The sequence below is a fragment of the Paraburkholderia sp. GAS42 genome, from assembly GCF_050436565.1.
Lineage (GTDB): Bacteria > Pseudomonadota > Gammaproteobacteria > Burkholderiales > Burkholderiaceae > Paraburkholderia.
The window spans coordinates 1-109,515 of sequence record NZ_JBNDML010000025.1 but is presented as its reverse complement, the minus strand read 5'-3'; the positions used below and the strand labels follow the sequence as shown (position 1 = coordinate 109,515).

At 62.9% G+C, this 109,515-nt stretch carries 103 protein-coding genes, 1 tRNA gene and 3 pseudogenes; 60 read left to right on the top strand and 47 right to left on the bottom strand.

Annotated features, from left to right (window positions below; translation table 11 throughout):
• Positions 1 to 146: 146 nt before the first annotated feature.
• Both P3T16_RS29450 and P3T16_RS29445 read right to left on the bottom strand, forming a co-directional pair.
• Positions 147 to 284: a hypothetical protein gene (locus P3T16_RS29450; protein ID WP_429254913.1), complete on the bottom strand. Its 138-nt coding sequence runs from the start codon at positions 282 to 284 to the stop codon at positions 147 to 149.
• Between the two features lie 154 nt (positions 285 to 438).
• Complete coding sequence (locus tag P3T16_RS29445; protein ID WP_429344933.1) at positions 439 to 609, bottom strand: hypothetical protein; 171 nt, start codon at positions 607 to 609, stop codon at positions 439 to 441.
• A 358-nt stretch (positions 610 to 967) separates the two neighbouring features.
• On the opposite strand from P3T16_RS29445, the gene P3T16_RS29440 reads away from it, so the two are divergent.
• Genes P3T16_RS29440 through P3T16_RS29430 form a run of 3 tightly spaced genes read left to right on the top strand, consistent with a single transcriptional unit; the run spans position 968 to position 5,626 of the window.
• The gene (locus P3T16_RS29440) at positions 968 to 2,254 is read left to right on the top strand and encodes a dicarboxylate/amino acid:cation symporter (protein WP_429254911.1); all 1,287 of its coding nucleotides are present in this window, start codon (positions 968 to 970) and stop codon (positions 2,252 to 2,254) included.
• Between the two features lie 4 nt (positions 2,255 to 2,258).
• The gene (locus P3T16_RS29435; protein WP_429344932.1) at positions 2,259 to 4,259 is read left to right on the top strand and encodes a sensor histidine kinase; all 2,001 of its coding nucleotides are present in this window, start codon (positions 2,259 to 2,261) and stop codon (positions 4,257 to 4,259) included.
• A gap of 17 nt (positions 4,260 to 4,276) precedes the next feature.
• Positions 4,277 to 5,626, top strand: coding sequence for a sigma-54-dependent transcriptional regulator (locus P3T16_RS29430; RefSeq protein WP_429344931.1), 1,350 nt, complete (start codon positions 4,277 to 4,279; stop codon positions 5,624 to 5,626).
• A gap of 143 nt (positions 5,627 to 5,769) precedes the next feature.
• Here the strand turns inward: P3T16_RS29430 and P3T16_RS29425 are convergent, their stop codons facing one another.
• Positions 5,770 to 6,306 carry a TlpA disulfide reductase family protein gene (locus P3T16_RS29425; protein ID WP_429254908.1) on the bottom strand — a complete coding sequence of 179 codons (537 nt, stop codon included), beginning with the start codon at positions 6,304 to 6,306 and terminating at the stop codon, positions 5,770 to 5,772.
• A gap of 177 nt (positions 6,307 to 6,483) precedes the next feature.
• Here P3T16_RS29425 and P3T16_RS29420 point away from each other — a divergent pair, with 177 nt between their 5' ends.
• Positions 6,484 to 7,101 (top strand): hypothetical protein, encoded by a 618-nt coding sequence (locus tag P3T16_RS29420; protein WP_429344930.1) that lies wholly within the window; start codon positions 6,484 to 6,486, stop codon positions 7,099 to 7,101.
• Between the two features lie 332 nt (positions 7,102 to 7,433).
• Here P3T16_RS29420 and P3T16_RS29415 read toward each other — a convergent pair whose 3' ends face one another.
• Positions 7,434 to 8,969: a YifB family Mg chelatase-like AAA ATPase gene (locus P3T16_RS29415; RefSeq protein ID WP_429344929.1), complete on the bottom strand. Its 1,536-nt coding sequence runs from the start codon at positions 8,967 to 8,969 to the stop codon at positions 7,434 to 7,436.
• A 128-nt stretch (positions 8,970 to 9,097) separates the two neighbouring features.
• Complete coding sequence (locus tag P3T16_RS29410; RefSeq protein WP_064267170.1) at positions 9,098 to 9,352, bottom strand: accessory factor UbiK family protein; 255 nt, start codon at positions 9,350 to 9,352, stop codon at positions 9,098 to 9,100.
• Positions 9,353 to 9,758: 406 nt separating this feature from the next.
• Between P3T16_RS29410 and P3T16_RS29405 the strand changes: the two genes are divergently transcribed.
• The 7 genes from P3T16_RS29405 (at position 9,759) to ptsP (P3T16_RS29375) (ending at position 17,215) form a co-directional block, all read left to right on the top strand.
• The gene (locus P3T16_RS29405; protein WP_006048089.1) at positions 9,759 to 10,097 is read left to right on the top strand and encodes a P-II family nitrogen regulator; all 339 of its coding nucleotides are present in this window, start codon (positions 9,759 to 9,761) and stop codon (positions 10,095 to 10,097) included.
• A 29-nt stretch (positions 10,098 to 10,126) separates the two neighbouring features.
• Entirely contained in the window at positions 10,127 to 11,644 is a 1,518-nt protein-coding gene (locus tag P3T16_RS29400; RefSeq protein ID WP_429254905.1) for an ammonium transporter, read from the top strand.
• Positions 11,645 to 11,888: 244 nt separating this feature from the next.
• Positions 11,889 to 13,178, top strand: a complete 1,290-nt coding sequence (gene gshA, locus P3T16_RS29395) for a glutamate--cysteine ligase (RefSeq protein WP_429254904.1) — start codon at positions 11,889 to 11,891, stop codon at positions 13,176 to 13,178.
• A gap of 109 nt (positions 13,179 to 13,287) precedes the next feature.
• Complete coding sequence (gene gshB, locus P3T16_RS29390) at positions 13,288 to 14,244, top strand: glutathione synthase (RefSeq protein WP_429344928.1); 957 nt, start codon at positions 13,288 to 13,290, stop codon at positions 14,242 to 14,244.
• A 150-nt stretch (positions 14,245 to 14,394) separates the two neighbouring features.
• The gene (locus P3T16_RS29385) at positions 14,395 to 14,859 is read left to right on the top strand and encodes a PTS sugar transporter subunit IIA (RefSeq protein WP_429344927.1); all 465 of its coding nucleotides are present in this window, start codon (positions 14,395 to 14,397) and stop codon (positions 14,857 to 14,859) included.
• 41 nt (positions 14,860 to 14,900) lie between these two features.
• On the top strand, positions 14,901 to 15,170 hold the full coding sequence (locus P3T16_RS29380) for an HPr family phosphocarrier protein (RefSeq protein ID WP_228977339.1): 270 nt from the start codon (positions 14,901 to 14,903) through the stop codon (positions 15,168 to 15,170).
• Positions 15,171 to 15,463: 293 nt separating this feature from the next.
• Positions 15,464 to 17,215 (top strand): phosphoenolpyruvate--protein phosphotransferase, encoded by a 1,752-nt coding sequence (gene ptsP / locus P3T16_RS29375; protein WP_429254901.1) that lies wholly within the window; start codon positions 15,464 to 15,466, stop codon positions 17,213 to 17,215.
• Between the two features lie 19 nt (positions 17,216 to 17,234).
• Here the strand turns inward: ptsP (P3T16_RS29375) and P3T16_RS29370 are convergent, their stop codons facing one another.
• The 3 genes from P3T16_RS29370 to gpmA form a co-directional block, all read right to left on the bottom strand.
• The gene (locus tag P3T16_RS29370) at positions 17,235 to 17,993 is read right to left on the bottom strand and encodes a HesA/MoeB/ThiF family protein (protein WP_429344926.1); all 759 of its coding nucleotides are present in this window, start codon (positions 17,991 to 17,993) and stop codon (positions 17,235 to 17,237) included.
• Between the two features lie 103 nt (positions 17,994 to 18,096).
• Positions 18,097 to 19,674 carry a S41 family peptidase gene (locus P3T16_RS29365; RefSeq protein WP_429254899.1) on the bottom strand — a complete coding sequence of 526 codons (1,578 nt, stop codon included), beginning with the start codon at positions 19,672 to 19,674 and terminating at the stop codon, positions 18,097 to 18,099.
• A gap of 283 nt (positions 19,675 to 19,957) precedes the next feature.
• The gene (gpmA, locus tag P3T16_RS29360) at positions 19,958 to 20,704 is read right to left on the bottom strand and encodes a 2,3-diphosphoglycerate-dependent phosphoglycerate mutase (protein WP_429254898.1); all 747 of its coding nucleotides are present in this window, start codon (positions 20,702 to 20,704) and stop codon (positions 19,958 to 19,960) included.
• A gap of 146 nt (positions 20,705 to 20,850) precedes the next feature.
• On the opposite strand from gpmA, the gene P3T16_RS29355 reads away from it, so the two are divergent.
• The 5 genes from P3T16_RS29355 to P3T16_RS29335 all read left to right on the top strand — a co-directional run bounded on the left by P3T16_RS29355 (position 20,851) and on the right by P3T16_RS29335 (position 23,819).
• Entirely contained in the window at positions 20,851 to 21,276 is a 426-nt protein-coding gene (locus tag P3T16_RS29355) for a rhodanese-like domain-containing protein (protein ID WP_429344925.1), read from the top strand.
• Positions 21,273 to 21,536: a glutaredoxin 3 gene (grxC, locus tag P3T16_RS29350; RefSeq protein WP_429254896.1), complete on the top strand. Its 264-nt coding sequence runs from the start codon at positions 21,273 to 21,275 to the stop codon at positions 21,534 to 21,536. Before P3T16_RS29355 ends, grxC begins: the two co-directional genes overlap by 4 nt.
• A gap of 123 nt (positions 21,537 to 21,659) precedes the next feature.
• Positions 21,660 to 22,130: a protein-export chaperone SecB gene (gene secB / locus P3T16_RS29345; protein WP_429344924.1), complete on the top strand. Its 471-nt coding sequence runs from the start codon at positions 21,660 to 21,662 to the stop codon at positions 22,128 to 22,130.
• A gap of 21 nt (positions 22,131 to 22,151) precedes the next feature.
• The gene (locus P3T16_RS29340) at positions 22,152 to 23,150 is read left to right on the top strand and encodes an NAD(P)H-dependent glycerol-3-phosphate dehydrogenase (RefSeq protein WP_429344923.1); all 999 of its coding nucleotides are present in this window, start codon (positions 22,152 to 22,154) and stop codon (positions 23,148 to 23,150) included.
• 120 nt (positions 23,151 to 23,270) lie between these two features.
• The gene (locus P3T16_RS29335) at positions 23,271 to 23,819 is read left to right on the top strand and encodes an O-acetyl-ADP-ribose deacetylase (protein WP_429344922.1); all 549 of its coding nucleotides are present in this window, start codon (positions 23,271 to 23,273) and stop codon (positions 23,817 to 23,819) included.
• Here P3T16_RS29335 and trmL read toward each other — a convergent pair.
• Positions 23,792 to 24,262, bottom strand: a complete 471-nt coding sequence (trmL, locus tag P3T16_RS29330) for a tRNA (uridine(34)/cytosine(34)/5-carboxymethylaminomethyluridine(34)-2'-O)-methyltransferase TrmL (RefSeq protein ID WP_429344921.1) — start codon at positions 24,260 to 24,262, stop codon at positions 23,792 to 23,794. The two genes, P3T16_RS29335 and trmL, sit on opposite strands and share 28 nt — an antisense overlap.
• A gap of 19 nt (positions 24,263 to 24,281) precedes the next feature.
• A complete protein-coding gene (locus P3T16_RS29325; RefSeq protein ID WP_429344920.1) occupies positions 24,282 to 25,091 on the bottom strand; it encodes a ComF family protein in 810 nt (269 codons plus the stop codon).
• 85 nt (positions 25,092 to 25,176) lie between these two features.
• Here P3T16_RS29325 and P3T16_RS29320 point away from each other — a divergent pair, with 85 nt between their 5' ends.
• From P3T16_RS29320 to P3T16_RS29285, 8 genes are all read left to right on the top strand, one after another.
• Complete coding sequence (locus P3T16_RS29320; protein ID WP_429254890.1) at positions 25,177 to 26,142, top strand: methyltransferase domain-containing protein; 966 nt, start codon at positions 25,177 to 25,179, stop codon at positions 26,140 to 26,142.
• A 272-nt stretch (positions 26,143 to 26,414) separates the two neighbouring features.
• Complete coding sequence (locus P3T16_RS29315) at positions 26,415 to 26,891, top strand: DUF2244 domain-containing protein (protein ID WP_429344919.1); 477 nt, start codon at positions 26,415 to 26,417, stop codon at positions 26,889 to 26,891.
• Between the two features lie 75 nt (positions 26,892 to 26,966).
• Positions 26,967 to 28,613 carry a cytochrome c oxidase subunit II gene (coxB, locus tag P3T16_RS29310; RefSeq protein ID WP_429344918.1) on the top strand — a complete coding sequence of 549 codons (1,647 nt, stop codon included), beginning with the start codon at positions 26,967 to 26,969 and terminating at the stop codon, positions 28,611 to 28,613.
• A 43-nt stretch (positions 28,614 to 28,656) separates the two neighbouring features.
• Positions 28,657 to 30,270, top strand: a complete 1,614-nt coding sequence (gene ctaD, locus P3T16_RS29305) for a cytochrome c oxidase subunit I (RefSeq protein ID WP_429344917.1) — start codon at positions 28,657 to 28,659, stop codon at positions 30,268 to 30,270.
• Positions 30,271 to 30,379: 109 nt separating this feature from the next.
• A complete protein-coding gene (locus P3T16_RS29300; RefSeq protein ID WP_429254886.1) occupies positions 30,380 to 30,514 on the top strand; it encodes a cytochrome oxidase small assembly protein in 135 nt (44 codons plus the stop codon).
• Between the two features lie 45 nt (positions 30,515 to 30,559).
• On the top strand, positions 30,560 to 31,198 hold the full coding sequence (locus tag P3T16_RS29295; RefSeq protein ID WP_429254885.1) for a cytochrome c oxidase assembly protein: 639 nt from the start codon (positions 30,560 to 30,562) through the stop codon (positions 31,196 to 31,198).
• A 34-nt stretch (positions 31,199 to 31,232) separates the two neighbouring features.
• Positions 31,233 to 31,436, top strand: coding sequence for a DUF2970 domain-containing protein (locus P3T16_RS29290; protein WP_429254884.1), 204 nt, complete (start codon positions 31,233 to 31,235; stop codon positions 31,434 to 31,436).
• A gap of 144 nt (positions 31,437 to 31,580) precedes the next feature.
• Positions 31,581 to 32,438, top strand: a complete 858-nt coding sequence (locus P3T16_RS29285) for a cytochrome c oxidase subunit 3 (RefSeq protein WP_429254883.1) — start codon at positions 31,581 to 31,583, stop codon at positions 32,436 to 32,438.
• 282 nt (positions 32,439 to 32,720) lie between these two features.
• On the opposite strand, the gene P3T16_RS29280 is transcribed toward P3T16_RS29285, so the two are convergent.
• Positions 32,721 to 32,930 carry a twin transmembrane helix small protein gene (locus P3T16_RS29280; RefSeq protein ID WP_429254882.1) on the bottom strand — a complete coding sequence of 70 codons (210 nt, stop codon included), beginning with the start codon at positions 32,928 to 32,930 and terminating at the stop codon, positions 32,721 to 32,723.
• An 87-nt stretch (positions 32,931 to 33,017) separates the two neighbouring features.
• Here P3T16_RS29280 and P3T16_RS29275 point away from each other — a divergent pair, with 87 nt between their 5' ends.
• The 7 genes from P3T16_RS29275 to P3T16_RS29245 all read left to right on the top strand — a co-directional run bounded on the left by P3T16_RS29275 (position 33,018) and on the right by P3T16_RS29245 (position 40,489).
• The gene (locus P3T16_RS29275; protein ID WP_429344916.1) at positions 33,018 to 33,734 is read left to right on the top strand and encodes an SURF1 family protein; all 717 of its coding nucleotides are present in this window, start codon (positions 33,018 to 33,020) and stop codon (positions 33,732 to 33,734) included.
• A 66-nt stretch (positions 33,735 to 33,800) separates the two neighbouring features.
• Positions 33,801 to 34,508, top strand: coding sequence for an SCO family protein (locus tag P3T16_RS29270; protein ID WP_429344915.1), 708 nt, complete (start codon positions 33,801 to 33,803; stop codon positions 34,506 to 34,508).
• 54 nt (positions 34,509 to 34,562) lie between these two features.
• Entirely contained in the window at positions 34,563 to 35,672 is a 1,110-nt protein-coding gene (locus P3T16_RS29265) for a COX15/CtaA family protein (protein WP_429344914.1), read from the top strand.
• A 5-nt stretch (positions 35,673 to 35,677) separates the two neighbouring features.
• Positions 35,678 to 36,583 (top strand): heme o synthase, encoded by a 906-nt coding sequence (gene cyoE / locus P3T16_RS29260; protein ID WP_429344913.1) that lies wholly within the window; start codon positions 35,678 to 35,680, stop codon positions 36,581 to 36,583.
• Positions 36,584 to 36,587: 4 nt separating this feature from the next.
• Complete coding sequence (locus tag P3T16_RS29255; protein WP_429254877.1) at positions 36,588 to 37,202, top strand: SCO family protein; 615 nt, start codon at positions 36,588 to 36,590, stop codon at positions 37,200 to 37,202.
• Positions 37,203 to 37,549: 347 nt separating this feature from the next.
• Positions 37,550 to 39,352: a methyl-accepting chemotaxis protein gene (locus P3T16_RS29250; RefSeq protein WP_429344912.1), complete on the top strand. Its 1,803-nt coding sequence runs from the start codon at positions 37,550 to 37,552 to the stop codon at positions 39,350 to 39,352.
• Positions 39,353 to 39,676: 324 nt separating this feature from the next.
• The gene (locus tag P3T16_RS29245) at positions 39,677 to 40,489 is read left to right on the top strand and encodes a MetQ/NlpA family ABC transporter substrate-binding protein (protein WP_429344911.1); all 813 of its coding nucleotides are present in this window, start codon (positions 39,677 to 39,679) and stop codon (positions 40,487 to 40,489) included.
• 150 nt (positions 40,490 to 40,639) lie between these two features.
• Here the strand turns inward: P3T16_RS29245 and P3T16_RS29240 are convergent.
• Positions 40,640 to 41,071, bottom strand: a pseudogene (locus tag P3T16_RS29240) (MarR family winged helix-turn-helix transcriptional regulator); the annotation flags it as partial.
• A gap of 370 nt (positions 41,072 to 41,441) precedes the next feature.
• Here P3T16_RS29240 and P3T16_RS29235 point away from each other — a divergent pair.
• From P3T16_RS29235 to nagE, 5 genes are all read left to right on the top strand, one after another.
• A complete protein-coding gene (locus tag P3T16_RS29235; RefSeq protein ID WP_429254874.1) occupies positions 41,442 to 42,176 on the top strand; it encodes a GntR family transcriptional regulator in 735 nt (244 codons plus the stop codon).
• A 63-nt stretch (positions 42,177 to 42,239) separates the two neighbouring features.
• Positions 42,240 to 43,343 (top strand): N-acetylglucosamine-6-phosphate deacetylase, encoded by a 1,104-nt coding sequence (nagA, locus tag P3T16_RS29230; RefSeq protein ID WP_429254873.1) that lies wholly within the window; start codon positions 42,240 to 42,242, stop codon positions 43,341 to 43,343.
• A complete protein-coding gene (locus P3T16_RS29225; protein WP_429344934.1) occupies positions 43,336 to 44,343 on the top strand; it encodes an SIS domain-containing protein in 1,008 nt (335 codons plus the stop codon). The genes nagA and P3T16_RS29225 overlap by 8 nt, the downstream gene beginning before the upstream one ends.
• A 39-nt stretch (positions 44,344 to 44,382) precedes the next feature.
• On the top strand, positions 44,383 to 46,941 hold the full coding sequence (gene ptsP / locus P3T16_RS29220) for a phosphoenolpyruvate--protein phosphotransferase (protein ID WP_429344910.1): 2,559 nt from the start codon (positions 44,383 to 44,385) through the stop codon (positions 46,939 to 46,941).
• Positions 46,942 to 47,051: 110 nt separating this feature from the next.
• Positions 47,052 to 48,818, top strand: coding sequence for an N-acetylglucosamine-specific PTS transporter subunit IIBC (gene nagE / locus P3T16_RS29215; protein ID WP_429344909.1), 1,767 nt, complete (start codon positions 47,052 to 47,054; stop codon positions 48,816 to 48,818).
• Between the two features lie 226 nt (positions 48,819 to 49,044).
• Here nagE and cydX read toward each other — a convergent pair.
• From cydX to rpoH, 5 genes and pseudogenes are all read right to left on the bottom strand, one after another.
• A pseudogene (gene cydX, locus P3T16_RS29210) lies at positions 49,045 to 49,128 on the bottom strand (cytochrome bd-I oxidase subunit CydX); the annotation flags it as partial.
• Positions 49,129 to 49,190: 62 nt separating this feature from the next.
• Entirely contained in the window at positions 49,191 to 50,327 is a 1,137-nt protein-coding gene (gene cydB / locus P3T16_RS29205) for a cytochrome d ubiquinol oxidase subunit II (protein ID WP_429344908.1), read from the bottom strand.
• 34 nt (positions 50,328 to 50,361) lie between these two features.
• Complete coding sequence (locus tag P3T16_RS29200) at positions 50,362 to 51,954, bottom strand: cytochrome ubiquinol oxidase subunit I (RefSeq protein ID WP_429254869.1); 1,593 nt, start codon at positions 51,952 to 51,954, stop codon at positions 50,362 to 50,364.
• Positions 51,944 to 52,207 (bottom strand): cytochrome oxidase putative small subunit CydP, encoded by a 264-nt coding sequence (cydP, locus tag P3T16_RS29195; RefSeq protein ID WP_429254868.1) that lies wholly within the window; start codon positions 52,205 to 52,207, stop codon positions 51,944 to 51,946. The genes P3T16_RS29200 and cydP overlap by 11 nt, the downstream gene beginning before the upstream one ends.
• A gap of 299 nt (positions 52,208 to 52,506) precedes the next feature.
• Complete coding sequence (gene rpoH / locus P3T16_RS29190) at positions 52,507 to 53,442, bottom strand: RNA polymerase sigma factor RpoH (RefSeq protein WP_429254867.1); 936 nt, start codon at positions 53,440 to 53,442, stop codon at positions 52,507 to 52,509.
• Positions 53,443 to 53,799: 357 nt separating this feature from the next.
• Here rpoH and P3T16_RS29185 point away from each other — a divergent pair, with 357 nt between their 5' ends.
• Complete coding sequence (locus P3T16_RS29185) at positions 53,800 to 54,360, top strand: acyloxyacyl hydrolase (RefSeq protein ID WP_429254866.1); 561 nt, start codon at positions 53,800 to 53,802, stop codon at positions 54,358 to 54,360.
• A 49-nt stretch (positions 54,361 to 54,409) separates the two neighbouring features.
• Positions 54,410 to 54,793, top strand: a complete 384-nt coding sequence (locus P3T16_RS29180; RefSeq protein WP_429254865.1) for a nuclear transport factor 2 family protein — start codon at positions 54,410 to 54,412, stop codon at positions 54,791 to 54,793.
• A gap of 134 nt (positions 54,794 to 54,927) precedes the next feature.
• Here P3T16_RS29180 and leuA read toward each other — a convergent pair whose 3' ends face one another.
• The gene (gene leuA, locus P3T16_RS29175; protein ID WP_429344907.1) at positions 54,928 to 56,589 is read right to left on the bottom strand and encodes a 2-isopropylmalate synthase; all 1,662 of its coding nucleotides are present in this window, start codon (positions 56,587 to 56,589) and stop codon (positions 54,928 to 54,930) included.
• Positions 56,590 to 57,121: 532 nt separating this feature from the next.
• Positions 57,122 to 58,096 (bottom strand): DNA-binding protein YbiB, encoded by a 975-nt coding sequence (gene ybiB / locus P3T16_RS29170; RefSeq protein WP_429344906.1) that lies wholly within the window; start codon positions 58,094 to 58,096, stop codon positions 57,122 to 57,124.
• Between the two features lie 195 nt (positions 58,097 to 58,291).
• Between ybiB and P3T16_RS29165 the strand changes: the two genes are divergently transcribed.
• Together P3T16_RS29165 and maiA are read left to right on the top strand one after the other, a co-directional pair.
• The gene (locus P3T16_RS29165; protein ID WP_429344905.1) at positions 58,292 to 58,990 is read left to right on the top strand and encodes a fumarylacetoacetate hydrolase family protein; all 699 of its coding nucleotides are present in this window, start codon (positions 58,292 to 58,294) and stop codon (positions 58,988 to 58,990) included.
• 32 nt (positions 58,991 to 59,022) lie between these two features.
• On the top strand, positions 59,023 to 59,667 hold the full coding sequence (maiA, locus tag P3T16_RS29160) for a maleylacetoacetate isomerase (RefSeq protein ID WP_429344904.1): 645 nt from the start codon (positions 59,023 to 59,025) through the stop codon (positions 59,665 to 59,667).
• Positions 59,668 to 59,780: 113 nt separating this feature from the next.
• Here maiA and ftsY read toward each other — a convergent pair whose 3' ends face one another.
• Complete coding sequence (gene ftsY / locus P3T16_RS29155; RefSeq protein WP_429344903.1) at positions 59,781 to 61,130, bottom strand: signal recognition particle-docking protein FtsY; 1,350 nt, start codon at positions 61,128 to 61,130, stop codon at positions 59,781 to 59,783.
• 250 nt (positions 61,131 to 61,380) lie between these two features.
• Here ftsY and rsmD point away from each other — a divergent pair, with 250 nt between their 5' ends.
• From rsmD to P3T16_RS29140, 3 genes are all read left to right on the top strand, one after another.
• Positions 61,381 to 61,998 carry a 16S rRNA (guanine(966)-N(2))-methyltransferase RsmD gene (gene rsmD / locus P3T16_RS29150; RefSeq protein ID WP_429254859.1) on the top strand — a complete coding sequence of 206 codons (618 nt, stop codon included), beginning with the start codon at positions 61,381 to 61,383 and terminating at the stop codon, positions 61,996 to 61,998.
• A 111-nt stretch (positions 61,999 to 62,109) separates the two neighbouring features.
• Complete coding sequence (gene coaD, locus P3T16_RS29145) at positions 62,110 to 62,622, top strand: pantetheine-phosphate adenylyltransferase (protein WP_429254858.1); 513 nt, start codon at positions 62,110 to 62,112, stop codon at positions 62,620 to 62,622.
• Between the two features lie 65 nt (positions 62,623 to 62,687).
• A complete protein-coding gene (locus P3T16_RS29140) occupies positions 62,688 to 62,945 on the top strand; it encodes a YfhL family 4Fe-4S dicluster ferredoxin (RefSeq protein ID WP_429254835.1) in 258 nt (85 codons plus the stop codon).
• A gap of 96 nt (positions 62,946 to 63,041) precedes the next feature.
• On the opposite strand, the gene hisC is transcribed toward P3T16_RS29140, so the two are convergent.
• The 8 genes from hisC to P3T16_RS29100 form a co-directional block, all read right to left on the bottom strand.
• Positions 63,042 to 64,121 (bottom strand): histidinol-phosphate transaminase, encoded by a 1,080-nt coding sequence (gene hisC, locus P3T16_RS29135; protein ID WP_429254834.1) that lies wholly within the window; start codon positions 64,119 to 64,121, stop codon positions 63,042 to 63,044.
• A 53-nt stretch (positions 64,122 to 64,174) separates the two neighbouring features.
• A complete protein-coding gene (gene pth / locus P3T16_RS29130) occupies positions 64,175 to 64,783 on the bottom strand; it encodes an aminoacyl-tRNA hydrolase (protein ID WP_429344902.1) in 609 nt (202 codons plus the stop codon).
• 130 nt (positions 64,784 to 64,913) lie between these two features.
• Complete coding sequence (locus P3T16_RS29125; RefSeq protein ID WP_429344901.1) at positions 64,914 to 65,540, bottom strand: 50S ribosomal protein L25/general stress protein Ctc; 627 nt, start codon at positions 65,538 to 65,540, stop codon at positions 64,914 to 64,916.
• Positions 65,541 to 65,688: 148 nt separating this feature from the next.
• Positions 65,689 to 66,645, bottom strand: a complete 957-nt coding sequence (locus P3T16_RS29120) for a ribose-phosphate pyrophosphokinase (protein WP_429254831.1) — start codon at positions 66,643 to 66,645, stop codon at positions 65,689 to 65,691.
• Between the two features lie 45 nt (positions 66,646 to 66,690).
• Positions 66,691 to 66,767, bottom strand: a tRNA-Gln gene (locus P3T16_RS29115).
• Between the two features lie 53 nt (positions 66,768 to 66,820).
• Positions 66,821 to 67,702: a 4-(cytidine 5'-diphospho)-2-C-methyl-D-erythritol kinase gene (gene ispE / locus P3T16_RS29110; RefSeq protein WP_429344900.1), complete on the bottom strand. Its 882-nt coding sequence runs from the start codon at positions 67,700 to 67,702 to the stop codon at positions 66,821 to 66,823.
• Positions 67,703 to 67,720: 18 nt separating this feature from the next.
• Positions 67,721 to 68,353 (bottom strand): lipoprotein insertase outer membrane protein LolB, encoded by a 633-nt coding sequence (lolB, locus tag P3T16_RS29105; RefSeq protein WP_429344899.1) that lies wholly within the window; start codon positions 68,351 to 68,353, stop codon positions 67,721 to 67,723.
• Entirely contained in the window at positions 68,353 to 70,194 is a 1,842-nt protein-coding gene (locus P3T16_RS29100) for a tetratricopeptide repeat protein (protein WP_429344898.1), read from the bottom strand. The genes lolB and P3T16_RS29100 overlap by 1 nt, the downstream gene beginning before the upstream one ends.
• A gap of 87 nt (positions 70,195 to 70,281) precedes the next feature.
• On the opposite strand from P3T16_RS29100, the gene mutM reads away from it, so the two are divergent.
• Complete coding sequence (mutM, locus tag P3T16_RS29095) at positions 70,282 to 71,112, top strand: bifunctional DNA-formamidopyrimidine glycosylase/DNA-(apurinic or apyrimidinic site) lyase (RefSeq protein WP_429344897.1); 831 nt, start codon at positions 70,282 to 70,284, stop codon at positions 71,110 to 71,112.
• Positions 71,112 to 72,206 (top strand): A/G-specific adenine glycosylase, encoded by a 1,095-nt coding sequence (mutY, locus tag P3T16_RS29090; RefSeq protein WP_429344896.1) that lies wholly within the window; start codon positions 71,112 to 71,114, stop codon positions 72,204 to 72,206. Before mutM ends, mutY begins: the two co-directional genes overlap by 1 nt.
• A gap of 10 nt (positions 72,207 to 72,216) precedes the next feature.
• Here mutY and P3T16_RS29085 read toward each other — a convergent pair whose 3' ends face one another.
• The 11 genes from P3T16_RS29085 to kdsD all read right to left on the bottom strand — a co-directional run bounded on the left by P3T16_RS29085 (position 72,217) and on the right by kdsD (position 81,727).
• Positions 72,217 to 72,852 (bottom strand): LON peptidase substrate-binding domain-containing protein, encoded by a 636-nt coding sequence (locus P3T16_RS29085; RefSeq protein WP_429344895.1) that lies wholly within the window; start codon positions 72,850 to 72,852, stop codon positions 72,217 to 72,219.
• 40 nt (positions 72,853 to 72,892) lie between these two features.
• Entirely contained in the window at positions 72,893 to 73,786 is an 894-nt protein-coding gene (gene rapZ / locus P3T16_RS29080; protein WP_429344894.1) for an RNase adapter RapZ, read from the bottom strand.
• A gap of 106 nt (positions 73,787 to 73,892) precedes the next feature.
• Entirely contained in the window at positions 73,893 to 74,861 is a 969-nt protein-coding gene (hprK, locus tag P3T16_RS29075) for an HPr(Ser) kinase/phosphatase (protein ID WP_429254823.1), read from the bottom strand.
• A gap of 154 nt (positions 74,862 to 75,015) precedes the next feature.
• On the bottom strand, positions 75,016 to 75,531 hold the full coding sequence (locus tag P3T16_RS29070; protein WP_429254822.1) for a PTS sugar transporter subunit IIA: 516 nt from the start codon (positions 75,529 to 75,531) through the stop codon (positions 75,016 to 75,018).
• A 289-nt stretch (positions 75,532 to 75,820) separates the two neighbouring features.
• Complete coding sequence (gene hpf / locus P3T16_RS29065) at positions 75,821 to 76,180, bottom strand: ribosome hibernation-promoting factor, HPF/YfiA family (RefSeq protein ID WP_429254821.1); 360 nt, start codon at positions 76,178 to 76,180, stop codon at positions 75,821 to 75,823.
• Between the two features lie 173 nt (positions 76,181 to 76,353).
• Complete coding sequence (locus tag P3T16_RS29060) at positions 76,354 to 77,868, bottom strand: RNA polymerase factor sigma-54 (RefSeq protein WP_429254820.1); 1,515 nt, start codon at positions 77,866 to 77,868, stop codon at positions 76,354 to 76,356.
• 224 nt (positions 77,869 to 78,092) lie between these two features.
• Positions 78,093 to 78,875 (bottom strand): LPS export ABC transporter ATP-binding protein, encoded by a 783-nt coding sequence (lptB, locus tag P3T16_RS29055; protein WP_429344893.1) that lies wholly within the window; start codon positions 78,873 to 78,875, stop codon positions 78,093 to 78,095.
• Positions 78,872 to 79,555: a lipopolysaccharide transport periplasmic protein LptA gene (gene lptA / locus P3T16_RS29050; protein ID WP_429254818.1), complete on the bottom strand. Its 684-nt coding sequence runs from the start codon at positions 79,553 to 79,555 to the stop codon at positions 78,872 to 78,874. Before lptA ends, lptB begins: the two co-directional genes overlap by 4 nt.
• A gap of 20 nt (positions 79,556 to 79,575) precedes the next feature.
• Positions 79,576 to 80,184, bottom strand: a complete 609-nt coding sequence (gene lptC, locus P3T16_RS29045; RefSeq protein ID WP_429254817.1) for an LPS export ABC transporter periplasmic protein LptC — start codon at positions 80,182 to 80,184, stop codon at positions 79,576 to 79,578.
• Entirely contained in the window at positions 80,181 to 80,744 is a 564-nt protein-coding gene (locus P3T16_RS29040; RefSeq protein ID WP_429344892.1) for a KdsC family phosphatase, read from the bottom strand. Before P3T16_RS29040 ends, lptC begins: the two co-directional genes overlap by 4 nt.
• Positions 80,744 to 81,727 carry an arabinose 5-phosphate isomerase KdsD gene (gene kdsD / locus P3T16_RS29035; protein ID WP_429254815.1) on the bottom strand — a complete coding sequence of 328 codons (984 nt, stop codon included), beginning with the start codon at positions 81,725 to 81,727 and terminating at the stop codon, positions 80,744 to 80,746. Before kdsD ends, P3T16_RS29040 begins: the two co-directional genes overlap by 1 nt.
• Before the next feature lie 149 nt (positions 81,728 to 81,876).
• Here kdsD and P3T16_RS29030 point away from each other — a divergent pair, with 149 nt between their 5' ends.
• From P3T16_RS29030 to purU, 5 genes are all read left to right on the top strand, one after another.
• The gene (locus P3T16_RS29030) at positions 81,877 to 83,880 is read left to right on the top strand and encodes a cation:proton antiporter (protein ID WP_429254814.1); all 2,004 of its coding nucleotides are present in this window, start codon (positions 81,877 to 81,879) and stop codon (positions 83,878 to 83,880) included.
• Positions 83,881 to 84,013: 133 nt separating this feature from the next.
• Positions 84,014 to 84,592, top strand: coding sequence for an adenine phosphoribosyltransferase (locus P3T16_RS29025; protein ID WP_429344891.1), 579 nt, complete (start codon positions 84,014 to 84,016; stop codon positions 84,590 to 84,592).
• Positions 84,593 to 84,634: 42 nt separating this feature from the next.
• The gene (locus tag P3T16_RS29020) at positions 84,635 to 85,249 is read left to right on the top strand and encodes a LysE family translocator (protein ID WP_429344890.1); all 615 of its coding nucleotides are present in this window, start codon (positions 84,635 to 84,637) and stop codon (positions 85,247 to 85,249) included.
• An 18-nt stretch (positions 85,250 to 85,267) separates the two neighbouring features.
• On the top strand, positions 85,268 to 86,113 hold the full coding sequence (locus P3T16_RS29015) for a DUF4743 domain-containing protein (RefSeq protein ID WP_429344889.1): 846 nt from the start codon (positions 85,268 to 85,270) through the stop codon (positions 86,111 to 86,113).
• 61 nt (positions 86,114 to 86,174) lie between these two features.
• Positions 86,175 to 87,044, top strand: a complete 870-nt coding sequence (gene purU / locus P3T16_RS29010) for a formyltetrahydrofolate deformylase (RefSeq protein WP_429254810.1) — start codon at positions 86,175 to 86,177, stop codon at positions 87,042 to 87,044.
• 129 nt (positions 87,045 to 87,173) lie between these two features.
• Here the strand turns inward: purU and P3T16_RS29005 are convergent, their stop codons facing one another.
• Positions 87,174 to 87,701: a single-stranded DNA-binding protein gene (locus tag P3T16_RS29005; RefSeq protein ID WP_429254809.1), complete on the bottom strand. Its 528-nt coding sequence runs from the start codon at positions 87,699 to 87,701 to the stop codon at positions 87,174 to 87,176.
• Between the two features lie 111 nt (positions 87,702 to 87,812).
• Positions 87,813 to 89,000: an MFS transporter gene (locus P3T16_RS29000; protein ID WP_429344888.1), complete on the bottom strand. Its 1,188-nt coding sequence runs from the start codon at positions 88,998 to 89,000 to the stop codon at positions 87,813 to 87,815.
• 317 nt (positions 89,001 to 89,317) lie between these two features.
• On the opposite strand from P3T16_RS29000, the gene uvrA reads away from it, so the two are divergent.
• Both uvrA and P3T16_RS28990 read left to right on the top strand, forming a co-directional pair.
• Positions 89,318 to 92,194, top strand: a complete 2,877-nt coding sequence (gene uvrA, locus P3T16_RS28995) for an excinuclease ABC subunit UvrA (protein ID WP_429344887.1) — start codon at positions 89,318 to 89,320, stop codon at positions 92,192 to 92,194.
• Between the two features lie 32 nt (positions 92,195 to 92,226).
• On the top strand, positions 92,227 to 93,312 hold the full coding sequence (locus P3T16_RS28990; protein ID WP_429254806.1) for an AI-2E family transporter: 1,086 nt from the start codon (positions 92,227 to 92,229) through the stop codon (positions 93,310 to 93,312).
• Between the two features lie 97 nt (positions 93,313 to 93,409).
• Here P3T16_RS28990 and P3T16_RS28985 read toward each other — a convergent pair whose 3' ends face one another.
• Together P3T16_RS28985 and P3T16_RS28980 are read right to left on the bottom strand one after the other, a co-directional pair.
• On the bottom strand, positions 93,410 to 93,709 hold the full coding sequence (locus P3T16_RS28985; RefSeq protein WP_429255164.1) for a hypothetical protein: 300 nt from the start codon (positions 93,707 to 93,709) through the stop codon (positions 93,410 to 93,412).
• A gap of 560 nt (positions 93,710 to 94,269) precedes the next feature.
• On the bottom strand, positions 94,270 to 95,067 hold the full coding sequence (locus P3T16_RS28980; RefSeq protein WP_429344886.1) for a hypothetical protein: 798 nt from the start codon (positions 95,065 to 95,067) through the stop codon (positions 94,270 to 94,272).
• A gap of 388 nt (positions 95,068 to 95,455) precedes the next feature.
• Between P3T16_RS28980 and P3T16_RS28975 the strand changes: the two genes are divergently transcribed.
• Positions 95,456 to 97,099: a methyl-accepting chemotaxis protein gene (locus P3T16_RS28975; protein ID WP_429344885.1), complete on the top strand. Its 1,644-nt coding sequence runs from the start codon at positions 95,456 to 95,458 to the stop codon at positions 97,097 to 97,099.
• 88 nt (positions 97,100 to 97,187) lie between these two features.
• Here the strand turns inward: P3T16_RS28975 and P3T16_RS28970 are convergent, their stop codons facing one another.
• Complete coding sequence (locus P3T16_RS28970; RefSeq protein ID WP_429344884.1) at positions 97,188 to 98,075, bottom strand: LysR family transcriptional regulator; 888 nt, start codon at positions 98,073 to 98,075, stop codon at positions 97,188 to 97,190.
• 95 nt (positions 98,076 to 98,170) lie between these two features.
• On the opposite strand from P3T16_RS28970, the gene P3T16_RS28965 reads away from it, so the two are divergent.
• The 6 genes from P3T16_RS28965 to P3T16_RS28940 all read left to right on the top strand — a co-directional run bounded on the left by P3T16_RS28965 (position 98,171) and on the right by P3T16_RS28940 (position 106,547).
• A complete protein-coding gene (locus P3T16_RS28965; protein WP_429344883.1) occupies positions 98,171 to 99,472 on the top strand; it encodes an MFS transporter in 1,302 nt (433 codons plus the stop codon).
• 197 nt (positions 99,473 to 99,669) lie between these two features.
• Positions 99,670 to 100,320, top strand: coding sequence for a response regulator (locus P3T16_RS28960; RefSeq protein WP_429344882.1), 651 nt, complete (start codon positions 99,670 to 99,672; stop codon positions 100,318 to 100,320).
• 166 nt (positions 100,321 to 100,486) lie between these two features.
• Complete coding sequence (locus tag P3T16_RS28955) at positions 100,487 to 101,191, top strand: response regulator (protein WP_429344881.1); 705 nt, start codon at positions 100,487 to 100,489, stop codon at positions 101,189 to 101,191.
• Complete coding sequence (locus P3T16_RS28950) at positions 101,188 to 101,832, top strand: response regulator (protein WP_429344880.1); 645 nt, start codon at positions 101,188 to 101,190, stop codon at positions 101,830 to 101,832. Before P3T16_RS28955 ends, P3T16_RS28950 begins: the two co-directional genes overlap by 4 nt.
• Positions 101,833 to 102,024: 192 nt before the next feature.
• Positions 102,025 to 102,768 carry an aquaporin Z gene (aqpZ, locus tag P3T16_RS28945; protein ID WP_429254798.1) on the top strand — a complete coding sequence of 248 codons (744 nt, stop codon included), beginning with the start codon at positions 102,025 to 102,027 and terminating at the stop codon, positions 102,766 to 102,768.
• A 29-nt stretch (positions 102,769 to 102,797) separates the two neighbouring features.
• Positions 102,798 to 106,547 carry an ATP-binding protein gene (locus P3T16_RS28940; protein WP_429344879.1) on the top strand — a complete coding sequence of 1,250 codons (3,750 nt, stop codon included), beginning with the start codon at positions 102,798 to 102,800 and terminating at the stop codon, positions 106,545 to 106,547.
• Positions 106,548 to 106,701: 154 nt separating this feature from the next.
• Here P3T16_RS28940 and P3T16_RS28935 read toward each other — a convergent pair whose 3' ends face one another.
• Both P3T16_RS28935 and P3T16_RS28930 read right to left on the bottom strand, forming a co-directional pair.
• Positions 106,702 to 107,637, bottom strand: a complete 936-nt coding sequence (locus P3T16_RS28935; protein WP_429344878.1) for a LysR family transcriptional regulator — start codon at positions 107,635 to 107,637, stop codon at positions 106,702 to 106,704.
• Between the two features lie 215 nt (positions 107,638 to 107,852).
• Complete coding sequence (locus tag P3T16_RS28930; RefSeq protein WP_429344877.1) at positions 107,853 to 108,026, bottom strand: hypothetical protein; 174 nt, start codon at positions 108,024 to 108,026, stop codon at positions 107,853 to 107,855.
• Between the two features lie 42 nt (positions 108,027 to 108,068).
• Here P3T16_RS28930 and P3T16_RS28925 point away from each other — a divergent pair.
• Positions 108,069 to 109,217 (top strand): annotated as a pseudogene (locus tag P3T16_RS28925) (porin); the annotation flags it as partial.
• On the opposite strand, the gene P3T16_RS28920 reads toward P3T16_RS28925, so the two are convergent.
• Positions 109,099 to 109,515, bottom strand: a 417-nt coding sequence (locus P3T16_RS28920) for a transposase (RefSeq protein ID WP_429344876.1), incomplete at its 5' end; no start/stop codon positions are given. The pseudogene P3T16_RS28925 and the gene P3T16_RS28920 overlap by 119 nt on opposite strands.

Genomic DNA, 109,515 nt, shown 5'->3' with positions numbered 1-109,515 from the left:
CGCCGAAAAGTTAACACCCCGGCGCGCCGTTTACAACCTCTTCCTGCTCTGCAAATGAAAATGCCGTTCAGTGCTAACTGAACGGCATTACCGCAGATGCGGGGCTTTTTTATGGTGCGGGTTGAGGCGACAGAACCTCGGTGACGTTACTGGAAGTACTTCATTCCGATGATCGTCACAGCGATAGCCACGATGCCGCCCACGACGACGAAGCGCTCGACTCCGGTGACGAATTTCCGCCGTAGCGCGACGTTTTCGATGTATGCGTCGATTAGATTTGGCATGTCGAACCTCCCTGAAAAGCCAAAGATGCAGGACCTGATGTGTGTTACTCAGGTCAACCAGTAATGTACCAGGCTAAAGCTCACGGACGTGATGATCGTGGTCAAGACTGATGCGCGGACAAGGCCGCGATTGGGCGATTCATCGTCCGGGTCGTCAGTTGACCGGTGCAACGAATTGATCGTCCCGTTCAGCACGAGCACTGCTGAGATCACCCCCGTAGATCCTGTTGAATCTGAGCAGCGGAAGCAGCGTAACCGGTGCAAGCACGGGCACACCCACGTTCACAAACAGCCAGCCGAGGAAACTGAAAAAATCTGTCATCACTCTGGAGGTTTCCGGAGAGCCTTTGCCGCGTCGGTCGCGGCGAAGCAAAATAAATCAATCCCTCATGATCGCGCCTCGCGCCTGAGAGCAGCAACAGGCCGGACGGCCAGGCGTCTGCGAACCCCTGGGCGCTTTCACCCTCTGACTCGTCACTTTTATCTGGCTTTCGCCAGTCTTCCGTCCGGATTCTCCGACGCGCCGATTCCGGATTTCCGGAAACCCGGACTCGCATCAGCGTGCTGCTTAAAAAATCCCATATAAATCAAGGGTAAATAAGCAGTCTCAGACTGGCACTGACCTTGCAAAATAGAAGCTGCGGCCGCAACGGCCCGGCAAACTAGAGCAAGGAGACACTGTCGTGAAGAAACCCATCTACAAAGTGCTGTACGTCCAGGTGATCGTCGCGATTCTCATCGGTATCGTGCTCGGCCACTACTGGCCGACGCTCGCCGTCGATATGAAACCGCTCGGCGATGGCTTCATCAAACTGATCAAGATGGTGATTGGCCCCATCATCTTCTGTACCGTCGTGACCGGCATCGCGGGCATGGAGGACATGAAGAAGGTCGGCCGCGTCGGCGGCAAGGCGCTGCTCTACTTCGAGGTCGTGTCTTCATTCGCGCTCGTGCTGGGCCTCGTCGCGACGCACGTGTTGAAGCCGGGCGCCGGCTTCAACATCGATCCGAAGACGCTCGACGGCTCGTCGGTCGCATCGTATGCCGCCAAGGCACACGGCCAGACGACGGTCGATTTCCTGATGCACATCATCCCGGACACGATCTCGTCGGCGTTCGCGCAGGGTGAAATCCTGCAGATCCTGCTGGTCGCGCTGCTGTTCGGCGCCGTGCTGGCAACGGCGGGCGAAAAGGGCAAGGTCGTCACCAACCTGATCGACGGCTTCTCGCATGTGCTGTTTGGCATCGTACGCATCATCACGAAGCTGGCGCCGATCGGCGCATTCGGCGCGATGGCGTTCACGATCGGCAAATACGGCATCGGTTCGCTGATTCCGATGCTGAAGCTGATCGGCACGTTCTATCTGACGTCGGTCGTGTTCGTGATCGTCGTGCTCGGCCTCATCGCGCGCCTGGTGGGCTTCAACATCTTCCGCTTCGTCGCGTACATCAAGGAAGAACTGCTGATCGTGCTGGGCACGAGCTCGTCGGAAGCGGCGCTCCCGCAACTGATGCTGAAGCTTGAAAAGCTCGGCTGCTCGCGTTCGGTGGTCGGCCTCGTCGTGCCGACCGGCTATTCGTTCAATCTGGATGGCACCAACATCTATATGACGATGGCCGTGCTGTTCATCGCGCAGGCGACGAACACCGACCTGAGCTGGGGGCAGCAACTCACGCTGCTCGCCGTCACGATGCTGACGTCGAAGGGCGCGAGCGGTGTGACGGGCGCGGGCTTCATCACGCTGGCCGCAACGCTGGCTGTGGTGCCTACGATTCCGCTGTCGGGCATGGTGCTGATCCTCGGCATCGACCGCTTCATGAGCGAGTGCCGCGCGCTGACGAACATTGTCGGCAATGGTGTGGCGACGGTCGTCGTGGCTGCCTGGGAAAGGGAGCTGGACCGCGCGAGGCTGAATTCGGTGATCCGCGGCGAGACGCCCGTCACCGAGCGCGAAGCGGCCGGAGCCTGATGTCATGAAGACGGCGGCGCGCGCTGCGCTGCCGTCCGCCCGGCAGGCGAGCGAAGCGTCACGGTATGCCACAATAGTCGATCCCAATTCTCCGCACACCGGACTGGACATCGCTACCGTGACGCGCCGCCTGCTGATCCTCGTTGCGCTCGCCGCCGGGCTGATCGCGGCGTGCGGACTGACGTGGACGATCACCTGGCAGCACGGCATCGACACCCTGCGGCGCAGCGCTGCGGTACGCGTCGATCGCACGACGGGCACGCTGAAAAGTACGCTCGATCGTTACGAATCGCTGCCGTATCTGCTGGCGGGCCATCCGTTCGTGCAGGAAGTGCTCGACACGCCGGCCCCAGTCCCGGCCCTCGTCGAGCGCGCGAACCGTTATCTCGAAGACCTCAATCAACGTGCGCGGGCAACCGCGACGTACATCGTCCGCGCGGACGGTATCTGCATCGCGGCGAGCAACTGGCGCGGCGGCGCGGACAGCTTTGTCGGCGCCGAATATCTGTTCCGGCCGTATTTCGTCGATGCAATGAAGGGCGGCGTCGGGCGCTTTTTCGGTATCGGCACGACGTCGCACGATCCGGGCTACTACATCTCCCAACCGGTGCTGCGCGACGGACGCATCGTCGGCGTGGCGGTCGTCAAGCTGAGTCTCGAATGGCTGCAGGGCGCGGACGCCTCCGAGCCGCTAGTTGTCACCGACGATCATGGCGTGATCTTTCTGTCGTCTGTTCCTGCCTGGAAATACCACACGGTGCGACCGCTGTCGGGCGCGGTCGCGGATACGATCTGGCAGACGCGCCAGTATGCACAGCAGCCGATCGCACCGCTGCCCGTCACGATCGAGCGCACGCTGGAAGGCGGCGCGCAGATTGTGCGTGTCGGCGGCGGGCGCGGTGCGCAGCGCTTTCTTGCAACGCGCCGTGCAATCGGTGAGCCGGACTGGCATCTGATCACGATGGCGCCCATCGATCCTGTCAACGCCGACGCGCGCAACGCCTCGATCGTGACCGGCCTCTGTTACGTGTCGCTGTGCCTGTTCGGCTTCTACTGGCGCATGCGCCGCGCCCGCGTGCGCGAAGTGATGCGCAGCCGCGCGCTGCTGCAAAAGGCGTACGCGGAGCTGAACCAGCGTGTTGCGGAGCGCACGGCGGACCTGTCGCAGGCCAACGAGCAGCTTCAGAAAGAAGTCGCTGAACGGACGCGCGCCGAGCAGGAACTGCGCGCGGCGCACGAAGAACTGATCCAGACGAGCAAGCTTGCCGCGCTTGGCCAGATGGCTGCGGGCATCACGCACGAACTCAACCAGCCGCTCGCTGCGCTGCGCAGCTTTTCGGACAACACACGCGTGCTGCTCGAGCGCGGCGATCAGGTGTCGGCGCGCGAAAATCTCGAAGCGATCGCGTCCCTGACCGAGCGCATGGGCAAGATCACCAACCAGCTGAAGCTGTTCGTTGGCCGGGCGCGACCGCGCAGCGCGCGCGCGCCGATCGCGCGCGCATTACGTAACGTGCTCACGTTGCTGCAGAAACGCCTGCAGGACGTGACTGTGCAACTGTCGCTGACCGACACTGATTCGGGCCGGACTGGACGCTTCGATGTCGCGGGCGAGTATCCGGCGCTGGTTGCGAACTGCGATGATCTGCGGCTCGAACAGGTGCTGATCAATCTGCTGGCGAACGCGCTCGATGTCGTCGCCGGCTTGCCGTCGCCGCAAATCGCGATCGACATTGAGGTTTCCGAAGCGGTGCTTCTGATCACCGTGCATGACAATGGCCCTGGCATCCCCGACGATGTGTTGCCGCATCTCTTCGAACCGTTTTTCACGACGAAGGAAATGGGCCAGGGGCTCGGTCTGGGTCTGGCGATTTCATCGTCGATCGCGCGCGACTGCGGGGGCTCGCTCGTCGCGCGTAACGCGCCGGAAGGCGGCGCGATGTTCGTGCTGACGCTGCGTCGCGCGCAGGTGCACGCGAAGTCGGCCGTCGCGTCAGGTTCCTGAATTCAGGTGGCAATGCTATGAGCAACAGTGGTTTGCAGGTGGTCTACATCGAAGACGACGAGCTCGTGCGACGGGCGAGCGTGCAGAGTCTGCAACTGGCCGGCTTTGACGTCGCCGGGCACGCTTCGGTCGAATCCGCGGCGCGCGCGATCCGTGCGGATTTCCCGGGCGTGATCGTCAGCGACATTCGCCTGCCGGGCGCAAGTGGACTCGATCTGCTGGCGCAATGCCAGGAGCGCGCACCCGACGTGCCGGTGATTCTTGTCACCGGCCACGGCGACATCTCAATGGCGGTGCAGGCGATGCGCGACGGCGCGTATGACTTCATCGAAAAGCCGTTCGCCTCGGAGCGTCTGATCGAAACCGTGCGGCGGGCGCTCGAGCGGCGCAAGCTGGTTCTGGAGAATCTGGCGCTGCGGCGCGAACTCGCCGGCCAGGACACCGTGGCGCCGGGCATTATCGGACGCAGTCCCGCGATCGAGCAGATCCGGCGCCTGATCGCGAACGTCGCGCCGACGGATGCATCGGTGTTGATCAACGGCGACACGGGGGCCGGCAAGGAACTCATCGCGCGCAGTCTGCACGATCTGTCGCCGCGGCGTGACAAGCCGTTTATCGCAGTCAATTGCGGCGCGTTGCCTGAGCCGATGTTCGAATCGGAGATGTTCGGCTACGAGCCCGGCGCATTCACCGGCGCGGCAAAACGCAGGATCGGCAAGCTTGAACATGCGTCGGGCGGCACGCTCTTTCTCGACGAAGTCGAAAGCATGCCGCTCGCACTACAGGTGAAGCTCCTGCGCGTGCTGCAGGACGGCGTGCTGGAACGGCTCGGCTCGAACCAGCCGGTGCGCGTGGATTGTCGCGTGGTGGCGGCGGCGAAGGGCGAGATGACCGAGCACGTAGCGGCGGGTACCTTCCGGCGCGACCTGCTGTACCGGCTGAACGTGGTGACGATCGCGCTGCCGCCGCTGTCCGAGCGTCGTGAAGATATCCTGCCGCTCTTCGAACATTTCCTGCTCGGCGCTGCGGTGCGCTATCAGCGGCCCGCACCCATTCTCACCGACCGTCAGCGCACGAGCCTGATGCAGCGCGAGTGGCCGGGTAATGTGCGCGAACTGCGCAATGCCGCCGACCGCTTCGTGCTCGGCGTCGCCGACGATACAGTTGCGTCGTCATCGGGCGATGCCGCGACGCAGTCGCTCAAGGAGCGCGTCGAGCAGTTCGAGCGGGCCGTGATCGCGGAGGCGCTGGAGCAGGCGGGCGGCGCGGTGTCGGTGGCTGCCGACCGGCTGCAATTGGGAAAGGCGACGCTCTACGAGAAGATCAAACGATACGGCCTGACCGCGCGTGGCGAAAACGAACGGTGAAGGGCGCGGTGAGACGCGCTGTCAAACCAGCGGCGGAGTAGGGGTGAAGCGAAGGGATTGAAGCGATTGAAGCGCGGCGACGTGGGGCTTCTTTGTCGCCGCGTGTGCAGAGGGACTCAAACACAAGGCGGCCGATCGCCAGATCAGGTCGCCAGCGCCTTGTCGAGCAACTGGTCGAGCTCACCGAACTCCGGCTCGCCGACATAGCGCTTCAGGATCTTGCCGTTACGATCGACGAGGAACGTGGTGGGCGTCAGCTGGACATTGCCGAACTGCTTCGCGGCCGAGCCGTCGTCCATCGCCACCTTGAACGGCAACTGGCGCGTTTGCGTGTAGTTGGTCACGTACATTGGCGCGTCGTAATTCATTGCCACCGCGACGAACTCGAGGCCTTTGCCCTTGTAGCGGTTATACGTGTTGATCATCTGCGGCATTTCTTTCATGCAGGTGTCGCAGCTCGTCGCCCAGAAGTTGACCAGATAGACTTTGCCTTTCAGATCGGCGGTCGACACTTTCTGGCCGGACAGCAGCGTGAACGTGGCATCCGGCACATGTTGCTGGCTGCCGAACGCAAAGTAGCCGGCGATCGCAATCGCACCAGCAACAACCGCGATCGCGATATAGCGGATCGGGCTCGCGCGACGGGAAACGGGGGCGGGGCTCACGGGGGTGGGGCTCATAAATGGACCTCGGGGAGCGCTCAAAGGGCGCAAGGGGCGCAAAAAACGCAAACAGGCGCGAACTTCAGGTGATCAACAGCCTCTGTATTGTAGCGTCAATCCTGACCGGCGGCAGGACGCTGCCCGACAGCGGATAATGACGCTTTCCTTTCAGCCGCTCGACCATCTTCCGTACTCATGCACCGACCAGTATTCAGCCTGCCGCAGCTTTCCTGCCGTTCCGCCTCCTCTCTCCTTGCGCGCGCCGCGTCGTTCCTGCCGGACACGCTGCGCGTCTGCGCCCGCGCGCTCGTTGCAGGCGCAGTCCTGGCGGCGTGCTCGCCGACGTACGATTGGCGCACGATCATGAACAACGACAACGGCTACACCGTCGACCTGCCGGCGAAGCCCACCGCTGACGAGCGCCCGATCGATATTGGCGGCACGCCGATGAAAATGAGCATGCAGACGGCTGAGGCCGACGACGCGGTGTTTGCGGTCGGCACGGTCATGCTGCCGAGCGACGACCCGCAGGTACAGCGCGCGGCGCTCGAATTCCTGCGCACCGGACTCGCCCGTAATCTCGGCGCAACGCCGGATTCTCACGCGACGCAGATTCCGCTCGCGGCCGGCGGCCAGGTGCTCGGCATCGAAATGGCCTTTAGCGGCAAAGCCGGTCCGAAACAGGAAATGCGGACGATGCACGCTCGCCTCGTTGCGCGGGGGCGGCATGTGTATCAGGCCGCTGTCATCGCCGATCGCGAATTGCCGGCAGAGCAGCTCGACCAGTTTTTTCAATCCTTCAAACTTTATTGAACCGGAAGGAATTGCCTCTCACGGACCTCGTTGAGCGCAGATTGCAGTGAAAGTTCCTTCGCAGAAGATGACGCTAATCGCTGGATTTCATGGAGCTTTTTTTGTTACCCACAGGACCTGTGGATAACATTGTTGAAAACTCTGTGCGGTGTCGCGCACAGGCCCGCCCTGTGGGCCTGCTGTTAGTTTGCCCGCGATCTTGGCAAATGAAAAAATCCAGTTAAATCAAGGCGTTTCCAGTTGTCGCTCTCATGCACCTTTCAGATGTATCAAAAGGTGTCTGAGATGGGAGTGTGTGCATAAGTCAAGTCTTGACAGCCGTTTTTTTTACTTCATACGAGTGAGAAGACGCGCCGGTACTGGATGGCTTCAGCGATCTGGCCCGCATCCGGAGTCTCCGTGCCCGCAAGGTCGGCGATCGTACGGGCGACCTTCAGAACGCGGTAATAAGCGCGCGCCGACCAGCCAAACCGCTCGCCGGCCTCGCGCAGCAGGGCTTCGCCCGCAGCGCCGGGGCGACAGACCTGATCGGCTTCACGACCGCTCAGTTCGCGATTGGTCTTGCCCTGCCGACGCAGTTGCCGGTCGCGCGCCGCGCTCACCCGTTCAGCGATCGCCGCGCTCGGCTCGCCGGGCTCCGCGGCACGGCCGGACAACTCGGCGGGTGTCAGCGCGGGTATCTCGATCTGAATATCGATCCGGTCGAGCAGCGGCCCTGACAGTTTGCGCAAATAGCGCGCGGCGATCTCAGGCGTGCAGCGGCAACGGCCGTTTGGATCGCCCCGCCAGCCGCACGGACAGGGGTTCATCGCGGCGACCAGCTGGCAGGCTGCCGGGAAATCCGCCTGCAGTGCGGCGCGTGAAATGGTGATGCGCCCGGCCTCGAGCGGTTCGCGCAGCGTTTCCAGAACGTGTCGATCGAACTCGGGGATTTCATCGAGGAACAGCACGCCGAGATGCGACAGCGTGATTTCGCCGGGCTGCGGCGGATTACGTCCGCCGACAAGTGCGGCCGCGCTCGACGAATGATGCGGCGCGCGATATGGACGCTGGCGCCAGTGCGATGGCGAAAATCCGGAAGCGCTTGCCGACAGCAACGCGGCGGAGGTCAGCGCTTCGTCATCGGTCATGGGGGGCAACAGACCGGGCAGACGCGCGGCCAGCATCGATTTACCCGCACCCGGCGGTCCGACCATCAACACATGATGCCCGCCCGCGGCCGCGACTTCGAGTGCCCTGCGGGCGCCGCGCTGGCCGATCACCTCGGCCATATCCGGCCGCGCGACGGCCTCGTCGAGCTTCACCTCGGGTGGACCTACCGGCGACAACCGGTGATCCGGCTCGCAGGCAAGATGTGCGCAGAGCGACGGCAGATCGTCCGCGCCGAAGACATCGACGCCCGGCACGAGCGCCGCTTCCTTCGCGCTGCCCGCCGGCAGATAGAGCTCGGGCGTGCGTCCGGAGTGCACGCCGGCGCGCGCCGTGCCGCACGCCATGGCGAACGCGCCGCGCATCGGCCGTAACGCGCCGGTCAGCGAAAGTTCGCCCGCAAATTCTCGCTGGTTAAGGGATTCGGCAGGAATCTGTCCGCTCGCCGCGAGAATGCCGAGCGCAATCGGAAGGTCGAAGCGGCCGGACTCCTTGGGGAGGTCGGCTGGAGCGAGATTGACGGTGATACGCCTGACCGGAAAGTCGAAGCTGCAGTTCTGCAGCGCGGCGCGCACGCGTTCGCGACTTTCGCGGACTTCGAGATCCGGCAGGCCGACGATCGAGAAAGAGGGCAATCCGTTGGCGAGGTGAACCTCGACCGTTACTTCGGGCGCGCGGCCAGAGGCCGGCGCGCGACTGCGCACCACGGCAAGCGACATGTTTTCTCCCCGTCAGGCGGCGCGCCTTGCGCGCACACGCCTTCTGAAACGCTAAAACGTTAATGCTGGTGAGACGACGCGGCTCGCCTGCCGGTGATGCTCAATCCAGTTCAGTTCAATTCATATGTTCAAGGTGTTTGGGTGACCGGCAGTTTCTGTTCGAGCTCGGCGACGCGGCGCTCCAGTTCTTCCAGACGTGCGCGTGTGCGCACCAGCACCTGGGTTTGCGTATCGAATTCCTCGCGCGTGACGAGATCCAGCTTCGAAAAGCCTTGCGACAGCATCGCCTTCACGTTGCGCTCGACATCTTTTGCCGGCGAGTTCTTCAGCAGGTCGCTCATTCGCGCCTGAAAATCATTGAAGACGTCGTTCGGTTGTTTCATATGTGTTCCCCTTGGATGCACAAAAAATGTGCATGAGTCGTTACGTCTGTGCTCCGCGATGACTGATGATCGAATGTGGTGCACGCGCAGTCCCGCCTCCTGACCCGATGAGCACCTTTGGTGCGATCCGGTCCGTAGAGCCTGCGGACACTCTAGCAACGATCCACGCGACGCGCCACCGTGGTCCCCCAACGTTAGCTGTCTGGCCAGGGCCCGGGCGCGCAAACGTTCTGCGTGCTGCCGCGCTACCCCTCGTATCGCGACATGGCATGCGAGTTGCTCTTACTGCCCCGCGCGCTCTGCCGGGCAGATTTTGCCGGTGGCGCATCGACGCGGTTTCGGGAGTACCCGCTAGTCGACGCAGAGGCACACGCACACAAGGTTTAGCAACCACAGCGAGGATTTCATGAAACTCATTACCGCAATCATCAAGCCGTTCAAGCTCGATGAGGCGCGCGAAGCCTTGTCGGCCATCGGCGTCTCAGGCATCACGGTGACAGAAGTGAAAGGCTTTGGGCGTCAGAAAGGTCATACCGAGCTGTACCGCGGCGCTGAGTATGTCGTCGATTTCCTGCCGAAGGTGAAGATCGAGGCAGCCGTCTCGGACGACATCGTGGACCAGGCGATCGAGGCCCTCGAACGTGCCGCGCGCACCGGCAAGATTGGTGACGGCAAGATTTTTGTCACGCCGATCGAACAAGTGATCCGGATTCGCACCGGGGAGACCGGCGCGGACGCCCTGTAACAGAAAAACAGCGACAAGAGGAAATAGAGATGCGCAATTTATTGATGTCCTTGTTGATGGCCGGCTCGCTGATGGCGGGTGGCATCGGCGCCGCCCTTGCGGACGACGCGTCCGCGCCTGCGGCAGCTTCGGCCGCCGCTGCAAGCGCTCCGGCACCGGAAGCTTCGGCTGCACCGGCTGCAGACGCCTCGGCCGCACCGGCTGCAGCAGCAGCCTCCGCACCGGCTGCAGCAACAGCCTCCGCACCGGCCGCCGACGCATCGGCACCGGCAGCCGCTTCTGAGGCTGCACCGGCAGCCCCGACCGCGCCGTTCTCGGTCGACTCGTCGAAGATCAACTCGGGCGACACCGCCTGGATGCTGACTTCCACCGCGCTCGTGCTGTTCATGACGATCCCGGGTCTGGCGCTGTTCTACGGCGGCATGGTCCGCAAGAAGAACGTGCTCGCGACGCTGATGCAAAGCTTCGCGATCACCTGCGTCGTGACGATCATCTGGACGGTCGTCGGCTACAGCCTCGCGTTCACACCGGGCGGCTCGTTCCTCGGTGGCTTCTCGCGGGTGTTCCTCGCGGGCATGAACTACATCAAGGGTGACAAGGCCACGACACTGACCGTCAGCCACCTCGCACCGACGATCCCGGAAACGGTTTACTTCGTCTACCAGATGACGTTCGCGATCATTACGCCGGCCCTGATCACGGGTGCATTCGCCGACCGTATGAAGTTCTCGTCGATGCTCGTGTTCATGACGCTGTGGTCGATCATCGTCTACTCGCCGATCGCTCACATGGTCTGGGAACCGAGCGGCTGGCTGGCTAGCGCGGGCATCCTCGACTTCGCAGGCGGCACGGTGGTTCACATCAACGCCGGTGTCGCGGGTCTGGTGTGCTGTCTCGTGCTCGGCAAGCGTGTCGGCTACGGCAAGGAAGCGATGGCGCCGCACAACCTGACGCTCACGTTGATGGGTGCTGCAATGCTGTGGGTGGGCTGGTTCGGTTTCAACGCGGGTTCCGCTGTGGCCGCTGACGGCCGTGCCGGTTTCGCCATGCTGACGACCCAGATTGCGACCGCGATGGCGGCGCTCGGCTGGATGTTCGCCGAATGGATTGCGAAGGGTAAGCCGTCGGCGCTGGGCATCGCGTCGGGTGCAGTGGCCGGTCTGGTGGCGATTACGCCGGCATCGGGCTTCGTCGGTGTGGGCGGTGCGCTCGTGATCGGCCTGGTTGCCGGTGTGATCTGCTTCTGGTCGGCGACGTGGCTCAAGGGCAAGATGGGCTACGACGATTCGCTCGACTGCTTCGGCGTGCACTGCGTCGGCGGTATCGTAGGCGCGCTGCTGACCGGTGTGTTCGCAGTCAAGGACATCGGCGGCGCGGATGGCAGCATCATCCTGCAGGCCAAGGGCGTTCTGACGACCCTGGTCTACAGCGGCGTGGTGAGCTACATCCTGCTGAAGATCATCGATATGGTGATGGGTCTGCGCGTGACGGAAGAAGAAGAACGCGAAGGCCTCGACGTGGTGCTGCACGGCGAGCACGTGGAATAACGCGAGCGGTATTCCGCAACACCTGGTTTTGTAAGGTAAGAGCGACAGCGACTTTGGCCCGCCTCACGGCGGGCCTTTTTCTTTGTGCGGCCTTCCCTGCTCTATCCTGAAAACAGCACGGATTGCCGGCTATCGGGCCGATAGCAGGAATGCATCTGCAGTGAAACTTGCGATTGGAGAAACCACCCCCAAATGGGCTGGGCATTTGCTCTACAATCTTTTTTCTCCAGTCTGCGAGTGATCAATGGTTCCGCACCTAGTTACGGCGTTAAACGGCCCGCTGCTCGACCTCGAGCGGAAGATCCTCGACGCGACGCCCTCCATCGAACGCTGGTTCCGGCTTGAATGGCAGGAACACACGCCGCCGTTCTATTGCTCGGTCGATCTGCGTAACGCAGGTTTCAAGCTCGCGCCGGTCGATACCAATCTGTTTCCCGGCGCGTTCAACAACCTGCCGCAGGAAACGCTGCCGCTCGCCGTGCAGGCCGCGATGGCATCGATCGAAAAGATCTGCCCGGACGCGAAAAACCTGCTCGTGATTCCCGAGCGTCATACGCGTAATGCGTTTTATCTGGAGAATGTGGCGCGTCTGGCGACGATCATGCGTCAGGCCGGGCTGAACGTCCGCTTCGGTACGCTCGACGAGAACGTCGCCGGGCCCGTGACAATCGCCTTGTCCGACGGGCAGAAGCTCGTTCTCGAGCCGCTCGAGCGCTCGCAACGTCGCCTTGGCCTGAAGAATTTCGATCCGTGTTCGATTCTGCTGAACAACGATCTGTCGGGTGGCATTCCGCCTGTGCTGGAAAACCTCCACGAGCAATACCTGCTGCCGCCGCTGCACGCCGCGTGGGCCGTACGTCGCAAATCGACGCATTTCTCGTGTTATGACGACGTTGCGAAGAAATTCGCGAAGCTGGTCGAGATCGATCCGTGGATGATCAACCCATACTTTGCGCACGTCGAAGGGGTCGATTTCCAGGAGCGCACGGGCGAGGAAGCACTGGCCGACGCGATCGACGGCGTGCTCAAGAAGATCGCAAAGAAGTACCGCGAATACGGAATCACCGAGCGGCCGTATGTCGTCATTAAGTCGGATGCCGGCACGTACGGCATGGGTGTGATGACGGTGCACGACGCTTCGGAAGTCGCCGCACTCACCAGGCGCGAACGCACGAAGATGGCCGTCACGAAGGATGGCCTCGAAGTGCATGACGTCATCGTTCAGGAAGGCGTGTATACGTTCGAGCGCATCGGTGACGAAGTCGCGGAACCTGTCGTGTACATGATCGACCGGTACGTGGTCGGCGGTTTCTACCGCGTCCACGGCAGCCGTGAACGTGACCAGAACCTGAACGCACCGGGTATGCACTTCGTGCCGCTCGGTTTCGAACACACGGCGCTGCCCGATGCGCACGCGAAACCGGGCGCGGCGCCGCCGAACCGCTTTTATATGTACGGCGTGGTCGCGCGGCTCGGGCTGCTGGCGGCATCGGTCGAACTGGAAAAGACGGATCCGGAAGCAATCCAGGTCTAGGCTTCATACACAGGCGCGCGGGCAGGCGAAAGCCGTCCGCGCGCCGTTTCAACGATCAACTTGATCGACCTGATCAACGCAAGGCCCGCACGGGCGCACCAGGACCTTCATGGACATTCTCTTTATCGCCGATCCGCTCGACCGCTTCAAGATCTACAAGGATTCGACCTACGCGATGATGGCCGAAGCCGCGCGGCGCGGGCACACGCTGTACGCGTGCGAGCCACAGCATCTGGCGTGGACGGGTGGCGATGTCGAGGCGAATGCGCGGCGCTTTGCGATTACCGGCGAAGGGACGGACCTGAAGCGTAAAACGTGGTACGCCGCCGACCCGGCCGCTACCCGTTCGCTGAAGCGCTTCGGCGCGGTGATCATGCGCAAGGATCCGCCGTTCGACATGGAATACGTGACGTCGACGTGGCTCCTGGAACTGGCCGAACGCGGCGGCGCGCGCATCTTCAACAAGCCGCAGGCGATTCGTGACCATTCGGAAAAGCTCGCGATCGGCGAGTTCCCGCAATTCGTCGCGCCGACGCTCGTCACGCGTGATCCGGCGCGTCTGCGCGCGTTTCACGAAGCGCACGGCGACGTCATCCTGAAGCCGCTCGACGGCATGGGCGGCATGGGCGTGTTCCGCGTGAAGGCGGATGGCATGAACCTCGGCTCGATCGTCGAAATGCTGAGCCACGACGGCGCGCGCTCGGTGATGGCGCAGAAGTTCATCCCTGAAATCAAGACCGGCGACAAGCGCATTCTGCTGATCGGCGGTCAGCCGGTGCCGTATTCGCTCGCGCGGATTCCACAGGGCAATGAAGTGCGCGGCAATCTGGCGGCGGGCGGACTGGGCGTCGCGCAGCCGCTGACGGCGCGCGACCGCGAAATCGCCGACACGCTTGGGCCGGTGCTCGCTGCGCGCGGGTTGCTGCTGGTCGGGCTCGATGCGATCGGCGACTGGCTCACTGAAGTGAACGTCACGAGCCCGACGTGCTTCCGGGAGATCATGGAACAGACAGGCTTCGATGTCGCAGGCATGTTCATCGATGCGCTGGAGCGCGCCGCCGGCTGAACGGCGCGCGGGACGGGTCAGCGAAGTCCGCGCGTGAGGCCAGCACCAGGGCCTGTGCGACGTCTGCACGGACACGCCGAAAGCGGGAAAATGGTGCTGTTACAATGCCCGGTCCACCGCTTTCCAGCCGTTTTTTGCTGTAACACTGACATGGCAGGCATTCTGATTATTGCGCACGCCCCGCTCGCCACCGCGCTGCGGGAGTGTATCGCTCACATTTACGGCGGCTTCCCCGCCCGCATTGGCGTCATCGACGTCATGCCGGACTGTGATCCTCCCGAAGTCATCGCATTTGCGTACTCCGAAATCGAGCGGCTGAGGGAAGAGAACGGCGCGCTCGTGCTGACCGATGTCTTCGGCGCAACGCCGGCGAACATCGCCGCGCGCCTCGCGACGCTGCCGGACGTGCGCGTGCTGTCGGGCGTCAACCTGCCGATGCTGGTGCGCGCCGTCTGCTATCGCGCGACGCCGCTCGACACGCTCGTCGACAAGGCGCTCGCCGGCGCGACGAAAGGCATCCATACAATCGTCCCGGGTGCGCCCGTGCCGGCTGGGGCGGCCGTCGATCCTACGGCGTGTCTGCCCGCGCAGCCGCCCGGGGCGAGCGCCGTTTAACTGTTTCACTTCACCATTCAACCCGCGCTTCGGAAGACCAGATGCTGCAAAAAGAAACGACAATCGTGAACAAGCTTGGGCTGCACGCGCGCGCGTCGGCCAAACTGACGCAACTCGCGGGTAATTTTCAGGCGGAAATCTGGATGAGCCGTAACGGCCGCCGGATCAACGCGAAGAGCATCATGGGCGTGATGATGCTGGCAGCAGGCATCGGCAGTACGGTGACGATCGAAACCGAGGGTTCGGACGAAACCGAAGCGATGGATGCGCTGCTGAAACTGATCGCGGATAAATTCGGCGAAGGTCAGTGAGCGCTGCGTGGTTCACGCACGGCCAGAGACAGCCAGAAAATGCCGCGTTCGACGCGGCATTTTTTTATTGCGCCACAATGGATGATTGCTTCGTGACATTACGGATTCGGGGAGACGTGGCACGATCGGCCTGCCTCGGGGGCTTTGAGAATCACGCACATCGGATCGTTTACGAAGATTCAGTATGTTGCACTGCACGCAGTCACACGAGGGCGCGGAATTTATAATGGTTGTCGTGGTCTGAGAGCATTGCAGCGGTTTGCCGCGGCATCACATAACTAGAGGAGGTGCGCGTGTCGTTCACGCTGCATGGAATTCCCGTGTCACGCGGTATTGCCATCGGGCGGGCCTATCTGATCGCCCCGGCTGCACTCGACGTCGACCACTATCTGATCGAACACGCCCAGATCGAGGGCGAGATCGAGCGCTTTCGCACGGCCCAGCAACGCGTGCACATCGAGCTCGACGTATTGCGCGCCGACCTTGCCGCCGATGCGCCCAGCGAAATGGGCGCCTTTATCAACGTCCACTCGATGATCCTGAACGACGCGATGCTCGTGCAGGAAACGATCGACCTGATCCGCACGCGCCGCTACAACGTGGAGTGGGCGCTTACCGAGCAACTCGAGCGCCTCTCGCGCCATTTCGACGATATCGAAGACGAATACCTGCGCGAGCGTAAGGCCGACATCGAGCAGGTGGTCGAGCGCGTGCTGAAGGCGCTCGCGGGCGCGTCGACCGTGGGTCTCGTCGAAGCGGTGCACGGCGCGTGCAGCGAAATGATCGTCGTCGCGCACGACATCGCGCCCGCCGACATGCTGCAGTTCAAGACGCAGACCTTCCAGGGTTTTGTCACGGACCTCGGCGGCCGCACGTCGCATACGGCGATCGTTGCGCGCAGTCTTGGCATTCCGGCGACCGTCGGCGTGCAGCAGGCGAGTGCACTGATCCGTCAGGACGATCTGATCATCGTCGATGGCGATCATGGCATCGTGATCGTCGATCCGGCGCCGATCGTGCTCGAAGAATATTCATATCGTCAGAGCGAAAAGGCGCTTGAACAGCGCAAGCTGCAACGCCTGAAGTTCTCGCCGACGCAAACGCTGTGCGGCACGAAAATCGAACTCTGCGCGAACATCGAACTGCCCGACGACGCACGCGCCGCGCTCGAAGCGGGCGCGACGGGTGTGGGTCTGTTCCGCACCGAGTTCCTGTTCATGAACCACAAGGACGAACTGCCGCAGGAAGAAGAGCAGTTCGATGCTTACCGTCGCGCGGTAGAGGGGATGAACGGCCTGCCGGTGACGATCCGCACAATCGACGTCGGCGCCGACAAGCCGCTCGATTCAATGGGCGGTGGCGACAGCTACGAAACTGCCGCGAACCCCGCCCTGGGGCTGCGTGCGATCCGCTGGAGCCTGTCCGAGCCGCAGATGTTCCTCACACAGTTGCGCGCGATCCTCCGCGCGTCGGCATTCGGTCAGGTGAAGATCCTGATTCCGATGCTCGCGCACGCGCAGGAAATCGACCAGACGCTGGATCTGATCAGCGAGGCCAAACGTCAGCTCGACGATGCCGGTCTCATCTACGATCCGAACGTGCGCGTCGGCGCGATGATCGAGATCCCGGCCGCCGCGATCGCGTTGCCGCTGTTTCTGAAGCGCCTCGATTTTCTGTCGATCGGGACGAACGATCTGATCCAGTACACGCTCGCCATCGATCGCGCGGATAACTCAGTGGCGCATCTGTACGACCCGCTGCATCCGGCCGTGCTGTATCTGATCGCGCTCACGCTGCGCGAGGCGAAGCGCGCCGGTGTGCCGGTTTCGGTGTGCGGTGAAATGGCGGGCGACCCGACCTTGACGCGTCTCTTGCTCGGCATGGGGCTCACCGAATTCTCGATGCATCCGAGTCAGTTGCTCGTCGTGAAGCAGGAGATCCTGCGTTCGAGTCTGAAGACGCTTGAAAAACCGGTGGCTGACGTGCTGGCTTCGTTTGAGCCGGAGGAAGTGCAGGCTGCGCTCAAGCGCGTCGCCGCGGCCTGATCGGGCCGCGTGCGCGATTCTATTGACGATGCGTGTCGCCGCAGACCGGACAATCCGGCTGACGCGCGATGCGCATCGTGTTCCATTCCATCCGCAGTGAATCCAGCATCATCAGACGCCCGACGAGCGGCGTTCCAATGCCCGCGATCACACGTAGCGCTTCGGCTGCCTGCATCGCGCCGATGATGCCGACCGTCGGCGAAAAAACGCCCATCGCCGAACACGCGACTTCCTCGAACGGCTGGTCTTCCGGGAACACGCACGCGTAGCAGGGCGACGCTTCGTCGCCGAAATCGAACGTGCTGATCTGGCCGTCGAAGCGCAACGCCGCGCCCGACACCAGCGGCACGCGATGTTTGACGCACGCGCGGTTGATCGCGTGACGCGTCGCGAAGTTATCGGTGCAGTCGAGCACGACCGCCGCGTGCGGCACATTTGCGTCGAGCCATGCGTCGTCGACGCGTTCAGCGATGGCGTTCACCTTCACGTCGGGGTTCAGTTGCGCGATGGCGTCGCGTCCCGACTCGACCTTCTTGCGTCCCACCGATGCCGTGACGTGCAGGATCTGCCGTTGCAGGTTCGTGAGATCGACCGTATCGGCGTCGACGAGCGTCAGCGTGCCGACGCCGGCTGCCGCCAGATACATCGCAGCTGGCGAGCCGAGGCCGCCCGCGCCGACGACGATCGCATGCGCATCGAGAAAGCACTGCTGCGCTTCGATGCCGAGTTCGTCGACAAGAATGTGGCGGGAATAGCGGAGGAGCTGGTCGTCGTTCATGGCGGTGCGCGTCGTAGTTATCGTTATTTTAATCGCGCGGGCGCTTTGAAGAGGCTGGACGCCTTCGCAGCCGAAGCTGCGAAGGCGGGTGAAGCGTGAAACGTTAGTTGCTTTGCGAAGCGGGCGCCGGGGCGGAAGCCGGTGCCGGGCCGGACGCGCCCGGCGTGACAGCTTGAGCCGGTTTCACGACGACGGGCGCCGAAGCCGATTGCGGCGGCTTGTTCTGCGCGAGGCGACGCTCGGTGATCGACTTCGACTCCTGGACCGGCTTGCTTTCGAGCTTGTTCAGGCCCTGTTGAAGCATGAAGTCGTCGGCGGAACCGAACTCGACCGGCTTGCGATCACGATCCTTCTGACGCTGTTCCGGCGTCTTCTTGTCGTTCTGCTCTTCGAGCAGACGCAGCTGGTCCATGCGCTCGTTTTCGCGCTGTTCCTGTTCCTTTTTCTCGTTCGGATCCTGCGTGTTCGCGAGGTGATTCGAGTAATCGACTTCACGCGTCACGAGCGCGTCGTCCGGATCGCCTTCCGCGTATTGATCCACCGCGACGTCCGGGCGAATGCCCTTGTTCTGGATCGAACGGCCGCTCGGGGTGTAGTAGTACGCCGTCGTCAGACGCAGCGCGGTATCGGAGGTCATCGGACGGACCGTCTGCACCGAGCCCTTGCCGAACGTCGTCTTGCCGACGATCAGCGCGCGACGCTGGTCCTGCAGCGCACCCGCGACAATTTCCGACGCCGACGCCGAATAGGCGTTCGTCAGCACGATCATCGGCACGGTCTTGAAGATCGGCGGCAGGCCCTTCAGCGGATCGCCATCGAACGAAGGCAGGCGGTAGTTATCGTAGGTATCGCGATAGACCTGTTTCGAATCCGGAATCTGACCGTTGGTGGATACCACCACCGAATCCGGCGGCAGGAACGCGCCCGCCACACCGACCGCGCTCTGCAGCAGACCACCGCCGTTGTTACGCAGATCGACGACGAGGCCCTTCAGGTTCGGCTGCTGACGCGCGATATCCTGCAGCTTGGCTGCGAGGTCGGGCGTAGTGCGTTCCTGGAAGCTCGTGATGCGGATGTACGCGTAGCCCGGCGCGAGGATCTTCATCTTCACGCTCTGGACGCGGATCACAGCGCGCGTCACCGTGAGCGGGAAGGTGCGGTCGTCGGTCTTGCGGAAGATCGTGAGCGTGACCTTCGTGCCCGGCTCGCCGCGCATCTGCTTGACGGCGTTATCGAGCGTCATGCCGCGCACCGGCTTGTCGTTGATGCGCGTGATCAGGTCGCCCGGACGAATGCCGGCGCGGAACGCGGGCGTGTCTTCGATCGGCGAGATCACCTTGATCAGACCATCTTCCGACGAAATTTCGATACCCAGACCTGCGAAACGACCCTTGGTCTGTTCCTGGAGTTCTTCGTAGTCGGTCTTGTCGAGATACGACGAGTGCGGGTCGAGGCTCGACACCATGCCCTTGATGGCGGCGGTGAGCAGTTTCTTGTCGTCGACCGGTTCGACGTACTCATGCTTGATCTGCCCGAAGACCTCGGCGAAGAGCCGAAGCTGGTCAAGTGGTAGTGGCGTGGTCGCGGTTTGCTGGGCCGAAGCGGAAAGCTGCAGGGTGGCAAAAACGCCAGTAGCAAGGCCCGCGGCGATCAGGCCGATATTTTTCAGGTTCTTTCGCATAGAGTCTGGTGCGGTCGGATGCGCGTGGCAGCGTCAAAGAGATTGGACGGACAAGTATAACTGCACACCCGTGCAGCAAGTGCTGCGAGTGTATTGGGCGGGTAATCGGGTTTCGACAGCCGCTGGCGCGGCAGGTTCGGGCTGGCGGCGCCCCGACGCACAAGTAATGTGCGGTAACAGTCGGATGGCGAGCCTGGATGGCGGGACGGCGCGCGCACCGGTAGTTCTTTCCGGTGCGCGCGCCGTCTTTGTCCTGCCTTCGCTGTCAGTCGGCAGGCCGTTTTCAGCCCGCCTTGCCCTGCTTTGCAACGGCGGCCTGGGCTGCTGCAATCGCATCGGCATCACCGAGGTAGTAGTGCCTGAGCGGCTTCAGGTTCTCGTCGAGTTCATACACGAGCGGCACGCCGTTCGGAATGTTCAGGCCGACAATGTCCGAATCCGAGATGCCGTCCAGGTACTTCACAAGTGCGCGGATCGAGTTGCCGTGAGCGGCGATCAGCACCTTGCGGCCCGACTTGATCGCGGGCGCGATCGATTCGTTCCATATCGGCAGCACGCGCGCGACCGTGTCTTTCAGGCACTCGGTCAGCGGCAGCTGTTCGCGCGGCACCTTCGCGTAACGCGGGTCGTTATAGGCGGTGCGGTCGTCGGACGGATCGAGTGCGGGCGGCGGCGTGTCGTAACTGCGGCGCCAGACCAGCACCTGCTCGTCGCCGTACTTCGCAGCGGTTTCGGCCTTGTTGAGGCCCGACAGCGCACCGTAATGGCGCTCGTTCAGGCGCCACGAATGGACGACCGGCAGATACATCAGGTCCATCTGGTCCTGCACGTGCCACAGCGTGCGGATCGCGCGCTTTAACACCGACGTGTAGGCGATGTCGAACGTGTAGCCGGATTCCTTCAGGAGTAGGCCCGCCTGCTGCGCTTCGCGGTTACCCTGTTCGGTGAGGTCGACATCAACCCAGCCGGTGAATCGGTTTTCCTTGTTCCACGTCGATTCGCCGTGGCGGATGAGAACGAGTTTGTACATGGTGCCGGTCGGTAGTAAGGAAGCGGTAAAGCACGCTGGCGGGTGTTCCGCATGGGGCCTGATGGGCCGCCGCCATCGCGTCAGACGGTTATTTTATAATGGGAAGATTGCCCTTTCCGATTTCTCTCTTTTTCGGCGGATTTTCCGTGAAGTTTTTCACTGATTACACAAACCTTGTACTCATCGCGATTGCCCTCATCTCCGGGGCGTTGCTCCTGTGGCCGGCGATCATCCGGCGTGGCCGCGGCGGCCTTTCCGCTGCCGAAGCCACCCAGCTGATCAACCGGCGCAATGCCGTGGTCATCGACCTTCGTCCCGCCGAGGATTTCGCCAAAGGTCATCTTCCGTCGGCACGCCACATCGAGTTCGCAGAGTTGCAGGCGAAAGTCGGTCAGCTTGTGAAGAACAAGAGCAATCCGGTGCTGCTGGTGTGCCAGACCGGCCAGCAGTCGCACAAGGCCGCGCGCGTCGTACAGGATGCGGGCTATGCCGAGGTCCACGTGCTGCAAGGCGGTCTCAACGCCTGGCAGCAGGCCGGTATGCCGGTCGTGAAACAAGGAGCTGCGAAGTGAACAAAGTGATCATGTACAGCACGCAGGTGTGTCCGTATTGCCAGATGGCCGAACGTCTTTTAAAGTCGCGCGGCGTCGAGCACGTTGAAAAAGTGCTCATCGACAAGGACCCGGCCCGTCGCGAAGAAATGATGACGCGTACAGGCCGCCGGACAGTGCCGCAGGTGTACATCGGCGAGAGGCACGTTGGCGGTTATGACGATCTCTCCGCGCTCGATCGCGCGGGCGGTCTGATGTCGCTGCTCGAAGCGGCCGCGTAACTGACCGGTTCGCATCGCTTCGCCAGACGAGTCGCGCCAGTACCGGCGCGACGAGTCACAAAGATCCGGCGGACCATCGGCGATGGCCCGCCGTTATGAATTTATCCAGGGACCCATTCAATCATGTCTGACGAGAATAACCAGCCGTTCTTCAACATCCAGCGCATTTACCTGAAGGACATGTCGCTCGAGCAGCCGAACTCGCCGGCCATCTTCCTGGAACAGGACATGCCGTCGGTCGAAGTCGAAGTCGACGTGAAGGCTGAGCGCCTCGCCGACACCGTGTTCGAAATCCTCGTGACCGGCACGGTCACCGCCAAGGTCAAGGATAAGGTCGCGTTCCTGATCGAAGCCAAGCAGGCTGGCATTTTCGACATCCGCAACATCCCGGCTGAACAGATCGATCCGCTCGTCGGCATTGCATGCCCGACGATCCTGTTCCCGTATCTGCGCTCGAACATCGCCGACGCGATCACGCGCGCAGGCTTCCCGCCGATCCACCTCGCCGAAATCAACTTCCAGGCGCTGTACGAGCAACGCCTCGCGCAGCTCGGTGGCGCGGACGGCGTGCCGAACGGCAACGCGACCCACTAAGGGTTGCGTCCGGTGCCGCGTATGAAGGTCGCCGTTCTCGGCGCTGGTGCATGGGGCACCGCTCTCGCGGGCCATCTGGCTGCGCGGCACGATGCGGTGCTCTGGGCGCGCGACAGCGCGCTCGTTTCCGACCTCTCCACGACGCACGAAAACGCCCGCTATCTGGCGGGCGTTTCGCTGCCGCCTGCGCTTCGTTACGAAGCGGATCTGGCGGCGGCGCTCGCGCATTGCGCCGCCGCTGACGCATTGTGCGTCGTCGCGACACCTGTCGCTGGCCTGCGTGGTCTGTTTCGCGCCATGCGCGATGCGGGCAGTGTGCCGACGCATGTCGTGTGGCTGTGCAAGGGCTTCGAATCGGATACGCAGTTGTTGCCGCATCAGGTTGTCGCCGCGGAACTGGCGGGACACGCGAGCAACGGCGTGCTATCTGGGCCGAGTTTCGCCCGCGAGGTCGGGCAAGGTCTGCCGGTGGCGCTGACGGTCGCGAGCGGCGCGGCGGCGTGCCGCGAGCGCACCGTCGCGGCATTCCATCACGGCGCGATGCGCATCTACACCGGCGACGACCTCGTCGGCGTCGAAGTGGGCGGCGCGGTCAAGAACGTGCTGGCGATTGCGACGGGCATTTCGGATGGCCTTGGTCTTGGCCTGAATGCACGTGCTGCGCTGATCACGCGTGGGCTCGCGGAAATGTCACGGCTTGGCGTGACGCTTGGCGGTCGGGCTGAAACGTTCACGGGTTTGACCGGCCTCGGCGACCTGATTCTCACCGCGACGGGCGATCTGTCGCGTAATCGAACGGTTGGTGTGCAACTCGCGTCAGGCCGCACGCTCGACGATATTCTCGGTGGCCTTGGCCATGTGGCCGAAGGCGTGCGTTGCGCGCAGGCGGTGCTGGCCATCGCGCGTGCGCATGCAATCGAGGTGCCGATCACGCAGGCAGTGTGTGCTGTACTGTTCGACGGTGTCGCGCCGCGCGATGCGGTCAGCGCACTTCTGCGTCGCGATTCAAAGGCGGAATAACGTCGGCGTCCGTTCGGCGTCGGACCGCTGTTTACTTTCTCTCTTGCGTCGCGGTTGATTCTGAACCGCGGCGTTACTCCGCTGTCCACCTGATAAAGGCGTCCGGACGCGGAGGTTCCCATGCTCACTATCGGTCAATGCAGGCTCGAAGCGCGTGTCGTCGACATCACGACGCTCGCCGTCGATGCAATCGTCAACGCGGCGAATACGTCGTTGCTGGGCGGAGGCGGCGTCGATGGCGCGATCCACCGGGCGGCGGGACGCGATCTGCTGCACGAATGCGAGACGCTCGGCGGGTGCGCCACCGGCGACGCGAAAATCACCGCAGGCTACAAACTTCCTGCGAAGCACGTGATCCACGCCGTGGGCCCGGTATGGGGCGGCGGCCAGCGCGGCGAGTCGGAACTGCTTGCGTCCTGCTATCGACGTTCGCTCGAGCTCGCGCAAGACGCGCATTGCTCGAGCATCGCGTTTCCGGCGATTAGCTGCGGTGTTTACCGCTTTCCCGCGCAGCAGGCGGTGCAAATTGCCGTTGGCACGGTCATCGAGACCTTGCCGCAAGCCGCTTCAATAAATCACATGATCTTTGCGTGCTTCGACGATGCAATGTTCCGGCTGTATGAAAGCGAACTGGCCGATCGTCAGGCGCCGCCGTCGAAACCCGCCTGACGCCACGCTTCAAACACCACCACCGCAACCGTATTCGACAGATTCAGGCTGCGGTTACCCGGTCGCATCGGTAGCCGGACGCGCTGTTCGTGGGTAAAGGTCGACAGTACGGTATCGGGCAGCCCGCGCGTTTCGGCACCGAATACGAACCAGTCGCCGGGCTGAAACGTGTGATCGTGAAAACGTCCCGAGCCGCGCGTGGTGAACGCAAACATGCGCGCTGCGTCCGGCGATTCGGCGGTGACAAACGCGTCCCAACTGGCATGCACATGCATCTGCGCGTACTCGTGATAGTCGAGACCGGCGCGACGCATCCTGGCGTCGTCGAGGGGAAAACCGAGCGGTTCGATCAGATGCAGCCGCGCGCCGGTATTGGCGCACAGGCGGATCACGTTGCCGGTATTCGGCGGAATTTCGGGCTCGACGAGAACGACGTTGAACATGATTTGAACGGGTTGAAGACTAGTTTTTCGGTGTGCGCAGCGCTGTGAGGCAGGTCACGCGTCGCGCGCCGGCCAGCTTGAGCGTACGCGCGACGGCTTCGAGTGTGGCGCCCGAGGTCATCACATCGTCGACGATCGCGACGTGCAGACCCTTCACCGGCTTTGCCACAGCAAACGCGCGGCCGACGTTCTCGCGCCGCGCGTCGAGATCGAGCCGCGACTGCGGTGCGGTATCGATGATGCGCCGGATCAGCGTCGCGTCACGTCGTATGTGCAGCGCGTCGGCGAGCGGCTTCGCGATTTCCCATGCCTGGTTGTAGCCGCGCTCGATCAGCCGGCGGCGCGCCAGTGGCACCGGCGCAATCACGTCCGGGCGTGCGGCGGTTTCCAGCGCGTCATCCGCGAGGCGGGCGAGACGTTCGCCGAATTCGCGCGCCAGCATGAGCCGCGCGCGAAACTTCAGCCCCAGCGCCAGTGCATCGAGCGGCGCGCGGTAATCGGCGAGCGTGAAGGTTGCGTCGAACGACGGCGGAGCCGAGACGCAATCTCCACATTGGTATCGACCGCGACCGCGATCCCGACCGGACTGCCGCAAAGATGCCGCCAATGGAATCGCGCAAACCGCGCAGCGCAGACGCGTTTCATTCCAGCAGGCCGCATCGCAGCCCTCGCACAGTGTTTGCTGCGACAAATTGCCGCACAGTCCACAGAGATTGGGTAGCGCGAACGCAGCAACCTGCTGCCATATCAGACAAACGCGCGAGCAAACGAGACGCGAGACGATCGCAAACCGGTTGCGAGAGGATGGAGAAACGGACGTGACCGGCATGGCTGAATGTGCCCGCGAAGGCCTCCTGCACTGAAGCAAAGGGAGCGAGCGAGTATACTTCGCACTCTTCGTCCGTACGACCGCCATGCCCCCAACTCCCGCAAAAACCAGCCGTCCGGCCTATGATTCGCGGCGTTTGCGACGGATTTTCGACCGCCGCGCCGCGACTTTCGATGACGTCGCCTTTCTGCCGCGCGAAATCGCGCAACGCATGCGCGAGCGTCTCGACTTCATCAAGATGAGTCCGGCCAGCGTGCTCGATGCAGGCTGCGGCGCGGGCGACGATCTTCCCGTCCTGCGCGAGCGCTTCCCCGAAGCGCCGGTTTTTGGCACCGACCTGTCGCATGCAATGCTTCGCCGCGCGCTGCATCACGACGCTGGCGACACGAGCTGGCGACGCTTTCTGCCGGCTTCGATCGGCAAGGCGCTCGGCGCACGCGGTCCGCGTTTCGCGCAGGCCGATTTCTCCGCACTGCCGTTCGCCCATGGCGCGTTCGAATTCGTCTGGTCCAACCTGGCGCTGCACTGGCACTCGCGGCCCGATCTCGTCTTTCCCGAATGGCAGCGTGTGCTGAAGGTGAACGGCCTGCTGATGTTCAGCACGCTCGGCCCCGACACGCTCAAGGAGCTGCGCGGCGCGTGGGCCGAGGTCGAGGCGACCCACGGCGTAAGCTCGCGCGCTCACGTGATTGACTTTGTCGACATGCATGATCTCGGCGATATGCTCGTCGAAAGCGGATTCGAGATTCCAGTCATGGACCAGGAAACGCTCACCATCACCTACAGGTCGCCCGAGTCGCTGCTTGCGGATGTGCGTCGCTGGGGCGCTTACCCGTTCGAGCGCGAAGCGGCCTCGCCGGGCACGGCAAGGCGTCTGCACAAGGCGCTGCTGACGGCCCTCGAGGCGCGCCGGCGCGCGGACGGCACGATTCCGCTCACGTTCGAAGTCATCTACGGGCACGCCTGGAAAGCCGTGCCGCGGACCACGGCCGAAGGTCACGGCATCGTGCGTATTGAAGACATCGGCAGAGGTTCGTCGAAGAATCGTTGATGCGGTAAAGAGGACATCTGTTATGTCTGAAATTACCGCTTCGAAAGGCGTCAACGAGGTGCGTCAAAACGGCGCAGAGGCTTGTCGCGACTGGCTTGCAAGCCGATAGAGCGTTGCTTGTGGATGCCATTGAACGCGCCTATAATGCGTCAGTTTGTCGCTCGGGGTTCCCACATTTGGGGCGACAGGCCGAGGCGGGCCAAGACGGAAAGCTGGCCGAAAGCGCCGAAGGTGACGGTGTCAGGCGCGGTGCCGGATGCAGGGAGGCAGCGATGGAAGCGACTGATCTGCTGGCGGATTCAGAACCGGTCCTGAAAGACTGGACCATGAAACGCAACTGTTCGGCTTCGCCACGACAGTTCGTTGGCTTCTATGTGTCGCTTGCGCTGGTCTCGTTGGCGATCGCCTTCACGCTTTTGCTGTACGGCGCGTGGCTGGTGTTGCCGTTCACGGGTATCGAGCTGCTGGCGGTAGGTGTCGCGTTTGTCATCTATGCGCGCCACGCTGTGGATTACGAACGCATCCGGCTCTATCCGAACCGGCTGGTGATCGAGCAGGTGAGCGCAGAGCAGATCACACAGATTGAATTCAATCCGCGCTGGGTGCGGGTAGAAACCGGAGCAACGCCGTGCGACCGGATCGCGCTCGTGTCGCGTGGCCAGGCGGTGATGATCGGGCAGCATCTCGCGCAGTACCAGCGTGCGCAGTTTGCGGGCGAATTGCGAGCATGGCTCAGGCGTTGCGATTAGAAGCGCTGAGCCGAACGCCGTTCCGGAAAGCGTGAAAAAAGCGCGGAAAGCCTTCCAGCGGGGTCGAGGGTTTGAATGGAAATTTTGGGTAAGGAAGCTATGAAAACAATCAAGCGAGCCCTCATGGGCGTGCTGGCGTTTAGCGGGCTGTTCTTCGCCGGTGCGGCCATGGCAGTCGGCGATAGTCCGGGCGGCCCAGCCGTCAACGAGATCAATCTCCAGCCGCCTGCGACAAAAATCGCTGAGGAGCTCTACAGCCTCCACACGTTCATGCTGATTCTCTGCACGGTGATTTTCATCGGTGTGTTCGGCGTGATGTTCTATTCGATCTTTGCTCACCGCAAGTCGAAGGGCCACAAGGCCGCCAATTTCCACGAAAGCACCACCGTCGAAATCATCTGGACGATCGTCCCGTTCATCATCGTCGTGCTGATGGCGCTGCCCGCCACCAAGACCGTCGTTGCGATGAAGGACACGACCAACGCCGACGTCACCGTCAAGGTCACGGGCTACCAGTGGAAGTGGGGCTACGACTACGTGAAGGGCCCGGGCGAGGGCATCAGCTTCCTTTCCACGCTGGCTACGCCGCGTGCCGAAACGGACGGCCGTCAGCCGATCTCCGATACCTATCTGCAGGAAGTCGACAACCCGCTCGTCGTTCCCGTCGACAAGAAGATCCGCATCATCACCACCGCGAACGACGTCGTTCACTCCTGGTACGTGCCGGCTTTCGGCGTGAAGCAGGATGCGATTCCGGGCTTCGTGCGCGACACGTGGTTCAAGGCCGACAAGGCGGGCACGTTCCGCGGCTTCTGTACCGAACTCTGCGGCAAGGAACACGCGTTCATGCCGGTCGTCGTGCGGGTGCTGTCTGCTGAAGACTACGCAGCCTGGGTCGACGGCGAGAAGAAGAAAATGGCCGCCGGCGCCGACGATCCCAACAAGACATACACGCTGGCCGAGCTGACGGAACGTGGCGGCAAGGTCTACGCAGCGAACTGCGCGGTGTGCCACCAGCCGACCGGCAAGGGCGCAGGCGCATTCCCGGCGCTCGACGGCAGCAAGATCGCCAACGGCCCGATCGCCGAACACGTGAGCCTCGTGCTGAAAGGCAAGAACGCGATGCCTCCGTGGGCGCCGACGCTGAACGACGTCGAAATCGCTTCGGTCGTCACGTACGAACGTAATGCGTGGGGCAACCACACGGGCGACATCCTCCAGCCGAAGCAGGTCGCCGATGCACGTAACGGCAAGCTGCCGGAAGGCGGCAACCATCTGGCCGACGCAGGCGCAGCAGCGGGCGCAAGCGATGCGGCAGCGGCAAGCGGCGCCGAAGCCACTTCGGGCGCGGCGCCGGCATCGGCTGGTGCAGCGGGCTCGGACAGCGCAACTTCGGCACCGCAGGCAGGCCTGCCGGCAAGCGTCTACTTCGAGACCGGCAAGAGCGCACTCCCGGCCGACGCGAAAGCAGCGGTCGACGCAGCCGCCGCCTACGCAAAGTCGCATCCTGATGCGAAGTTCACGCTGTCAGGTTTCACCGACAAGACGGGTTCTGCCGACGCCAACGCAAAACTCGCGAAGCGTCGCGCTGAAGCAGTGCGCGACGCGCTGAAGGCAGCGGGCATCGCCGAAGACCACATCATTTTGAAGAAGCCGGAAACGATCACGGGCGGGGCTGACGCGAAAGAAGCCCGGCGTGTCGAGATCAGCGCAGCGGCCTGACGTGTCACGGTCAGCAGAGCAGAATTCGTTTTAGGAGATTTTCATGTCTAGCATCGGACACGATGTAGCCGCTGGTCACGAGCACGTGCACGGCGACCATGCCCACGAGACGCCGCATGGCTGGCGCCGCTGGCTGTACGCGACCAACCACAAGGATATCGGTACGCTGTACCTGATCTTCTCGTTCGTCATGTTCCTGTCCGGGGGCGTGATGGCGCTGGCGATCCGCGCCGAGCTGTTCGAGCCGGGTCTGCAGATCATGCGTCCCGAGTTCTTCAACCAGTTGACCACCATGCACGGCCTGATCATGGTGTTCGGCGCGATCATGCCGGCGTTCGTCGGTTTCGCGAACTGGATGGTGCCGCTGCAGGTCGGCGCATCGGATATGGCCTTCGCGCGGATGAACAACTTCAGCTTCTGGCTGCTGCCGGTGGCTGCCGTGCTGCTGATCAGCTCGTTCTTCGCACCGGGCGGCGCGACCGCCGCGGGCTGGACGCTGTATGCACCGCTGTCGACGCAGATGGGCCCGGGCATGGACTTCGCGATTTTCGCGGTCCACTTGATGGGTGCTTCGTCGATCATGGGCGGTATCAACATCGTCGTGACGATCCTGAACATGCGCGCGCCGGGCATGACGCTGATGAAGATGCCGATGTTCGCATGGACGTGGCTCATCACCGCCTACCTGCTGATCGCCGTGATGCCGGTTCTGGCTGGCGCGATCACGATGGTGCTTTTCGACCGCCACTTCGGCACGTCGTTCTTCAGCGCGGCTGGCGGCGGCGACCCGGTGATGTATCAGCACATCTTCTGGTTCTTCGGTCACCCCGAGGTCTACATCATGATCTTGCCGGCGTTCGGGATCGTGTCGCAGGTGATCCCGGCGTTCTCGCGCAAACCGCTGTTCGGCTATAGCTCGATGGTGTACGCAACGGCATCGATCGCGATCCTGTCGTTCATGGTCTGGGCGCACCACATGTTTGCAACCGGCATGCCGGTGACGGGCCAGCTGTTCTTCATGTATGCGACGATGCTGATCGCCGTGCCGACGGGCGTGAAGGTGTTCAACTGGGTCGCGACGATGTGGCGCGGTTCGCTCTCCTTCGAAACGCCGATGCTGTTCGCCGTCGGCTTCCTGTTCGTGTTCACGTTCGGTGGTCTGACGGGCCTGATGCTCGCGATGGCGCCGCTCGACATCCAGTATCACGGTACCTATTTCGTGGTCGCCCACTTCCACTACGTGCTGGTGGCAGGGTCGCTCTTCGGGCTCTTCTCCGGCTGGTATTACTGGTCGCCGAAGTGGACCGGCTGGATGTACAACGAGACACGCGGCAAGATCCACTTCTGGGCGTCGATGATTTTCTTCAACCTCGCGTTCCTGCCGATGCACTTCGTGGGCCTCGCAGGCATGCCGCGTCGTTACGCCGACTACCCGGCGCAGTTCACCGACTGGAACCAGGTCGTGACGATCGGCGCATTCGGCTTCGGTCTCGCGCAGGTGTACTTCCTGTTCGCAGTCGCACTGCCGGCGTATCGTGGTGGCGGCGAGCTGGAAAAGGCGTCGGACAAGCCGTGGGACGGCGCAACGGGCCTCGAATGGACCGTGCCGAGCCCGGCTCCGTTCCACACGTTCGAAAACCCGCCGACCGTCGAATAAGACGTTTCGGTCAACGCGACCCGGTTCAGGCGGCAGAAGGTTGAACCGGGAAGCCAGACGGGCGGCGGCAGTCCAGCCGCCCGGTCAGAAGAGTATCCAGACATTGAGCATGACCCGGAATTCACAGCAAAGACGTACTCCCGAGCAGGTTCGCGCGGGCAACAAGCGGCTGGGTTTGATCCTGCTCGTCGTGGTGATCGTTTTCTTTACGGGTGCCGTGATCAAGCAGGTCTGGTTTAGCTGACAGTGCTGGTTGAACCTGCCCTGGCAGCCTGATTGAGGAAGTACGATGTCGAAGCACCCGCCGGCCGAGGCCGACCGCTCTTTTAACCGTTCGATGCTGATCAAGCTGTTCGTCGTCGCGTTGATGATGTTCGGCTTCGGGTTCGCGCTGGTGCCGATGTATCGCGCAATCTGTCAGATTACGGGCATCAACAATCTCGTTCAGCGCGATGCAACGGTGCGCGAGGCGAAGAATACGCAGGTCGACATGAGCCGCACGATTTCGATCGAATTCGATGCGAACGCGCGCGGCCCGCTCGGTTTCAAGCCGGAGCAGCACAGCATGGACGTGCATCCGGGCGAAGTAACAACGGTGATGTACCAGGTCAGCAACGAACAGGCGCGCACGATTCAGGCGCAGGCGATTCCGAGCTACGCGCCGCGCGAGGCGACCGAGTACTTCAAGAAGATCGAGTGTTTCTGTTTTACGCAGCAGACGTTGGCGGCAAGCGAGACGAAACGGCTGCCGGTGGTATTTGTCGTCGATCCGAAATTGCCGAAAGATGTGAAGACGATCACGCTGTCGTACACGTTCTTCGAACTGAACACGCCGGCGCCGACGACGAAGGGCACCGCGAATCAGGCGGCCGACACCACCGGTAAACCGGCGGTGAGCGCATCTGGCAAAGCGGCGAACCCTGCCTGACGGCGCGTGCCGCAGGCAAAGGAAGACGACGCGAATGAGCGACAACGGCGGGCGCAAAAGCAGTTTCGGGCAGTCGATGAAGGCTGTGTTGTGGTCATTTCTGGGAGTGCGCAAGCGGCGCGATCTCGAGGCGGACGCGACCCAGCTCAATCCGCTGCATGTGGTCGCCGCAGCCCTCATCTGCGCGGCGATCCTGATTGGCGTGCTGATCTTCGTGGTGCGCCTCGTGGTCGGATAAAAGCTGCACCGGATGGAATGGGCAGCGCGGGTCGATGAAGGCCCAGGAATAGAGTGAAGCGGTGCGGTATCGACGCGCCGTTGAAGATAAAGCCGGAACCAACCGGACCAAGCGGAACAACTGGACTGAAGTGGAGAATCAAGAATGAGCGGTCAAAACGAGAGCCCGTACTATTTCGTACCGCATCCGTCGCGGCATCCGATCAGCGCGGCCGTCGGGCTGCTGGTCATGCTCGGATCGCTTGCGCAGTGGATCAACGGCGAAAGCTGGGCGCCCCTCGGCGTGCTGGCCGGCCTGTTGTGGCTGCTCTTCACGTTGTGGCACTGGTTCGGCGACGCGATCTCCGAATCGGAAGGCGGCATGTACGGCAAGCGCGTCGACGCGTCGTATCGCTGGAGCATGAGCTGGTTCATCTTCTCCGAAGTGATGTTCTTCGGCGCGTTCTTCGGGGCACTGTTCTATGCACGTCAGATCGCAATGCATCAGCTCGGCAGCCTCGATTACAAGCTGATCTGGCCGGACTTCTCGGCCGTGTGGCCGAACAACGGTCCCGCCGCGCTGGTCTCGCACTTCAAGTCGATGCAGCCGTGGCCGGTGCCGACGATCAACACGGCGCTGCTGCTGTCGTCGGGCGCGACGTTGACCGTGTCGCACCATGCGCTGCGTGAGAACCATCGTCGCAAGGCGATCGCCTGGCTGGCCGCGACGCTCGTGCTCGGCGTCTGCTTCCTGTTCCTGCAGGGCTTCGAATATTTCCACGCGTACAACGAACTGAACCTGACGCTGGCGTCGGGTGTGTACGGTTCGACGTTCTTCCTGCTGACCGGCTTCCACGGTTTCCACGTGTTCCTTGGCGGCACGATGCTGGCAGTGGTGCTGGCGCGGATGATCCGCGGCCACTTCACGGCCGATCACCACTTCGCGTTCGAAGGCGCCGCCTGGTACTGGCACTTTGTGGACGTCGTGTGGCTCGGGCTGTACGTCGTCGTGTACTGGCTGTAAGGCGGTCTGGCCCGCATCGGCGGTTATCCGGCGTATGCGGGCTGTTGCGCTTCAGGTGGTTCGAAAGCAGCCGAACGAAGCGCGGAAGAAGGGATGCACAAGCAGTATGCAGAAACCACGCAGCGCCGCCCTCGACCCTGTCAGGGCGGCGTTTTGCTTGATGGATCGGGCGAAGTTCTGAATGGCTTGTCGTGACCTGCGCATGGGCCTGTCCATTGGCCAGCTTCAGGCCCGACGCACGTCAACTGACGTTATCGCCAGTCAGCAGCCGCTGGCGAAACATCAGCGGCCGACCGGAATTCCGGTGGACTGGATCCAGCCCATCCAGTGTGCGAACAGGATGAACAGAAAAAGCGAGATCGAGAGGCCGACGCGTGTCGCGAGCGACCAGACCATCCGCTTCGACTGGCCCCGGTCGTGCATCATGAAGTACAGCGCCGAAGCCATGCTGGCGATGATGAGGACGAAGGCGATGGGAACGAGGATATGCATGGAACCGGTTGACCGTCAGGAACGCGAACGTAAGACGTTCATTATCTCACCGTGTATTGCAAGGCGTGTGCCTGCGGGCGGTGTGAAATGAAGTTTCGACTTGTCCCCGTGGTGCTGATCCTGATCGTCGTCGCCGTGACGGTGAGGCTTGGCTTCTGGCAGCGCGATCGCGCGCATCAGAAGGAGGCGCTGCAGGCGCACATCACGCAGTTCGAAAATGCACCGGCGCAAAACGTCACGGCCACGCCCGTCGCGCTGAAGGACATCGAGTTTCATCGCGTGCGCGCGACCGGCAGTTTTGTGCCGGAGAAGGTCGTCTACCTGGACAATCGGCCGTATAACGACCAGCCAGGCTTTTATGTCGTGATGCCCTTTAAACTGCACGACGGCGGTTATGTGCTCGTCAATCGTGGCTGGTTGCCGCGCAACATGAACGATCGCACGGCGATGAGGCCGTATGAGACGCCGAAGGGCGAGATCGAAATCGAAGGCATCGCGCGCGCTGATGCGAGCAAGGCGTACGAACTGGGGCAAGGCGGGTCGGCGGCACACCAGCGGATCCGCCAGAATCTCGACGTCAATGCCTACGCAACCGAAACGGGATTGCCGCTGCAACCGTTCGTGATCCAGCAGTTGAGCGACGACGGCGACACGCTGGTGCGCGACTGGCCCGTGCCGGCGACCGGCGTCGAAACGAATTATGGCTACATGTTCCAGTGGTGGGGCATGGCGGCCGCGGCCATCGGGTTCGGGCTGTACGCGGCCCGTCGCGCCGCGAAGAAAGAGCACGCTCCCAGCGTGTAAATGCATCGCGCGCGATGACCGGTCGATGTCGACCGTCATCGCGCAATCATCGAAAGAGGTCCTGTAGTGTCGACGCAATCTCCCCGTTCTCCGCAATCCGGCAAGACCGCGCGCCCGACGGCGCAACGTGGCCAGCCGGCCTCGAAAGGCGCGTCGAGCGACCTGCCGTCTGGCGCGCCGTCCGGCAGGCAAGGCTCGTGGCAGCGCGGCCGCTGGATGATGTTGCTGATCGCGATCATCTGTGCGGCGCCGGTGGTTGCTTCGTACGTCACGTACTACATCGTCAAGCCGAAGGGCGGCTCGACGAGTTACGGCACGCTCGTTGAACCGCAGCGTCCGATTCCCGACTCGCTCGTCGTCACCGGCGAGGATGGCAAGCCGATGAAGCTCGCGTCGCTGCGCGGCCGCTGGCTGATGATTTCCGTCGACGGCAGCGCGTGCGACAAGGCCTGCGTCACAAAGCTGTATTTCATGCGCCAGGTCCGCGCGACGCAGGGTGGCGAGCGCGAGCGCGTCGTCAACGTGTGGCTGCGCACCGATCCATCGGATGTACCCGACGTCGTCAAACACGCCTACGACGACACCGACATGCTGATCGCCGATCCGTCCGCGGTGGCCGCATGGCTGCCGGTGGACAACGGCACGAAGGTGACCGATCACATCTACATGGTCGATCCGAACGGCAATCTGATGATGCGATTCCCGAAGGATCCGAACCCGAGCAAGATCAAGAGCGACGTGACGAAGCTGCTCAAGTGGTCGAGCATCGGCTGATGATGCGGCGCCCTGCTGAGGGCGGATACCGGTTTTCGCGAGAAGGGTGGAGAGATGTTCGTTTTGCAACTCGGCCTGATTGGTCTGTGCATCGCGCTGTTGCCGCTGTCGTACGTGTGGGTCAAGGCCGACGACAACAAGTTTCGCAAGCTCGTCTGGGTTACGACGTTCCTGACGCTTGACCTCGTGATGTTCGGCGGCTTTACGCGTCTGACCGATTCGGGTCTCGGTTGCCCGGACTGGCCGGGCTGCTACGGCACTTCGTCGCCGTTTATCGCGCATGCCGCGATCAGCGCCGCTTATCAGGCGATGCCGACCGGACCGGTGAGCATGTCGAAGGCGTGGATCGAGATGATTCACCGCTACTTCGCGATGGCGATCGGCGTGCTGATCGTCGCCCAGACGGTGATCGCGTGGATGGCGCGGCTGCGTCGCCGGCCGTTGCATGTGTCGCCGTGGTGGCCGACCTCGCTGCTGCTGCTGATTCTGGTGCAGGGCGCGTTCGGCGCGTGGACCGTGACGATGAAGCTGCAACCCGTGATCGTGACGATTCACCTGTTGCTCGGCCTCGCATTGCTCGGCACCCTGGGCTGGCTGGCCGCGCGCCAGACGCCGCTGCCCGCGTACGAACCCGAAGCCGCCCGCTGGCGCACAGCCGCAGTGGCCGGCCTGATTCTGCTGATTGTGCAGATCGCGCTGGGCGGCTGGGTCAGCACGAATTACGCGGTGCTCGCCTGCACTGATTTCCCGACCTGCAACGGCCAGTGGATACCGGCGATGAACTTCGAGCACGGCTTTCACCTGTGGCGCGCGCTCGGCATGACCGGCGACGGCGATGTCATCACGCAGGACGCGCTCGTCGCAATTCACTGGACGCATCGGACCTTCGCGCTCGTCGTTGTCGCGTATCTTGTGTGGTTCGCGCTGAAAATGCGTCGCTTCGAGTCGTTGCGGCGGCCGGCGAACGGCGTGCTGCTCGTCGTCGTGATCCAGTTCGTGACTGGTCTGTCGAACATTGTCCTGCAATGGCCGTTGCCCATTGCAGTCGCCCATAACGGAGGCGCCGCGATCCTGCTGCTCCTGCTCGTTATGCTAAACTTTCGAATCGCTTATAGCCGTCCCGGCCGCGCCGTGTTGCCCGCGCGTGATGCCGCGCCAGCGTGACCCACATGGACAGCACAACTCTCTCCCAGCATCCCGGTAGCCGGATCGCCCAGTACATTTCGCTGACGAAGCCGCGTGTGACGCAGCTCGCGGTGTTCTGCGCGGTGATCGGCATGTTCCTGTCGACGCCCGGCATGGTGCCGTGGAAACCGCTGGTCGGCGGCACAGTCGGCATCTGGTTGCTGGCGGCAGGCGCATTCGCGATCAACTGCCTCGTCGAACAGAAGATCGACGCCAGGATGCGTCGCACGGCATGGCGTCCGTCCGCGCGCGGCGAAATCACCACGACGCAGATCCTGCTGTTCTCCGCTGTGCTCGGCGGCCTCGGCATGTGGACGCTCTACATCTTCGCCAATGCGCTGACGATGTGGCTCACCGTCGCTACGTTCGTCGGCTATGCGGTTATCTACACGCTGCTGCTGAAACCTGCGACGCCGCAGAACATCGTGATCGGCGGCGCTTCGGGCGCGATGCCGCCGGCGCTCGGCTGGGCCGCTGTCACCGGTCATGTGCCGGGCGATGCGTGGATTCTCGTGCTGATCATCTTCGTGTGGACGCCGCCGCATTTCTGGGCGCTCGCGCTCTACCGCCGCAAGGACTACGAAAACGCCGGTCTGCCGATGTTGCCCAACACCCACGGCGAGCAGTACACGCGGCTGCATATCCTGCTGTACACGGTGATCCTGTTCGCCGTGGCGTTGATGCCGTTCGTTTCCGGCATGAGCGGTGTCGTGTATCTCGCTTCGGCGGTGCTGCTCGGCGCGGTTTTCCTCGCGTATGCGTGGAAAATATACCGGGAATATTCCGACGCGCTCGCGCGTAAAACCTTTCGTTACTCGATCGTTTATCTGTCGCTGCTGTTCGCGGCGTTGCTGGTCGACCATTACGCACGCGTCCTGATCGGCGCGTAACACCATGCTCACACTCAGGCTTGCGCGCGCGGCGCGCGTCGCAGCGGTCGCCTGCGCGCTTGGCGGCGCGCTCTTCATGACCGGCTGCAACAAGGCGCCTGCATTCCAGAACCTCGATATCACCGGCAACACGCAGTTCGGCTCCGATTTCTCGCTGCCGGATGCGAGCGGTAAAACGCGCACGCTCGCTGACTTCAAGGGCAAGGTGGTCGTGTTGTTCTTCGGCTATACGCACTGCCCGGACGTCTGCCCGACGACGATGGCCGAACTTTCGCAGGCGCTGGAGCAACTCGGGCCGAAGGATGCAAAGCGCGTGCAGGTGCTGTTCGTGACCGTCGATCCGGAGCGCGATACGCCCGCATTGATGGCGCAGTATGTGCCGGCGTTCAACCCGACGTTTATTGGATTGCGGCCGGCGGACGAGGCACAACTCGTCAAGGTGACGAAGGACTTCCGCGTGTACTACGCGAAGGTGCCCGGCAAGACGCCCGACAGCTACACGATGGACCACACCGCTGCGAGCTACGTGTTCGATCCGGACGGCAAGCTGAGACTCTTCGCCCGCGACGGGCAGGGCGCGGCGCCCTGGGTCCACGACATCAAACTCATGCTCGACTGAGCGAAGAAGAAAACGAAACGCGAAGCGGCCACCGGCCGCTTTTTTATCGCCCCAGCGTCAGGACAACACCGGTAGATTGAGCCCCGGCGCCGGTCGCGTGACCTTGAATTCCTTGACCGGGTAAGTCGCCAGTTGCTGCGTTCAGCGCCAGAACCGGCGTGATCCAGCGTCGTCGCCGGGCGAGCCACTAGCCAGCCGGTCGCCGCTCTTTGGGGCGGCCTGCCCAGCTATGTCCCTTTTTGTCTCAAGTTGGGCAACCTTTTAGCCGTTATACAGCGAGCAATCGTTTGCGCCGATCAGGCGCACGCGCGCGAACTGGAAGAACCCACACGAAAGAGACCGACACGATGAGCAGGATGAGTCTGAATCGCAAGCTGTGGCTGTCGCTTGCGCTCGTATGGCTGGGGTTGCTGGGCGTTGGGCTGTGGAGCGCGGTCGAAACCCGCGGCACCATGCTCGCCGAGCGCAAGGCCGGCATGGTGAATCTCGTCGAGGCGGCGCAGGGCGTCGTCAACGGCTATTACACGCTGGCGCAGAGCGGCAAGCTCAGCGAAGCCGACGCGCAGCGCGAAGCGCTCGCCCGTCTCGCGACGATGCGCTACGGCGAATCCGGTTACCTCTTCGTGATGGATTCGAAGCCGGTCGTGCTGATGCACCCGACGCTGCCGCAAATGAACGGCAAACCCGTCGGCGATTTCAAGGATCCGGACGGCAAACTGCTGTACGTAGCGCTCGTCGATGCAGCGAAGGCGAGCGGCCGCGGTTTCGCGGAATATCGCGGACGGCTGCCGCACAGCGAAACCGCGGTGCCGAAGATCAGCTACGTCGTGCGTTTTGCACCGTGGGACTGGAACATCACGAGCGGTGTTTTTATCCGCGACATCGATACGACTTACTACGAAACGCTGCTCGGCCACCTGATCGTGGTGCTCGTGGTCGGCGCGGTGATTTCGCTGGCGATGGTGCTGATCATCCGCAACGTGCGCGGCAGTCTTGGCGGCGAGCCTGAACAGGCGGCGCGTCTCGCGGCGAGTATCGCGCAGGGCGATCTGACGCAGACGGTCGTGCTGCGTTCGAACGACTCGACCAGCATGATGGCCGCGATGAACCATATGCAGGCGCGTCTGCAACGCACGATCGGCGAGATTCGCCATTCGGCTGAATCGATTGCATCGGCGACGCAGCAGATCGCCGCCGGCAACAGCGACCTGTCGCAACGCACCGAGCAGCAGGCGGCGTCGCTGCAGGAAACGGCCGCGAGCATGGAAGAGCTGACGGCAACGGTGAAGCAGAACGCCGACAACGCGCGTCAGGCCAGTGGGCTCGCGCACAACGCGTCGGATATCGCGACGCGCGGCAACGACGTCGTCAGCCGTGTGATCGGCACGATGACCGAGATCAACGAAAGCTCGCACAAGATATCCGACATCATCGGCGTGATCGAAGGCATCGCATTCCAGACCAATATTCTCGCGCTGAACGCCGCGGTAGAAGCGGCGCGTGCGGGCGAGCAGGGTCGCGGCTTCGCAGTCGTGGCGGGTGAAGTGCGAAGCCTCGCGCAACGTTCGGCGACCGCGGCGAAGGAGATCAAGCAGCTGATTGGCGATTCTGTGGAACGCGTGGACAACGGCTCGGCGCTCGTCGGTCAGGCCGGTACGACGATGGGCGAAATCCTGCAGGCCGTGCGTCGCGTGACGGACATCATGGGTGAAATCGCCGCGGCGTCCGAAGAACAGAGCAGCGGCATTTCGCAGGTCGGTCGCGCCGTTACGCAGATGGACGAAGTTACGCAGCAAAACGCCGCGCTCGTGGAACAGGCGGCCGCTGGTGCGGCTTCGCTGCAGGATCAGGCGGCGCGTCTGCGCGAGACGGTGGCCGCGTTCCGTGTCGACGAACAGGCGAGCCGTGTCGAGCCATCCGCGCGGATCGCCGCAAGGACGCTGCTTTCGACGACGACCCGTGCGGCGGGACGTGCGAAGGAAACGCCGAAGCCTGCGGTTCGCGCGGTTGTCAGCGAGGCATCGACGCAAGGCGGCGCTGACACTGACACGTCCCCATCGGCCCGCGCGAAGGCGAAAGCTGAGACACCTTCGGCGAACGCGATTGTCACCAAAGCTGCAGCGTCCAGCGACGAGTGGACCACGTTCTGATTCACGCATAGTTGAAGCAGGCCGCCGGCATTCGGGCTGGCGGCCCGCAACGCGACTGGAAATCGCGCATCTCGCCGCAGGCTTTTGCCGCGCGATCTCTCCTCGCTGGTCGTTGCACAATTCCCCGCGCTTCCCCGCACTTCCCCGCAGTTCCCCTTCACCCAGTGCAAACCGCTCGCATATTCATATGCGATCGCGATATTTCCCTTTGCGCGAGGCGTATGAGACCATTCGCGGTCCAGCGGACTGCGAAGACAGAAGACAGTCCCGGCGCGCCTCTCGCGAACTATTGAACCTGAATCAACGCAACACAATCGGAAATCCATGCAGCGTAGAACTATCCTCAAAGCCCTCTCCGGGGTTCTCGCCACCGCCGCTTTCGCGACGAGCTTCGCCGCGCACGCCGACGACAAGGTCATCAAGGTCGGCACCATCAGCGGCCCCGACGCGCAGATCTGGGCAGTCGTCCAGAAAGTCGCGAAGCGCGAAGGGCTGAACGTGAAGGTCATCGAATTCAACGACTACGTGCAGCCGAACGCCGCGCTCGACGCAGGCGATCTCGATGCCAACAGCTTTCAGCACCAGCCGTATCTCGACAGCCAGGTCAAACAGCGTGGCTACAAGATCGTGACTGCTGGCCTCACGTACATCTCGCCGCTCGGCATCTATTCGAAGAAGCTGAAATCGGCGAAGGATCTGCCGCAAGGCGCGAAGGTCGCGGTGCCGAACGATCCGTCGAATGAGAACCGCGCGCTGCTGTTGCTGCAATCGCAGGGCGTGATCAAGCTGAAGGCCGGCGCAGGTACGAACGGCAACAACGCAACGCCACTCGACGTCGCTGACAATCCGAAGAAGGTGAAGCTGGTCGAGCTGGATGCGGCGCAACTGCCGCGCTCGCTCGCGGATGTCGACGCCGCGGCGATCAACACGAACTTCGCGCTGGCCGCCGGCCTGCAACCGACGAAGGATGCGATCGCGCTAGAAGACGTCCATAGCCCGTACGCGAACCTGATCGCAGTTCGCACGCAGGACAAGGACAAGCCGTGGGTGAAGAAGCTCGTGGCGGCGTATCAGTCGGACGATGTGCGACAGTTCATCAAGTCGGAGTTCAAGGGCTCGGTGGTGCCGTCGTTCTGATTCTTCCGTTCGCGGAAAGCCTCAGCGTCGAAGCACAGGCGCCATGGGAAACCATGGCGCTTTTTTATTGCTTGCACGTATGGGCGGAAAGGCGAAAGTCCGCGGCTTGCACGTGCTCGTCGATCAAATTTCGCCGCGATGGATGTCGCGGCCAAGCAGCTGTTCGATCAACTGCATTGCCGCGACGAGTTGCTCCTGCGCCGCCGGCTCGAGTCGCATCAACTGTGCGGACACTTCTTCGATCGCGGCGACATCGAGCGGTTCGTACGCGGCGCGACCTGCGTCGGTGAGCGCGAGAAGCGACTGGCGGGCGTCGGCGTCGGATGGGCGTCGGGAAATCAGGTTACGGCGCTCGAAGCTGGTGAGCAGGCGGCTCAGGTAGCCGCTATCGAGGCCGAGATTGCGGGCGAGCGCGGCGGCCGTATCGGCTTGACCGCGTGACAGCTCGTGCAGCACGCGCACTTCGGTCAGCGAAAACGGGCTCTTTTGCAGACGCTCGTGCAACGCGCCGATGTGTTGCGTATAGAAGCGATTGAAACGGCGCACGGCCTGAGCGCGCTGCAGCACCGCAGGATCGGTCAACGTAGGCTCCCCTGAAGATCTTTTTGTTGGTCAGGCATCACTATATGTGATCCCGTCCCTTATAAAAACCCGCGTCACAACTACAATGCTCGCGCTGGTACTAAAAAGGTATCTGCCTGGCTGCGAGTGGGCTCTTTCGATGCAGACCAGTTGGCGATTTTGTACCTCAAAAATACGTCCATACGGGTAAATCCCGATCTCGCGCATCTGTCGGAACAGGTCACAAAATCAGCATTAAACCCTTTGATATCAACGGTTTGTCGGAATAAGGCTGCCGCAATTCAGCATGGTTTGACTGGTATTATGTTGGTTATATAATGGGCTCCACTTTCAAGAAGCCGCGCTCTCGTTTACCGACCGCCGGAGCCCCATGGAAACTCGCTGGTCCGCCCTGATGCCTGACGTTCGCAACGTCACGCCGCTCTACCTGCAGCTCGCACGCAATCTCGCGACAGCGATCCATTGCGGCGTCTGGTCGGCCGGCGAGGCTTTGCCGTCGGAGCGCACGTTGTCCGATGCAATCGGCGTATCGCGCATCACCGCGCGCAAGGCGATCGAACTGCTCGTCGAGCAGGGTTTGATCCGTCGGGCGCGCGGCGCGGGCAGTTTCATCACGCCGCGCGTCGAAGATCCGCTCTCCCGTCTGACGGGCTTCACGAAGAAGATGGAGCAGCGCGGCTTCCGGCCCGATTCAGTGTGGCTGGAGCGCGAAATCCGCGCAGCAAACCGCGAGGAAGTCGTGCATCTTGGCCTCTCGCCCGGTGCGCCTGTCGCGAGCCTGCGGCGACTGCGCCGTGCCGACGGCATCGTGATGGCGGTCGAGCACTCAGCGCTTCCGGCTTCGATCGTGCCGGATCCGCAGGCCATCGGCCTTTCGCTCTACAGCTATCTGGAGCAGCGCGGCATGGCCGTGGTCCGCGCGTTGCAACACTTCCGCGCAGTCAACGCGACAAGCGAGATCGCCGGCCTGATGGACATCGAGCCGCGCACCGCGCTGCTCGTGATCACGCGCATCGGCTACAGCGCCGACCAGCGCGCGATCGAACTCACCGACACCTATTGCCGCGACGACTACTACGACTTCGTCGCTGAATTGCGGCAGTAGCGCGGGACCTGGAATCAAGCAGACTCAGTCATGGAAATGCACGACGCATCATCAGAGAGACACATGCTGACCGGAAACATACTCACCACTGACGGCTGGATCAACGGCACGGTCGAATTCGAAAACGGCCGCATCACGTCGCTGAAAGGCGACCGCACCGATCCTGCCACGAACGACGATCCGTACATCCTGCCGGGCTTCATCGATCTGCACGTGCACGGCGGCGGCGGCTCCGACGTCATGGAAGCCGGCAACGCGATCGAAACGATCACCCGCACGCACGCGCGCTTCGGCACGACGAGCCTGCTCGCCACCACGATGACCGCGCCGCGCGCCGAACTGATGAACGTCGTCGCGAACCTCGGCGATGTGACGCGTATGCGCACGCCAGGCGGCGCGCGCGTGCTCGGCGTGCATCTGGAAGGGCCGTACATCAACCCCGGCAAACTCGGCGCACAGCCTGACGCTGCAGTCTCCGCCGTGCTCGACGAAGTGCTGAAGTATCTGTCGATCGCGCCGATCCGTGTCGTCACGCTGGCGCCGGAAATCTCCGGTCATATGGACATCATCAGCGAGATGGCGGCGCGCGGCGTACGCGTGCAGCTCGGCCATTCGCTCGGCACGTACGACGACGCCGTCGCCGCGCTGAAACACGGCGCGTGCGGCTTCACGCACCTGTTCAACGCGATGTCGCCGCTGCATCACCGCAATCCTGGCATTGTCGGCGCCGCGCTCGCGCATGCCGAATTCGCCGAAATCATTCCTGACCTGCTGCATGTGCATCCGGGCGCGATCCGCGCCGCGATGCGCGCGATTCCGCGTCTGTATGTGGTCACCGACAGCACGTCGGCGACCGGCATGCCGGACGGCGAATATCGCCTTGGCAGCCAGCACGTCACGAAGTGCCTCGGCGGCGTGCGTCTCGCCGACGGCACGCTCGCCGGCAGCACCCTGACGATGGATCAGGCGCTGCGCAACCTCGTTTCGCTCGGCCTGCCGATGGCCGATGTTTCAAACCGTCTGTCGCGCTACGCCGCCGACTACCTTGGCATCGAAGACCGCGGCCGTATCGCGCGCGGCGCCTGGGCCGATGTCGTCGTGTTCGATCGTGAACTGGCGTTGACCGCGACTTACGTCGAAGGAGAATCGATTGTCGAATATGCTTGATGAAGCGTTGGCATCCGCCGACGTGGTCGCCGCGCAGCTCGCGGATACGTCGCGTGTCGAAGCCCTCGCGCGCAAACTCGCTGAATTGCCGCGTCACGTCGCGCTGACGGTCGCGCGTGGCAGTTCAGATCACGCAGCGAGTTACTTCGCAAGTCTGACGATGAGCCGCCTCGGCGTGCCGGTCGCATCGCTGCCGATGTCGGTTGCGACGCTGCAGCAGGCACCGCTTCAGGTGCGCGACCAGCTCGCGCTCGCGTTCTCGCAGTCGGGCAAGAGCCCGGATCTGGTCGGCACGATGATCGCATTGCGCGACGCTGGCGCGCTGACGATTGCCGCGGTGAATGCGCCGTCGTCGCCGCTGGCTGATGCGTGCGAATTTCATCTGCCGCTGCTGGCCGGTCCCGAACTGAGCGTCGCCGCAACGAAAAGCTATATCGCGATGCTGTCAATGTCCGCGCTGCTGGTCGCACACTGGCAACGCGACGAAGCCTTGCTGAAAGCGCTGAACACGTTGCCCGATGTGTTGCGCAAAGCCGGCGCGCTCGACTGGACGAAGGCCGTCGAAGAACTGCGCGGCATCGAACGCATGATCGTGATCGGCCGTGGTCTCGGTCTCGCGATTGCACAGGAAGCGGCGCTGAAGCTGAAGGAAACGTCGGGCATTCAGGCGGAAGCGTTTTCGAGCGCGGAAGTGCGTCATGGTCCGATGGAACTGATCGACCAGGACTATCCGCTGCTGGTGTTCGCACCGCGCGGACCCGAACAGGCGGGCCTGATCCAGCTCGCGCGCGACATGCAGGCACGCGGCGCACGCGTGCTGCTCGCCGCGCCGGCCGACGTGCCGGAAGCGACGTTGCCGCTCGTCTCCACCGATCATCCGGCGCTCGATCCGATCGCTGCGATTCTTTCCTTTTATGTGATGGCTGACGGCCTTGCCGCCGCACGTGGACGCAATCCCGATGCGCCGCGCCATCTGAATAAAGTCACCGAAACTCACTGATCGAGATAGCAGATGCGACGTGTCGAGGAGTCCCGTTTGATGAGCCATTCCAAAGGCCCTATTGTTTTGCTCGCGCCGCTGACCGGCCCGGTCGTACCGCTCGCAGATGTACCCGACCCGGTGTTTTCGGGCGGCATGTTCGGCGACGGCATTGGTGTCGATCCGCTCGTCGGCCGGCTGGTTGCGCCGTGCGACGGCGTGGTCACGCATCTCGCGCGCACCGGCCACGCACTTACGCTGGCAACGGCTGAAGGCGCTGAAATCCTGCTGCATATCGGCATCGACACGGTCGAGCTGGCCGGAAAGGGCTTCACGTCGAAGGTGCCGCAAGGCGCGACGGTGCGTACCGGAGATGTACTGATCGAATTCGACCTGGACTATGTTGCATCGACGGCGCCGAGTCTCGTTTCGGTGATCGCGATCGCGAATTCGGATGCGTTCGAAATTGTCGAGCGTCCGGTTGCGGGCATGCTGAAGGCCGGTGAAAGCCCGCTGTTCACGCTGCGCGCGCGTGGCGGAGCAGCTGCCGAAGCATCGCGTCAGGCGACGAACGTGACCGAGGAGTCGCGTCAGCAGATCACGCTCGCGCACGCTGGCGGCCTGCATGCGCGGCCTGCGGCGCGCGCTCGCGAAGCAGCGCGTGGTCTCGATGCGCGTGTCGAGATCCGCTTCGAAGGACGCAAGTCGGCGATTGAGAGTGTCGTGGGTTTGCTCGGCCTCGGCGCCGGTGAAGGCGCGACGATCGAGATCCTCGGCGTAGGCCCGCAAGCTGCGGCCGCAGTCGAAGCGGTCGCGCATGAGTTGTTGCGCGAAGCGCATGGCGAAGTCGAAGAAAAACCGGCACGTCAAAGCTCGCCTGCGCCGGTTCAGGTCGCGCGTGCGGCGGGCGAAACGCTCGCGCCGAACACGCTCGCCGGCGTGTGCGCAGCGCCCGGTATTGCGGTTGGCAAGATCGTGCGTTGGGACGACGCCGATCTCGATCCGCCTGAAGTCGCAAGCGGTACGTCGGCGGCGGAAAGCCGTCTGCTCGACAAGGCGCTCGCCGCAATCGATGCAGAACTGAACACGACCGTGCGCGAAGCATCGCAACGCGGCGCTGTCGGCGAGGCGGGCATTTTCGCGGTGCATCGCGTGCTGCTCGAAGACCCGACGCTGCTCGACGCCGCGCGCGATCTGATCAGCCTCGGCAAGAGCGCCGGCTTCGCGTGGCGCTCGGCGATCCGTGCGCAGATCGCCGTGCTCTCGAATATCGACGACGCACTCCTCGCCGAACGTGCCGCCGATCTGCGCGACATCGAAAAGCGCGTGTTGCGCGCGCTCGGGTATTCGAATAGCGCCGCGCGTGTGCTGCCCGACGAAGCCGTGCTCGCTGCGGAAGAGTTCACGCCGTCAGATCTGTCATCGCTGGATCGGACCCGCGTCACGGCGCTCGTGATGGCACGCGGCGGCGCGACGTCGCACGCGGCGATCATCGCGCGCCAGATTGGCATTCCGGCGCTCGTCGCTGTCGGCGACGCGCTCTTTGCCGTACCCGAAGGCACGCAGGTCGTGGTCGATGCGAGCGCTGGCCGTCTCGAACATGCACCGACGGCGCTCGACGTCGAACGTGCGCGCACCGAGCGACAGCGTCTGGCTGGCGTGCGTGAAGCGAACCGTCGCACGTCCCAACAGGCGGCGGTCACCAGCGACGGCCGCGCGATCGAAGTCGCTGCAAACATCGCGACGCTCGACGACGCGAAGACCGCCGTCGACAACGGCGCCGACGCCGTCGGCCTGCTGCGCACCGAACTGCTCTTCATCCATCGCCAGGCTGCGCCGAATGTCGACGAACATCGACAGAGCTATCAGACGATCGTCGACGCACTGAACGGCCGCACGGCGATCATCCGCACGCTCGACGTCGGCGCGGACAAGGAAGTCGACTACCTGACCCTGCCGCCGGAAACGAACCCGGCGCTGGGCCTGCGCGGTATCCGTCTCGCCCAGGTGCGCCCGGATCTGCTCGACGACCAGTTGCGTGGCCTGCTCGCCGTGCAGCCGCTCGGCGCCGTGCGCATCCTGCTGCCGATGGTCACCGATTCGGGTGAACTCGTTCGCCTGCGCAAGCGCATCGACGAACTGGCGCGCGAAGCCGGTCGCACGGATGCGATCGAAGTCGGCGTGATGATCGAAGTGCCGTCGGCGGCGCTGCTCGCGGACCAGCTTTCGCAGCACGCGGACTTCCTGTCGATCGGCACCAACGACCTCACGCAATACACGCTCGCCATGGACCGCTGCCAGCCGGACCTCGCCGCGCAGGCGGACGGTCTGCATCCGGCGGTGCTGCGTCTGATCGACGCCACCGTGAAGGGCGCGGAAAAGCACGGCAAGTGGGTCGGCGTGTGCGGTGCCCTGGCGGGCGATCCGCTGGCAGTGCCGCTCCTCGTCGGCCTTGGCGTGACTGAGCTTTCCGTGGATCCGGTGTCGGTGCCGGGCATCAAGGCGCGGGTGCGCAACCTCGATTATCAGCTGTGCCGTCAGCGCGCCCAGGATGCCCTGGCGCTCGATTCGGCGCAGGCGGTAAGGGCAGTGAGCCGCGAAGTCTGGCCACAGGACTGAACCCCATACAGTCCGCGACAGCCTTCGCAACACGAAGACGCAAAAGACGTAATGCAATGACGTAGGCAATAACTACGACCTCGACTCAACGAAGGGAATTGGAGATATCAATGGATGGGAATCCGTTTCTGAAGATTCAGCGCCTCGGTCGCGCGCTGATGCTGCCGATTGCAGTGCTGCCGGTTGCCGGCCTGCTGCTGCGCCTCGGCCAGCCCGATGTGTTCAACATCAAGATGATCGCCGACGCTGGCGGCGCGATTTTCGACAACCTGCCGCTGCTGTTTGCAATCGGCGTGGCAGTCGGTTTCGCGAAGGACAACAACGGCGTCGCGGCGCTGGCAGGTGCAATCGGCTATCTCATCGAGATCGCCGTGATGAAGGACATCAACGACAAGCTCAACATGGGCGTGCTGTCGGGGATCGTGGCGGGTATCGTCGCGGGGCTGCTGTACAACCGGTACAAGGACATCAAGCTGCCCGACTACCTCGCGTTCTTCGGAGGGAAACGCTTCGTGCCGATTGTCACCGGGGTTGTCTGTCTGGCGATAGGCATCGTGTTCGGCTATGTGTGGGCGCCGGTTCAGGCCGTCATCGACCTGGCCGGCCACTGGCTGACAACCGCGGGCGCAATCGGCGCGTTCGTATTCGGCGTGCTGAACCGTCTGCTGCTGGTCACCGGTCTGCACCACATCCTGAATTCGCTGACGTGGTTCGTATTCGGCTCGTTCACGCCGCCGGGCGGCGCTGCGGTGACGGGCGACCTGCATCGCTTCTTCGCAGGCGATCCGACGGCCGGAACGTTCATGACGGGCTTCTTCCCGGTCATGATGTTCGGTCTGCCGGCTGCGTGTCTCGCGATGTTCCATGAAGCACCGAAGGAACGCCGCGCGCTGGTGGGCGGCCTGCTGTTCTCGATGGCGCTCACCTCGTTCCTGACGGGCGTGACGGAGCCGATCGAATTCAGCTTCATGTTCCTCGCACCGGTGCTGTATGTGATCCACGCGCTGCTGACGGGCCTCGCGCTCGCGATCTGCTCGGCGCTCGGCATTCACCTCGGCTTCACGTTCTCGGCGGGCGCGATCGACTACGTGCTGAACTACGGTCTGTCGACGAAGGGCTGGATGGCGATTCCGATCGGCATCGTGTACTCGGTGGTGTACTACGGCCTGTTCCGCTTCTTCATCCGCAAGTTCAACATGGCGACGCCGGGTCGCGAGCCCGCTACGGCCGATGCAGACGGTGAAGTGGAAACGTCGTCGGGCGGTCTTGCGGCTCCCGCAGCGGGTGTCGCCGCGACGCGCGCGCAACGTTACATCGCCGCTCTGGGTGGCGCGTCGAACCTGACGCTCGTCGATGCATGCACGACGCGTCTGCGTCTGTCGGTGGTGGATTCGAACCAGGTATCGGAAGCGGATTTGAAGACTGTCGGCGCGCGCGGCGTGCTGAAGCGCGGCGCGACCAACGTGCAGGTCATCATCGGACCGGAAGCGGACATGATCGCCGACGAAATCCGCACGACGATCGATCAGGGTGGTGCGCTGGAAGTGAAGCCGGCTGCCGTGGCTACACCGGTTGTAGCCGCTTCGGGCGGCGTTGCGGCGGAAGGCGGTCCGCTGGATCCGGATCCGGCGCGCTGGCTGGCTGTGTTTGGTGGCGCGGGCAATGTCGTCTCGATCGACGCCGTCGCAGCGACGCGTCTGCGTGTCGTGGTACGCGATGCGTCGGCGGTGGATCGTCAGCGTCTGAACGCGCTGGACGTTGCATGGGTGACGGACGATACGTTCCACATCGTCGTCGGCCAGGCTGCAGCGCGCTACGCGCAGCAACTGGCGACGCGCCTGCCGGCAACGGGCGGAGCAGCGGTAGAGCCTGCCTAAGGTTTAAGCGTTAAGCTTTAAGCTGATGAAATGAAAAGAGCGGCGCCTTTTTTGTGGGCTCCGCTCTTTCGTTTACGGTTCGGTTTTTCCGCGTTGTCGAGTTCCGGTTTCCGCATCCGGGCCGGCGATGCGGACGCGGACAACAACGTCGCGTTCAATCCGCTCGCGAAGACGTATGCGAGTCCTGACCGTGCTTCGTTGCAGCCGCCGCTGCTGCCGCCACAGGACGCCGCGCTTCAAACCACATCACGTTAATGATGCCGAACGCGAGTGCCACACCGATGCCGAGAATCCAGCTGAAATACCACATCACAAGCTCCTTCGAATCCGTTCCGGACGACGCCCGTTTCTACGCGAGCGCCGCGTTGATGTTCAATACAACGAATGGGTGTTTTCTTCGATCGCTTTCGCTGTCACCTTGCCGCGCATCACGCGATACACCCAGCTCGTGTAGATCAGGATCAGCGGCAGGAAAATAATGACGGCAATCAGCATGATCTGAAGCGTCATCTGGCTCGACGTCGAATCCCAGACGGTGAGGCTGCTGCGATTGTCGAGCGACGAAGGCATGATGAACGGAAACATCGAGAAACCCGCCGTCAGGATCACACCAATGATCATCAACCCGGTCGAGACAAACGCGGTCTTCTCGAAGCGCGAACTGGCCAGCGCCAGCGCGAGCACGCCGCCGACAATGCCGACGACCGGCGCCGCGATCATCCATGGATACGTCGAGTAGTTGGTCAGCCACAGTCCAGGTGCGCCGATCACGCTCTTCAGGAGCGGATTGGCGACGGTATCGAGCGGTGCGGCATCGACGATCTGATAGCCGCCGATCAAGGTCGCGATCAGCAGACCGGCGATCAGGAACAGCGCAACGGCGGCCAGCGACGTAATGCGCAGCGCCACCGACGCGCGTCGCGCCACGATGCCATCCGTTTTCATCTTGACGAACGCCGCGCCGTGCGCCGCGAGCATCGACGCACTGACAAGCCCGCACACCAGCGCGAACGGATTGAGCAGCGCGAAGAAGCCGCCGTGATACGTCACGCGCAGATCGGTATCGAACTCGAAGGGCACGCCTTGCAGCAGGTTGCCGAACGCGACGCCGAACACGAGTGCCGGCACGAAGCCACCGATGAACAGACCCCAGTCCCACGCCGTGCGCCAGCGCGGATCCTCGCGCTTGTTGCGATAGTCGAAGCCGACCGGCCGGAAGAACAGCGCGAACAGAACAAGCAGCATCGCGAAATAGAAACCGGAGAACGATGCCGCGTACACCAGCGGCCAGGCCGCGAACATCGCGCCGCCTGCCGTGATGAGCCAGACCTGATTGCCTTCCCACGTGGCGCCGACCGTGTTCACAACGATGCGTCGCTCGCCGTCGGTCTTGCCGATGAAGGGCAGCAGGATCGCCGCGCCCATGTCGAAGCCGTCAGTGAGCGCGAAGCCGATCAGTAGCACGCCGATCAGCACCCACCAGACCAGTTTGAGGGTTGCGTAATCCATGATGAATTTTCCCGTTGAACAGATTGGTGGTGAATTACGCAGTGGGCTTGCCAGCCAGTGCCGGCGCCAGCGTGTCCTGCTCGTGGTGATAGCGGCCCGTGTGCAGCGACGACGGACCCAGACGCGCGTACTTGAACATCAGCATGATCTCGATGATGAAGAGCGCCGTGTAGAACACCACGAAACCGGCGAGGCTCAGATACAGATCGCTGGGCTGCAGGCTCGAAGCGGACAGCGACGTCGGTAGAATGCCCGCGATGGTCCACGGTTGACGGCCCACTTCAGCGACGATCCAGCCGAACTCGGCCGCAAGCCACGGCAATGGGATCGCCCACACGGCCCAGCGCAGGAACCAGCGGCGTTTGTCGAGCAGCAGCGAGCGTTGCGCGCAGAACCAGAATGCGAGCACGAACGTCGCGAGGAACAGGATGCCGAGGCCGACCATCAGGCGGAACGAGAAGAACACCGGCGCGACGGGCGGGATCGTCTTCTTAGCGGCCTGCCTGATCTGATCAGGCGTGGCGTCAGTGACGTTGGTCGTGAACTGCTTGAGCATCAGGCCGTAGCCGAGGTCGGCCTTGTGCGCGTCGAACGTCGCGCGGGCTTCGTCGGTGTCGTCGCCGCTTTTTAGCTGCTGCAACGCGCCGTACGCGAGCATGCCATTCCTGATGCGCGTTTCGCTATGCGCCATCAGGTCTTTCAGGCCGAGCACCGGTTCATCGAGCGAACGGGTCGCGATGATGCCGAGTGCGTACGGTACCCGGATCGCATAGTCGGTTCGCTCTTCCTGCTGGTTCGGAATACCGAAGATCGTGAACGGTGCAGGCGCGGGCGCCGTTTCCCATTCTGATTCAATGGCAGCAAGTTTGACCTGCTGAACTTCACCCGTGCGATAGCCGGATTCGTCGCCGAGCACGATCACGCATATCGTCGACGCGAGACCAAAGCCTGCCGCGATCGCAAACGAACGCAATGCAAATTCTGTATCGCGACGCTTCAGCAGATACCACGACGACACACCGAGCACGAACATCGACGCTGTCACGTAACCCGCCGACACCGTGTGGACGAACTTCACCTGCGCGACCGGATTGAACAGCACGTCGAAGATGCTCGACAGTTCCATCCGCATCGTTTCGTAGTTGAAGTGGGCGCCGACCGGATTGTTCATCCAGCCGTTCGCGACCAGAATCCACAGCGCCGACAGATTCGACCCGAGCGCGACCAGGAACGTGACGGTCAGATGCTGCACTCTGGACAACCGGTTCCAGCCGAAGAAGAACAGGCCGACAAAGGTCGACTCCAGAAAGAACGCCATCAGCCCTTCGACGGCCAGCGGCACGCCGAAAATATCGCCGACGTAATGCGAGTAGTACGACCAGTTCGTGCCGAACTGGAACTCGAGCGTGAGCCCGGTCGTGACACCCATCGCGAAGTTGATCCCAAAGAGCTTGCCCCAGAACTGGGTCATGTCCTTGTAGATCTGCTTGCCGGTCATCACGTAGACCGACTCCATGATGACGAGCAGCCACGAAAGGCCGAGCGTCAGCGGTACGAACAGGAAATGGTAGAGCGCCGTAACGGCGAACTGTAAGCGCGAAAGATCGACGACTTCGCTAGCGGGCATGAGTATCACCTTGAGACGGATGCGATGCGGGAATGGCGAGTAGCGCCTGCGCGACGACCGCGGGCGGCAGCGACATGTGCTCCGCCTGCGGATGATTGAAGAATGCGTATTTGAGGATCATCAGCAGCGCGAACTTGATCGCGAGCACGATGACGATGTCGCGTGCGAAGGTCGGGCCGCGCGCCCATGCGGTGCAACGCGCGCGCAGGCTTCGGTGAGCAGCGGGGGTCCTGTGATTCAGCGTTATGGTCATGATCGGTCGATGACGGCTCCATGAGAGGAATGCCGGTCGGGCCGCATGGCGCGGCCAGGCAATGCATAACGGAATTTTAGGAGCGGGCCAGTCGACGCGGGCGTTCCACGCTGCGGCATACGGTCGCGAAGGCGAACCCGCGAAACCAGTATCACCGCGCTCTTTGCGTTGCGTCAACTAAAAGGGCGCGACTGTCCCGGAAATGACTCGGGAATTGAGAGGCAGACAAGAAAAAGCCCCGCCATCTTTCGAAGGCAGGGCCTGGTGTGCTACATGTGCCGAACAAACCGGCTGGCGCGTTACGCGTATTCGCTCAATGCGCCGCGCATTTTCTTCATCGCGCTCGCCTCGATCTGACGGATACGTTCCGCCGACACACCGAACTCATCAGCGAGTTCGTGCAGCGTCGACCCACCCGAACCGTCGTCTTCGACCTTCAGCCAGCGTGCCTCGATGATGCGGCGGCTGCGGGCGTCGAGCGCTTCGAGCGCACTGGCGATGCCGTCGCTGTGCAGCTTGTCGCGCTGACGTGCGGCGAGTACGGCCGTCGGCTCGTTGTGCGAATCGGCGAGCCAGGCGATCGGCGAATACGCTTCTTCACCGTCCTCGACCTGACCTTCCAGCGCGATATCGCCACCGGACAGACGCGTTTCCATCTCGGCCACTTCTTCGCGCTTCACGTTCAGTTCCGTCGCGAGGCCTTCGATTTCCTCCGGTGTGAACGCCTGGAAACCCTGCTTGTGGCTGCGCAGGTTGAAGAACAGCTTGCGCTGCGCCTTGGTGGTGGCGACCTTCACCATGCGCCAGTTGCGCAGGATGTATTCGTGGATCTCGGCCTTGATCCAGTGCATCGCGTACGAAACCAGACGCACGTTCTGCGACGGATCGAAGCGCTTCACGGCCTTCATCAGGCCGATGTTGCCTTCCTGGATCAGGTCTGCATGCGGCAGGCCATAGCCCAGGTAGTTACGCGCGATCGACACGACAAGCCGCAGGTGCGACAGTACCAGACGGCGGGCGGAACCAAGATCGTTCTGCTCGCGAAATTCGGTGGCGAACTGGCGTTCTTCCGCCGGCGTCAGCATCGGAATCCGGTTAACGGCCTGGATGTAGGCGTCGATATTGCCCAGCTGGCCGGGCAGCAATGAAGAATGCGCGAGCGCCAGTGCACCTGCCGGAGCGGCCTTAGCCGACGACGGGCTCAGAGTACTCGGAAGGGTCAGTGCATTGCTCACGTAAGAAACTCCTATGGAATCAACCAAAAGCTCAGTCAGAAAACGACTCCCGTGGATGTTAGCACTCTGGTAACAGGAGTGCTAATACTTAGAGGCCGTAGGGACTTGAGAGTTCCGTAAATCCTATCGAAACTTGATGTTCAATAGCATCGTACGCCAACTGCAAAAACTTTGCTTGGCCCGTACAATTTACCCGTCGCGGTAGAGAACGCGATAGAACGACCGGTTTTCGTCTTATCTAAAGGAACTATTTGCGTCAATCCCTTCTCTTGGATAAGGTTCTTTTTTAACCGGCTTATCTCGAAAACGTTGGCAACCGCCTCGCGGCGACCCTGAAGATTGGGCAGAGGGTGTTCAATGAAAAAGAAAAACTCAAGTCTCGGCCCGGCGCTTCGATGCGCGTTCGTTCTGGGGCTGCTGACCTTTTCGGGGCTGGCCGCCGCGGATCAGTTCGGGGTTCAGGTTGCGGGCGGGATGGCCGATCATCACGTCAACAAGCTTGATCTCGGCGTTGTCTGGGATCCGGATCTGACGTGGTGGGAGATCGGCGGGTGGCATTTTTCGCTGATCGGCGAGGCGCACGTCGCGTGGTGGCACAGCAGTGAGGGCGACGTCCACAAAAACACCGGCGAACTCGGCGTCACGCCGGTGATCCGCTTCATCAAGGGTTCAGGCTGGTTCCGGCCGTTTATCGAGGCGGGCGTCGGCGTGCGTGTGCTGACCAGTCCGACGATTTCCCGCTCGTACACGCTATCGACGGCGTTTCAGTTCGCGGATATGGCGGGCGTCGGCGCCCAGTTTGGCGACCGTCAGCAGTACGCGGCGGGCTTTCGTTTCCAGCATATGTCGAACGCCGGTATCAAAGAGCCGAATCCTGGTATAAATTTCACCCAGCTATATCTGCAATACAACTTCTGACGATCGGCGTTGCCGCGCGCGGCGCCCTTCGATGCAAGGGGGCTGAGCGATGGCGGCAAAAGTGATCGAGGCGATTCGCGGGCTGGAGCGGGACCGCTTTCGCGCGATGGTCGACGGCAACGGTGAACTGCTCGACACGCTGCTGTCGGACAACGTGATCTACGTCCATACGAACGGCAAGCGCGAGTCGAAGCAGCAGTTCATCGACGCCATCACGGCCGGCCGCCGTCGTTACCGTCAGATCGAGATCCAGTCGCAGGACGTGATCGCGGTGGGCAATGAGACCTGCGTTGTCACGGGCCGTGCGCTGATCGAGATGGAAGCGAACAATGGCGCGCTGCTCTTCCCGATCGCGTACACGGCGATCCAGACGCAGGAAGCGGGCCGCTGGCGTCTGATCGCCTGGCAGGCGACGCGCTGCGCGATCGAGTGAACCCGGTAGGTTCCATCGCCAGGCCGCCTTGTGAGCCGCCTGGGCGCGTTACGCGTGACGTTGCGTCATGTTTCGACGCTTCGGCACTGGGTGTGTCGCGTGTCAGCCGTTTTTTCTGACGCTTACCTCTACGCCTACGCTGCGACCCGCCGGTCGACCGGCGCCCATACCGCGCGGTTGACACCGCTGACGACCGCATCGACGACCGCAGTCGCATCGTCCTCGCTCACGCCAACGCCGTACCGTACCGGCTGCTCGTCGACGCGGCAGCCGACAAACGCCGCGACGCGGCCGTCCGTCGTCCGCAGGCTTTCATACGACGTGATTTCGATCGACTGACCCGCGGCCGTCGTCATCGCCCGTGCCACAGACTGCGCGTGCGATTCGCCGCCGCTTTCGGCGCGTGCATCAGCCGATCCGACGACGGTCACGTCGCGGTTCTCCCAGCGTACGGTCGACGCGGTGACGCGCGCCGCCGGGCCGTCCGTATCGAAGTATTCCCGTGCGAAGAGCGCACAGATCGCGTCGCCGGTGACTTCGACGCCGGATTGATCCGCGACCGTCTGCACGGCGTGGCTGAACTCGATCTGCACGCGACGCGGCGGCGTGAAGCCCATACCGCGCTCCAGCAGATACGTCGAGCCGCCCTTGCCGGACTGGCTGTTTACGCGGATGACCGCGTCGTAGCTGCGGCCGAGGTCGGCCGGATCGATCGGCAGGTACGGCACTTCCCAGACGGCGTCGGGCGCCTGCTGGGCGAAACCCTTGCGGATCGCGTCCTGATGCGAGCCGGAGAACGCCGTGAACACGAGATCGCCCGCGTACGGATGGCGCGGATGTACCGGAATCTGGTTGCAGCGTTCAACTACGCGACGCACCGCGTCGATATCGGAGAAATCGAGGCCCGGATCGACGCCCTGCGTGTACAGGTTCATCGCGAGCGTGACGATATCGACGTTGCCGGTGCGCTCGCCGTTGCCGAAAAGACAGCCTTCGACGCGATCGGCGCCCGCCATCAACGCAAGTTCGGCGGCGGCGACAGCCGTGCCGCGGTCGTTATGCGGATGCACCGAGAGCACGATGCTGTCGCGATAGCCGAGGTTGCGGTCCATCCATTCGATCTGGTCGGCGAACACGTTCGGCGTGGCCGCTTCGACCGTCGCGGGGAGGTTGACGATCATCTTGTGATCGCGCGTCGGACGCCACGTCTGCGCGACCGCGTCGCACACTTCGCGCGCGAAGGTGAGCTCGGTCATGCTGAACGTTTCCGGCGAATACTGGTAGATCCAGTGGGTCTGCGGGCGCGCGTCGGCGTACTGGCGGATGATCCGCGTGCCTTCCACTGCCAGCGCCTTCACCTCGTCCTTCGACTGGTTGAACACGATCTTGCGGAACGATGGCGCGATCGCGTTGTACAGATGCACGATCGCGCGCGGCGTGCCTTCGAGCGCCTCGAACGTGCGCGCGATCAGTTCTTCGCGCGACTGCACGAGCACTTCGATGGTCACATCGTCGGGAATGCGGTTTTCGTCGATGAGCTTGCGAACGAAATCGAAGTCGGTCTGCGAAGCCGACGGAAAGCCGACTTCGATTTCCTTGAAGCCAATGGCCACCAGCGTCTCGAAGAATTCGAGCTTCTGCGCGATGCTCATCGGCTCGATCAGCGACTGGTTGCCATCGCGCAGATCGGTGCTCATCCAGACCGGCGCACGCTCGATCGTGCGGCCCGGCCATTTACGGCCGGTCAGGCGGACGGCGGGAAAAGGGCGGTACTTCTCAGCAGGGTTGCGCAACATGGTGAGCCTCGTTCGTTGTGTCGTGTTCGTATGTGTCTGCGTGTAAAGGGATGTAGCGGCGGCGCGCTGCACTAGCGGCGGCGCGCTTCCCTTAGGGGCACGGTCCGCCAGCCGGTGGCTGGCGGTAGCAACGAACGGGCGCGAACGAAGAAGGTCATCGCAATGATGACGCTGTTGACGGCGATGGCTTGTGCCCATGCAACGTGCATTTTGACCTCGCGATTCATCCGAAGGATAAACGGACGAACACTGACGACAGGTTGTAAGAGGTACGGCGGATCTGGGGTGAAGCTGAAACTGCGGAACTGCTGGAGGACCGCGCTGTGAAGCTGGATGCGCGGCGCTACGCCTGACTTACGCTAGACGTAGCGATAGAAGCCGCGGTAGGCGGCTGAGGGTAATTCGGAGGGTGTTCGGAAGGGAACGCATCCGGTGACTGTATGTCAGGGTGCGGGACCCTGTCAACCGGCGGTGTTCGGATTCGCAGGTTCAGGAGTACAGGAAGCGTCTCTCAAACCCGTGCCAGCCCCGGTCAGGCGGCGCGTTTCGCGATCTCGGCGATCAGTTCGACCTGACGGGAAATTGCCAGCGGAACGGGCACTTCGCCACGCATCACAGCTTCGATCCATGCCGCTGTGGTCGCCGCGTCGCGGGCTTCCGGCAGCGGCACTTCGGGCGCATCCGGCGATGAGCGCTCAGCGGCGACGACTGTTTCGCACGCGCCGTCGTGCAGCCAGTCGATCTGCACCTGACGCCGCGTGTCCGCGACGGCCTCGCCTTCCGTGCCGCGCGCGAGCAGCGCGCCGCCGACGGCCGCGTCGGGATGCGCAGCGAACAGCTGCGTAAGGCTCTCGCGATACGGCGGATGCGTGTAGTTCACGAGACGCAGCCCGTACGGCTCGAACGGCTGCAGGATCTTGACGAGCGTGTGCGTCGAATTACGCACACCCATCCGCCGGCGCAGCGCCAGCAGCCGCGCGAGCTTGGGCGCGAGTGTCGCGATCGGCGAAAACGCAAGGCGGCGGGCGGCCAGCGCATCTTCGATGGCCGCGTGGGTCGGCGCGTGATCGACGCCCAGATGCGCGAAAATCTCGGCGCTCGTCACACGGCCGGGGTCTTCAGCCACACCATGCACCAGCACCGGCACGCCTTCGCGGGCCAGCAGCAGCGCCAGCAACGGCACCAGGTTTGCCTGTTTGCGCGCGCCGTTGTAGCTCGGGATCGACACTGCCTGATACGCATCGTGCGTCACGCGAACCGGCTCGAACGACGTGTGCGCCGCCGACAGCATCGCCGCCAGTTCGTCGGCGCTTTCGCCTTTCACGCGGTACGCGAGCAGCACTGCGCCAAGCTCGAGGTCGGAGACGCGGCCGTCGAGCATCGCGCTATACAGCGTGTGCGTATCTTCGGCGGAGAGCGCGCGGGCGCCGTTCGGCCCACGGCCGATTTCCTTGATGAAACGGGCGCACGGGAGGACGGCGGTCGTGGTGTCGGGAGATTCGATCATCGGATGGGCGTGGTGCGGAAGTTTCGGCGGCGCGGGCGGATGCACAAACGGACAAACGCGCGCTCGCGGTGGGCCGACGGGACGGTAAAGGCCTCCAGTATCGCATCTGTCGCGATCCAGCAAGATTGTGCATGCGCGTTACACTTATCGTTTAGTCGCCGCCTGCGCGGCATCCCACAAAAAACGGAGAACAGGATGAGTTACGTGTTTGCGCCGGCGCCGGTTGTCGCGGTGCCTGTTGTCGGAGTCAGCGAGCAGTTTGCGGTACGCCGGATTTATTGCGTGGGTCGCAACTACGCGGCGCATGCTCGCGAGATGGGGCACGATCCCGACCGCGAGCCGCCGTTCTTCTTCTGCAAGCCGGCCGACGCCGTCGTGTACGTCGCGCCGGGCGAAACCGGCAGCTTCCCGTATCCGTCGCAGTCGAAGAACGTGCACTTCGAGATGGAACTCGTCGCTGCAATCGGCAAGGCGGGCAAGGATATTCCCGCTGGGCGCGCGCCCGAACATGTCTATGGCTATGCGCTCGGGCTCGACATGACACGCCGCGACCTGCAGGCCGAGGCGAAAAAACTCGGCCGCCCGTGGGATACCGCGAAGGGTTTCGATTATTCAGCGCCGCTCGGCCCGATTCATCCCGCCTCGAAAGTCGGTCACATCGACAAGGGCGCGATCTGGCTCACCGTCAACGGTGAGGAAAAACAGCGTTCGGACGTGTCGGACCTGATCTGGTCGATTCCGGAAACCGTCGCGTATCTGTCGACGCTCTTCGAGCTGCAACCGGGCGACCTGATTTTCACGGGCACACCGGAAGGTGTCGGCGCGGTGGTCAAGGGCGAAGTGATGAAGGGCGGCGTCGACGGGCTTGGCGACTTCAGCGTGCGCGTCGTCTGATGGCGCCGGAGTCACGGGAGGAGACACAGCGCATGAAGCTCTACAGCTATTTTCGTAGCTCGGCGTCGTATCGCGTTCGGATCGCGCTGAACCTGAAGAACCTGCCGTGCGACTACGTGCCGGTTCATCTGTTGCGTAACGGTGGCGAGCAGTTGAAGCCTGAATATCGCCGGCTGAATGCGGACGCGATCCTGCCGACGCTCGTCGATGGCGACGATGTGTACACGCAGTCGCTCGCGATCATGGAGTGGCTCGACGAGACGCATCCCGAGCCGCCGCTGCTGCCCGCGACGCCGCGTGACCGCGCGTATGTCCGTTCGGTCGCGCTGCAGATCGCGTGCGAGATTCATCCGCTCGACAACCTGCGCGTGCTCAAGTACCTGAAGCACACGCTGGGCGTGAACGATGAGGCGAAAGACGCGTGGTATCGCCACTGGGTCGAATCGGGCTTCGCGACGCTGGAGACGCATCTCGCCAGCGACGCGCGTACCGGCAAGCTGTGTTTCGGCGACGCGCCGACGCTCGCGGATGCGTGCCTCGTGCCGCAGGTATTCAACGCGCACCGCTTCAAGATCGACACCGCGCCGTTTCCGACGATTCACCGGATCTACGAACACGCGATGCAGATCGACGCGTTTCAGCGTGCGGCGCCGGGCGAGCAGCCGGACGCGGAGTGACTTCCGCGTGGGTGCGCGTTGTGCGTTTCAATGCGCGGGTGATGTAGAAAGGGCGTCCAGTGCGGCTCGTGCACTGGACGCCTTTTTTTTGCCTTCGGATCGAACGGACAGTGTCAGAAATCGAGCAACGCGTCGGAGAATTCTTCGGCGCTGAACGGCTGCAGATCCTCGACCTTCTCGCCAATGCCGATGAAGTACACCGGTACGGGACGCTGCCGTGCGATCGCCGCCAGAATGCCGCCCTTCGCGGTGCCGTCGAGCTTGGTGACAATGAGGCCGGTCAGGCCGAGCGCGTCGTCGAAGGCCTTGACCTGGGCGAGTGCGTTCTGTCCGGTGTTCGCGTCGATGACGAGCAGGACTTCGTGCGGCGCGCCATCCAGCGCCTTGCCGACCACGCGTTTCACCTTGCGCAGTTCTTCCATCAGATGCAACTGCGTCGGCAGACGGCCTGCGGTGTCGGCCATCAACACGTCGATCTTTCGCGCACGCGCGGCGCCGACGGCATCGAAGATCACCGCGGCCGGATCGCCGCTTTCCTGCGCGACGACGGTCACGTTGTTGCGCTCGCCCCAGATCGCCAGCTGCTCGCGCGCGGCGGCGCGGAACGTGTCGCCGGCGGCGAGCAGCACTGACTGGTCGAAGCGCTGCAGATGCTTCGCCAGCTTGCCGATGCTGGTGGTCTTGCCGGCGCCATTGACGCCCGCGATCATCATCACGAGTGGCTGCGCGCGGCCTAGCATCAGCGACTTTTCGAGCGGCTTCAGCAGGTCGATCAAAAGCGAGCGGAGCGCGGTCTTCACCTGTTGCGGATCGGTCAGGCGCTCGGCGCGGACCTTTTCGCGCAACGACTCAAGCAGGAATTCGGTGGCGTCGACGCCCGCGTCGGACATCAGCAGCGCGGTTTCGAGTTCCTCGTACAGGTCCTCGTCGATCTTCGCGCCGACGAAAATACCTGTCAGGCTCGAACTCGTCTTCGACAGGCCGGTTTTGAGGCGCGTCAGCCAGGATCTCTTTGCGGCCGGCTCCGGCGCGGGCGGCGGGACGATTTCGACGGTTTCTTCGTCGGCCTCAGGTTCTGCGGCCAGCGTTGCGGATACGGACGGCGCGGACTGTGCCACGGGTTGCGGTGACTGTTGGGCCGTGGGCGCGGCAAATGCCGCAGCGGGCCAAGACTGTTCGGCAGCGGGTGCCGGTGCCGGCGCTGCCTGCGCTTGCGACACAGCACGGTCGACGGGAGCCGCAGGCGTAACGGGCGCGGAAGACGGCGCAGCAGGCGCCACAGGTGTCGATGCGGTAGGGGTTACCGGCGCGGCAGCAGGCGCTGCCGGCGCGACGACAGGGGCAGGCGCTGGAACCGGAGCCGGCGCCACTTCAGCCGCAACCTGCTCCTGCTCCGCAGGCGCTTCCTGCGGCACGGTGTCGGACGTTTTCGAGCCCTTGAATCGTTTGAAAAAGCTGAACATGATCTGGCGTGGTGAGAGCGCGCGCCGATTCCCGCGACGCGGGACCAGGCGACAGCGGCAGGCAGCGTGGCAATGCGGGATGCAAGGCGCTGGAAACCGGACATTTTATCAGGCGCGCCCGGGCCCGTCGCCGGACGCCGTGCCAAAGCCGCGACCGTGGCAGCGGCGGGGCAGCGCGGGCCTGTGGTAACGTTGGCGCTCCGGCCCGCCGTCGCAGACGCGGGCGCTCTCCACGCAAGACGATTTCCGCATGCCCCGATCCTCTCCTTCCCGCGCGCATGGCGCATCCTCAGGCCGCAGCAAGGCGCCGCACGCAATCCGCATCATCGGCGGCGACTGGAAGCGCACGCCGCTGCCGGTGCTCGATCTCGACGGCCTGCGTCCGACGCCCGACCGCGTGCGCGAAACGCTCTTCAACTGGCTCGGCCAGCGCCTCGACGGCCTGCGCTGCCTTGATCTCTTTGCCGGCAGCGGCGCGCTCGGTTTCGAAGCGGCGTCCCGCGGCGCGGCGCGTGTGCTGATGGTCGAGCGCAGTGGGCGCGCCGCCGGCCAGTTGCGCGCGAATCAGGCCAAACTGGCTGCGCGCGCCATCGAAATCGCCGAAGCCGACGCGCTGCGCCTCGCGGCGAGCCTGGCGCCCGGCTCGTTCGACGTCGTGTTCCTCGATCCGCCGTTCGATGCCGACCTGCTCGAGCGCGCGTTGACGCTCGCCGTGCCGCTCGTGAGCGCCGAAGGCTTCCTGTACGTCGAAGCGGGCGAAGCGCTCGACATCGCACAGACAGAGGCGCTGGCAGGCTGGACCATCGTCCGCCAGGGCAAGGCGGGCGCGGTTCACTATCATTTGCTGCAGCGCGAAAATGAGGAATAATGCGCCTTCCATAACAAGCGCCGGACGGCTGCCGTCACGCGCGCGACCCCTGGCAGAAGCATCTCACGGGCGCTGAACTGCCCGTCCCAGTGAACAGAGAGGAGAAGTCTCATGGTAGTCGCCGTGTACCCGGGCACATTCGACCCGCTGACGCGCGGTCACGAAGACCTCGTTCGGCGCGCGTCGAGCATTTTCGATACGCTGGTGGTCGGCGTCGCCGACAGCCGTAACAAGAAACCCTTCTTCACGCTCGAAGAACGCCTCGATATCGCGCACGAAGTGCTAGGCCACTATCCGAACGTGCAGGTGATGAGTTTCAAGGGGCTGCTGAAGGACTTTGTCCGGACGAACAACGCGCGCGTGATCGTGCGCGGCCTGCGCGCCGTGTCGGACTTCGAGTATGAGTTTCAGATGGCCGGCATGAACCGCTATCTGCTGCCGGACGTCGAAACGATGTTCATGACGCCGTCCGACCAGTACCAGTTCATTTCGGGCACGATCGTCCGCGAGATTGCCCAGCTGGGCGGCGATGTGAGCAAGTTCGTGTTCCCGTCGGTCGAAAAATGGCTGCAGGAAAAGGTCGCGGCGCTCGGACTCGAGCCGGACCAGGCAGCCCAACCGTAAGCGGCGTAAACTAGCGGCTTGCGGAATGACAGTCGGCCCGTTGCCGGCGCGAAGTGAGAAGAAGCATGGCCTTGATGATTACCGACGAGTGCATCAATTGCGACGTATGCGAGCCCGAGTGCCCGAACGACGCGATTTCGATGGGCCCGGAAATCTATGTGATCGACCCGAAGAAATGCACCGAATGCGTCGGTCATTTCGACGAGCCGCAGTGTGTGCAGGTGTGTCCGGTGGAGTGCATCCCGCGCGATCCGCAGCATGCCGAAACACCGGATGGATTAATGGCCAAGTATCACGCACTGATGGCCGCGAAGGCCGAATGACATCCATTTCGCGGCATTGTTGGGCGATGACGTAAAAAACCGGGCGGTCGAGCCCGGTTTTTTGTTTCTGCGACGCGCCATGCCACGATGCGTGCGTTATCCGATGTAACCACCGATGATGTCGCGTAACGCGTTGAGCAACGCGTCGCACTCGGCATCGGTGCCGATGGAAATGCGCAGGTGCTGGTCGATGCGCGGGGCGTTGAAGTGACGCACGAAAATCTCTTTCCCGCGCAGGCGCGCGGCCAGCGCCGCAGCCTCATAGCCTTCATGCCGCGCGAACACGAAGTTCGCCGCCGATGGCAGCACCTCGAAGCCCAGCGCGGTCAGTCCAGCCGATAATCGCTCGCGGCTCGCGATGACCTTGCTGCAACTGTCGCGGAACCAGGCATCGTCCTCATAGGCGGCGATGGCCGCGGCTTGCGCGAGCCGGTCGAGCGGATACGAGTTGAAGCTGTCTTTCACGCGATTTAGCGCATCGATCAACGCCGCGTCGCCGAATGCGAAGCCCACGCGCATACCGGCCAGCGAGCGCGCCTTCGACACCGTGTGCACGACCAGCAGATTCGGATACCGGTTGATCAGGCCGATCGCCGATTCAGCGCCGAAGTCCACATAGGCTTCGTCGACAACCACGACAGATTCCGTATTCCGCTCGAGCAGCCGTTCGATATCGGCAAGCGGCAGTGCGCGGCCGGTCGGCGCATTGGGATTCGGGAACAGCACGCCGCCGTTGGGCGCGGTGTAGTCGTCGGGACGGATCGCGAACTGATCATCGAGCGCGACAGTGCGGTACCCGACTTCATAAAGACGCGCGTACGTCGGATAAAAGCTGTACGTGATGTCCGGGAAAAGTATCGGATGCTCGTGCTTTAGCAGCGCCTGAAACACGTGAGCGAGCACTTCGTCAGAGCCATTGCCGACGAACACCTGCTCCCTGCGAAGGCCATGATGCCTTGCAACCGTTTCGCGCAGCCGAAGGGCCGTCGGGTCCGGGTAGCGACGCAGCGTATCGGCGGTTTCACCGAGCTCGTGACGGATCGCCTCGAGCACGCGCGGTGACGGCGGATACGGATTCTCGTTGGTGTTCAGTTTCACCGGATTCGCGAGCGCGGGCTGCTCGCCCGGCACGTACGGCTTCAACCGGTGAACGATGTCGCTCCAGTAACGGCTCAAAACGCGGCTCCTTCGAGTGTTCTTCGCATGGGTGAGGGCGTGGGCGTGTCGGACTAAGGTTGCGAGTTCCGATGCAGCTGCATCATCGCGCGTTCGAGTTCACCTTTGACGATCACCGGCATCACCGCCAGCGCGCGTTCAATCGACGCGTCGATGACGTCCTGTTCCTCGCGACGCGGCGGCTTCAGCACGAAGTTCGCGACGTCGGGCTTCGCGCCGGCGCGCGCGCCTTCGGGAATCAGATCGCGCGGATGACCGATTCCGATCCGCATCCGCCAGTACTGCTGCGACGACAGATGCGCGGTGATGTCCTTCAGCCCGTTATGACCGCCGCTGCCGCCGCCAAGCTTCAGCTTCACAGCGCCGGGCGGCAGATCGAGTTCGTCGTGCGCGACGAGAATTTCGTCGGGCAGAATCTTGAAGAACTGCGCCACCGCGACGACCGACTGCCCCGAGCGGTTCATATACGTCTGCGGTTCGAGCAGATGCACTTCCTCGCCATGGAGACGCGCCTTGCCGTAGAAGCCCTGGAAGCGCCGCTCGTCGCGCATCGTAGTGCCTGCCTCGCGCGCGAGTTGATCGACCAGCCAGGAGCCGGCGTTGTGGCGCGTCGCGGTGTATTCGGCGCCCGGATTGCCGAGCCCAACGATCAGCTTGATCATGATTCGATGATTGTCCCGTTACGGGCGGACGAAAAAAAGCCGAAAAAAAACCCGCCGGGGCGAACCGCGGCGGGTCACGTCGACCGTTTCAATGAAACGGATCGAGAGGATTTGTTCGCTTCCCGTGCGATCAGGCAGCCGGCTTGTCGCCTTCACCTTCGGCAGCACCCGTAGCGGCTTCGTCAGCGACGGCGCCAGCCGGGATCGTCGCCGAAGCGATGACCGGGTTTTCTGCTTCAACGTGCGCAACCAGAGCGACGCCCTTCGGCAGCACGATGTCCTTCGCGTGCATCGTCTGACCCGCTTCGATCTTCGCCAGGTCGACTTCGAGGAATTCAGGCAGTGCCGACGGCAGGCACTCGATTTCGATTTCGTTCACGACGTGCGAGATCACCGCGCTCGACAGCTTCACTGCCGGGTTGGTTTCCTGATTCATGAAGTGCAGCGGCACCCTGGTGTGCAGCTTCTTCTTCGCGTCGACGCGCTGGAAGTCCACGTGCAGCACGAGCTGACGGAACGGGTGGTATTGCACGTCGCGCAGCAGAACCTGTTGCGACTTGCCTGCCACTTCCAGATCGAGGATCGACGAGTGGAAAACTTCTTTCTTCAGCGCGTGCCACAGCGCGTTGTGATCGAGTTCGATCAGTTGCGGTTGAGCATCAGCGCCATATACGATTCCCGGCGTCTTGCCGGTAATACGCAGGCGGCGGCTCGCACCCGTACCTTGCAGACTACGCTCGAAAGCGACTACTTTCATCTTGATTCTCCAATGCACTGCCCGCGACCAGGCAGTAAAAACGGGGCCTTCACGCAACGAGCGCAGGCCCCAGAAGCGACGGCACGAACCTTCGTCCGTTCATGCCGATTGTGCAAAAGCGCAGCATGCGCTGCGCCTTCGCAAATTCTTAACTTTCCGCAAACAGCGACATCACCGAGTCGCCGCGGCGGATACGCGAGAACGTTTCGGCGAGCAGACCAGCGCTCGTCAGCGAACGGATCTTCGGGCATGAACGCGCTTCTTCGCCCAGCGGAATCGTATCGGTCACGACGAGCTCGTCGAGCGCCGAGTTGGCGATACGCTCGCCCGCGCCACCCGATAGCACCGGGTGCGTCGCGTAGGCAAAAACCTGCTTCGCGCCGCGTTCCTTCAGCACCTGCGCTGCCTTGCAGAGCGTGCCGGCGGTATCGACCATGTCGTCCATGATCACGCAGGTGCGGCCTTCGACTTCACCGATGATGTTCATCACTTCGGCAACATTTGCCTTCGGACGACGCTTGTCGATGATCGCGAGATCGCAGTTCAGCTGCTTCGCGAGCGCACGTGCGCGCACCACACCGCCAACGTCCGGCGACACGATCAGCAGATTCTCGTAGTTCTGCTTGCGCAGATCGCCGAGCAGCACCGGCGTCGCGTAGATGTTGTCGACGGGAATGTCGAAGAAGCCTTGAATCTGGTCGGCGTGCAGATCCATCGTGATGATGCGATCGACGCCGGCGATTTCCAGCATGTTCGCCACGACCTTCGCCGAGATGGCGACGCGCGCCGAACGCGGGCGTCGATCCTGACGGGCATAGCCGAAGTAGGGGATGGCTGCGGTGATCCGACCAGCGGATGCGCGCTTGAGCGCATCGACCATGATCATCAGTTCCATCAGGTTGTCGTTCGTCGGTGCGCACGTGGACTGCAGGACGAAGACATCCTTGCCGCGCACGTTTTCCTGAATCTCGACCTGGATTTCACCGTCCGAGAACCGGCTGGCCATAGCCTTGCCGAGGGGAATACCGAGGATTTTGACGACTTCCTGTGCAAGCGCGGGATTCGCGTTGCCAGTAAAAACCATCAGGCCGTCATGGCTGCTCATCGTGCACCTGCTTCAGGCTGGGGGGCGAGAGAATGCGAGAATTTTTGGCAGGGGAGGAAGGACTCGAACCCTCGAATGCCGGAATCAAAATCCGGTGCCTTAACCAACTTGGCGACTCCCCTACACTAACTTTGAGCTCCGCTGGATGTGTAGGACCATTCAGCGATGCAAAACCTTATGCCGCGAAAGCAAAGAGTGGATGCGTATCGAGGCTTGCAGTTACTGCGCTGTTCCATTCGGCTGGCAGTCTGGCTTGCGCCGCTTCTGCTTCACCGAAACTACGAAACGCCGCAAAAACACTCGCGCCCGATCCGGTCATCCGCGCCGGTGCGATGTTATCAAACCATCTCAGCACCCGCGCAACTTCCGCGTATTTTCCCACGACAACTGGCTGCATGTCATTTCGGCCGAAGCTGTCAGGCCATTCTGCGCTGCAACTTTGCTGTGCAAGAAAGTCCGTAATTGTGCGGGGTTCTGTATCTCTTGTCAACGATTTATCTGAAAAAATCGCAGCGGTTGGAACGTGAACCTTTGGCGTCACAACGAGGAAATAACGCGGCGGCAATTGTACAACCTGAAGCGCTTCTCCGACACCCTCTGCGAACGCATTTCTTCCGAAGACGAAAAATGGCACGTCGGCGCCGAGTTTCAATGCGAGCGCCTGCAGTTCGATGCGCGGCAGTTCGAGCTTCCAGAGACGGTTGAGCGCGAGCAGCGTGGTCGCGGCATCGGAGCTGCCGCCGCCGAGTCCTGCGCCCATTGGCAGACGCTTGTCGATCTCGATGTCGACACCGGCTCCCGTGCCTGTGTGAGCCTTCAGGAGCGTCGCGGCGCGCACGGTCAGGTCGTGTTCTGCCGGCACGTCTGCGATGTCCGTCTTGCGCGTGATGCGGCCGTCATGGCGCAGGGTGAAGTGCAGCGTGTCGCCCCAGTCGAGCAGCTGGAATACCGTCTGCAGTGCGTGATAGCCATCCGGACGACGTCCGTTGATGTGCAGGAAGAGGTTGAGCTTCGCGGGTGCGAGGCACTCGCGCAGCGCGTTGTTTGTTTCGATCATGAGTGGTGAAATACGGGCTTACTGGTCCAGCACGAGCTTGATGTCGAGAGGCGGAGCCTCGCGGCTCAGATTGACGCGCTTCACGCCGGTGGCGGGCGCATCGGCGTAGGCAAGGTAGTCGATTGTCCAGCCGTCCTGCTGGATCTGCTTCAGACGCGTTTCCTGCTGTGGATCGGGTACCGTCTTCGCGCGCGATGTAGGCGCTGCCGACGGCTGCAGCCAGTAGCGAAGCCCTTCGACCGGCAACGCAAAACCGAGCGCATTCTGCATGAGCGTCGAGACGTTGTCGGCGGTAAGCGGCTGGCGGTTCGGCAGTTCGAGCGTGGCCGCAGCCGGCGACGACGTAATGATCGCGAGCGTCTGGCCGAGGGGATTACGCAGCTGGAGGCTCACGATGTCGCCGGTTTCCTGCCACTGGAAGTTGCCGTACGCATTGCGCTGCTGACCGTTCTGGTCGACGTATTGCACTGCGAAGCGGCCGTGATACGCACGCGTGGTCTGTGCGGTGACGGCCGTCGCGGCGTTCGACGTGGACGGCCCTTGCGGCGTAACGGAAGCACAACCGGCCAGCGCCACGCAGGCGGCGGCCGCAAGACCCAGCACGGCACCACGCGGCGCCGTCACCGGACGGATAAAGCGGAAAATACGCATCAGAGATCGTTCACCTGAAACCGTTGAAGCGTTTTGACCAGCGTCTCGTTGTCGGGTTCGAGCTTGCGAGCCTGCCGCCACGCATCGCGCGCCTGAGCCTGGTCGCCGGTTTTCCACAGCACTTCGCCGAGGTGCGCGCCGATTTCGGCGTTCGGTTGCAGGTCGTAGGCTTTGCGCAGCACCTTGATCGCGTCCGAGTTATTGCCGAGGCGATACTTCACCCAGCCGACGCTGTCCATGATGAACGCGTCATCCGGTGCGAGCGACGAAGCTTTCTGGATCAGCTTGTCGGCTTCCTGGAGGCGCTGGTTGCGGTCCGCGAGCGAGTAGCCGAGCGCGTTGTACGCCTGCGGATTGTCCGGCTGCGACTGGATCAGCTTGCGCAACTGCGCTTCCATCACGTCGTAGTGGCCGGTCTTTTCGGCGGCCATCGCGTAGTCGTAGGCGAGATCGGGGTCGTCCGGGGAATCGGCGCTCGCCTGCGCGAGGCGCGTTTCTGCTTCCGGATAACGTTTCGCATCGAACAGGATTGCTGCGTCGGTGCGCACGATCAGCGACTGGTCGCGCGGATCCGGCGCTTGCAGACTCGCGAGCAGTTTGCGCGCGTCGTCAGGTTTGCCCTGCTTTTCGAGCAGTTGCGCACGCGTGATCTGCGCAGGAATGTACTGCTGGCTCGAGGGCCGGATGTGGTTCAGCCAGTCGCTCGCGGCGGCTTCGTTTTTCTGCTCGAGCGACAGCTGCGCGAGGTAGATGTACGCCTGTCCCGCGTCGGCGCCCGGCGTCTTCTCTGCCTGCTTTGCGTATTGCGTGAGGTACGTCTGGGCTTCTGTGAAATTCTTCTGCTGGATCTTGATCAACGCGAGCGCCATCAACGGCGTCAGGTCGTTCGAGTTGTCGTGACGCATGATCTCGAACTGCTTCTGCGCGTCGTCCAGACGGTCGCTGGCGAGATACATCTGCGCGAGCGCGAGCCGTGCGTCATGCGACTTTGGATTCTGCTGCAGATATTTTTCGAGCGACGCGATGCCTTCCTTGCGCTCTTCCGGACCCATCTGCGACAGCGTCAGCGCGGCCGGCAGATAGTCGGGCTTGATCGCCAGCGCCTGTTCGAGCGATTTTTTCGCGCCCGGCGCGTCGTCGCAGACGAGCTGCTGTCTGGCAATCGCAAGCTGTGCTTCCGGACGGTTCAGGTCTCCCTTCAGCAGATCCTGCAGCACGTGCAGGCCGCCAATGCGATTCGGGCCGCGCGAAAGCAGCAGTTGCAGCGCGAGGACCGCGTTGCCGCGATTGTCGGCGGGCACTTTCGCCAGTTCCTTCGCGAGGAGCGGCGCGGCTTCGTCAGGCTTGCCGGACAGCACGAGCAGCGACGCGTCGAGTTGCGCCGCGCGTTCCGAACCCGGCGCATACTGCTGCCACAGTTGCGCGGCGGCCAGCGCGTCGGCCGGGCTTTGCGCGCCGAGCGCGATTTCAGTCGCACGCTGCGCCATGCGCGGGTCGTGCGTGTCGCGCGCAAGGGCGAGGTACGTCTGGTACGCGGGCGCCGGCTGGTTTCGCTGCAACGCGACTTCAGCGGCGAGCACCTGAAAGACGATCTGGCTGGAAAGCGAAATAGCCGGCAGATTTTTCTGCTCGTCGGGGCTCGGCTGGCCGAGCGCATCCTGCACGGAGAGCGAACTATCGTCGGAATCCGGCGATGGATCCTGCGCGTGCGCGGGCAACGCGACAAGCGCCCACGCGGCGACGACCGCCGCTCCGAGCATCCGCTGGACGGAGACAGCACGCGGCACGCGAGACACAGAGGCGGGGAACCGGTAAAACAGTTTCACGAAGGACAAGTTCATGGAAATCCGATCAATGTTTCGGACGATTGTAACGCGCTCGCTACAATAAGCGCACAACCACCCACGCAAGTTGCAGACCAGTTAGACATGCCAGAGTTGCCAGAAGTTGAGGTTACCCGACGGGGAATCGAGCCGTATGTAGCAGGACGACGCGTCGAACGTGTCGATGTCCGCACGCCCGCGCTGCGCTGGCCGATCCCGGCCGACCTTGCAAAAACATTGCACGGTCGCGTGATCCGCAAGGTCGAGCGGCGCGGCAAATACCTGCTCTTCGAAATCGACGAAGGGTGGTTCATTGTGCATCTTGGCATGACCGGCACGCTGCGCGTGCTGCGCAATGTGTCTCATCCGCCGGCCGCGGCGAAGCACGATCACATCGACTGGATCTTCGACGAATTCATCCTGCGCTATCGCGATCCGCGGCGCTTCGGCGCCGTGCTGTGGCATCCGCGCGAAGCGGGCGATGTGCTCGATCATCCGCTGCTCGCTGGTCTCGGCGCTGAGCCTTTTACGGCGGCCTTCTCCGGTGCGTTGATGCACCACAAAACACGTGGCCGGAAGGTGTCGGTGAAGCAGGCATTGCTCGCGGGCGAGATTGTGGTTGGCGTAGGGAATATCTACGCTTCCGAGAGCCTCTTTCGCGCGGGCATCCGTCCAACGACCGCGGCTGGACGTGTCTCGCTGGTTCGCTATGAACTGCTCGCGGATGCTGTTCGTCTGACGCTCGCCGCCGCGATCGAGAAGGGCGGCAGCACTCTGCGCGATTTCGTGGGCAGCGATGGCAACAGCGGATATTTCCAGCTCGACTATTTCGTCTATGATCGCGCCGGGCTGCCATGCCGCGTCTGCGGCACGCCGATCAGACAGATCGTGCAAGGACAGCGTTCCACTTACTTCTGCCCGACCTGCCAGCGCTGATGTCCACTCTATCCCTTACCGTACCCTCGTCCCTGTCCGGCTTTTCCGCGCGGCTGATTGCGTGGCAGCGCGAGCACGGTCGCCACGACCTGCCGTGGCAGAACACGCGCGATCCCTATCGCATCTGGCTGTCCGAGATCATGTTGCAGCAGACGCAGGTGTCGACGGTCATTCCGTACTACGAGCGTTTTCTCGGGCGCTTCCCGGATGTCGCCGCGCTCGCCGCCGCGCCGCTCGATGACGTGATGGCGCTATGGGCAGGCCTCGGTTACTACTCGCGTGCGCGCAATCTGCATCGCTGCGCGCAGGCGGTTGTCGGAACACATGGCGGCGCGTTTCCTTCGTCGGTCGAAGCACTCGCCGAACTGCCCGGCATCGGACGCTCGACGGCGGCCGCGATCGCGTCGTTCGCATTCGGCGCGCGCGCGACGATTCTCGATGGCAACGTGAAGCGTGTGCTGGCGCGCGTGTTCGGTGTCGAAGGATTTCCGGGCGAAAAGCGTGTCGAGAACGCGATGTGGACGCTGGCTGAATCGCTATTGCCTTCGAAAGAGTCGCACGCAGGCGACGATGACGTGAGCGCCTACACGCAAGGTCTGATGGATCTCGGTGCAACGTTATGTGTGCGCGGCAAGCCGGATTGTGCGCGGTGTCCCTTTGCCGTCGATTGCGTCGCGAACGCGACGGGACGTCAGCGCGAACTACCGGTTGCGCGTCCGAAAAAGACGATTCCGACGCGTCGCACGTGGATGCTGGTTCTGCGTGACGGCGATGCGGTGATGCTGGAAAAACGCCCGCCGTCGGGCATCTGGGGCGGCTTGTGGAGTCTGCCGGAAGCATCCGGTGAAGCTGTGCTCGCCGACCGTGCGCAGGCATACGGCGCCTCGGGCAGCGTGATGCCGCTCGCTACGCTGACGCATACGTTCACGCATTTCAGGCTGGATATCGAGCCGCGCGTGGTCGAACTCGACAGGACGCTCGCAGGCGTCGGTGACGATGAAACGGTATGGGTCGCGCTGCACGAGCTCGATGCGTACGGCGTGCCTGCGCCGGTGCGCAAGCTGCTCGATGCATTGCAGGGATCGTTGCTTTAGAACGCCGGCATTACAGCAGTTGATGCTGCTGCATGTAGTGATGCACGACGTCGATACGCGCGCCGGCGTCCTGAAGCTCCATCAGCTTCTGCCGTGCGCGCAATGCGATAGGCAGCACTTCTGACAGACGGTTCGATACCCACGAAGGATCGTCGAGCTTGAAGGGCTCCGCGAACGGCAGGCTCTCGGGGTCGCGCTCGCGGATGGTCGCGATGATCCGCTCCAGCACTTCCGCACACGCGCCGAATCGCTCGACGTGTACGGTGCCTTCGAGCGGTATGTCGTCACCAATCGGCTCGGCCATGCCGACCAGCAGTCCATCCGGCTGCGCGCGGTGCGACAGCAACCGGAAGCGCTGCGTGCCGCGCGCGCGGATCAGCAGCATGCCGAACGCTTCCACATCACATTCCTCGATTTCCGCCATGCAGCCGATGGTTTCGGGCACCGAAGGTTCATCGGGCTTCGCGACTTCGCCGCCGCTTTTCAGCAGACACACGCCGAACGGCGTCTTCTCGCGAAGGCACTCGCTTGCCATGTCCAGATAGCGCGCCTCGAATATTTTCAGCGGCAGCAGGCCGTCGGGAAACAGCACCGTATGCAGCGGGAAGAGCGGCAGATCGGCAATCACGGCAGGAGTAGTAGACATGGCGCAACGCTTGAAGGTTACGGCCGCGCGACGCGGCCGGTTAAGCCACCAGCTTCGAAGATTCGCCGACGTCGAGCGGCGCATCGCGGTGCCGCACGATCACATCCGATTCGCCCGAGAGACGCGCGGCAAGCGTCTCGGCGATAAACACTGAGCGGTGCTGACCACCCGTGCAGCCGATCGCGACGGTCAGATAACTGCGGTTGTCGTCGCGAAAATGCGGCAGCCACTTCGCGATAAACGCGTGGATGTCGTCGATCATCTGCGTCACGACCGGCAGCGCGCTGAGAAAGTCGATCACGGGTCTATCGAGACCCGTGAGCGGACGCAGTTCGCGGTCGTAGTACGGATTCGGCAGCGTGCGCACGTCGAAGACAAAATCGGCGTCGAGCGGCACGCCGCGTTTGAAACCGAACGATTCGAACGTCAGCGTGAGGCCCGCACGCTCCTGCTCGATGAAGCGCTTGACCCATGCGCGCAGCACGTTCGCGCGGAGATTGCTGGTGTCGATCTGATGGCCGAATTCGGCGAGATTGGCAACGAGTTCGCGTTCGTTCTCGATGGCTTCTTCGAGCGAGCGCAGCACGCCGACATCGGCATCGTGCGACGGCGAACCCGACAGCGGATGACGCCGGCGTGTTTCGGAAAAGCGCTGGATCAGGGATTGCGTGCTCGCGTTCAGAAACAGCACGCGCACATCATGTTCGCGCGCGAGGTCGCGGATCATCTCGGGCATTTCGTCGAGCGAGGCGCTGGAGCGCGCGTCGATGGCGACGGCGAGGCGTTCGTGTCCGTGCTCGTTGAGATAGGCGGCGAGCGGCGGCAGGAAGCGCGGAGGCAGATTGTCGACGCAGTAGTAGCCCGCGTCTTCGACCGCGTTCAGTGCGACAGACTTGCCGGAGCCGGAAATGCCGGTGATCAGGATAATGCGCATGAGGTCGTGAAATCCGTTCGTTTCATCATAGCATCCACCCTGCGTGCCTGTGGCGCGATGCCGTTATGTCGCGAGGTGCGCGGGAATCACGCCGGCACGGCCCGGCTCAGATCAGCTTGCCGGGGAACTGGCTGTCCGGGTCCTGCATCGCGAGACGCTGGCGGTCCATGAAATCGCGCAGCGTGTCGATGCCGCGCAGTTGCAGGATCGTGTTCCGGACAGCGGCTTCGACCAGCACCGCGAGGTTGCGGCCGGCCGCAACCTGAATGGTGACCTTGCTGATCGGCAGGCCTAACACGTCGACGGTCTGGCTTTCGAGCGGCAGGCGCTGAAATTCGCCATCCGGCCGGCGCACCAGCTGAACGATCAGCTTCAGCTTCATTTTCCGGCGCACGGCCGTTTCACCGAAAATCGTCTTGATGTCGAGCAGACCCAGGCCGCGCACTTCGAGCAGGTTCTGCAGCAGAGGCGGGCAGCGTCCCTCGACGAAATCCGGGCCGAGGCGCACGAAATCCACCGCATCGTCAGCCACGAGGCCGTGGCCGCGGCTGATCAGTTCCAGCCCGAGTTCGCTCTTGCCGAGGCCGGAATCGCCGGTGAGCAGCACGCCCATCCCGAGGATGTCGAGGAACACGCCGTGCAGCGTGGCGCGCGGCGCGAGGATGCGCGACATGTAAAGCCGAAGGCTGTCGATGACGGCCGCCGCCGACATCGGCGTCGTGAACAGCGGCGTGGACGAACGCGTACAGCGCAACACCAGCTCAGGCGGTGCGGCGACACCGCCCGCAACGACGAGAAACGGCGGTTCGAGCGCAATCAGCTCGGCCATGTGCCGCGAGCGGCTTTCTTCGGCCTGGCGCTGGTAATACTCGACTTCGGCATCGCCGAGCACCTGGATCCGGTTCGGGTGGATCAGGTTCAGGTGACCGACGAGGTCCGCGCTCGAGGTCGCATACGCAACCGTTTCCGCCGAAAACCCGCGCTCCCAGCCTTCATGCCCGGTCAGCCAGCTGAGTTTCAGCGCGGCGGCGTTGTCGTCGAAAATGCTCTGGGCGTTGATGCTGGACGTATCCATGAGTCCGTGACTCCGTTGTGGGCCGCTGGCCCGCGCGCCTGGCCTGTCTGAGCCTGTTGGGGCCCGTGTTGGCGGCGGGTCCGGCCGGCGCGAGCCGGTAAGGGTTCTGGTGCTGCCGCAGGGCTTGTATGTGGCGAGCGCCGCCGTCAATACATCAAGGTTGCCACTGAGTGAGCAGGCGATGCAACGCCTCGCGGTCCGCTTCCGTGTGCAGCCGCTCGCGCGCTTCACGATCGGACAGCAGTTGCGCGATTTCCGACAGGATTTCCAGGTGCTGCTGGGTGGCCTGTTCCGGCACGAGCAGGAAGATCAGCAGCGACACCGGCTGGCCGTCGGGCGATTCGAACGGAATGGGATCGGAGAGACGCACAAAGGCTGCGAGCGGATGCTTCAGGCCCTTGATCCGGCCGTGAGGAATCGCGACGCCTTCGCCGAGCCCCGTCGACCCGAGGCGCTCGCGCGCAAACAGATTGTCAGTGACCGTACTGCGGGCGATGCCGTTCTGGTTCTCGAAGATCAGGCCGGCCTGTTCAAAGACACGCTTTTTGCTGGTAACGGCAAGACCGACGACGACATTCTCGAGGGGAAGATATTTGGCTAGACGATTCATGTTGGCAGGCGGAAACGTGGCCTGGATTCTCCTCGCCGTAGCGTTTGAGTGGCGTTCCATGTTCAACAGGTGCTCACGGCGATATGGCGATAGACGGTGGAGACCGAAAGCGCAGGACTACCGCTGATTGACCCCGATAGTAACCGGAACATTATAGAACAGGGTGAACACGGATGGTGCGGCGCGCCATCGATGAAAAGAGAGGTTTCCTGCGGGGTTTGCTGCGAGGGATCTGGCGGCGCGCGACACGCTGCGGCGGCGGTCTCTACGCCCAACGAAAAACCGCCCGTAAGCGGGCGGTTTGGGCGGTCTGGCGGGAAAGGCCAGAAGGAATCCTTCTAATGGTCCCTTATTGCGGCGGCACTTCGATTTGCGGTGCCAGCGGCTGGTACTTGATCGCTTCGTGCTGATGGCCCTGGAGGCGATCCTTGTGACGAATGACTTGCCTGTCCAGCTTGTCTATCATCAGGTCGATTGCGGCGTACAGGTCGCCATCCGCGCTCTCGACAAATAAGTCCTTGCCCTTCATATGCAGGTTGATTTCAACCTTTTGACGCTTTTCCTTTTCCTTGTGGTTGTCGACCGAGAGGACCACACTGCCATCGATTACCTGATCGAAATGTCTTAGCACCTTGTCTAGTTTGGTGATCACGTATTCGCGCAACGCAGGCGTTACTTCGAGATGGTGTCCACTGATCTTCAGATTCATAGTGCTTCTCCATGCGAGTGGCCGCCTTGGCGTGCATGGCCCAGCAAGCGCCGGTCGAACGGTCGGCTCGTCTCCCAGTCGTCCCCGATGACTGGCTGTTGACGGGTCGCATCGGCCAGCCTTGTCGCCAATCGCGCCGCGGCCGGTAAATGCCGGCCACACTATGCGACCGGCTACAGAGACTTGCGCAGGTTGACTGCCGGGATTTTCAGCGCTTCACGGTACTTCGCGACGGTTCGTCGCGCCACGACAAAGCCCTGTTCCGCCAGCAGTTCGGCTATGCGGCTGTCTGAAAGAGGAGATTTCGGCTCTTCTGCTCCTATCAGTTGCTTGATCAGTGCGCGAATAGCCGTTGAAGAGGCTGCGCCACCCGTGTCCGTCGAAACGTGTGATCCAAAGAAGTACTTAAATTCAAGCGTCCCGAAGGGCGTGAGCATGTACTTGCCCGTTGTCACACGCGAGACAGTTGACTCGTGTAAACCCAGCGTATCAGCAATTTCCCGCAAAACCAAGGGGCGCATGGCAATTTCGCCGTGCACAAAAAAGCTCTTTTGACGCTCGACAATGGCCTGCGCAACCCGCAGGATCGTCTCGAACCTTTGCTGGATATTCTTGATCAGCCAGCGCGCTTCCTGGAGTTGCTGGCGCAACGAACCGCTGCCCGGATCGCCTCTGCTATTGCGAAGGATGTTCGCATAAAGGTGATTAATGCGCAGTTTAGGGACCACTTCCGGATTCAGTTCAGCAGTCCAACCCTGTGCCGTGCGCTTCACCATGATGTCCGGCACGACGTAGTCCGCTTCTGCCTTGCCGTACGCAGCGCCCGGGAACGGTTCGAGCGAGCGGATCAGCGCGTGCGCGTCGCGCAGTTCGTCGTCGTTTGCCTTCAGATGCTTGCGCAGCCGCGTGAAATCGCGTGCCGCGAGCAGTTCCAGATGGTGGGCTACGATGTCGAGCGCGAGCGTGCGCGTCGGCGACGATTCAAGACGTAGAAGTTGCAGCTTCAGACATTCGGATGCAGAGCGTGCGCCCACGCCTGCCGGATCGAAACTGTGCAGCAGCGCGAGCGCCGCGTTCAGTTCGTCGAGATCGACTTCCAGTTCTTCCGGCAGGTCGGCCAGCACTTCTTCGAGCGTGGCGGTGAGATAGCCGTCGTCGTCGAGCGATTCGATCAGGAAGATGATGAGCGCGCGGTCACGTTGACCCGCCTGCGTGACGCGCAGCTGCGCCGTCAGATGGTCGCGCAGGCTCGTGCTCGATTCGTGGATCTGCAAGGGCGGCAGATCGTCGTCATCGGAGGCGGTGCCCGAACGGCCGTAATCGTCGAGATTCCACTGGCTCGCCTCGCCATTGCTGTCGGAGGCAAGGCCGTTGTATTCGTCGACGCCCTGCGGCTCGCCGTTCTCGGCGCGCTCGCTGGTTGTGGGCGAAGACGAACTCGTGCTCCCCATCTGCTCCTGCACGGGCGCGCTGCCCGGCGATTGCGCGATCAGCGAGCCATCCGCGGCGACGCGCAGCGGGCTCGCGATCCACTCGTCCTCGTTTTCGAGGAGCGGATTCTGGGCGATCGCCATCGAAACCTCCTGCTGCAGCTCAAGCGTAGACAACTGCAGCAGTCGGATGGACTGCTGTAGTTGCGGGGTCAGCGCGAGATGCTGCGACAGGCGAAGTTGGAGGCTGGCTTTCATGGCAGGTTGAGATTCATTGTAGAGAGTTTGCCACGAGCGCGATACCTTGCAACAGTCGCAAAAACGTCTGTTGTGCGGTTTCGGTGTTGGCGGGCGCGTATGAAGCGGCCCGCTGGAGTGTCCGGGATGTCCTGGAGCGAGGAAACACAGGCCCGGCGGCCAGCAGGATGCCGGAACCGCCGTTTTCGCTGTCTGTTACACGCGTCCGTTACACGCGTGTCCGGTTACATGCGGAAATGCTCGCCTAGATAGACGCGCCGCACGTTCTCGTTTTCAATGATTTCACTGGGTGCGCCGGCCGCTAGCACGCTGCCGTCGCTGATAATGTATGCATGGTCACAGATGCCGAGCGTTTCTCGCACATTGTGATCGGTGATCAGCACGCCGATGTTGCGCTGCTTGAGGAACTTCACGATCTTCTGGATTTCCAGCACGGCGATCGGGTCCACGCCGGCGAACGGTTCATCGAGCAGAATGAAGCTCGGATTGGTCGCCAGCGCGCGAGCAATTTCGACGCGACGACGTTCGCCACCCGAAAGGGACAGCGCCGGATTTTCGCGCAGGTGAGCAATCTGCAGCTCGTCGAGCAATGCTTCGCTGCGTGCGGTAATCGCGTCTTTCGTGAGCCGTTTGCCGTCGTCTTCGTGCTGCAGTTCCAGCACCGCGCGAATGTTTTCCTCGACGGTGAGTTTGCGGAACACAGACGCTTCCTGCGGCAAATACGACAGCCCCAGCGAAGCGCGTTTATGGATCGGCAGCAGGCTGATCGACTTGCCGTCGAGATCAATTTCGCCTGCGTCGAGCGGCACGAGACCCACGATCATGTAGAACGACGTCGTCTTGCCGGCGCCATTCGGACCGAGCAGCCCCACGACTTCGCCGCTCTTTACATCGAGCGACACATCCTTCACGACCGTGCGCGAACCGTAGCGCTTCTTCAGATTGCGAACGGCAAGCGAACTGCTGGTGCCGGCCGGCTTGCGATTGGGCAGGGCAGGTGCGTTCACGGCTTCGTCACTCCCTGGCCTTGCGTCGGGAATTGAGTGGACGGTGTCAGCGTGGCTGATGCGCCATTGAGCGGCGCGGGGCCGCCGTTACGCGGCGCGAGCATCGCGCGCACGCGGCCGGTCGGATTGCCCGGGCCCGCGACGTCCTTGCCGGACTTCGCCGTATAGAAATCGTTCTGGCCGTCGTACGTGATCACGCTGCCATGCACTTCGTCCATCAGCGTCGACAGGCCCTGCAGACGGCGCACCGTCGCACGTGTCGTGAGCGTGGTCAGGTCCTGCTTGCCGTCGTAGTCGATGCGCTCCGCATCGCCTTCGACATATTCGTCGACGCCTTCGCGCTTCTGGCGAAAGTACGCGAGGTTCTTGCCGGTCGACGTGCCCGTCGCATACTGGTAGCCCTGCGGATCCTGATGCACTTCGACGCGATCGGCCTTGATGACGATCGTGCCTTTGGTGGCCACGACGTGGCCAGTGAAGATGTTGACCTGCTTCAGGTCGTCGTAAGTCATGTTGTCCGCTTCGATATTCAGCGGCTTGTCCTTGTCGGCGCGCTCGGCGTGTGCAGGCGGCGCGAAGCCGGCAAGCGGCAACGCGGCCAGCAGCGCGGCCAGCGCGGCGCGGTACGCGGACCACGCATGCGCGCGGCCGGTATCTGGACGAGGGAACGATTCGTTCATGCAGTCACGCCTGGAGTGGATTACCCGGGTTGCTTGAGGGAGCCGCCGGCGCTATCGGACGCGGCGATGGCGCCACGCACGTTGCCGAACAGCTGCATAACCCGGGTGACGTTGTTGTAGTTCATGCCGCTGGCCGTCATGACAGACTGGCCGCGTTGAAGTTTAACCGGCTTTTCGGTCTCGATCACATCGTCGTTGACCAGCACGCGGAAATGCTCGGAATCGGCCTGCATGGCTGGATCGCCCATGCCCGCGGCACGCAGGATTCGCGCATTGTCGTACAGGTTGACGATCGATGCATCGCCGTTCACCTTGCCACGATCACCGGTTGCCGTGATGATCGGCTTACCCGGCTGGAACGCGCGGATCGCGGGCTGGGTCAGATCGCTATCTTCGTCGTCTTCGTAGTGCACCATGCGCGCGGCGGTCAGACGATATTGCGTCGAGCCGGACTGGTCGAGTTCGGACACGGAAAAGTTGTCGGCGAAGTAGTCGGGCGTGTGCGCCTTCTTGTGGGGCGCACCTTCGTTCGGTGGCGGCAGCGTGGCCTGCAGCAGCCACCATGTAATGCCGGCAAGCGCCGCCATCGCGACGAGCGGAATCAGCGAAGTCAGGCGGAACCGGTTCATCCGACGAGACCCTGCTGGTCGCCGCCACCACATGCTGCGGCAAGCAGTGCATCGTATTTGTGCTGGGCGCGCAGCAGCGTGTCGCACACTTCGCGCACGGCGCCGTGGCCGCCGCGTGCCTCGGACACCCAGTGCGCACGCGCGATCACTTCTGGATGCGAATTCGCCGGCGCGGCCGCGAAGCCGACCTTCAGCATGACGGCGAGGTCGACCCAGTCGTCGCCCATGTAGCCGCATTCTTCGGCTTTCAGGCCGGTCTCTTTCAGCAGCTCGGCGAAGGCCTCGGGCTTGTTCTCGATGCCCTGATACAGATGTGTGATCTTCAGTTCCTTCGCGCGCACGGCGACGATGCCCGATTTGCGGCCCGTGATGATCGCCGTATCGATGCCGGCCTGGCGAAGCAGCTTCGCGCCGTGGCCGTCCATCGAATGGAATGCCTTCATCGTGTCGCCTTCGGCGGTAAACATCAGACCACCGTCGGTCAGCACGCCGTCGACGTCGAAAATCATCAGCTTCACGCGGCTCGCGCGTTCAGTGGCGGTAAGCGGGGCGACGGCCATCAGATCACCTTCTTCGAGAACAGGTCGTGCATGTTGAGTGCGCCGATGAGCTTGCCTGTTTCATCGACAACCAGCATCTGGTTGATGCGATACCGTTCCATCAGCTCCACAGCTTCGACGGCCAGGTGGTCCGGACCGATCGTACGCGGGCTTTTTGTCATCACGTCGGCGATCGGCAGTTCACGGAAGTCACCGGCACGTTCGAGTACACGGCGCAGGTCGCCATCGGTGAAAATGCCTTCGACGTGATCGTTCGTATCGACGATCGCCGTCATGCCCATGCGTTTCGCGGTGAGTTGCATCAGCGCGTCGCGCAGCGTGGCTTCGTGGCCGACCTTCGGGATTTCGTCGCCGGTGCGCATGACGTCGCGCACGTAGGTGAGCAGACGCCGGCCGAGTGCGCCGCCGGGATGCGAGCGCGCGAAGTCGTCGGCACCGAAGCCGCGTGCGTCGAGCACGGCCACCGCCAGCGCATCGCCGAGCGCGAGCGCGGCCGTGGTGCTGGCCGTCGGCGCAAGATTCATCGGGCAGGCTTCTTTCGATACGCCGGCGTTCAGATGCACGTCCGCGAGCTTCGCGAGCGTCGAAGCCGGCTTGCCGGTTATGGCAATCAGCTTCGCGCCGAGACGCTTGATGAGCGGCAGGATCGAGACGAGTTCTTCGGATTCGCCGGAATTGGACATCGCGATGAAGACGTCTTCGGCGGTGACCATGCCGAGATCGCCGTGGCTCGCTTCGGCGGGGTGCACGAAGAACGCGGGCGAGCCAGTGCTTGCGAGCGTCGCCGCCAGCTTGCGGGCCACATGACCGGATTTGCCGATGCCGGAAACGACGACGCGTCCGCGGCAACTGAGGATAAAGTCGATCGCCTCGACAAAACCGTCGTCGAGTTGATCGCGAAGCGCGCGCACGGCGTCCGCTTCGATGTCGAGCACGTCGCGAGCGAGCGCAAGTGCCCGATCGCCATTGATTTTCGCTATCATTCGCGGAGTATAGCAAAGGCGTTTGTTCGCCGCGCCGGGCGGGACGTGCCCGGCCGCTGCCTTCACGGGCCCCATAACCTTGTCGCACGGCCGTTTGCGTGCGACGGTTCCTGACGAACGAGGACGCTTTTCCCGATGCGCGTTTTCCCATGATCTCCCCGCTCGAAATGACGCTGTTCCTGCTGCTGGCTTCAGTGGCGGGCGTCGTTGTGTTCCGCTATCTGAACCTGCCGCCGATGCTCGGCTATCTGACGGTGGGCATCGTCGTGGGTCCGCATGCGCTCGGGATCGTGCCGGATTCGGTCGGCGCGCAGAATCTCGCCGCGTTCGGCGTCGTGTTCCTGATGTTCTCGATCGGGCTGGAGTTTTCGCTCGCGAAGTTGCGTTCGATGCGACGGCTCGTGTTCGGGCTCGGGCTGCTGCAGGTGCTCGGGACGATCGGGGTCGCGCTTGCGCTCGGCTTCGTACTGCAGCGGTGGGTGCACATTACGTGGGAAGCGAGCGTGGCGCTGGGCGGCGCGCTTGCCATGTCGTCCACGGCGATCGTCAGCAAGATGCTCGCCGAACGGCTCGAAATCGAAACGGAGCACGGCCGCAACATTTTCGGCGTGCTGCTGTTCCAGGATCTGGCCGTGGTGCCGCTCCTCATTATCATTGCGGCGTTCGGCAGCGATTCGACGCATCTGGTCGAGGCGCTCGGTCTCGCGGCGGTGAAGATCGTGATCGCATTGTCCGTGCTGCTGATCGTCGGACAGCGTTTCATGACGCGCTGGTTCAACGTGGTCGCGCGGCGTCGCTCGCAGGAGCTGTTCATCCTGAACCTGCTGCTGGTCACGCTCGGCGCTGCGTTCATTACCGATAAATTCGGGTTGTCGCTTGCGCTCGGCGCGTTCATCGCGGGCATGCTGATCGCCGAGACGCCTTACCGGCATCAGGTTGAAGAAGACATCAAGCCGTTTCGCGACGTGCTGCTCGGGCTCTTCTTCGTGACGACCGGCATGCTGCTGAATCCGCGCGTGATCTGGGAGCATCCGTTCATCGTGCTCGCCTTTCTCGTCGGGCCGATCCTGTTGAAAGCGGTGATGGTCACAGGGCTGTCGCGGCTCTTTGGCGCCTCGCCGGGCGTGGCGATGCGCACGGGTATCGGTCTCGCGCAGGCGGGCGAATTCGGCTTCGTGCTGCTGAACCTGATTCTCGACAAGCATCTCGTCGATGCCACGTTGCTGCAGGTGATTCTTGCCGCCATGCTGCTGTCGATGCTGGCCGCGCCATTCCTGATCCAGAACGCAGACCGGATCGTACTGCGGCTGTCGTCGACGGAATGGATGATGCAATCGCTGCAGATGACGCGCATTGCGACGCAGAGCCTGAAGCAGAGCGGACACGTGATCATCTGCGGTTACGGCCGTGCAGGGCAGAATCTGGCGCGCATGCTCGAACACGAAGGGCTGTCGTACGTCGCGCTCGACCTTGACCCCGATCGCGTGGCCGCTGCTGCAGCGGCGGGCGAATCGGTTGTGTTCGGCGATGCGGGGCGACGCGAGTCGCTGCTCGCGGCGGGTATCCATCGTTGTGCGACGGTTGCGATCACGTATGCGAACACGCCCTCCGCGCTGCGCGTGCTGCACAACATCCACGAACTCGAACCGACGTTGCCCGTGATCGTGCGGACCGTCGACGATGCCGATCTGGAAAAGCTGCTCGCAGCGGGCGCGACGGAAGTGATTCCGGAGATCGTCGAAGGTAGCCTGATGCTGGCGTCGCATACGCTCGTGCTGATGGGCGTACCGATGCGGCGGGTCGTGCGGCGCGTCGAGGAAATGCGCGACGAGCGTTACAGCCTCTTGCGCGGCTATTTCCACGGCGCCGACGACCAGAACGACGAGGACGGCCACGAACAGGTGCGGCTACAATCGGTCCCGGTCGACGAAAAGGCCGACGCGGTGGGTCGCACGCTGGCGGAGCTTGGACTGCACGAGCTTGGCGTCGAAGTGACGGCGATCCGGCGGCACGGCATTCGTGGCGTCGAGCCGGGCCCGGAAACGCGTCTGCGCGCGCTCGATATCGTCGTGCTGCGCGGTTTGCCTGAAGCGCTGGCGGAAGCGGAGGAGCGTCTGTCGAAACATCGACGCGCGGGCGCCGCCGTGGCCTGAAATGATCTGTACCTGTTCTACGGGCCGCGTGTCCCGCGCCGGGTGGCCGTATTGAGCGGCGCCTTGCGCGACCCGCTACGCGGCACCTTATGCGGCCCACACTGAAGCAATCTATCGGGATATTGGAGACATCATGTCCAACGCACCTTTGCCGGCGCCTGCCGACGCGCCACTGTACGCGGCTGAGTTCGTGAAGAGCCAGATCCGCACGGTGCCCGACTGGCCGCAACCTGGCGTGCAGTTTCGCGACATCACGCCGTTGCTGCAGCACCCGAAAGCGCTGCGCGTGCTGATCGACCTGTTCGTGCTGCGCTACATCGATGCGAAGCTCGACTACATTGCAGGCCTCGACGCGCGCGGATTCATCATCGGGCCGATTGTTGCGTACGAGTTGAACCTCGGCTTCATCCCGATCCGCAAGGTCGGCAAGCTGCCGTACAAAACGGTTTCGGAGTCGTATCACCTCGAATACGGCACAGCGACGGTCGAGATTCACGAAGATGCGTGTGGCCCCGGCGACCGCGTCGTGATCATCGACGATCTGATTGCGACCGGCGGCACGATGATGGCCGGCAAGAAGCTGCTCGAACGGCTTGGCGCGCAGGTGGTGGAGGGCGCGGCGATCATCGATCTGCCGGATCTGGGTGGCTCAAAGCTTCTGCGCGAAGCAGGCCTGCCGCTCTACACGGTGACCGGATTCGGCGGCCACTAATCGCACCTCGCGCATTTGCACACCGCACAGGGATATTTAAAGATGCCCAATTTCCTCCTGTTTCTCGCGACGTCGATCGCCATTACCATGGCGCCCGGCCCTGACAATCTGCAGGTACTGGCGCGCGGCATTTCACAGGGGCGCGCCGCCGGCCTTGTCGCCGCGCTCGGTTTTGCGGCCGGCATCACGTTTCATACGACGCTCGCGGCACTCGGCGTCGCGGCTGTGCTGCGGTCGTCGCCGGTTGCGTTTCAGGCGATCAAGCTGGCCGGCGCGGCGTATCTGATCTGGATCGGCATCAAGGCGCTGCGCAGCCAGGGGCTCGCGACGGCGCATGAACGGCCGCCGCAGCCGCTCTCGTCGGTGTTCCGGCAAAGCGTGCTCGGCAACATCATGAACCCGAAGGTCACGCTGTTCTTCATCGTGTTTCTGCCGCAGTTCGTCGATCCGCATGGCGCGCAGAACGTGACGCTGCAGATGCTCGAACTGGGCGCGTTGTTCATGCTGCAGACGGTAGTCGTGTTTTCGCTGTTCGGCGTGTGCGCGGGCATGATTGGTGGCTGGCTGCGTCGCCGGCCGAGCGTGGGCGTGTGGCTCGACCGGCTCGCGGGCGCTACGTTCATCGCGATCGGCATTCGTGTCGCGTTGCGCGACTGAGTTTGGGGAACGCCGCCTATGACTTTGCCCTGCATCATCGCCGCACGCCGTTTCGACGCGCGTGCTCACACGCCGTTCTGGATCGGGGAAGAACAGGTCGGCTGGATTCGCAAAAGCGATGTGCCGTTGCTCACGCGCTGGCCGGATGTGTTCGATTTCGATGATGCACGCGTCACGCTATCTTCGCGTTTCGACACGCTGGAACTGCGTAGCGCCGCGCTGGGTGCAGTGATCGGCGCGCTCGCCGCGGAGGGCCGCATTCCGGGCTGGCGCGATGAGACATACGCCATCCGCAATGCGTTCGATGCGTCACCGCTCGCGTACATCGAGCGCGCGGCGTCGCGCTTCTTCGGAACGATGACGTACGCGGTGCATCTGAACGGCGTCGTAGAATATGGCGATCGCGCGCCGCAATTGTGGATCGCGCGGCGTAGCGATACGAAGGCGACCGATCCTGGGATGCTGGATAACGTCGTCGCGGGCGGCATCGGTTGGGGATTCGGAATCGAAGCGACGATCGTCAAGGAGTGCTGGGAAGAAGCGGGCATTCCGGAAGAGATTGCCGTGCGCGCGGTCGCGGGACGGACGGCGCATGTGCTGCAGTCGCTGCCGGAAGGCACGCAGGCCGAGCAGGTTTTTATCTACGACCTGGCATTGCCGGCGGATTTTGCGCCACGCAATCAGGACGGCGAAGTGGGCGAACATCGCCTCGCGCGCATCGACGAAGTCGCGCGCTGGATCGAGGAAGGCACCATGACGGTCGATGCGAGTCTCGCGACGCTCGACTGCCTGCTACGGCGCCGCTGGATCGACGAAGATGCGTGCGCGGGCATTGCCGCGGTGTTCGTGCCGGCGGTTATCTGAACCCCGTCGCGCGTTGTCATACTGAACGAAATACGGATTGAAGAAGGGAGTCACCCAGGTCATGTCGACCGAACACAGCTTTATTCTCAAACTGTCGTGCGCGGACCGGCCCGGCATCGTGCATGCGGTGTCCGGCTTTCTGTTCGAGCGCGGCAGCAACATTCTCGACTCGGCCCAGTTTGGGGACAGCCACACCGGCGAGTTCTTCATGCGCGTGCATTTTCAGCAGGTCGGCGGCGATCCGGGGCTGGACGTCCTGCGCGGGTCGTTCGCGCCGCTGGCTGAGCAGTTCGGCATGAAGTGGGAACTGCATGATGCGTCGGTGAGGCCGCGTGTCGTGATCATGGTGTCGAAGATCGGGCATTGCCTGAACGACCTGCTGTTCCGCTATCGCACCGGTCAGCTTGGCATCGAGATTCCCGCGATCATTTCGAATCACAAGGAGTTTTATCAGCTCGCCGCGAGCTATGACATTCCGTTCCATCACTTTCCGCTGACGGGCTCGACCGCCGACGCGAAGGCCGCGCAGGAAGCGCGCGTGCTGGAAGTGATCGATGAGCATCAGGTGGATCTGGTTGTGCTCGCGCGGTATATGCAGATTCTGTCGCCGCAACTGTGCGACCGGCTGGCTGGACGGGCGATCAATATTCACCATTCGTTTTTGCCGAGCTTCAAGGGCGCCAAGCCTTATTATCAGGCCTTCGATCGCGGCGTGAAGCTGATTGGCGCGACGGCGCACTATGTGACGACCGATCTGGACGAAGGCCCGATCATCGAGCAGGAAGTCGAACGCGTGGATCACAGCATGACGCCCGAGCAGCTGACGGGCATCGGCCGCGATGTCGAGTGCGTGACGCTTGCGCGTGCAGTGAAGTGGCACGTCGAGCATCGGGTTGTGCTGAACGGGAGTAAGACGGTGGTTTTCCGTTAAAGGCGGAGTGGTTTATTTCCGCGGGCAGGGTAGCGCGGAGCAGGGCAGAACAGGGCAGAAAACTGAAGGCCCGCGGCATCACTGCCGCGGGCCTTTCTGTTTCAACGTTCAGATGTCTGCTATGGGCAATCAGAACGGAATATCGTCATCCATCTCATCGAACCCACCGCCGGCCGGTGCGCCCGGACGGCTGGCACCGCCGCCACCTGCTGCGCCACCACGCGGTGCGCTTGCCGGAGCGCGACCGCCACCACCGCCGCTACGTTCCGACGGTTCACGGCTATAGCCGCCGTCATCGCCACCGCCGCCGCCCATCGAGCCGCCACGGCCACCCAGCATCTGCATCTGTTCAGCGACGATTTCAGTCGAGTAACGATCGGTGCCGTCCTGCGCCTGCCACTTGCGCGTGCGGATACGGCCTTCGATATACACCGACGAGCCCTTCTTCAGGTATTCGTTGACGATTTCAGCGAGGCGGCCGAAGAACGACACGCGGTGCCATTCGGTCGCTTCCTTCATTTCGCCCGACGTTTTGTCCTTGTAGCGATCGGTCGTTGCGAGGCGGATGTTCGCCACGGCGTCGCCGCTCGGCAGATAACGGACCTCGGGATCGGCTCCGAGATTGCCGACGAGAATGACCTTGTTCACGGATGCCATGCGTTTCTCCTGTTGATTCCGTTGCGGGCGGTCGGCAATGCGCGGTTTCGTCTTGCGACCCTTGGGGCCAGAGATCGAAGCCGCGCCGCAGCCGTCCGCCGATAAATTCTGTTACGCCCTGCGCGGCGGCTGCTTCATGTTTGCGGCGATTATAAGCCAGCAAAACACGAGCCCCGAGCAGGTAAAAAACACGGCGCTTTGACCGTCCACTTTCAGCAGCCATCCGCCGATCACACCGCCCATCGCCAACCCGATCGATTGCGTGGTGTTGTACACGCCGGCGGCCGCGCCCTTGCGCGTTCCTGGTGCAAGTTTCGACACCAGCGAAGGCTGCGACGCCTCGAGCACGTTAAAGCCGAGGAAGTAGACGAAAAGAATCGCCGCCACAGTCAGAATGGTATGAGGTGCGAGGCCAAGCAACAACTGGCCAATCAGGATAAGCGCAATCGCACCGAGCAGCACCGCTTTCATCCTGCCGCGCTTTTCAGCGGCGATGATCGCCGGCACCATCATGACGAACGCCAGACCCATCACCGGCAGATACACCTTCCAGTGCGACGCGACCGGCAGGCCGCCCGCTTCCAGAATACGCGGCACCACGAGGAACAATGCGGTCTGCGTCGCGTGCAGCACGAGCACGCCGAAGTTCAGGCGTAGCAGTTCGACGTTATGCAGTACTTCAGCGAACGGCGCACGCACGTGGACCGGTTTCGGTGCATCGGGCACGACCCACAGCACGACGCCGATCGCGAGAATCGAGAACACGCCGACCAGCGCGAAGAGGCCGCTCATGCCAACCCACTGGAACACGATCGGCGCGCCGACGATCGCCACCGCGAACGACACGCCAATGCTGCCGCCGACCATCGCCATTGCCTTCGTGCGGTGCTCTTCGGCAGTCAGGTCCGCGATAAACGCGATCACCGCCGACGACACCGCGCCCATCCCCTGAATCACCCGTCCGACGATGATCCACGTCATGTCGTGCGCGAAAGCCGCGACAAAACTGCCGAGCGCGAAGATCAGAAGACCGGTGGCGATCACCGGCTTGCGGCCGATCTTGTCGGAAATCCAGCCATAGAAGATGTAGAGCAGGGACTGCGTGACGCCGTACGCGCCAAGCGCAATACCGACGAGCAGCACGTTGTCGCCGCCCGGAATCGTTTTCGCGTAGATCGAAAACACCGGCATGATCATGAAGAGGCCGAGCATGCGCAGCGCGAAGATCGCAGCGAGCGACACGGTCGCGCGCAGTTCAGGCGCGCTCATGCGTGAAGATGTTGCGGATGGATTGGACATCGGAAGCGATATTCGAGTGATTCGGGAGGCCATCCGCGGGGCGGCTTGCTGCCTGGTGATGTACCGCGGGTGTACCGGGCGCAACGGGTAGCATGCGGCACGGTGCTTCGGCCGGTGGCCCGCTGCTGGCTTGCGGTCGCGGACAACGTCCCCATCTGAAGGGCCTGAAACCCGTTCGCCGCGGCGCCTGACCGCGGCATGACAAACCTGCTTCGCGCCTTGCGGGCGTTGTCAGGAAGCCGTAACGACGGTCTGGAAAAGTCGTTATAGTAGCAGGTTTAGCCTCCCCCTCTTTCCGCCAGGTCATGGAATAACGCGTGGAACAAATCCGTATCCGTGGGGCCCGCACCCACAACCTGAAGAACGTCAATCTTGACTTGCCGCGTCACAAGCTGATCGTGATTACCGGCCTGTCCGGCTCGGGCAAATCATCGCTCGCCTTCGATACGCTCTACGCGGAAGGTCAGCGTCGCTACGTGGAAAGTCTGTCCGCGTATGCGCGGCAATTCCTTCAATTGATGGAAAAGCCGGACGTCGATCTGATCGAGGGGCTGTCGCCGGCGATTTCGATCGAGCAGAAGGCGACCTCGCACAATCCGCGCTCCACCGTGGGCACGGTCACCGAAATCCACGACTACCTGCGTCTCCTGTACGCGCGCGTCGGCACGCCTTATTGCCCGGACCACGAAATTCCGCTGGAGTCGCAAAGCGTCTCGCAGATGGTGGACGCCGCGCTCGCGTTGCCGGAAGACACGAAGCTGATGATCCTTGCGCCGGTCGTGGCGAACCGCAAGGGCGAGCACGTCGAGCTGTTCGAGGAGATGCAGGCGCAGGGTTTTATCCGTTTCCGCGTGAGCTCGGGCGGCGGCACGGCGAACGAAGGCGTCGCGAAGATCTACGAAGTGGACTCGCTGCCGAAGCTGAAGAAGAACGACAAGCACACGATCGACGTGGTCGTCGACCGTCTGAAGGTGCGCGCCGACATGAAGCAGCGTCTCGCCGAATCGTTCGAGACGGCGCTGCGTCTTGCTGATGGTCGAGCGATCGCGCTCGAGATGGACACCGAAAAGGAGCATCTGTTCAGCTCGAAGTTTGCGTGTCCGATCTGCTCGTACTCGCTGCAGGAACTGGAGCCGCGGCTTTTCTCGTTCAACAATCCGATGGGCGCGTGTCCGGAATGTGACGGCCTCGGCCAGATCACGTTCTTCGATCCGAAGCGGGTGGTCGCGCATCCGTCGCTGTCGCTGGCGGCGGGTGCGGTGAAGGGCTGGGACCGGCGCAACCAGTTCTACTTCCAGATGCTGCAGAGTCTCGCGGCGTTTTACGAATTCGATATCGATACCGCGTTCGAAGACCTGCCGGAGAAGATCCGCAAGATCCTGCTGTACGGCTCGGGCAAGCAGACCATTCCGTTCTCGTACATGAACGAGCGTGGCCGCACGTCGATCCGCGAGCACGTGTTTGAAGGGATCATCCCGAATCTGGAGCGGCGCTACCGCGAGACCGATTCGGTCGCGGTGCGCGAAGAACTCGCGAAGTATCAGAACAATCAGGCATGCCCGGCCTGTGAAGGCACGCGTCTGCGCCGCGAAGCGCGGTTCGTGCGGATCGGCAGCGACGGCGACGCACGCGGCATCTTCGAAGTGAGCGGCATGCCGCTGCGCGACACACTCGGCTATTTCCAGACGCTGCGTCTCGAAGGCGCAAAGGGCGAGATCGCCGACAAGGTGGTGAAGGAAATCGTCGCGCGTCTGATGTTCCTGAATAACGTCGGGCTCGATTATCTGTCGCTGGAACGCAGCGCGGAAACGCTTTCAGGTGGCGAAGCGCAGCGTATCCGTCTCGCATCGCAGATCGGCTCGGGCCTGACCGGCGTGATGTACGTGCTCGACGAGCCGTCGATCGGCCTGCATCAGCGCGACAACGACCGTCTGATCTCCACGCTCAAGCATCTGCGCGACCTCGGCAACTCGGTGATCGTCGTCGAGCATGATGAAGACATGATCCGCATGGCCGACTATGTCGTCGACATGGGGCCGGGCGCCGGCGAGCACGGCGGCATGGTGATCGCCGAAGGCACGCCGAAGCAGGTGCAGACCGACCCGGCTTCGATAACCGGCCAGTACATGTCGGGCGCGCGTCGCATCGAATATCCGGACGATCGTAAACAGCCCGACGAGCGGCATCTGCGTATCGTCGAGGCGTACGGCAACAACCTGAAGCACGTGACGCTCGATCTGCCGGTCGGCCTCCTGACCTGCGTGACAGGCGTATCGGGTTCGGGCAAGTCGACGCTGATCAACGACACGCTGTACCACGCGGTCGCGCATCACCTGTACGGCTCGGCCGCAGAGCCCGCGCCGTACGAAGCGATCGAAGGCCTGGAGCATTTCGACAAGGTCATCAATGTCGACCAGTCGCCGATCGGCCGCACGCCGCGCTCGAATCCGGCGACGTACACCGGCGTCTTCACACCGATCCGCGAACTGTTCTCGGGCGTGCCAGCGGCGAAAGAGCGTGGCTACGATCCGGGCCGCTTCTCGTTCAACGTGAAGGGCGGCCGCTGCGAATCGTGTCAGGGCGACGGTGTGCTGAAGGTCGAGATGCACTTCCTGCCGGACGTCTACGTGCCCTGCGACGTGTGTCACGGCAAGCGCTACAACCGCGAAACACTCGACGTTCAGTACAAGGGCAAGAACATCAGCGAAGTGCTGGAGATGACCGTCGAGAACGCGTACGAATTCTTCAAGCCGGTGCCGGTGGTCGCGCGCAAGCTGAAGACGCTGCTCGACGTGGGTCTCGGCTACATCCGTCTGGGCCAGTCGGCCACCACGTTATCGGGCGGCGAAGCGCAGCGCGTGAAACTTTCGCTGGAACTGAGCAAGCGCGACACGGGGCGCACGCTATACATCCTCGACGAACCCACGACCGGTCTGCATTTCCACGATATCGCGCTGCTACTCGAAGTGATTCACCGGTTACGCGATCAAGGTAATACTGTCGTAATCATCGAGCATAATCTCGACGTGATCAAAACAGCCGACTGGCTGATCGATCTCGGGCCGGAAGGCGGCGCGGGCGGCGGGCAGATCATTGCCCAGGGCACGCCGGAGCAGGTGGCGAAGTCGAAGGCAAGTTTTACCGGCAAGTATCTGGCGCCGTTGTTGAAGCGCCAGCCGGCGACCCAAAAATAACACTGCGTCACCAGGTTGGGGACGGGAGAGTCATGACGAAGCGAAACCAGGCACCTGACGACACGCACGTGCAGGATCTGCGCCCTCGCCCGGTGAGGCTGACGAGCGATATGAGTCTGCCGAAGCTGTCCGCCGTGGAGATCGGCAGCTACATCGTGGCGCTCATCGGAATGTGGGCTGTATTGCATCTGCAGCTGCTGGGTGCACTCCTCGCGGGCATGCTCGTCTATCAGCTTGTGCACACGATGGCGCCGCTGATCGAAAAGCGCGTATCGGGTCCGTGGGCGCGATGGATATCGGTGGTGTTGCTGTCTGCGGCGATCGTCGGCGCGCTAACGGGCGTTACGATCGGCATCATCGAGCATTTCGAGCAGGACGTGCCAAGCGTGCAGAAGCTGCTCGAACAGATGATGCCGCTCGTCGATCAGGCGCGCGCGCGCATTCCCCCTTCAATCGCCGAATATCTGCCGGTCGATGCCGAGCAGATGAAGCTGAAGGCGATGCTGCTGATGCATGAGCATTCCAATGCGTTGCAGCAGGGCGGCAAGAGTGTGGCGCGGGTCTTCGGGCATGTTGTCATCGGGATGATCATCGGCGCGATCATTGCCGTGGGCGCGCAGCGGCATATGCAGCGCCTGCCGCTGTCGACGGCGTTCGTGACGCGGGTCGCGCGGTTTGCCGATGCCTTCCGGCGCATCGTATTCGCGCAGATCAAGATTTCCGCGATCAACGCGACGTTCACCGGCGTTTTCCTTCTGGTGATCCTGCCGCTGTTCCACGACCGCCTGCCGTTGTCGAAGACGCTCGTGATGGTGACATTTATCGTCGGCCTGTTGCCGGTGATCGGCAATCTGATTTCCAACACGTTGATTGTTGCGATCGCGCTGTCGGTCAGCTTTTCGGCGGCGGTGATGTCGCTGGTGTTCCTCGTCCTGATTCACAAGCTCGAATATTTTCTCAATGCCCGGATCGTCGGCGGGCAGATCGAGGCGCGTGCGTGGGAACTGCTCGTGGCGATGCTCGTCATGGAGGCTGCGTTCGGCATTCCGGGTGTGATCGCGGCGCCGATTTTTTACGCCTATATCAAGCGCGAACTGATTTACCTTCGGCTGGTTTGAGGGTTTTGCCAGTTGAGCGGGCGTGATTACCGCGCGCTAATCGTGGTGTGCTTTTTCACTCGATACCGCGCGCAGGTCCACACGATGCTTACCGGCCTTACCCGTGAAGCGCCAGAGCTGGACCTGCTGATGTTTCGGCGGATGTGGGCGGAACGACCGGGATGAAGTGCAGCCTGGGCGTATCGGCGACCGGCGGGAACACGCACCAGCAACCATCGGGATGTCTGAAGAAAAACAATGCGCGGGTGCCGGCTGGTAACGATGTCTCAACGCACACGTAGCGTTTGCCGTTCCGTTGCGCGCGGCTGAAGCGCGTTACGTGCAGCGGAATCGACGGTGAAGGGGCCAGCCATTTCTCGATCTGGCCGCGCAGTGACTGTTCACTGGAATTTTTCATGTCGGGCTCCAGCAAACACTTCCTGCCGCGAATCCACCACATCTTCGTCATGCCGGGCTGGCGCGGACTCCTCTTCGTTCAGGATGCGCTCCAGTTCTTCGCTGGCCGCGGCTGCCCGGAGCATTCTGCAATCAGCCGAATGCCGGAAATCGGAAAGCAGTCGAACCAGTTGACGCGCTGTTCTGCGTTTCATCACACACCTCCCCGCACTGCACACCAAACTTAAGAAAGCACTTTAACTATAGGACCGAAAAGGCCGCTGCTGCTAATGTTTGGCTAAATAGCAACAACTGACTCAAAACGCACGCGACCTGTGTCGGCACTGTGCACCCCCAATGTGCCGCTGGTGCGCATCGCAGTCTGTACGCTTGCGAGCGCAATGCGTTCGCGATTGACTGCGGGTTTTTGGCGTTGAACCGCACGGCTGCATGTTGTTCTCGAGTCGATGGACTTGGGTTCTTCGATAAAAGCATGTTCTGTTCCAGTCGACCGAAATTCACGGATATCGATTTTTCGACGCTCACCGGATACCGATGAAATGTGAGCCACGCGGCGCATTGCTAGCCGCCCAGATGCGCGAGCGCGTCGCGCATCGGCTGGCTCGGAATGACGATCGGCCCGGTGAACGGCGTATCCAGATCCACGATTCCATAAATCGCCGACGCAATCGACAGCGCGCCGAGCGTGATCGTCACCAGCGCCAGCGCGTTGCGCGGCGCGATCAGGCCGAAGCTCAGAAAGATCACCGATAGCCAGAACGTGAGGGTCTTGAAGAACGGGTCCGAAATCGAGCTGTGTGCTTCCTCGATCAGTTTCCAGCGCGCTTTGCTCACCGCGGTGAACTGGGCAAGGATGTCGCCGACGAGCGACTGATGAAACGCGTCAGGTGGGTTGAGTTGACGGATCCCGCTTTCGGCCTGGTCGAGCAGGTGGCCGAGGCGGGGGCTTTCCAGCTGCTCGGGATTGTGTGGGACGTTCTTCTGGTAATAGTCGCCGGGCGGCGGCGGTTCGTGCGGCCATGTCGTCGCGATCGCCTCGGCGGTATAGGCGCGTAGCAGCGCGCGTGCGTCCGATGTATCCGGCCCGTAGTCGCGAAGTTTGACGTCGAGCTGGATCAGATCGGCGGCGTACGCGCGGAAATCGTTGGCAACCGTGTCGAAGCTGCTCTTGGCCGACGCCGTCATCAGACCCAGCACGAGCGCAGCGAACGTGACCAGCATGCCGATGACCAGCTGGATCAGCTGCACCGTCTCGTGCGCCTTGTGCTCTTCGGGCAGCAAAGGCCTCACGAGCACTCCAAAGCCCGTTGACAGGAGGAGCACGATGAACACAACCAGTCCGGACTCCACTTCAGTCATGTCGCGACGCTCCCCGCAAATGTGCCTCGCTACTTTCCGCTAACGCATCCTTGCAGGCAATGCTCGACATCCCGGCCCGTTCGCCGCAGCCGTCTCCAGATCGAGCCAGAAACAGCCACATCGACGATGGAAGGTGCAAGCGACGGCGGCGCCGCGCCGGCTACCTCATCGCCCGCAAAGCACCCATAGTCTTGCGTTGCGTCAAACGCGAAGCACCCGAAGGTCCTGCGCGCCATCAAGTTTTCGAGAATCAGGCCGACAACCAGATATGTTGCGTCCGCTTAACGAAAGGTGGATGGAGCGGGGCGGCCGGGATAGGCGAACACGCAGAAGTCCGGCCGCACACGAGGCGCCGGACTCGCCGGGGCTGCATCACGGAGACGAAAGTATGTTGAAGAATTTATCGATTCGCGCGTACCTGAGCCTGATGGTTGCCTTCTTTGGGATCGTCCTGCTTGTCGGCGCGGCGGCGGGTCTGCTGTCGCTGCGAGCCAGCAACGAATCGCTGCAACAGATGTACACGGTCGATACGCCCGCAGTCGCGGATCTCGAAGGCAGTGCCGGGCAGCTGCTGCGCCTGCGTCTCGCACTCGCTACCTACGCATCCCTCGTTGACCTGAATGACCAGGAAGGCGCGGACGCGGTGCTCAAGCGCTTCGACCAGTACCTGAAATCGTCGAATGACCGTCTCGCCCATTATGTGGGCAACGCGGGCACGGACGCGGACGAGCAACGTCTCATCAAGGACATGCAGGACAAGCGCGACGCATTCCTGCACGACGGCGTCGAGCCCGCCATGGCTGCGCTGAAGGCCGGCGACAAAACCGCGTTCCAGCAACTCCAGGCGCACAAGCTGCCGTCGCTCTACAGCAATTTTGAGAAGTCGATGCTTGTGCTCGAGAAGCTGCAACTCGATCACGGCGAACAGCGCTACGGCGACGCGCAGGACCGCTTCAATGTGGTGAGCGTGGCGGTTGCGGTCGGCATGGTGGTGTCGCTGCTATTGGCGTGGCTTGGCCGTGTGGCGATGGTGCGCGCGATCGTGCATCCGGTGCGGGCGACGATCGCGCAGTTCCAGCGGATCGCGGACGGCGACCTGACCGGCCGCGTCGCGATAACCGGCGACAACGAGATGGGGCAACTGGCCGCCGCGTTACGGAAGATGCAGGAGTCGTTGATCGCGACTGTCAACACGGTGCGCAGCGGGACGGAATCGATCGATACGGGCGTCAGCGAAATCGCGTCGGGCAACACCAATCTGTCGCAGCGCACCGAGGAACAGGCCGCTTCGCTCGAAGAAACCGCGGCGAGCATCGAACAGCTCACGTCGACGGTCAAGCAGACCGCCGAGAACGCGAAGCAGGCCAGTTCGCTGGCGCAGGGCGCGTCGGGCCTCGCAGCACAGGGCGGCGAACTGACGCAGCAGGTGGTGGGGACGATGAACCACATCGTTAGCGATTCACGCAAGATCGGCGACATCATCGGCGTGATCGAAGGCATCGCGTTCCAGACGAACATTCTCGCGCTCAACGCGGCCGTCGAGGCGGCGCGCGCGGGCGAACAGGGTCGCGGCTTCGCAGTCGTCGCGAGCGAAGTGCGCTCGCTGGCGCAACGTAGCGCCGGCGCGGCGAAGGAGATCAAGGGCTTGATCGGCGAATCGACAGCGCGGGTCGAAGCGGGCGCGGATCTGGTCGAGCGCTCGGGCACGACGATGACCGAAATCGTCGAGGCCATCACGCGCGTGAGCGCCATCATGAGCGAGATCGCCGCAGCAGCGTCGGAGCAGAGCACGGGCATCGATCAGGTGAACCTCGCCGTCGCGCAGATGGACGAAGTGACGCAGCAGAATGCTGCGCTGGTCGAGCAGGCTGCCGCAGCAGCAAGTTCGCTCGAAGACCAGGCGCGACGTCTGACGGCAGCTGTCGCGGTGTTCCATACGGGCACGGGGAGTTCGGCCACGTTGAACGCCCGCCTGACGAAGCGTCCGGCCAGTGTGTCGGCGGCCGCGTTGCCGGCGCCGGTGACGTCCTGATTCCGGGTTCGGATTTGCGTGACGCTCCCTGCTTCTGAACATAAGCGACGCCCGCGATCGCGCGGCGCGTCGCCTTTTTCCCAGCCAGTCAGCTAAAAAGCCGCTTCAAGGCGGCGCGCGCGTTGGTGACGAGATCGTCCTCGCCGAGGCGGCCCGGCAGCAGATGAAACTCCACCGCCGGCAGGGCAGGAAGCCGCACCGACGCCGGACACGCGGCCAGCCCGGCGCCAATTGACGACTCGTTCAGACACGAGATCCCCAGACCCGCCTTCAACGCCAGCTGCAGCCCGGCCACGCCAGACGCCGAATGCGAAATCACATACGGCACGTTGCGCTCATCGAGCAGCTTCACGATGAAGCGCTGTAGCTGGCAACTGGATGGCAGGAGCACGAGCGGATAGGGCGTGGCGATCCGCGGGTCGGCATCCGCCGAGCTCACCCATACGAGCCGCTCGCGCCGGATCACCGCACCCTTCCTGTGGCCTTTCCCGACGGCGACGCGTCCACTTTCGGGCGTCACGAGACGCAGCGACAGACCAATATCGAAGGTGGCATCGTCCCCGGCGCTGTCGATGACCGCGCTCGGCAGTACCGTCACGTGCAGACGCAAACGCGGATGCTGCTCCGAGAAGGCCTTCAGCACGCCCGCGATCTCGTGCGGCCGGTAGTAGTCGGTGATGGCGATCCGCAGCTCGCCGTCGAGCGCGCGCCCCTGCATATCCTCGAACGCCGCCTCGCTCATCGCGAGGATGCGGCGCGCATGGTCGAGCAGTTTCGTGCCGGCGGGCGTCGCGGTGACACCCTGCTTGCTGCGCACGAAGAGCGGCTGGCCGGCGCGCTCCTCGAGCTTCTTCACCTGCTCGCTCACCGACGACTGCGACAGGAACACCCGCTCCGCCGCCCCCGAAACCGTGCCGGCCTCGACCACGGCAACAAAGGTTCGAAGCTGCGCGAGATCGAACGCACGTTGGCTCATGATTCGGAAACTCCGATGGAAGTGATCTTATATTCCCGCTTTTCCGATGGATAGTCTATCCGTAGGATGACTTCGTCGAATCCTCGGGAGGTCACATGGGCAGGCATCTTTCACAGGGCGTATCCGGCCCGTGCGGACGCAGTCATCGATGGAAAGTGCTGGGTGTCGGCTTCGCGGCGAACGCGAGCTTTTCGGCAGCGTTTTCTGGCATTCCGACGACCGCGGTCTTTATCCGCTCGGGCTATCGCGTTGACAATCACGCGCTCGGTCTTTTGTTCGGGATGCTCGGCCTTGGCATCGCAGTTAGCGAGCTGCCGTGGGGATTGTTGACGGATCGCTGGGGCGACCGGCGCGTGTTGCTGCTTGGGCTCGGCCTGACGGCGGCGGCACTGGCGGGGATGGCTGCGTTTGTTTCGCCACAAGGCGCCTGGGTCCCGGGCGTAGGGATGCTCGCTGCGGGCCTGCTGCTGGTCGGACTGCTGGGCGGCAGCGTCAACGGTTCGAGCGGTCGCGCGGTAATGGCGTGGTTTCGCGAAGGCGAGCGCGGTCTCGCCATGAGCATCCGGCAGACGGCCGTGCCGGCAGGAGGCGGCCTCGGCGCACTGGTCCTTCCCGCGCTTGCTGCGTGGCATGGATTTGCGTGCGTCTACGGCGTGCTGGCGGTCCTGTGCGCGGTGACCGCCGGATTCGCGTGGCGCTGGCTGCATGAGCCGCCCGCCGCGGAAGGTGCGGCGCGCGGCATGCAAGCAGCGCCTTCCGTCGCGTCGCAGCCTTCGCGGCGTCCGGTTTCGCCGCTGCGCGATGTCCGGATCTGGCGCACGGCGCTCGGCATGGGCGTGCTGTGCGTCCCGCAACTGACGGTGGTGACGTTCGCGACCGTGTTTCTGCACGACTTCAGTCGCGCCGGTCTGCTGACGATCAGCGTCACGATGGCCGCTGTGCAGACAGGTGCTGCGGTCATGCGCGTCTGGAGCGGTCACTGGACCGATCGTCGTGGCAACCGTCGCGCCTATATGCGTGCGTGCAGTCTGGTTACGGCGCTACTGTTCGCACCGCTCGCGCTGCTGACCGCCGGCGTGGGCGCATTGCACACTGCCATGGCGATCGTGTTCGCCGCGATGATCGTGCTGGGCGGCGTGTCGGCTTCGGCATGGCACGGCGTCGCGTTCACCGAACTCGCGACGCTTGCGGGCACGAGCCGCGCGGGTACGGCGCTCGCGATCGGCAACACCTGCGTGTTCATGATGATGTTCGTGACGCCGCTCGCCATTCCGCTGGTGTTGTCGATCGGATCGTGGCCGGCCGTCTGGGCGATGGGAAGTCTCTGTGCGTTGATCGCGTTGCCGGTCTTTCCGCGGGCCGCCGTTCCCCGTAGCGTCGCGCCGGCACGGGCCTGATCCGGGCCCCGCGCTGTTCGAGCATCCGTTTGGACATTCGACTATTTGTCATATGATTAGGATCACTCTGATTTTTGTTCCCTCCATGTGGTGATGTGATTAGGCGCTTCCAGGCGAACGTCAGGTTGCGCAAGCGGCGCTTCCCCGGCGCGCTCCTTGATAACCATCACACACCTATACCAACATGGAGAGAAAGCATGGCAAAAATCCGGGTCATCGTGGCCGATGACCATCCTTTTGTGGTGATCGGCGTGCGCGCATCGCTTGCGTTGCATGACGGCATCGAAGTCGTTGGCGACGCGAGCGGTCCACAGTCCCTCATCCGGCTGCTCGAAGCCACGCCCTGCGACGTGCTCGTCACCGATCTGACGATGCCGGAAGCCGGCACGCCGGCGGAAGACGGGCTGCGTCTCATGCGCCGCATCCGTCAGACATGGCCGGCGATCCGCATCATCGTGCTGACGGGCGTCACGAACGCCGCGATCCTGCGCTCGATCATGACCGACGGCGTCGCTGGCGTGCTCAACAAGACCGGGTCGATGGATGAGCTGGCTGCCGCGGTGCGAACAGTCGGTTACGGGCGCCCGTATGTCAGCAAGTCGATCCTGGTCACGCTCGCCGAGGCCGGTTCCGAAGCGAGCGAAATGACCGCGCCGCCCCGTCTGTCGCCGCGCGAAACCGAGGTGCTTGGCCTGTTCGTGAGCGGGCTGTCGATCAGCGAAATCGCGCGTCGGCTCGATCGCAACGTGCGCACTGTCAGTCGTCAGAAGCGCGACGCGATGGTCAAGCTGGGTGTGAGCAACGATCCGGGTCTCTTTGCCTTTATTCGCGCACACGGTATGGCATGAAATAGATCGGAAAACTAATCAAATGAAGAGCGCCCCCAGGCCGACGGGGGTATTTCAGAGCTTTCTTATGTCGGTCGAATAGCAAATATTTGATTCTCGCTCTGGCAGATCGAGCGCTCGCATGATGCGGGCATCAGCTTGCGGACCAGCGCCGGAGACGAATTTCATGACCGACCCTCACAGCAGCGACACCAGCGGCGCTGCATCTATCCGTACCATCATCGCCGACGATCATCCCCTTGTTCTGCTTGCCATGGAGAACCTGTTGTCGGGCTTTCCAAACATGAAGATCGTGGGCCGCGCGTCGAACTCCAGCGAAGTCTTTGCGCAGGCGGAGCAGACGCCCTGCGATCTGGTGGTGATGGATCTGCACATGCCTGTCGTCGGCCACAGCGACGGCCTCGATACCGTCGCGCGTCTCAGGGCGTGCTACCCGCACGTGGCGCTGGTTTTGCTGACGATGGAATCCGAAGCCGACGCCTTGCAGCAGGCGCTCTCACTCGGCGCGAATGCGGTCGTGAGCAAGCGCGATCGCATCGACCTGATCAACGTGGCGATCGTCACCGCACTCGCGCGCGAGTGTTATCTCGGACCGGCCGTGCGCGCGCAACTGTCCGATGCGTCGCGGTTACGCCAGCTGGATCATGTGCGCCAGCTGCTGTCGCGCCGCGAGATGGAAGTGTTCACGCACTATGCGGCCGGTCTCGGCGTCACGGAGATCGCGACGCGCCTCGGGCGCAGCGTCAAGACGATCAGCGCGCAGAAGTGCACAGCGATGAAAAAACTCGCGCTGCATACCGATGTCGAGCTGTTCAGATTTGCCGTCGATCACGGCGTCGTCGCTGAAGGCGCCAGGCAGAGCGTGCGTTGAAAGAGACGATCCGCGTCATCGTGGCGGACGATCACAGTTGCGTGCGCAGCGGCGTCCGCTCGCTGCTGTCAGCTACGCCGCATCTGTCGGTAGTCGGCGAGGCGGTCGATTCCCAGGCGCTGGCGGAACTGCTCGATCACTGCCGCTGCGACGTGATTGTCTCCGACGTCGGCATGCCGGGAATCAGTGGCGAGAGTAATGCCGTGTCGCTGCTGCGCAGGGTTCTGCGCGAGGTTCCCCATCCGCCGGTGGTCGTGCTCACGATGATCCATCACCCGCACGCGCTGATCAGTCTCGTGCATATCGGCGTCAACGCTATTGTTGACAAACGCGATGTCGCGAGTTCGCTGACTACCGCGATCGATGCCGCTCTCGCGGGTACCTTCTGGCTTTCCGGTCATGCCCGGCGCGTGCTGGCTGCCGCCGACGCGCCATCGCAACCGCGTATGGGCGTGCTGAGCGCGCGCGAGTGGGAAGTCTTCCAGATGTATGCGCGCGGCATGACGATCCATCGGATCGCGCAGAAGCTTGATCGAAGCGCCAAAACGATCAGCACACAGAAGCGCAGCGCGATGCGCAAGCTCGGGCTGGCGTCCGAAGCCGATCTGGCGAACTACGCCCGACAGATTGGCCTGATCTGACGTTCCAGCCGGCCGCCGGCGAGGTCGAATTAGGAGTAGTCCGATTAGTTGTCTGCCGGTCGCGCCCCATACTCGCGCGTCGCGGACAGATGAGGTTCCTGGATCGTTCGTTATGCAGATGGAGTTTGAAGAACGCGAGTGGCATTTGCGTTGCGAACGCTAACCCGGGATAGAGCAATGAAAGGAGGCAACATGTCCAGTCTGAGCAGGCGCTTGATGGCAGAGGCAGCGGGCACGGCCTGGATCGTGTTCATCGGGTGCGGCAGTCTCGTCGTGAAAGGTGCGCTATCCCAGATGGGATGTGCCGGCCTGGAGGCTCCCATTGCATTCGGGCTCGCGATCACGACGGCCAGCTACGCTGCGGGCCGCTTCTCCGGCGCACATTTCAATCCTGCTGTGACGATCGGCTTCGTGGTTGCGCAACGTTTTCGTGTGCGTGATCTGCTGCCGTATGTTGCTGCGCAAATTTTCGGGGCGGTGACAGGCGCGGCGGTGCTCGATTTCATCGCCATGGGCCGTCCGGGGTTCGATCTTGCGATCAGCGACTTCGGCGCAAACGGCTATGGCGACCACTCGCCTGCCGACTTTCAGCTGCAATCAGCGCTCGCACTCGAACTCGCGATGTCATTCGCTTTCGTATGGATCAACCTGCAGATGTCGCGACGGGCGTCGCGCGCGGTTGCGCCGGTCGTGACCGGCGCCTGTCTTTCCGCGATCTATCTGATCGCTATTCCCATCACGAACGGCTCGGTGAATCCCGCGCGTTCCACGGGGCCGGCACTCTTTGTGGGCGGCTGGGCGCTGGATCAACTCTGGCTCTTCTGGGCCGCGCCGATCGGGGGCGGCGTGCTTGCCGGTCTGCTCTATCCGCGGCCAGGCGGCGCGCGGCATAAAGGTCCTGCCGGACCGGCACGTGAGCCGGCCGAGGTCTCGTGAATCCGTTCCGCTGCTTTCCGATGTTCATCATGAGCATCCAGCCTGCGCGTGCACGATGCGGCGTGCTGCTGCGTCCGATGTACTGCTTCCTCGTTTGCGTGGCGTGGGCTGCGATGGTCGTCGCTCACGCCGCGCTCGCGGCTGTGCCGCTCGAATCCGCGTCCGGTGAACTGGTGTCGGCGTATCCCGCCAGACTGACAATCGGCATTCTCGCAGGCGGCTGGGAACCGTTCGAAATCGTCGACGGAGCCAATCTGGGCGGCTTGAGCGTCGACTATCTGCGCGCGCTCGTCGGGCCAGGCGTGACGTTCGAAACCCGCGCGTACGCCGATATGCCCCACCTGCTAGCGGCTGCGTGCGCGGGGGAAGTCGATGTGTTGATGAGTGTTGCGCGCACGCCCGAGCGGGACCGGTGTCTGTCGTTCACCGCACCTTACTTTCGCGCACCCATGTCGGTGGTGACGCGCCGCGAGCGCAGCGCTTCGTTCACGCGCGGCCAGTTGCAGGGTGCCCGCATCGCCCTCGAAAAGGGCTTCGCGCTCGAAGGCTTTCTCGCCGGGCGCTACCCACACGCGCAAATTCTGACGTACTCCGACACGGCCGCCGCGCTGGCCGCGGTCGAGCGTCGCGAGGCCGATGCCTATCTGGGCCTCGCGCCTTCGGTGCGATCGCGGCTTTCCGATGGCGCGTTCCATGGCCTTGGCGTCGCGTTCGACGATACGGGGCGCACCGGCGAAATCCGGTTTGCCGTGCCACATCGGCAGCTTGCGTTGCGCGATGATCTCGATCGCGCGCTATCGGCGATGCCGCCGGACGACAGGCAGCGCATTCGCAACCGGTGGATCACCGCACCGACGCCGCAGCGCGGAATCGAAGCCGTCAGCGCGGTGCGCCTGCTGCCGTTTCTGATCGCTATCGGTGCGATTCTCGTTGTGACATTGCGCGCCTATGTGCTGCTGCAACGTGAGATGCGGCTGCGCAAGCGCACCGAGCGTGAACTCGCCACCCAGCTCAATTTCCAGCAGACGATGATGGAGATGGTGCCGTATCCGCTCGTCGCGAAAGATCTGGATGGGCGCTATATCGCTGTCAATCGCGCGTACGAGGAATCGACAGGCCTCGCGCGCGCGACGGTCATCGGCCGGACGAGCCACGATGTGCAGGCGTGGGGCGCGTCGAACAGCCTGAGTCTCGATCGCATCACGCGGCGCACGCTCGAAAGCGGCGAATGGCAGCAGATCGAACTGGAATTCGCCGGCCGTGCGGGCGACGCCCGTCACGGGATTTTCTGGACGTGCATGTGTACGGGCATCGATGGCATGCCGTCATGCGTGCTCGGGACGGTGGTCGATATCACCGATATCCGCCGCGCGGAAGTGCTCGCGCACGAGACGGAGCGGCGTCTCTTCGATGTAACGCGCTCGCTGCCGGCGGTCGTGTTCCAGCTGCGCCGTGATCCGGCGGGCGCGTACTCGTTTCTCTATGTCGGCGGCGACACGCAGGGCCTTCTCGGTAACGACGGCCGGGCGTTGACCGAACCGGGCAGCATCGATTTTGCGCGTGTCTGCGCGGAGGATCGTCGCGCGTTGATGGTCGAACTTGAGCGCTCGGCGCGCTCGGTGCAGCCAATTCACGTCGAGTTTCGCTTCGGCGACGGTGCGTCGGGTTTTCGCTGGGTACGCGCCGAACTGGTGCCGCGCCGCGAGGCGACAGGTAGCGTCGTGTGGAGCGGCTACGGCGTGGACGCGAGCATCGATCACGCCCGCGCGGATGAACTCGCCCGCGCGCGCGATTTCGCGGAGGCGGCGTCGCGTGCGAAAGACGACTTCCTCGCGATGATGAGCCATGAAATCCGCACGCCGATGAACGGCGTCCTCGGCCTTGTCGAAGTGCTGGAACGCACGCCGCTCAACGCCGACCAGGGGGAGATGCTCGGCATGATTCACGAGTCGGCGGGCGCGCTGCTGCAGATTCTCGACGATCTGCTGGACTATTCGAAGATCGAAGCCGGGCGGCTCACGATCGAATCGGAGCCGATCGAATTGCGCGAACTGGTCGATAACGCGGTGGGGCTGCTTGCGGGACGTGCGCATGAGAAAGGCCTGAAAGTACGCGTGGACGTCGAGCCGGGCGTCGCGGCCAGCCTGCGTGGCGACAGCGTGCGGCTGCGGCAGATTCTCTTCAATCTGCTCGGCAACGCGATCAAATTCACGCCCGCCGGCGAAGTGGACGTGTGCGTGGTGCTGAGCGCGCAGACCGACACCGTGCAGACCATCGATATCACCGTCGAAGACACGGGCATCGGCATCGCACCGGATGTCCAGGTGCAACTCTTCGAGCCGTTTGTGCAGGCCGAATCGTCGACGACGCGTCGTTTCGGCGGCACCGGGCTTGGCTTGACGATCTGCCGCAAGCTGGTCGAACTGATGGGCGGCACGCTGCAACTGCAGAGCACGCCCGGAACAGGCACGCGCATGACGCTGCGGCTCGCGATGCCGATCGAAACGCGAACGCATACCGCCGGCCGTTTGCGCGGAAAACGTGGCGTGATCGTGACGGCCGACACGCGCGTTGCGCAGGCGATGGTGCATTTCGGCGAGGCGCTCGGCATTGCACTCGATGTGGTCTCGCCCGATTCCGCGGCAAGCATGAGGCCCGCTACGTTCACCGCCGCCGATCTGATTTTCGTTGCGGAAGGGCGGGATATACCGAAGGACGGCGCATCGCGCGCCCGTGTGATCTGCCTGACGGAAAAGCCGAAGCCGACAGGTTATCGCGTGGTCGACGATAACGTCCGGCTGAGCATCAACCCGATTTCATGGCGCGGACTCGGCGCGGCGTGCGCGGCGGCATTGAGCGGCCTCGCGACCGTGCCGGCGCGGCACGTCGGCGCGATCGAGACCGGCATCGCTGCGCCGGATCGCGAGCGCGCCATCGCAAGCGGGCGGCTCGTGCTCGTCGCGGAGGATCATCCGGTGAATCAGGAGCTGATCCGTCATCAACTCGCGTTGCTCGGTTTTGCCTGCGACGTGGTCGACGACGGCGCCGAAGCACTCGTCGCGCTCGAGCAGACGCGCTACGGCTTCCTGATCACCGACTGTCATATGCCGAACCTGTCGGGCTACGAACTGGCGCGTGAGGTGCGCTCGCGCGAGCGAGCGCGCAACGACGCGACGCGGTTGCCGATTCTCGGCATCACCGCCAACACGGCGCCCGAGGATCTGCGGGCATGTCGCGAAGCCGGCATGGACGACTGCCTCGTCAAGCCGACGCGTCTTGCGACCTTGCGCGACTACCTCGCGCGCTGGTTCGGCACGGAAGTCACGCGTGTGCCGGCCACCGATGCGAAAACGGCGAGCCCGCATGACAAACCCGCAACCCACGCGCCCGCGCCCGGGATGACGCGCGCATTCATCCCGGTCGACCTCGCTCATATGACCCAGTTGTGGGGAAGCGAATCGACCGTCAAGTCGCTGCTCGATGCGTTTGTCGCGGCGGTTCGCGACGATCTGCGTGCATTGCCGACGCTGCTGGAAAACATCGACGCGACGCAGGCCATCGATGCGCGCGACATCGAACCATTGCGGGAGTGGCATCACCGCGTGATGGGTGCCGCGGGCGTGCTGCAGTATCCGCCACTGCTCGACGTGCTGGAGCAATATCGGCGCGGGATGCAGCATTGGCCGTCCGCACAGCTGCGCGCGGAGGGTTTTTCGCTGGTGACGCAATGCCAGACCATACTGGACGGCATTGAAGAACAGGTTGCATTGCTTGCATAGCGACGCGAAGCGCGAGGCAACCTTCTCGTACAGACCAAAAAAAACGCGGCCGAAGCCGCGTTAAAGTTTGGAGACATCCTTCGATGAAGGAGTCGCTTCTCGCAGATGTAAGCGTACGCTCTTTGCGCCGAAAGATTGAGGCCCAATTGCGCAATTAACTATTGGAGTATGCGAAAGGGTGCGCGGGCAGTACGCCCGCGCGGAAGTAATTCACCGTGAAATCGACGAAAGAACGTGTCTTGGCTGACACGTGACGTCGTCCCGGGTAGACGAGCGAAAGCTCCTTGTCAGCATCGAGGATTCGCCAGCCGGGCAGAACCTGCACGAGCGTGCCGTCGGCCAGATCCGCGGCCACGTGATTCTCAGGAAGAATGGTGACGCCCATATCGGCCAGCACCGCCTGCCGAAGCATCACCGAGTTGTTGACCATGTACGCGGGATCAAGACTGACCGTCTGCGCGCTTCCGTCCGCTCCCGCGAAATGCCATGTCGTGCTGTGAATATCAGCCGAGGGCGCGAGGAATGTGTGCGCGACCAGGTCCGCGGGTTGTTGTGGCGCTGGATGCGTTTCCAGATAACGCGCGGACGCCGTGGCGACCGGACACACCTTGAATAGAGGCCGTCGGACCATCGTTTCGCTGCTGACCTGACCGGGCACGACGATGCCGACATCGAAACCTTCTTCGATCAGATCCACCGGCCGGTGCAACAGCGTGACCGACAGCTTCACCTTCGGATGCAGCGCGTGATAGTGCTGCAGCAGCGGCGTCAGACCAAAAAGCGAGAACGACGCGACGGCAACGAGCTTGAGCGTGCCTGACGGCTCACTGCCGCTGCGCGCGACGTGCGACTCCACCGTCTCGATCTGGTCGAGCACCTGACGGCAACCTTCAGCATAGGTGTGACCGGCCTCGGTCAGCGACAGGCTGCGCGTAGTCCGGTTAACGAGGCGCGTGTCCAGATGTGTTTCGAGCAGCGCGACATAGCGTGTTACCACAGCATTCGACAGACCGAGACTCGCGGCGGCGCGCCCGAACGAATTGTTCTCCGCGACCTGGAGAAAGACGCGCATGGCCTGAAGCAGATTCATCGACGGTTCGTTGTATGGAAAGGAGCGTGCGACACGCACGAAAGTGCCGAATGTTAGGCGCGCGTGATCACCGTTGACACGGGATTTTTCCGAATCATTCGCAATGAATTGCATGTCTCGATTTAATGCCGAAGAAAGCGTGTGGCAGAACGACAACGCTTTAAATAGATAAGCATGGCGAAATATAAATCGAGACAAGAAAAATGCCTTGCGAGTCAAGGCGAATAAGCGTGCTGTTGCGCGGTTTTTGAATAATTCAAAAATTGTTTTGTGCGCTTGCGAGTGGCCTCTGCAAAACCCAGCCCCCACACTTTGACATGCAGATAGAACCGGTAACGGTCCAGGCCGACGGTGCGAATCGATACGGCCCAGGCCTGCAGTTGCGCCACGCAATCAATCGAGTCAGACGACTCAGTATCAAGGGGCTTTACATGAAAAAAACTCTGGTTCTCGCGGCTGTGTCCGCAACCTTCGCCACTGCCGCGAGCGCGCAAAGCAGCGTGACGCTGTACGGTGTGATCGACGCCGGCTTTACGTACGTCCAGAACGAACGCACGAGCGTGAGCGATCCGGATGCGCACGGCCCCGCTTACCGTATGACGAGCGGCAATCTCCAGGGTAGCCGCTGGGGCATGCGCGGTGCGGAAGATCTCGGCGGCGGCATGAAGGTGATCTTTACGCTGGAAAGTGGTTTCAACGTAATGAATGGCCGCAATGACGTGAACAACAAGCTGTTCAACCGTCAGGCGTTCGTCGGTCTGTCGAGCGACTACGGCACGCTGACGATGGGTCGCCAGTACGATTCCGTGGTCGACTATCTCGGTCCGCTGACGGCGACCGGCAGCTGGGGCGGCACGTACTTTGCACACCCGGGCGACAACGACAATGCGAACAACTCGGTGCGCATGAACAACTCGGTCAAGTACCAGAGCGCAAACTACGCGGGCCTGTCGTTTAGCGGTCTGTACGCATTCTCGAATCAGGCGGGCGGTTTCGCCGATAACCGCGCGTACAGCGTGGGCGCGGGTTACCAGGCTGGCGGCCTGAAACTCGGCGCGGCATACCTGCAGATTCAAGGTTCGAACCTGAATAGCAGCGGCGCAGTGCAAGACGGTCCGATCGCCGGAAATGCAGTCGTCAGCCAGACCCAGCGCACGTGGGGCGTGGGCGGCAGCTACGAATTCGGTCCGGCGTCGGTCGGCGCGGTGTACACGCAAAGCCGTTACCAGTTCGCCTTTGGCGACGGTTCGATTCGCTTCAACAACTACGAAGTCAATGCGCGCTACAACCTGACACCGGCGCTCGCGCTGGGTGCGGCGTACACGTACACGCAGGCGGTCGAAACGACGATTAACGCCGCGAATACGTCGAGCCACTGGAACCAGTTCGGCCTGCAGGCTGACTACGCGCTGTCGAAGCGGACTGATATCTCTCAAGAAACCCGGCAGAAAAGATCGGTTCTCAGGGAATCGGCGCGTTTGGCTGGAGCTGGAATCCGAGGGCGGAAGCACGTCGCCGGAGGGCTGCGATGCTGCGCTGGCGCTGCTGTTCCTCATAGCGCTGCTGCCCCTGGTCGACGAAGGCTTCGCCGCGCGTGAGCATGAAGTACACCATGCGGGCAAGCTTGTGGGCCACCGCGGTATTGGCGCGCGGCTTGTCCATGCGGGCGCACAGCCGGCGGTAGAACGCGCCGAGCGCCGAGTCGCTGCGCGACAGGCTCATGGCTGCGATTTTCAGTGCCTGCCGGGCGCGGTTGGCGGAGGGTCGGGTGCCGGAAGACAGTGTCTTGCCGCCACTGATCTTCGTGGCTGGGCACAGGCGCAGCCACGAACAGAAGTGCTTGACGCTGGCAAAGCGGCTCAGGTCCGGGCCGATCTC

Excerpts from the sequence above, each read along its gene's own strand:
- P3T16_RS29450 (WP_429254913.1), bottom strand. The coding sequence starts at position 284 with ATGCCAAATCTAATCGACGCATACATCGAAAACGTCGCGCTACGGCGG.
- P3T16_RS29435 (WP_429344932.1), top strand. The coding sequence starts at position 2,259 with ATGAAGACGGCGGCGCGCGCTGCGCTGCCGTCCGCCCGGCAGGCGAGC.
- P3T16_RS29430 (WP_429344931.1), top strand. The coding sequence starts at position 4,277 with ATGAGCAACAGTGGTTTGCAGGTGGTCTACATCGAAGACGACGAGCTC.
- P3T16_RS29425 (WP_429254908.1), bottom strand. The coding sequence starts at position 6,306 with ATGAGCCCCACCCCCGTGAGCCCCGCCCCCGTTTCCCGTCGCGCGAGC.
- P3T16_RS29420 (WP_429344930.1), top strand. The coding sequence starts at position 6,484 with ATGCACCGACCAGTATTCAGCCTGCCGCAGCTTTCCTGCCGTTCCGCC.
- P3T16_RS29415 (WP_429344929.1), bottom strand. The coding sequence starts at position 8,969 with ATGTCGCTTGCCGTGGTGCGCAGTCGCGCGCCGGCCTCTGGCCGCGCG.
- P3T16_RS29410 (WP_064267170.1), bottom strand. The coding sequence starts at position 9,352 with ATGAAACAACCGAACGACGTCTTCAATGATTTTCAGGCGCGAATGAGC.
- P3T16_RS29405 (WP_006048089.1), top strand. The coding sequence starts at position 9,759 with ATGAAACTCATTACCGCAATCATCAAGCCGTTCAAGCTCGATGAGGCG.
- P3T16_RS29400 (WP_429254905.1), top strand. The coding sequence starts at position 10,127 with ATGCGCAATTTATTGATGTCCTTGTTGATGGCCGGCTCGCTGATGGCG.
- gshA (WP_429254904.1), top strand. The coding sequence starts at position 11,889 with ATGGTTCCGCACCTAGTTACGGCGTTAAACGGCCCGCTGCTCGACCTC.
- gshB (WP_429344928.1), top strand. The coding sequence starts at position 13,288 with ATGGACATTCTCTTTATCGCCGATCCGCTCGACCGCTTCAAGATCTAC.
- P3T16_RS29385 (WP_429344927.1), top strand. The coding sequence starts at position 14,395 with ATGGCAGGCATTCTGATTATTGCGCACGCCCCGCTCGCCACCGCGCTG.
- P3T16_RS29380 (WP_228977339.1), top strand. The coding sequence starts at position 14,901 with ATGCTGCAAAAAGAAACGACAATCGTGAACAAGCTTGGGCTGCACGCG.
- P3T16_RS29370 (WP_429344926.1), bottom strand. The coding sequence starts at position 17,993 with ATGAACGACGACCAGCTCCTCCGCTATTCCCGCCACATTCTTGTCGAC.
- P3T16_RS29365 (WP_429254899.1), bottom strand. The coding sequence starts at position 19,674 with ATGCGAAAGAACCTGAAAAATATCGGCCTGATCGCCGCGGGCCTTGCT.
- gpmA (WP_429254898.1), bottom strand. The coding sequence starts at position 20,704 with ATGTACAAACTCGTTCTCATCCGCCACGGCGAATCGACGTGGAACAAG.
- secB (WP_429344924.1), top strand. The coding sequence starts at position 21,660 with ATGTCTGACGAGAATAACCAGCCGTTCTTCAACATCCAGCGCATTTAC.
- P3T16_RS29340 (WP_429344923.1), top strand. The coding sequence starts at position 22,152 with ATGAAGGTCGCCGTTCTCGGCGCTGGTGCATGGGGCACCGCTCTCGCG.
- P3T16_RS29335 (WP_429344922.1), top strand. The coding sequence starts at position 23,271 with ATGCTCACTATCGGTCAATGCAGGCTCGAAGCGCGTGTCGTCGACATC.
- trmL (WP_429344921.1), bottom strand. The coding sequence starts at position 24,262 with ATGTTCAACGTCGTTCTCGTCGAGCCCGAAATTCCGCCGAATACCGGC.
- P3T16_RS29325 (WP_429344920.1), bottom strand. The coding sequence starts at position 25,091 with ATGCCGGTCACGTCCGTTTCTCCATCCTCTCGCAACCGGTTTGCGATC.
- P3T16_RS29320 (WP_429254890.1), top strand. The coding sequence starts at position 25,177 with ATGCCCCCAACTCCCGCAAAAACCAGCCGTCCGGCCTATGATTCGCGG.
- P3T16_RS29315 (WP_429344919.1), top strand. The coding sequence starts at position 26,415 with ATGGAAGCGACTGATCTGCTGGCGGATTCAGAACCGGTCCTGAAAGAC.
- coxB (WP_429344918.1), top strand. The coding sequence starts at position 26,967 with ATGGAAATTTTGGGTAAGGAAGCTATGAAAACAATCAAGCGAGCCCTC.
- ctaD (WP_429344917.1), top strand. The coding sequence starts at position 28,657 with ATGTCTAGCATCGGACACGATGTAGCCGCTGGTCACGAGCACGTGCAC.
- P3T16_RS29300 (WP_429254886.1), top strand. The coding sequence starts at position 30,380 with ATGACCCGGAATTCACAGCAAAGACGTACTCCCGAGCAGGTTCGCGCG.
- P3T16_RS29295 (WP_429254885.1), top strand. The coding sequence starts at position 30,560 with ATGTCGAAGCACCCGCCGGCCGAGGCCGACCGCTCTTTTAACCGTTCG.
- P3T16_RS29290 (WP_429254884.1), top strand. The coding sequence starts at position 31,233 with ATGAGCGACAACGGCGGGCGCAAAAGCAGTTTCGGGCAGTCGATGAAG.
- P3T16_RS29285 (WP_429254883.1), top strand. The coding sequence starts at position 31,581 with ATGAGCGGTCAAAACGAGAGCCCGTACTATTTCGTACCGCATCCGTCG.
- P3T16_RS29280 (WP_429254882.1), bottom strand. The coding sequence starts at position 32,930 with ATGCATATCCTCGTTCCCATCGCCTTCGTCCTCATCATCGCCAGCATG.
- P3T16_RS29275 (WP_429344916.1), top strand. The coding sequence starts at position 33,018 with ATGAAGTTTCGACTTGTCCCCGTGGTGCTGATCCTGATCGTCGTCGCC.
- P3T16_RS29265 (WP_429344914.1), top strand. The coding sequence starts at position 34,563 with ATGTTCGTTTTGCAACTCGGCCTGATTGGTCTGTGCATCGCGCTGTTG.
- cyoE (WP_429344913.1), top strand. The coding sequence starts at position 35,678 with ATGGACAGCACAACTCTCTCCCAGCATCCCGGTAGCCGGATCGCCCAG.
- P3T16_RS29255 (WP_429254877.1), top strand. The coding sequence starts at position 36,588 with ATGCTCACACTCAGGCTTGCGCGCGCGGCGCGCGTCGCAGCGGTCGCC.
- P3T16_RS29250 (WP_429344912.1), top strand. The coding sequence starts at position 37,550 with ATGAGCAGGATGAGTCTGAATCGCAAGCTGTGGCTGTCGCTTGCGCTC.
- P3T16_RS29245 (WP_429344911.1), top strand. The coding sequence starts at position 39,677 with ATGCAGCGTAGAACTATCCTCAAAGCCCTCTCCGGGGTTCTCGCCACC.
- P3T16_RS29235 (WP_429254874.1), top strand. The coding sequence starts at position 41,442 with ATGGAAACTCGCTGGTCCGCCCTGATGCCTGACGTTCGCAACGTCACG.
- nagA (WP_429254873.1), top strand. The coding sequence starts at position 42,240 with ATGCTGACCGGAAACATACTCACCACTGACGGCTGGATCAACGGCACG.
- P3T16_RS29225 (WP_429344934.1), top strand. The coding sequence starts at position 43,336 with ATGCTTGATGAAGCGTTGGCATCCGCCGACGTGGTCGCCGCGCAGCTC.
- ptsP (WP_429344910.1), top strand. The coding sequence starts at position 44,383 with ATGAGCCATTCCAAAGGCCCTATTGTTTTGCTCGCGCCGCTGACCGGC.
- nagE (WP_429344909.1), top strand. The coding sequence starts at position 47,052 with ATGGATGGGAATCCGTTTCTGAAGATTCAGCGCCTCGGTCGCGCGCTG.
- cydB (WP_429344908.1), bottom strand. The coding sequence starts at position 50,327 with ATGGATTACGCAACCCTCAAACTGGTCTGGTGGGTGCTGATCGGCGTG.
- P3T16_RS29200 (WP_429254869.1), bottom strand. The coding sequence starts at position 51,954 with ATGCCCGCTAGCGAAGTCGTCGATCTTTCGCGCTTACAGTTCGCCGTT.
- cydP (WP_429254868.1), bottom strand. The coding sequence starts at position 52,207 with ATGACCATAACGCTGAATCACAGGACCCCCGCTGCTCACCGAAGCCTG.
- P3T16_RS29185 (WP_429254866.1), top strand. The coding sequence starts at position 53,800 with ATGAAAAAGAAAAACTCAAGTCTCGGCCCGGCGCTTCGATGCGCGTTC.
- P3T16_RS29180 (WP_429254865.1), top strand. The coding sequence starts at position 54,410 with ATGGCGGCAAAAGTGATCGAGGCGATTCGCGGGCTGGAGCGGGACCGC.
- leuA (WP_429344907.1), bottom strand. The coding sequence starts at position 56,589 with ATGTTGCGCAACCCTGCTGAGAAGTACCGCCCTTTTCCCGCCGTCCGC.
- ybiB (WP_429344906.1), bottom strand. The coding sequence starts at position 58,096 with ATGATCGAATCTCCCGACACCACGACCGCCGTCCTCCCGTGCGCCCGT.
- P3T16_RS29165 (WP_429344905.1), top strand. The coding sequence starts at position 58,292 with ATGAGTTACGTGTTTGCGCCGGCGCCGGTTGTCGCGGTGCCTGTTGTC.
- maiA (WP_429344904.1), top strand. The coding sequence starts at position 59,023 with ATGAAGCTCTACAGCTATTTTCGTAGCTCGGCGTCGTATCGCGTTCGG.
- ftsY (WP_429344903.1), bottom strand. The coding sequence starts at position 61,130 with ATGTTCAGCTTTTTCAAACGATTCAAGGGCTCGAAAACGTCCGACACC.
- rsmD (WP_429254859.1), top strand. The coding sequence starts at position 61,381 with ATGCCCCGATCCTCTCCTTCCCGCGCGCATGGCGCATCCTCAGGCCGC.
- coaD (WP_429254858.1), top strand. The coding sequence starts at position 62,110 with ATGGTAGTCGCCGTGTACCCGGGCACATTCGACCCGCTGACGCGCGGT.
- P3T16_RS29140 (WP_429254835.1), top strand. The coding sequence starts at position 62,688 with ATGGCCTTGATGATTACCGACGAGTGCATCAATTGCGACGTATGCGAG.
- pth (WP_429344902.1), bottom strand. The coding sequence starts at position 64,783 with ATGATCAAGCTGATCGTTGGGCTCGGCAATCCGGGCGCCGAATACACC.
- P3T16_RS29125 (WP_429344901.1), bottom strand. The coding sequence starts at position 65,540 with ATGAAAGTAGTCGCTTTCGAGCGTAGTCTGCAAGGTACGGGTGCGAGC.
- P3T16_RS29120 (WP_429254831.1), bottom strand. The coding sequence starts at position 66,645 with ATGAGCAGCCATGACGGCCTGATGGTTTTTACTGGCAACGCGAATCCC.
- ispE (WP_429344900.1), bottom strand. The coding sequence starts at position 67,702 with ATGATCGAAACAAACAACGCGCTGCGCGAGTGCCTCGCACCCGCGAAG.
- lolB (WP_429344899.1), bottom strand. The coding sequence starts at position 68,353 with ATGCGTATTTTCCGCTTTATCCGTCCGGTGACGGCGCCGCGTGGTGCC.
- P3T16_RS29100 (WP_429344898.1), bottom strand. The coding sequence starts at position 70,194 with ATGAACTTGTCCTTCGTGAAACTGTTTTACCGGTTCCCCGCCTCTGTG.
- mutM (WP_429344897.1), top strand. The coding sequence starts at position 70,282 with ATGCCAGAGTTGCCAGAAGTTGAGGTTACCCGACGGGGAATCGAGCCG.
- mutY (WP_429344896.1), top strand. The coding sequence starts at position 71,112 with ATGTCCACTCTATCCCTTACCGTACCCTCGTCCCTGTCCGGCTTTTCC.
- P3T16_RS29085 (WP_429344895.1), bottom strand. The coding sequence starts at position 72,852 with ATGTCTACTACTCCTGCCGTGATTGCCGATCTGCCGCTCTTCCCGCTG.
- rapZ (WP_429344894.1), bottom strand. The coding sequence starts at position 73,786 with ATGCGCATTATCCTGATCACCGGCATTTCCGGCTCCGGCAAGTCTGTC.
- hprK (WP_429254823.1), bottom strand. The coding sequence starts at position 74,861 with ATGGATACGTCCAGCATCAACGCCCAGAGCATTTTCGACGACAACGCC.
- P3T16_RS29070 (WP_429254822.1), bottom strand. The coding sequence starts at position 75,531 with ATGGAACGCCACTCAAACGCTACGGCGAGGAGAATCCAGGCCACGTTT.
- hpf (WP_429254821.1), bottom strand. The coding sequence starts at position 76,180 with ATGAATCTGAAGATCAGTGGACACCATCTCGAAGTAACGCCTGCGTTG.
- P3T16_RS29060 (WP_429254820.1), bottom strand. The coding sequence starts at position 77,868 with ATGAAAGCCAGCCTCCAACTTCGCCTGTCGCAGCATCTCGCGCTGACC.
- lptA (WP_429254818.1), bottom strand. The coding sequence starts at position 79,555 with ATGAACGAATCGTTCCCTCGTCCAGATACCGGCCGCGCGCATGCGTGG.
- lptC (WP_429254817.1), bottom strand. The coding sequence starts at position 80,184 with ATGAACCGGTTCCGCCTGACTTCGCTGATTCCGCTCGTCGCGATGGCG.
- P3T16_RS29040 (WP_429344892.1), bottom strand. The coding sequence starts at position 80,744 with ATGGCCGTCGCCCCGCTTACCGCCACTGAACGCGCGAGCCGCGTGAAG.
- kdsD (WP_429254815.1), bottom strand. The coding sequence starts at position 81,727 with ATGATAGCGAAAATCAATGGCGATCGGGCACTTGCGCTCGCTCGCGAC.
- P3T16_RS29030 (WP_429254814.1), top strand. The coding sequence starts at position 81,877 with ATGATCTCCCCGCTCGAAATGACGCTGTTCCTGCTGCTGGCTTCAGTG.
- P3T16_RS29025 (WP_429344891.1), top strand. The coding sequence starts at position 84,014 with ATGTCCAACGCACCTTTGCCGGCGCCTGCCGACGCGCCACTGTACGCG.
- P3T16_RS29020 (WP_429344890.1), top strand. The coding sequence starts at position 84,635 with ATGCCCAATTTCCTCCTGTTTCTCGCGACGTCGATCGCCATTACCATG.
- P3T16_RS29015 (WP_429344889.1), top strand. The coding sequence starts at position 85,268 with ATGACTTTGCCCTGCATCATCGCCGCACGCCGTTTCGACGCGCGTGCT.
- purU (WP_429254810.1), top strand. The coding sequence starts at position 86,175 with ATGTCGACCGAACACAGCTTTATTCTCAAACTGTCGTGCGCGGACCGG.
- P3T16_RS29005 (WP_429254809.1), bottom strand. The coding sequence starts at position 87,701 with ATGGCATCCGTGAACAAGGTCATTCTCGTCGGCAATCTCGGAGCCGAT.
- P3T16_RS29000 (WP_429344888.1), bottom strand. The coding sequence starts at position 89,000 with ATGTCCAATCCATCCGCAACATCTTCACGCATGAGCGCGCCTGAACTG.
- P3T16_RS28990 (WP_429254806.1), top strand. The coding sequence starts at position 92,227 with ATGACGAAGCGAAACCAGGCACCTGACGACACGCACGTGCAGGATCTG.
- P3T16_RS28985 (WP_429255164.1), bottom strand. The coding sequence starts at position 93,709 with ATGAAAAATTCCAGTGAACAGTCACTGCGCGGCCAGATCGAGAAATGG.
- P3T16_RS28980 (WP_429344886.1), bottom strand. The coding sequence starts at position 95,067 with ATGACTGAAGTGGAGTCCGGACTGGTTGTGTTCATCGTGCTCCTCCTG.
- P3T16_RS28975 (WP_429344885.1), top strand. The coding sequence starts at position 95,456 with ATGTTGAAGAATTTATCGATTCGCGCGTACCTGAGCCTGATGGTTGCC.
- P3T16_RS28970 (WP_429344884.1), bottom strand. The coding sequence starts at position 98,075 with ATGAGCCAACGTGCGTTCGATCTCGCGCAGCTTCGAACCTTTGTTGCC.
- P3T16_RS28965 (WP_429344883.1), top strand. The coding sequence starts at position 98,171 with ATGGGCAGGCATCTTTCACAGGGCGTATCCGGCCCGTGCGGACGCAGT.
- P3T16_RS28960 (WP_429344882.1), top strand. The coding sequence starts at position 99,670 with ATGGCAAAAATCCGGGTCATCGTGGCCGATGACCATCCTTTTGTGGTG.
- P3T16_RS28955 (WP_429344881.1), top strand. The coding sequence starts at position 100,487 with ATGACCGACCCTCACAGCAGCGACACCAGCGGCGCTGCATCTATCCGT.
- aqpZ (WP_429254798.1), top strand. The coding sequence starts at position 102,025 with ATGTCCAGTCTGAGCAGGCGCTTGATGGCAGAGGCAGCGGGCACGGCC.
- P3T16_RS28940 (WP_429344879.1), top strand. The coding sequence starts at position 102,798 with ATGAGCATCCAGCCTGCGCGTGCACGATGCGGCGTGCTGCTGCGTCCG.
- P3T16_RS28935 (WP_429344878.1), bottom strand. The coding sequence starts at position 107,637 with ATGAATCTGCTTCAGGCCATGCGCGTCTTTCTCCAGGTCGCGGAGAAC.